The organism is Luteimonas sp. Soil_C_5 (genome assembly GCF_057656615.1).
In genome coordinates, this window is the sequence record NZ_JBDGKA010000001.1 from 563,225 (window position 1) to 677,338 (window position 114,114).

Annotated in this window: 99 protein-coding genes, 1 tRNA gene, 1 other RNA gene, 3 pseudogenes and 1 riboswitch (2 of these 105 only partly in view); of the genes and pseudogenes, 68 read left to right on the forward strand and 36 right to left on the reverse strand. The window is 68.2% G+C overall.

Going from position 1 to position 114,114, the window contains the following annotated elements:
* The 50 genes and pseudogenes from fliD to AC3A5K_RS03045 form a co-directional block, all read left to right on the forward strand.
* Positions 1-1,147, forward strand: the 3' portion of a protein-coding gene (gene fliD / locus AC3A5K_RS02800) for a flagellar filament capping protein FliD (RefSeq protein ID WP_487615982.1). It extends 257 nt beyond the left edge of the window; 1,147 of the gene's 1,404 nt are visible here — the last part of the coding sequence; the start codon falls outside the window, past its left edge; it ends in the stop codon at positions 1,145-1,147.
* Between the two features lie 17 nt (positions 1,148-1,164).
* Positions 1,165-1,584: a flagellar export chaperone FliS gene (gene fliS / locus AC3A5K_RS02805; RefSeq protein ID WP_487615983.1), complete on the forward strand. Its 420-nt coding sequence runs from the start codon at positions 1,165-1,167 to the stop codon at positions 1,582-1,584.
* Positions 1,581-1,883: a hypothetical protein gene (locus AC3A5K_RS02810; protein WP_487615984.1), complete on the forward strand. Its 303-nt coding sequence runs from the start codon at positions 1,581-1,583 to the stop codon at positions 1,881-1,883. Before fliS ends, AC3A5K_RS02810 begins: the two co-directional genes overlap by 4 nt.
* Entirely contained in the window at positions 1,880-2,449 is a 570-nt protein-coding gene (locus AC3A5K_RS02815) for a PilZ domain-containing protein (protein WP_487615985.1), read from the forward strand. The genes AC3A5K_RS02810 and AC3A5K_RS02815 overlap by 4 nt, the downstream gene beginning before the upstream one ends.
* 65 nt (positions 2,450-2,514) lie before the next feature.
* Positions 2,515-3,147: a response regulator gene (locus AC3A5K_RS02820; RefSeq protein WP_487615986.1), complete on the forward strand. Its 633-nt coding sequence runs from the start codon at positions 2,515-2,517 to the stop codon at positions 3,145-3,147.
* A gap of 193 nt (positions 3,148-3,340) precedes the next feature.
* Positions 3,341-4,747, forward strand: coding sequence for an RNA polymerase factor sigma-54 (gene rpoN / locus AC3A5K_RS02825; protein ID WP_487615987.1), 1,407 nt, complete (start codon positions 3,341-3,343; stop codon positions 4,745-4,747).
* Positions 4,748-4,757: 10 nt separating this feature from the next.
* Positions 4,758-5,153, forward strand: a complete 396-nt coding sequence (locus AC3A5K_RS02830) for a response regulator (protein WP_487615988.1) — start codon at positions 4,758-4,760, stop codon at positions 5,151-5,153.
* Complete coding sequence (locus AC3A5K_RS02835) at positions 5,150-6,613, forward strand: sigma-54 dependent transcriptional regulator (RefSeq protein ID WP_487615989.1); 1,464 nt, start codon at positions 5,150-5,152, stop codon at positions 6,611-6,613. The genes AC3A5K_RS02830 and AC3A5K_RS02835 overlap by 4 nt, the downstream gene beginning before the upstream one ends.
* Before the next feature lie 293 nt (positions 6,614-6,906).
* Positions 6,907-7,296, forward strand: coding sequence for a flagellar hook-basal body complex protein FliE (gene fliE / locus AC3A5K_RS02840; RefSeq protein ID WP_232118590.1), 390 nt, complete (start codon positions 6,907-6,909; stop codon positions 7,294-7,296).
* 29 nt (positions 7,297-7,325) lie between these two features.
* Entirely contained in the window at positions 7,326-9,017 is a 1,692-nt protein-coding gene (gene fliF / locus AC3A5K_RS02845) for a flagellar basal-body MS-ring/collar protein FliF (RefSeq protein ID WP_487615990.1), read from the forward strand.
* Complete coding sequence (gene fliG, locus AC3A5K_RS02850; RefSeq protein ID WP_487615991.1) at positions 9,001-10,017, forward strand: flagellar motor switch protein FliG; 1,017 nt, start codon at positions 9,001-9,003, stop codon at positions 10,015-10,017. The genes fliF and fliG overlap by 17 nt, the downstream gene beginning before the upstream one ends.
* Positions 10,014-10,628: a FliH/SctL family protein gene (locus AC3A5K_RS02855; protein WP_487615992.1), complete on the forward strand. Its 615-nt coding sequence runs from the start codon at positions 10,014-10,016 to the stop codon at positions 10,626-10,628. Before fliG ends, AC3A5K_RS02855 begins: the two co-directional genes overlap by 4 nt.
* Positions 10,625-12,016 carry a FliI/YscN family ATPase gene (locus AC3A5K_RS02860; protein ID WP_487615993.1) on the forward strand — a complete coding sequence of 464 codons (1,392 nt, stop codon included), beginning with the start codon at positions 10,625-10,627 and terminating at the stop codon, positions 12,014-12,016. Before AC3A5K_RS02855 ends, AC3A5K_RS02860 begins: the two co-directional genes overlap by 4 nt.
* Positions 12,013-12,465: a flagellar export protein FliJ gene (gene fliJ, locus AC3A5K_RS02865; RefSeq protein ID WP_487615994.1), complete on the forward strand. Its 453-nt coding sequence runs from the start codon at positions 12,013-12,015 to the stop codon at positions 12,463-12,465. Before AC3A5K_RS02860 ends, fliJ begins: the two co-directional genes overlap by 4 nt.
* A complete protein-coding gene (locus AC3A5K_RS02870; protein WP_487615995.1) occupies positions 12,462-13,523 on the forward strand; it encodes a flagellar hook-length control protein FliK in 1,062 nt (353 codons plus the stop codon). The genes fliJ and AC3A5K_RS02870 overlap by 4 nt, the downstream gene beginning before the upstream one ends.
* A gap of 530 nt (positions 13,524-14,053) precedes the next feature.
* Positions 14,054-14,524, forward strand: a complete 471-nt coding sequence (locus AC3A5K_RS02875; protein WP_487615996.1) for a flagellar basal body-associated FliL family protein — start codon at positions 14,054-14,056, stop codon at positions 14,522-14,524.
* A gap of 10 nt (positions 14,525-14,534) precedes the next feature.
* The gene (gene fliM, locus AC3A5K_RS02880) at positions 14,535-15,545 is read left to right on the forward strand and encodes a flagellar motor switch protein FliM (protein WP_487615997.1); all 1,011 of its coding nucleotides are present in this window, start codon (positions 14,535-14,537) and stop codon (positions 15,543-15,545) included.
* On the forward strand, positions 15,542-15,889 hold the full coding sequence (gene fliN, locus AC3A5K_RS02885) for a flagellar motor switch protein FliN (RefSeq protein WP_487615998.1): 348 nt from the start codon (positions 15,542-15,544) through the stop codon (positions 15,887-15,889). The genes fliM and fliN overlap by 4 nt, the downstream gene beginning before the upstream one ends.
* A gap of 263 nt (positions 15,890-16,152) precedes the next feature.
* Positions 16,153-16,536 carry a flagellar biosynthetic protein FliO gene (gene fliO, locus AC3A5K_RS02890; RefSeq protein WP_487616304.1) on the forward strand — a complete coding sequence of 128 codons (384 nt, stop codon included), beginning with the start codon at positions 16,153-16,155 and terminating at the stop codon, positions 16,534-16,536.
* Positions 16,537-16,598: 62 nt separating this feature from the next.
* A complete protein-coding gene (gene fliP / locus AC3A5K_RS02895; protein ID WP_487616305.1) occupies positions 16,599-17,315 on the forward strand; it encodes a flagellar type III secretion system pore protein FliP in 717 nt (238 codons plus the stop codon).
* 200 nt (positions 17,316-17,515) lie between these two features.
* A complete protein-coding gene (locus AC3A5K_RS02900; RefSeq protein ID WP_465074365.1) occupies positions 17,516-17,785 on the forward strand; it encodes a flagellar biosynthetic protein FliQ in 270 nt (89 codons plus the stop codon).
* A gap of 28 nt (positions 17,786-17,813) precedes the next feature.
* Positions 17,814-18,611, forward strand: a complete 798-nt coding sequence (gene fliR / locus AC3A5K_RS02905; RefSeq protein ID WP_232118613.1) for a flagellar biosynthetic protein FliR — start codon at positions 17,814-17,816, stop codon at positions 18,609-18,611.
* 339 nt (positions 18,612-18,950) lie between these two features.
* The gene (gene flhB, locus AC3A5K_RS02910; RefSeq protein ID WP_487615999.1) at positions 18,951-20,087 is read left to right on the forward strand and encodes a flagellar biosynthesis protein FlhB; all 1,137 of its coding nucleotides are present in this window, start codon (positions 18,951-18,953) and stop codon (positions 20,085-20,087) included.
* 8 nt (positions 20,088-20,095) lie between these two features.
* Positions 20,096-22,168 (forward strand): flagellar biosynthesis protein FlhA, encoded by a 2,073-nt coding sequence (gene flhA / locus AC3A5K_RS02915; RefSeq protein WP_487616306.1) that lies wholly within the window; start codon positions 20,096-20,098, stop codon positions 22,166-22,168.
* A gap of 166 nt (positions 22,169-22,334) precedes the next feature.
* Complete coding sequence (flhF, locus tag AC3A5K_RS02920; RefSeq protein ID WP_487616000.1) at positions 22,335-23,843, forward strand: flagellar biosynthesis GTPase FlhF; 1,509 nt, start codon at positions 22,335-22,337, stop codon at positions 23,841-23,843.
* Entirely contained in the window at positions 23,830-24,687 is an 858-nt protein-coding gene (locus AC3A5K_RS02925) for a P-loop NTPase (RefSeq protein ID WP_487616001.1), read from the forward strand. Before flhF ends, AC3A5K_RS02925 begins: the two co-directional genes overlap by 14 nt.
* The gene (locus AC3A5K_RS02930) at positions 24,684-25,439 is read left to right on the forward strand and encodes an RNA polymerase sigma factor FliA (protein ID WP_487616002.1); all 756 of its coding nucleotides are present in this window, start codon (positions 24,684-24,686) and stop codon (positions 25,437-25,439) included. Before AC3A5K_RS02925 ends, AC3A5K_RS02930 begins: the two co-directional genes overlap by 4 nt.
* A 57-nt stretch (positions 25,440-25,496) precedes the next feature.
* Positions 25,497-25,889 carry a chemotaxis response regulator CheY gene (locus AC3A5K_RS02935; RefSeq protein WP_487616003.1) on the forward strand — a complete coding sequence of 131 codons (393 nt, stop codon included), beginning with the start codon at positions 25,497-25,499 and terminating at the stop codon, positions 25,887-25,889.
* Entirely contained in the window at positions 25,886-26,488 is a 603-nt protein-coding gene (locus AC3A5K_RS02940) for a protein phosphatase CheZ (RefSeq protein WP_487616004.1), read from the forward strand. The genes AC3A5K_RS02935 and AC3A5K_RS02940 overlap by 4 nt, the downstream gene beginning before the upstream one ends.
* A 189-nt stretch (positions 26,489-26,677) precedes the next feature.
* The gene (locus AC3A5K_RS02945) at positions 26,678-28,621 is read left to right on the forward strand and encodes a chemotaxis protein CheA (RefSeq protein ID WP_487616005.1); all 1,944 of its coding nucleotides are present in this window, start codon (positions 26,678-26,680) and stop codon (positions 28,619-28,621) included.
* 419 nt (positions 28,622-29,040) lie between these two features.
* Positions 29,041-29,781: a flagellar motor protein gene (locus tag AC3A5K_RS02950; RefSeq protein WP_487616006.1), complete on the forward strand. Its 741-nt coding sequence runs from the start codon at positions 29,041-29,043 to the stop codon at positions 29,779-29,781.
* 6 nt (positions 29,782-29,787) lie between these two features.
* Positions 29,788-30,762, forward strand: a complete 975-nt coding sequence (gene motD, locus AC3A5K_RS02955) for a flagellar motor protein MotD (protein ID WP_487616007.1) — start codon at positions 29,788-29,790, stop codon at positions 30,760-30,762.
* A complete protein-coding gene (locus tag AC3A5K_RS02960; protein WP_487616008.1) occupies positions 30,762-31,541 on the forward strand; it encodes a ParA family protein in 780 nt (259 codons plus the stop codon). The genes motD and AC3A5K_RS02960 overlap by 1 nt, the downstream gene beginning before the upstream one ends.
* Positions 31,538-32,350 (forward strand): chemotaxis protein CheW, encoded by an 813-nt coding sequence (locus AC3A5K_RS02965; protein ID WP_487616009.1) that lies wholly within the window; start codon positions 31,538-31,540, stop codon positions 32,348-32,350. The genes AC3A5K_RS02960 and AC3A5K_RS02965 overlap by 4 nt, the downstream gene beginning before the upstream one ends.
* A gap of 80 nt (positions 32,351-32,430) precedes the next feature.
* Positions 32,431-32,757, forward strand: a complete 327-nt coding sequence (locus tag AC3A5K_RS02970) for an STAS domain-containing protein (protein ID WP_487616010.1) — start codon at positions 32,431-32,433, stop codon at positions 32,755-32,757.
* A complete protein-coding gene (locus AC3A5K_RS02975) occupies positions 32,754-33,119 on the forward strand; it encodes a response regulator (RefSeq protein ID WP_465074348.1) in 366 nt (121 codons plus the stop codon). Before AC3A5K_RS02970 ends, AC3A5K_RS02975 begins: the two co-directional genes overlap by 4 nt.
* 43 nt (positions 33,120-33,162) lie before the next feature.
* Positions 33,163-33,865: pseudogene (locus AC3A5K_RS02980) on the forward strand (Hpt domain-containing protein); the annotation flags it as partial.
* Positions 33,866-33,930: 65 nt separating this feature from the next.
* Positions 33,931-35,139, forward strand: a pseudogene (locus AC3A5K_RS02985) (chemotaxis protein CheA); the annotation flags it as partial.
* Positions 35,140-35,316: 177 nt separating this feature from the next.
* Positions 35,317-37,470: a methyl-accepting chemotaxis protein gene (locus tag AC3A5K_RS02990; protein ID WP_487616011.1), complete on the forward strand. Its 2,154-nt coding sequence runs from the start codon at positions 35,317-35,319 to the stop codon at positions 37,468-37,470.
* A gap of 81 nt (positions 37,471-37,551) precedes the next feature.
* On the forward strand, positions 37,552-38,319 hold the full coding sequence (locus tag AC3A5K_RS02995) for a flagellar brake protein (protein WP_487616012.1): 768 nt from the start codon (positions 37,552-37,554) through the stop codon (positions 38,317-38,319).
* A gap of 94 nt (positions 38,320-38,413) precedes the next feature.
* Positions 38,414-38,893: a chemotaxis protein CheW gene (locus AC3A5K_RS03000; RefSeq protein WP_487616013.1), complete on the forward strand. Its 480-nt coding sequence runs from the start codon at positions 38,414-38,416 to the stop codon at positions 38,891-38,893.
* A gap of 104 nt (positions 38,894-38,997) precedes the next feature.
* Positions 38,998-39,381 (forward strand): hypothetical protein, encoded by a 384-nt coding sequence (locus AC3A5K_RS03005; RefSeq protein ID WP_487616014.1) that lies wholly within the window; start codon positions 38,998-39,000, stop codon positions 39,379-39,381.
* A 66-nt stretch (positions 39,382-39,447) separates the two neighbouring features.
* Positions 39,448-41,802: a methyl-accepting chemotaxis protein gene (locus AC3A5K_RS03010; RefSeq protein ID WP_487616015.1), complete on the forward strand. Its 2,355-nt coding sequence runs from the start codon at positions 39,448-39,450 to the stop codon at positions 41,800-41,802.
* 224 nt (positions 41,803-42,026) lie between these two features.
* Positions 42,027-42,554: a hypothetical protein gene (locus tag AC3A5K_RS03015; protein WP_487616016.1), complete on the forward strand. Its 528-nt coding sequence runs from the start codon at positions 42,027-42,029 to the stop codon at positions 42,552-42,554.
* A 20-nt stretch (positions 42,555-42,574) separates the two neighbouring features.
* Positions 42,575-44,794: a methyl-accepting chemotaxis protein gene (locus tag AC3A5K_RS03020; protein WP_487616017.1), complete on the forward strand. Its 2,220-nt coding sequence runs from the start codon at positions 42,575-42,577 to the stop codon at positions 44,792-44,794.
* 116 nt (positions 44,795-44,910) lie between these two features.
* Entirely contained in the window at positions 44,911-47,691 is a 2,781-nt protein-coding gene (locus tag AC3A5K_RS03025; protein ID WP_487616018.1) for a methyl-accepting chemotaxis protein, read from the forward strand.
* Between the two features lie 99 nt (positions 47,692-47,790).
* Positions 47,791-48,663 (forward strand): CheR family methyltransferase, encoded by an 873-nt coding sequence (locus AC3A5K_RS03030; RefSeq protein ID WP_487616019.1) that lies wholly within the window; start codon positions 47,791-47,793, stop codon positions 48,661-48,663.
* Positions 48,660-49,259, forward strand: a complete 600-nt coding sequence (gene cheD / locus AC3A5K_RS03035) for a chemoreceptor glutamine deamidase CheD (protein WP_487616020.1) — start codon at positions 48,660-48,662, stop codon at positions 49,257-49,259. Before AC3A5K_RS03030 ends, cheD begins: the two co-directional genes overlap by 4 nt.
* Positions 49,256-50,314 (forward strand): protein-glutamate methylesterase/protein-glutamine glutaminase, encoded by a 1,059-nt coding sequence (locus tag AC3A5K_RS03040; protein WP_487616021.1) that lies wholly within the window; start codon positions 49,256-49,258, stop codon positions 50,312-50,314. The genes cheD and AC3A5K_RS03040 overlap by 4 nt, the downstream gene beginning before the upstream one ends.
* Before the next feature lie 147 nt (positions 50,315-50,461).
* Positions 50,462-51,646 (forward strand): hypothetical protein, encoded by a 1,185-nt coding sequence (locus AC3A5K_RS03045; RefSeq protein ID WP_487616022.1) that lies wholly within the window; start codon positions 50,462-50,464, stop codon positions 51,644-51,646.
* Between the two features lie 248 nt (positions 51,647-51,894).
* Here the strand turns inward: AC3A5K_RS03045 and acnB are convergent, their stop codons facing one another.
* From acnB to AC3A5K_RS03060, 3 genes are read right to left on the reverse strand one after another with little or no spacing between them, the layout of a single operon-like run.
* On the reverse strand, positions 51,895-54,486 hold the full coding sequence (acnB, locus tag AC3A5K_RS03050) for a bifunctional aconitate hydratase 2/2-methylisocitrate dehydratase (protein ID WP_487616023.1): 2,592 nt from the start codon (positions 54,484-54,486) through the stop codon (positions 51,895-51,897).
* 47 nt (positions 54,487-54,533) lie between these two features.
* Positions 54,534-54,935, reverse strand: coding sequence for a type II toxin-antitoxin system VapC family toxin (locus AC3A5K_RS03055; protein WP_332077238.1), 402 nt, complete (start codon positions 54,933-54,935; stop codon positions 54,534-54,536).
* Complete coding sequence (locus AC3A5K_RS03060; protein WP_487616024.1) at positions 54,932-55,204, reverse strand: AbrB/MazE/SpoVT family DNA-binding domain-containing protein; 273 nt, start codon at positions 55,202-55,204, stop codon at positions 54,932-54,934. Before AC3A5K_RS03060 ends, AC3A5K_RS03055 begins: the two co-directional genes overlap by 4 nt.
* Positions 55,205-55,515: 311 nt before the next feature.
* On the opposite strand from AC3A5K_RS03060, the gene acnA reads away from it, so the two are divergent.
* Positions 55,516-58,275: an aconitate hydratase AcnA gene (gene acnA / locus AC3A5K_RS03065; protein WP_487616025.1), complete on the forward strand. Its 2,760-nt coding sequence runs from the start codon at positions 55,516-55,518 to the stop codon at positions 58,273-58,275.
* A gap of 58 nt (positions 58,276-58,333) precedes the next feature.
* On the opposite strand, the gene AC3A5K_RS03070 is transcribed toward acnA, so the two are convergent.
* Together AC3A5K_RS03070 and AC3A5K_RS03075 are read right to left on the reverse strand one after the other, a co-directional pair.
* Positions 58,334-58,555 (reverse strand): hypothetical protein, encoded by a 222-nt coding sequence (locus AC3A5K_RS03070; RefSeq protein WP_487616026.1) that lies wholly within the window; start codon positions 58,553-58,555, stop codon positions 58,334-58,336.
* Positions 58,556-58,709: 154 nt separating this feature from the next.
* Complete coding sequence (locus tag AC3A5K_RS03075) at positions 58,710-59,333, reverse strand: nuclear transport factor 2 family protein (protein ID WP_487616027.1); 624 nt, start codon at positions 59,331-59,333, stop codon at positions 58,710-58,712.
* Positions 59,334-59,368: 35 nt separating this feature from the next.
* Here AC3A5K_RS03075 and AC3A5K_RS03080 point away from each other — a divergent pair, with 35 nt between their 5' ends.
* Together AC3A5K_RS03080 and AC3A5K_RS03085 are read left to right on the forward strand one after the other, a co-directional pair.
* The gene (locus AC3A5K_RS03080; protein WP_487616028.1) at positions 59,369-61,048 is read left to right on the forward strand and encodes a long-chain fatty acid--CoA ligase; all 1,680 of its coding nucleotides are present in this window, start codon (positions 59,369-59,371) and stop codon (positions 61,046-61,048) included.
* A 169-nt stretch (positions 61,049-61,217) separates the two neighbouring features.
* On the forward strand, positions 61,218-62,102 hold the full coding sequence (locus AC3A5K_RS03085; RefSeq protein ID WP_487616029.1) for a crotonase/enoyl-CoA hydratase family protein: 885 nt from the start codon (positions 61,218-61,220) through the stop codon (positions 62,100-62,102).
* Positions 62,103-62,114: 12 nt separating this feature from the next.
* Here the strand turns inward: AC3A5K_RS03085 and AC3A5K_RS03090 are convergent, their stop codons facing one another.
* From AC3A5K_RS03090 to prfB, 4 genes are all read right to left on the reverse strand, one after another.
* On the reverse strand, positions 62,115-64,289 hold the full coding sequence (locus AC3A5K_RS03090) for an ATP-binding protein (protein WP_487616030.1): 2,175 nt from the start codon (positions 64,287-64,289) through the stop codon (positions 62,115-62,117).
* Between the two features lie 10 nt (positions 64,290-64,299).
* Positions 64,300-65,355: an HD domain-containing phosphohydrolase gene (locus AC3A5K_RS03095; protein WP_487616031.1), complete on the reverse strand. Its 1,056-nt coding sequence runs from the start codon at positions 65,353-65,355 to the stop codon at positions 64,300-64,302.
* Positions 65,356-65,539: 184 nt separating this feature from the next.
* On the reverse strand, positions 65,540-67,060 hold the full coding sequence (gene lysS, locus AC3A5K_RS03100) for a lysine--tRNA ligase (protein ID WP_487616032.1): 1,521 nt from the start codon (positions 67,058-67,060) through the stop codon (positions 65,540-65,542).
* A 92-nt stretch (positions 67,061-67,152) separates the two neighbouring features.
* Positions 67,153-68,281 (reverse strand): peptide chain release factor 2 gene (gene prfB / locus AC3A5K_RS03105; RefSeq protein WP_487616033.1). Its coding sequence is split into 2 segments (ribosomal slippage): positions 67,153-68,205 and positions 68,207-68,281, totalling 1,128 coding nucleotides; the frame shifts between segments, so codons are not numbered across the junction.
* Between the two features lie 120 nt (positions 68,282-68,401).
* Between prfB and AC3A5K_RS03110 the strand changes: the two genes are divergently transcribed.
* Positions 68,402-70,315, forward strand: coding sequence for a diguanylate cyclase (locus AC3A5K_RS03110; protein WP_487616034.1), 1,914 nt, complete (start codon positions 68,402-68,404; stop codon positions 70,313-70,315).
* Positions 70,316-70,369: 54 nt separating this feature from the next.
* Here AC3A5K_RS03110 and AC3A5K_RS03115 read toward each other — a convergent pair whose 3' ends face one another.
* The 11 genes from AC3A5K_RS03115 to hrcA all read right to left on the reverse strand — a co-directional run bounded on the left by AC3A5K_RS03115 (position 70,370) and on the right by hrcA (position 86,144).
* Entirely contained in the window at positions 70,370-71,704 is a 1,335-nt protein-coding gene (locus AC3A5K_RS03115) for a hypothetical protein (RefSeq protein ID WP_487616035.1), read from the reverse strand.
* Between the two features lie 103 nt (positions 71,705-71,807).
* Positions 71,808-73,535 carry a single-stranded-DNA-specific exonuclease RecJ gene (recJ, locus tag AC3A5K_RS03120; RefSeq protein ID WP_487616036.1) on the reverse strand — a complete coding sequence of 576 codons (1,728 nt, stop codon included), beginning with the start codon at positions 73,533-73,535 and terminating at the stop codon, positions 71,808-71,810.
* Entirely contained in the window at positions 73,532-74,497 is a 966-nt protein-coding gene (locus AC3A5K_RS03125; protein ID WP_487616037.1) for a phosphoglycerate mutase, read from the reverse strand. Before AC3A5K_RS03125 ends, recJ begins: the two co-directional genes overlap by 4 nt.
* Positions 74,498-74,501: 4 nt before the next feature.
* Positions 74,502-74,966: a transcription elongation factor GreA gene (greA, locus tag AC3A5K_RS03130; protein ID WP_487616307.1), complete on the reverse strand. Its 465-nt coding sequence runs from the start codon at positions 74,964-74,966 to the stop codon at positions 74,502-74,504.
* A 25-nt stretch (positions 74,967-74,991) separates the two neighbouring features.
* The gene (gene carB / locus AC3A5K_RS03135) at positions 74,992-78,261 is read right to left on the reverse strand and encodes a carbamoyl-phosphate synthase large subunit (RefSeq protein WP_487616038.1); all 3,270 of its coding nucleotides are present in this window, start codon (positions 78,259-78,261) and stop codon (positions 74,992-74,994) included.
* A gap of 1 nt (position 78,262) precedes the next feature.
* Complete coding sequence (gene carA, locus AC3A5K_RS03140; protein ID WP_487616039.1) at positions 78,263-79,399, reverse strand: glutamine-hydrolyzing carbamoyl-phosphate synthase small subunit; 1,137 nt, start codon at positions 79,397-79,399, stop codon at positions 78,263-78,265.
* A gap of 129 nt (positions 79,400-79,528) precedes the next feature.
* On the reverse strand, positions 79,529-80,263 hold the full coding sequence (dapB, locus tag AC3A5K_RS03145; RefSeq protein WP_487616040.1) for a 4-hydroxy-tetrahydrodipicolinate reductase: 735 nt from the start codon (positions 80,261-80,263) through the stop codon (positions 79,529-79,531).
* Positions 80,264-81,213: 950 nt separating this feature from the next.
* Positions 81,214-82,350, reverse strand: a complete 1,137-nt coding sequence (dnaJ, locus tag AC3A5K_RS03150) for a molecular chaperone DnaJ (protein ID WP_487616041.1) — start codon at positions 82,348-82,350, stop codon at positions 81,214-81,216.
* A gap of 121 nt (positions 82,351-82,471) precedes the next feature.
* On the reverse strand, positions 82,472-84,397 hold the full coding sequence (gene dnaK / locus AC3A5K_RS03155) for a molecular chaperone DnaK (RefSeq protein ID WP_487616042.1): 1,926 nt from the start codon (positions 84,395-84,397) through the stop codon (positions 82,472-82,474).
* A gap of 110 nt (positions 84,398-84,507) precedes the next feature.
* Positions 84,508-85,050 carry a nucleotide exchange factor GrpE gene (gene grpE, locus AC3A5K_RS03160; RefSeq protein ID WP_487616043.1) on the reverse strand — a complete coding sequence of 181 codons (543 nt, stop codon included), beginning with the start codon at positions 85,048-85,050 and terminating at the stop codon, positions 84,508-84,510.
* Positions 85,051-85,091: 41 nt separating this feature from the next.
* Positions 85,092-86,144, reverse strand: a complete 1,053-nt coding sequence (gene hrcA / locus AC3A5K_RS03165) for a heat-inducible transcriptional repressor HrcA (protein WP_487616044.1) — start codon at positions 86,142-86,144, stop codon at positions 85,092-85,094.
* A gap of 146 nt (positions 86,145-86,290) precedes the next feature.
* Here hrcA and recN point away from each other — a divergent pair, with 146 nt between their 5' ends.
* Both recN and AC3A5K_RS03175 read left to right on the forward strand, forming a co-directional pair.
* Complete coding sequence (recN, locus tag AC3A5K_RS03170) at positions 86,291-87,958, forward strand: DNA repair protein RecN (protein ID WP_487616045.1); 1,668 nt, start codon at positions 86,291-86,293, stop codon at positions 87,956-87,958.
* Between the two features lie 4 nt (positions 87,959-87,962).
* A complete protein-coding gene (locus AC3A5K_RS03175; protein ID WP_487616046.1) occupies positions 87,963-88,358 on the forward strand; it encodes a GFA family protein in 396 nt (131 codons plus the stop codon).
* A gap of 36 nt (positions 88,359-88,394) precedes the next feature.
* On the opposite strand, the gene fur is transcribed toward AC3A5K_RS03175, so the two are convergent.
* Positions 88,395-88,799, reverse strand: a complete 405-nt coding sequence (gene fur / locus AC3A5K_RS03180) for a ferric iron uptake transcriptional regulator (protein WP_487616047.1) — start codon at positions 88,797-88,799, stop codon at positions 88,395-88,397.
* Between the two features lie 128 nt (positions 88,800-88,927).
* Between fur and AC3A5K_RS03185 the strand changes: the two genes are divergently transcribed.
* Positions 88,928-89,317 carry an outer membrane protein assembly factor BamE gene (locus AC3A5K_RS03185; protein WP_487616048.1) on the forward strand — a complete coding sequence of 130 codons (390 nt, stop codon included), beginning with the start codon at positions 88,928-88,930 and terminating at the stop codon, positions 89,315-89,317.
* Between the two features lies 1 nt (position 89,318).
* Here the strand turns inward: AC3A5K_RS03185 and AC3A5K_RS03190 are convergent, their stop codons facing one another.
* Positions 89,319-89,579, reverse strand: a complete 261-nt coding sequence (locus AC3A5K_RS03190) for an RnfH family protein (protein WP_487616049.1) — start codon at positions 89,577-89,579, stop codon at positions 89,319-89,321.
* A 9-nt stretch (positions 89,580-89,588) separates the two neighbouring features.
* Positions 89,589-90,029, reverse strand: a complete 441-nt coding sequence (locus AC3A5K_RS03195) for a type II toxin-antitoxin system RatA family toxin (protein ID WP_487616050.1) — start codon at positions 90,027-90,029, stop codon at positions 89,589-89,591.
* A gap of 38 nt (positions 90,030-90,067) precedes the next feature.
* On the opposite strand from AC3A5K_RS03195, the gene smpB reads away from it, so the two are divergent.
* Positions 90,068-90,568: an SsrA-binding protein SmpB gene (gene smpB / locus AC3A5K_RS03200; RefSeq protein WP_487616051.1), complete on the forward strand. Its 501-nt coding sequence runs from the start codon at positions 90,068-90,070 to the stop codon at positions 90,566-90,568.
* Positions 90,569-90,787: 219 nt separating this feature from the next.
* Here smpB and AC3A5K_RS03205 read toward each other — a convergent pair whose 3' ends face one another.
* Positions 90,788-92,956: a CHASE domain-containing protein gene (locus AC3A5K_RS03205; RefSeq protein ID WP_487616052.1), complete on the reverse strand. Its 2,169-nt coding sequence runs from the start codon at positions 92,954-92,956 to the stop codon at positions 90,788-90,790.
* A gap of 101 nt (positions 92,957-93,057) precedes the next feature.
* Positions 93,058-93,411: a transfer-messenger RNA gene (gene ssrA / locus AC3A5K_RS03210) on the reverse strand.
* Between the two features lie 206 nt (positions 93,412-93,617).
* A riboswitch (yybP-ykoY riboswitch) is annotated at positions 93,618-93,748 on the forward strand.
* 48 nt (positions 93,749-93,796) lie between these two features.
* Here ssrA and mntP point away from each other — a divergent pair.
* Together mntP and AC3A5K_RS03220 are read left to right on the forward strand one after the other, a co-directional pair.
* Positions 93,797-94,387, forward strand: coding sequence for a manganese efflux pump MntP (gene mntP / locus AC3A5K_RS03215; protein ID WP_487616053.1), 591 nt, complete (start codon positions 93,797-93,799; stop codon positions 94,385-94,387).
* A gap of 105 nt (positions 94,388-94,492) precedes the next feature.
* On the forward strand, positions 94,493-94,990 hold the full coding sequence (locus AC3A5K_RS03220) for a hypothetical protein (RefSeq protein ID WP_487616054.1): 498 nt from the start codon (positions 94,493-94,495) through the stop codon (positions 94,988-94,990).
* A gap of 1,423 nt (positions 94,991-96,413) precedes the next feature.
* On the opposite strand, the gene AC3A5K_RS03225 is transcribed toward AC3A5K_RS03220, so the two are convergent.
* From AC3A5K_RS03225 to serS, 6 genes and pseudogenes are all read right to left on the reverse strand, one after another.
* Positions 96,414-97,949, reverse strand: a complete 1,536-nt coding sequence (locus AC3A5K_RS03225) for a S1 family peptidase (RefSeq protein ID WP_487616055.1) — start codon at positions 97,947-97,949, stop codon at positions 96,414-96,416.
* Between the two features lie 28 nt (positions 97,950-97,977).
* Entirely contained in the window at positions 97,978-98,487 is a 510-nt protein-coding gene (locus tag AC3A5K_RS03230) for a hypothetical protein (protein WP_487616056.1), read from the reverse strand.
* A 298-nt stretch (positions 98,488-98,785) separates the two neighbouring features.
* A pseudogene (locus AC3A5K_RS03235) lies at positions 98,786-100,310 on the reverse strand (DUF6538 domain-containing protein).
* Positions 100,311-100,393: 83 nt separating this feature from the next.
* Positions 100,394-100,483, reverse strand: a tRNA-Ser gene (locus AC3A5K_RS03240).
* Positions 100,484-100,711: 228 nt separating this feature from the next.
* Positions 100,712-101,716 (reverse strand): LysR family transcriptional regulator, encoded by a 1,005-nt coding sequence (locus AC3A5K_RS03245; RefSeq protein WP_487616057.1) that lies wholly within the window; start codon positions 101,714-101,716, stop codon positions 100,712-100,714.
* A gap of 119 nt (positions 101,717-101,835) precedes the next feature.
* Positions 101,836-103,113, reverse strand: a complete 1,278-nt coding sequence (serS, locus tag AC3A5K_RS03250) for a serine--tRNA ligase (protein WP_487616058.1) — start codon at positions 103,111-103,113, stop codon at positions 101,836-101,838.
* Positions 103,114-103,216: 103 nt separating this feature from the next.
* Between serS and AC3A5K_RS03255 the strand changes: the two genes are divergently transcribed.
* Both AC3A5K_RS03255 and AC3A5K_RS03260 read left to right on the forward strand, forming a co-directional pair.
* A complete protein-coding gene (locus AC3A5K_RS03255) occupies positions 103,217-103,849 on the forward strand; it encodes an energy transducer TonB (RefSeq protein WP_487616059.1) in 633 nt (210 codons plus the stop codon).
* 75 nt (positions 103,850-103,924) lie between these two features.
* Positions 103,925-104,485, forward strand: coding sequence for an energy transducer TonB (locus AC3A5K_RS03260; protein ID WP_487616060.1), 561 nt, complete (start codon positions 103,925-103,927; stop codon positions 104,483-104,485).
* Positions 104,486-104,548: 63 nt separating this feature from the next.
* Here AC3A5K_RS03260 and aroA read toward each other — a convergent pair whose 3' ends face one another.
* From aroA to serC, 3 genes are read right to left on the reverse strand one after another with little or no spacing between them, the layout of a single operon-like run.
* Complete coding sequence (gene aroA, locus AC3A5K_RS03265) at positions 104,549-105,868, reverse strand: 3-phosphoshikimate 1-carboxyvinyltransferase (RefSeq protein ID WP_487616061.1); 1,320 nt, start codon at positions 105,866-105,868, stop codon at positions 104,549-104,551.
* Positions 105,865-107,043 carry a prephenate dehydratase gene (gene pheA, locus AC3A5K_RS03270; protein WP_487616062.1) on the reverse strand — a complete coding sequence of 393 codons (1,179 nt, stop codon included), beginning with the start codon at positions 107,041-107,043 and terminating at the stop codon, positions 105,865-105,867. The genes aroA and pheA overlap by 4 nt, the downstream gene beginning before the upstream one ends.
* Positions 107,036-108,136 carry a phosphoserine transaminase gene (gene serC, locus AC3A5K_RS03275; RefSeq protein ID WP_487616063.1) on the reverse strand — a complete coding sequence of 367 codons (1,101 nt, stop codon included), beginning with the start codon at positions 108,134-108,136 and terminating at the stop codon, positions 107,036-107,038. The genes pheA and serC overlap by 8 nt, the downstream gene beginning before the upstream one ends.
* Before the next feature lie 135 nt (positions 108,137-108,271).
* Between serC and msrP the strand changes: the two genes are divergently transcribed.
* Together msrP and AC3A5K_RS03285 are read left to right on the forward strand one after the other, a co-directional pair.
* Complete coding sequence (gene msrP, locus AC3A5K_RS03280; RefSeq protein ID WP_487616064.1) at positions 108,272-109,240, forward strand: protein-methionine-sulfoxide reductase catalytic subunit MsrP; 969 nt, start codon at positions 108,272-108,274, stop codon at positions 109,238-109,240.
* Between the two features lie 32 nt (positions 109,241-109,272).
* Complete coding sequence (locus tag AC3A5K_RS03285; RefSeq protein WP_487616065.1) at positions 109,273-109,929, forward strand: protein-methionine-sulfoxide reductase heme-binding subunit MsrQ; 657 nt, start codon at positions 109,273-109,275, stop codon at positions 109,927-109,929.
* Positions 109,930-109,965: 36 nt separating this feature from the next.
* Here the strand turns inward: AC3A5K_RS03285 and AC3A5K_RS03290 are convergent, their stop codons facing one another.
* Positions 109,966-110,775 carry an FHA domain-containing protein gene (locus AC3A5K_RS03290; RefSeq protein ID WP_487616066.1) on the reverse strand — a complete coding sequence of 270 codons (810 nt, stop codon included), beginning with the start codon at positions 110,773-110,775 and terminating at the stop codon, positions 109,966-109,968.
* Between the two features lie 101 nt (positions 110,776-110,876).
* On the opposite strand from AC3A5K_RS03290, the gene AC3A5K_RS03295 reads away from it, so the two are divergent.
* Complete coding sequence (locus AC3A5K_RS03295) at positions 110,877-111,152, forward strand: polyhydroxyalkanoic acid system family protein (RefSeq protein WP_487616067.1); 276 nt, start codon at positions 110,877-110,879, stop codon at positions 111,150-111,152.
* Between the two features lie 19 nt (positions 111,153-111,171).
* On the opposite strand, the gene AC3A5K_RS03300 is transcribed toward AC3A5K_RS03295, so the two are convergent.
* Positions 111,172-111,888, reverse strand: coding sequence for a DUF8198 family protein (locus tag AC3A5K_RS03300; protein ID WP_487616068.1), 717 nt, complete (start codon positions 111,886-111,888; stop codon positions 111,172-111,174).
* 160 nt (positions 111,889-112,048) lie between these two features.
* Between AC3A5K_RS03300 and AC3A5K_RS03305 the strand changes: the two genes are divergently transcribed.
* The 3 genes from AC3A5K_RS03305 to AC3A5K_RS03315 all read left to right on the forward strand — a co-directional run.
* The gene (locus AC3A5K_RS03305) at positions 112,049-112,666 is read left to right on the forward strand and encodes a phasin family protein (protein ID WP_487616069.1); all 618 of its coding nucleotides are present in this window, start codon (positions 112,049-112,051) and stop codon (positions 112,664-112,666) included.
* A gap of 120 nt (positions 112,667-112,786) precedes the next feature.
* A complete protein-coding gene (locus AC3A5K_RS03310) occupies positions 112,787-113,701 on the forward strand; it encodes a restriction endonuclease (protein ID WP_487616070.1) in 915 nt (304 codons plus the stop codon).
* 284 nt (positions 113,702-113,985) lie between these two features.
* Positions 113,986-114,114: the start of a TetR/AcrR family transcriptional regulator gene (locus AC3A5K_RS03315; RefSeq protein ID WP_487616071.1), read on the forward strand. It continues 498 nt past the right edge of the window; the window shows 129 of its 627 coding nt (coding positions 1-129); the start codon lies at positions 113,986-113,988; its stop codon lies beyond the right edge, outside the window.

The following is a 114,114-nucleotide window of genomic DNA, read 5'->3' on the forward strand; positions in this document are numbered from 1 at the left end:
ATCCGGTGCCGCGCCGCCGAACGCGTCGAGCGATCCCGTCCTGACCCCGACCGCCGGACGCAACACGCCGGTCGGCAGCTACCAGGTCGAGGTGTTGTCGCTGGCCACCGCACACAAGATGCTCGGCGACGGTGTCGAGGTCGGCACGAAGTTCGGCGCGGGCACGTTGCGCGTTGCGATTGGCGAACACACGGTCGACGTCGCGGTGAAGGCGGATTCGACGCTGGCCGATATCCGCGGCGCCATCAACGACGCCGCGGGCAAGCACGGCGTGCAGGCGGCCCTGCTGACGTCCGACGGCGGGCACCATCTGTCGGTCGGCAGCGCGAAGACCGGCACCGCGAACGCCGTCTCCATCCAGGTCCTCGACGGTGGCAGTGATCTGCAGGGACTGGTGGGTGGCCTGCGCGACCAGTCACCGGCCGCCGATGCCCGCGTCTCGATCGACGGTCTGGTCACCACGTCGCCGACCAATACCGTCAAGGATGCCGTCCCCGGCATGAGTCTGGTGCTCAAGCAGGCGGGTACGAGCCGGGTCGATGTCAGTGCCGATCCCTCCGGCAGCCGCGCTGCGGTCGACAATTTCGTCAAGGCCTACAACGCCGCGCTCAAGGCGATCGGCACCGCCACCACATACAACGCCGAGACCAAAACGCCGTCCTCCCTGACGGGCGATGCGCAGATGCGCGGCGCCGCGGCGCAACTGCGCAACGTCATGAACGATCTGCTGGGCGGCCTGGCCGAACAGGGTCTCGATGCGAAGACACTCGGCCTGCAGACCCAAGGCTTTCCAAATCCGGACGGCACCCTGGTGCTCGACGCCACCAAATTCAATGACGCGATGGCGGCCAATTCGGCCCAGGTCATCGCCGCGTTCACCGGCGAGAACGGCCTCGCGGCCAAGCTCAACAGTGTGGTCAAGGGCTATGTCGGCACGGACGGCGCGATCACGCTGCGCACCAAGGGCCTCAACGACCAGCTGAAGGACGTGACCCGTCAGCGCGAAGCCCTGGACGTTCGCATGGACGCGGCGGCCAAGCGCTACCGCACCCAGTTCGTGGCCCTCGATTCCCTGATGGCCCAGATGACCACCACCAGCTCCGCGTTGGCACAGCAGCTTGCCAACCTGTCGACACAAACGAGATAAGCGGGAAGGACACACCCATGATGCAGCGCCATTACGCCCAGCAGTACCGCCAGAGCCAGCTCGAAGGCGCTGTCATGGACGCCGATCCGCACAAGCTGGTGGCCCTGTTGCTGTCGGGTGCCTGCGAGCGCATCCGTCTGGCGGAAGCCTGCATGGAACGCGGCGATCCCGCGCGCAAGGGCAAGGCGATCGGCGAGGCCTGCGCGATCGTCGGCCATCTCAGTGGCTCGCTGGACCACGAGGCCGGTGGCGAGATCGCCGCCAACCTGTCGTCGCTGTATGACTACGTGCTGCGCCGCCTGACCGAGGCCAACCTCCACAACGATCCGGACGCGTTGCGCGAAAGCCTGTCGCTGCTGGGCGAGATCGACGCGGCCTGGACCGCGATCCGTCCCGGCGCAGTCGCAGCCGCCGACACCGCCGGAGCGCTGGCGTGAACCCGATGGTCCGCCAGGACCTTTACGACCGGCTCGAAGCGCTGGGCGCCGCGGTCGATGCGGGCGAGCTGGACACGGCCGCGCAGCGCATGACCGATTACGACGCGGCGCTGCGCAGCTACATCGAGGCCACCACCCCGGACACACCGCTCGACGTGCTGCGCGACCTGCTCGCGATCCAGAACGCCCTGGTGTTGCGCATGCGCGAGCGCCAGACGGTGATCGGCGACGCGCTGCGCCAGGCGCACCGGCAGGACAGCGCCTCCCGTGCCTACGCCAACGTCGAGGTCGCGCTGTGAACGAACTCGAGGCCCCGCTCGATACGCCCGCCGACCAGGCCCTGTTCGGCGACCAGCTCGATTGCTCGCTGGTGTTGCCGGTCGCGGTGACCGCAGGCGCCGGTCCCGGCCGCCAGTCGCAGGCGATCACGCTGCTGCACGGACTCGCCCAGATCGAGGATCTGCGCAAGGAAGACGGCGGCGAGGAACACGGCGACCTGCCGCTGCTCGCGCAGCGCATGGACGCCAAGCTCGACCTGATCCTGGCGCTCGTCGGTCGCCTGGCGATGCACGCCGACGGCCTGCCCGAGCGTCCGCTGCGCTGGTCGCGTTCTGGCCTGCGCATGGACCTGGACACCGCGGACGGACTCGCCCCGGAGTCACGCGTGCTCGTGCGCCTGCAGCCGGTCGAATGGCTGCCCGATCATCTGGAACTGCCTGCAACCGTCATCGCCCGCGAGGCGCTCGATCACGGCACGCGCGTGTGGCTGGCCTTCGCCGAGCTGACGCCGGGCCTGGTCGAAGCACTCGACCGGCATCTGTTCCGTCTGCATCGCCGCCAGGTCGCGGAACAGCGCCGCCGGTGAGGCTGCGCGGTCTCGCGTATCCTGCGGTCACCGGGGCGGCCCGGCGGTAAGGGAGAAACCGGCTGGTGCGAGTACTGATCGTCGACGACCACACCCTCGTACGCGCGGGCCTGGCCCGTCTGCTGCAGGGGTTCGGCGGCGTCGATGTCTGCGCCGAAGCCAGCCGCGCCGACGAGGCGCTCGACCTCGCGCTGATCCACCGCCCGGACGTGGTCCTGATGGACCTGTCCCTGCCCGGGCGCAGCGGCATCGAGGCGATGGGCGCGATCCATGCCGAGCTGCCCGCCACCCGCGTGTTGATCATGTCGATGCACGACGATGCCCAGCACGTGCGCAGCGCGCTCGAACGCGGCGCCGCGGGATTCGTGGTCAAGGACGCCGCGCCGCTGGAACTGGAACTGGCGCTGCGCACCGCGCAGGCCGGTGAAGTCTTTCTCAGCCCGCGGCTGTCGTCGCGGATGATGGCGCCCCTGCTCGGCCGGCCCAAGGCCGCGGGCGTCGATTCGCTGTCCAACCGGCAGCGGCAGATTCTCGACATGATCGGCAATGGCCTGAGCAGCAAGGAAATCGCGGTCGAGTTGGGCATCAGCGTCAAGACCGTCGAAACCCACCGCGCCCGCATGATGGAAGCGCTGGGCTGTCGCCGCGCGAACGAACTGGTGCTGCTGGCTGCCCGCCGCAGCCGCGATCCCGACTGATCGCCCGACCGTCGCAGGCCTGAGCCCCGACGGAGATCCGACACGGCCGTGACTGCCCAACTGTCAGGGAAACCCCGACACAGGTGGGGCGAACCCCGTGCGCTGTCGGAAACGCCCCGATACCGGAACCGTCGCGACGGCTTCACGATGCTTTCACGGGCGCGGGGAGCGCCGCGACGGGAATCCGGCGACGATGAAAACGAGTGCCACCACCTCGATGCAGCTGGGCCAGGGGCTGCATATGACGCCCCAGCTGTTGCAGTCGATTCGGCTGCTGCAGCTCGACGGCCTGCAGCTCGATCTCGAAATCCGCCGCGTGCTCGAGCAGAACCCGCTGCTCGAACTCGACGAAGAGCCTGTTGCAAGTCCGGTGCCGGAACGCGCCGAAGCGGCGACCGATGTCGCGGCATTCGACGAACTGCCCGAATCCTCGATGTGGGACGTGCGCGGCGCCGCCTGGAGCGGCGACGACGAAGACGGCCTGCAGCGCATCGCCGCCGGTGAATCGAGCGATCCGCACCTGCGCATCCTGCAGCGTCTGGCATCGGAACTCGATGCCGGCGATCTGGAGATCGCCGCGTTCTGGCTCACACATTGCGACGACGCCGGCTATCTCGCGGCGCCGCACGGCGATCTACTGCGCGACGCCGCCGAGCGGTTCGGCCGCGCGCCCGCCGAGATCGAAGCCGTGCGCCAGCAGCTGCTGGCCGGCGACCCGGCCGGCGTGGCCGCGCGCGACCTGCGCGAATGCCTGCTGGCCCAGCTGGCCGCACTGCCCGGCCGCGTCGCCGGACGCACCCTCGCCCGTCGCCTGATCGACACCGCGCTGGATCTGCTGGCCGGGCACGACATCGCCGCACTGGCCAAGCATCTGCAGCGCGACGAAGCGGACGTGCACGAGGCCGTGCGTGTGGTGCTGTCGCTGGACCCGCGTCCGGCGCAGGCCGGCGCGCCGGTCGAGGCCACCGCAGTGGTGCCCGACGTCGTTGTCTGGCACGCCGACGCCGGCTGGCGCGTCGCGCTGAATCCGGCCGCTGCGCCGCGCGTGTCGATCAACGCCGGCTACGAACGCGCCCTGTCCAATGGCGAAGGCAGTGCACCGATGCGCGACATGCTGCAGGAAGCGCGCTGGTTCACCCGCGGTCTGTCGATGCGCTACGACACCCTGCTGCGCACCGCCCGCGTGATCGTCGAGCGCCAGGCCGCATTCCTGGAACGCGGCGAGGAATCCATGGCGCCGCTGACGCTCAAGGACGTGGCGGACGCGATCGGCATGCACGAATCCACCGTCTCGCGCATCACCACCGGAAAGTTCCTGCAGACGCCGCGCGGCACGATCGAAATGAAGCGTTTCTTCGCCGTGCGACTCGACGGTGCCAACGTTTCCGGCGCCGCGGTCAAGGCGATGGTGCGTCGCCTGATCGACGCCGAACCGGCGCAGCGCCCGCTGGCTGACGAAGCCATCGCCGCGCTGCTGGCGCGCCAGGGCGTGCACATCGCGCGCCGCACCGTCGCCAAGTACCGCGAACAGCTCGACATCGCCCCGGCGCGGACGCGCCGTCGTGGTGCCCGCCCCACCCTGCTCGCCCGTGCGGGCTGAGGACATCGGAATGCAGACCATCCACGTGCTCCTGGTCGACGACCACGAGGGCTTCATCAACGCCGCCCAGCGCCACTTCCGCAAGATCGACTGGCTGGACGTGGTCGGCACCGCTGCCAACGGCCTCGAGGCGATCGCCCAGTCCGAGGCGCTGCGCCCGGACGTGGTGCTGATGGATCTGGCGATGCCGGAGATGGGCGGCCTGCAGGCCACGCGCCTGATCAAGGCCCAGGACGCGCCGCCGTATGTGGTGATCGCCAGCCATTTCGACGATGCCGAACACCGCGAGCACGCCACGCGCGCCGGCGCCGACAACTTCGTCAGCAAGCTGTCCTACATCCAGGACGTCATGCAGATCCTCGAATCCCTGCATGCGGCCGCGCCGCGTGATGGAGCCGTGTCATGAGTGAGCCCCGCATCCTGGTCCTCGACAGCAACGGCGAACGCGCCGAACGCCTGTGCACGCTGCTCGAGTTCATGGACCTGCGTCCGCGCTGGGTGTCCGAGCCGGGCGAAGTCTCGGCCGCGCGCAACCGTCCCAGCGACTGGGTGGCGGTGCTGGTCGGCAGCCTCGACGACGCGGCCGCCGCGCGCAGCTTCTTCACCTGGCTGGGCCAGGCCGGCATCGCACCGCCGGTGCTGCTGCTGGACGACGAACCGGCCGCCTTCGCCGCCGCGCACGCCCTCCACGAAGCCGGCGTCTGGGCACTGGAATCCCCGCTGCGCCATGCACAGCTGGAAAACCTGCTGCGCATGGCCAGCCTCAAGCGCATCGACGCCGACACCCAGGCCACGGCCGATCAGGGCGGCGGCCCCACCGGCACCAGCGAACCAGTGCAGACGCTGCGCCGGATGATCGACCAGGTCGCCCCGTTCGACACCACCGTGCTCGTGCTGGGCGAATCGGGGACCGGCAAGGAAGTCGCCGCGCGCGCGATCCACCAGCGCTCGGACCGTCGCGACGGCCCGTTCGTGGCGATTAACTGCGGCGCGATCCCGGCCGAACTGCTGGAAAGCGAACTCTTCGGCCACGAGAAGGGCGCGTTCACCGGCGCCCTGTCGGCGCGCAAGGGCCGCTTCGAAATGGCCGAGGGCGGCACCCTGCTGCTCGACGAAATCGGTGACATGAGCCTGCCGATGCAGGTCAAGCTGCTGCGTGTGCTGCAGGAACGCTGCTTCGAGCGCGTCGGCGGCAACCAGAGCATCAAGTGCGACGTGCGCGTCATCGCCGCGACCCACCGCGACCTGGAAGCGCGCATCGGCGACGGCCAGTTCCGCGAAGACCTGTTCTATCGCCTCAACGTGTTCCCGATCGACATGCCGTCGCTGCGCGAGCGTCGTGACGACCTGCCGGAACTGGTGCGCACCATCGCCGGCCAGCTGGCCCGCAACGGCCGCGGCGAGATCCGCTTCGCCGCCGACACCCTCGATGCGCTGGCCGGCTATGCCTGGCCGGGCAACGTGCGCGAGCTGAGCAACCTGGTCGAGCGTCTGGCCGTCCTCAATCCGGGCGGTCTGGTCCGGGTGCAGGACCTGCCGCACCGCTATCGCGAGCATCTGCTCATCGACGCGCCGGTGGCGATCGCTGAACCGGCGGCCGCGACACCGGTCGTCACAGCGCCTGCGGCTGCAGTAGTCGCCAGCGTCGCGCCGGCCGCAGTCGCCGAAGACGAAACCGCGCACCTGCCCGAAGACGGCATGGACCTTCGCGACCATATGGCCCGCATCGAACTGGGCCTGATCCGCGAAGCGCTGGAGCGCAGCGACGGCGTCGTCGCCCACGCCGCGCAGCTGCTGGGTCTTCGCCGCACGACGCTGGCCGAGAAGCTGCGCAAGTACGGCATCGAGCGCGACCTGGCGGCCTGACGGTTTCTGGCGGCGGGTTGAGGGACGTTTGGGGGACTGACCAGCCCCGATGGGACCGGGCGATGTGTGTGGGAGCGCGCTTGCGCGCGACGAGGCTTTACCGGGACCGCGCCATCGCGCGCAAGCGCGCTCCCACGGCGGTCCGCCGGTGCAGGCGCGCGGGAATGATGGTTGCGAAGACTGTGGAAGGCGTCGCTCCGCCACAGGGCGCCGCCGGATTTCCGGCACCCCTGCCCCGCGGTTCCGGCACACGTTTTGCATGAGGGAGAACGGCTTCCTCCTCGATCGTTCCCATGACGCACTCGGTCAACTCGATCCTCTCGCAGATCCGCAGCTACCAGGGCCAGGTCGGCCAGGCGCGGCAGATGACCGCGGCCGACGTACCGCGCAGCGACGCGATCGCGGTCCAGGGTGGGATCGGTGGACTGCAGGGTGTCGGCGGCACGACCGGGGTGGCGGCGCCGAGTTTCGGGGCGACGCTGCGCAACGCGATCGAGGGCGTCAACGGCGCCCAGCAGCGGTCGGGAGAACTGGTCCGCGCGTTCGAGCTCGGTGAGCCCGGCGCGGATCTCGCCAAGGTGATGGTTGCGGCCCAGCAGTCGCAGGTCGCGTTCCGGGCCACCGTGGAAGTGCGCAATCGACTGGTACAGGCGTACCAGGACGTCATGAACATGCCGCTGTGATGCGGCCCGGCCAGGAATAACCCAGCACCATGGCGATCTCGCTGTCCAAGGACGCACTCAATACCGACGCGGCCAGCCGCAAGGCGGTCGATGTGCTCGACCGTCTGGAAAAGATGCAGCTGGCCGGCCGGCTGGCCAAGATGGCCCTGCTCGCGGTCGCCATCGCGGTCGGCCTGATGGTCTTTTTCTGGGCGCAGAAGCCCGGCTACGTGCCGCTGTACGCCGGGCTCGACGCCAAGGCCACGGCCGAGGCCAGCGACCTGCTGCGCGCGGCGCAGATCCCCTTCAAGATCGACCAGGCCTCCGGCGCGATCTCGGTCCCCGAAGCCAACATCCACGATGCGCGGCTGAAGCTCGCCGGCTCGGGCCTGGGCGAATCGGGCCGCATCGGTTTCGAACTGATGGAGCGTGACCCGGGCTTCGGCGTCAGCCAGTTCGTCGAGAACGCGCGCTATCAGCACGCACTGGAAACCGAGCTGGTGCGCACCATCGCCGCGCTGCGCCCGGTGCGCGATGCGCGTGTGCATCTGGCGATTCCCAAGCCGTCGGCATTCACCCGCCAGCGCGAGGCCGCCAGTGCCTCCGTCGTGCTCGAACTGCGCGGCGGTGCGACGCTGGAACGCGGCCAGGTCGATGCGATCGTGCATCTGGTCGCGTCCAGCATTCCCGATCTCGCCCCCGACCGCGTGACCGTGGTCGACCAGAACGGCCGCCTGCTCAGCAACGACGCCCAGGACCCGGCCGCTGCGCTGAGCGCGATCCAGTTCGAGCAGGTCCGCCGCCAGGAAACCTCGTTCAACCAGCGCATCCGCGAGCTGCTCGAGCCGATGGCCGGCGCCGGGCGGGTCAATGCCGAAGTCACCGTCGACATGGATTTCTCCGTCAGCGAAGAGGCGCGCGAGCTGTACAACGCCGAGCCGCCGAAGCTGCGCAGCGAGCAGACCAGCGAATCCGCATCGCGCGACAGCGGCCCACAGGGCATTCCCGGCGCGACCAGCAACCTGCCCGACACCGCGGTCAATCCGGCGCCGGTCGATGCCCAGGTCGCGGCCGCCGCGACCGGCGCCGCGGGCGATTCCTCGCGCAGCGCCACGCGCAACTACGAGCTCGACCGCACGCTCAGCCACACCCGCCAGCCGCCGGGCCGCATCCGCCGGGTCAGCGCCGCGGTGCTGGTCGACCATGTGCCGCGCGCCGGCACCGATGGCGCGACCTCGGCGCAGCCGCTGACCGCCGCCGAACTGCAGCGCGTCGAGGCGCTGGTGCGCCAGGCCGTGGGCTTCGACGAAAGCCGTGGCGACACGGTGTCGGTGATGAACACCCCGTTCGTGCGCGAACAGTCGGAAGGCTTCGAGGCACCGCCCTGGTGGCAGCAGCCGATGATGCGCGACATCGCGCGCCTGGTCCTGGGTGCCCTGGTGGTGCTGGCGCTGCTGTTCGGCGTCGTGCGCCCCGCCGTCCGCCAGATCGCCGGGCCGTCGAAAGCACCTGCGCCCAAGACACCGGCCGTGGCCGAGGTGACCCTGCTCGACGATCCGATGCCCGAACTGGCCGACGACACGGCGCGCATCGCGGCACTGGCCGATGCACGTGCACCGATCGCATTGCCGTCGGATGCTTACGAGGACCGCCTGCGCACGGCGCGCGAGGCGGTGAAGACGGATTCCAAGCGCGTGGCGCAGGTGGTCAAGGGATGGTTGGACGATGAAGCGGCCGCCTGATCTCAACGCACTCAACGGCGTCCAGCGCGCCGCCGTGCTGCTGCTCTCGCTCGGCGAGGTGGACGCGGCCGAGGTGCTCAAGCACATGGACGCCAAGGAAGTGCAGAAGCTCGGCCTGGCGATGGCGACGATGGGCGCGGTCAGCCGCGAACAGGTCGCCACCGTCATGGACGACTTCACCGGCGCGCTCGACCGCCAGACCTCGCTCGGCGTCGGCGCCGACGATTACATCCGCGCGGTGCTGGTGCAGGCGCTGGGCGCGGACAAGGCCGGCAGCCTGATCGACCGCATCCTGCTGGGCCGCAACACCACCGGCCTCGACACGCTGAAGTGGATGGACCCGCGCGCGATCTCCGATCTCGTACGCCACGAACATCCGCAGATCATCGCCATCGTGCTGTCGCATCTCGACGCCGACCAGGCCGCCGAAACGCTGAAGCTGCTGCCCGAGCGCACCCGCGCCGACGTGCTGCTGCGTATCGCCACCCTCGACGGCATTCCGCCGAACGCGCTCAACGAACTCAACGAGATCATGGAGCGCCAGTTCGCCGGCAACCAGAACCTCAAGTCGTCGGCCGTGGGCGGCATCAAGGTGGCAGCCAACATCCTCAACTTCATGGACACCGGCCAGGACCAGAGCCTGCTGGGCGCGATCCGCAAGGTCGACGAGCAGCTGGGCCAGCGTATCCAGGACCTGATGTTCGTGTTCGACGACCTGATCGAACTCGACGACCGCGAGCTGCAGGCGGTGCTGCGCGAAGTGTCCGGCGACCGCCTCGGCGTGGCGCTGCGCGGCGCCGATCCCAAGGTGCGCGACAAGATCACCCGCAACATGTCGCAGCGTGCGGCCGAGATCCTGCTCGAGGACATGGAGGCCCGCGGTCCGGTGCGCCTGTCCGACGTGGAAACCGCGCAGAAGGAAATCCTCACCCTGGTGCGGCGTCTCGCCGATGAGGGCACGATCACGCTGGGCGGCGGCAATGCCGAGGAACTGGTATGAGCGAGGCCGTGCGCTGGTACGCCCCGTCGCTGGAAGACACGCAACGTGCCGTCGTCCAGGACGAGCCCGTCGAGATGCCGCGTCCGCCGTCGCTGGAGGAGATCCAGCAGATCCGCGACGACGCCCAGCGCGAAGGCTATGAAGAAGGACTGGCCCAGGGCCGCGCCGAAGGCATGGCGGCCGGCCAGAGCGAAATGCGCCGGCTGACCGCGCAGATCGAGGGCATTCTCGACAACTTCTCCCGTCCCCTCGCCCGCCTCGAGAACGAGGTCGTGGCCTCGCTCGGCGAACTGGCCGTGCGCATCGCCGGTGGCCTGGTGGGCCGCGCCTACCAGGCCGAACCGGATCTGCTGGCCGAACTGGTCGACGAAGCCGTGGTCGCGGTCGGCGGCGCGGCGCGTGAAGTCGAGGTGCGCCTGCATCCCGACGACATCGCCGCCCTGACGCCGCTGCTGTCGCTGGGCGACGCCACGCGGCTGGTCGCTGACCCGGCGCTCGCCCGTGGCGACCTGCGCGTGCATGCCGAAAGTGTGCGCATCGACGGCAGTCTCGACGCGCGTCTGCGCGGCGCGCTGGATGTCGTCCTGCGCCGCGCCGGGGCGCGCGCATGAGCGCCGTGCACCTGCCCAGCGCCGATCCGGCCGACTGGCTGACCGCGCGCAACCTGCGCCTGGCGACGCGCCTCGATGCGACCGGGCCCGACCCGGCTGCCGGCCGCGGCCTGATCCGCGAAGGCATCCTGCGTCGCGCCATCGGGCTGACCGTCGAAGCTGTCGGCTGCGAGGCGCCGATGGGCGCCACCTGCAAGGTCGAGGTCGACGGCGGCTGGGTCGAGGCCGAAGTCGTCGGCTTCGCCGGCGACCGCACCTCGCTGATGCCCAGCGCCGAACTGCACGGCCTGCTGCCGAACGCGCGCGTTGTGCCGTTGCACCGCCGCGGCGGCGTCGAGATCGGCGAGGGCCTGCTGGGCCGGGTCATCGATTCCGACGGCGTGCCGCTGGACGGCAAGGGCCCGATCCGCGCCGAAGGCAGCGTCGGCATGGCCGGCGTGTCGATCAATCCGCTGGCGCGCGAACCCATCATCCAGCCGCTGGACGTCGGCGTGCGCGCGATCAATGCGCTGCTGCCGATCGGCCGCGGCCAGCGCGTGGGCCTGTTCGCGGGTTCGGGCGTCGGCAAGTCGACGCTGCTCGGCATGATGACCCGCTTCACCGAGGCCGACGTCATCGTCGTCGGCCTGATCGGCGAACGTGGCCGCGAAGTGCGCGATTTCGTCGAGAGCACGCTGGGCGAGGAAGGCCTGCGCCGCGCGGTCGTCGTGGCCGCCCCTGCCGACCGCCCGCCGCTGGCGCGGTTGCATGGCGCCTACCGCGCGACCGCGATCGCCGAGTGGTTCCGCGACCAGGGCCTCAACGTCCTGCTGCTGATGGATTCGCTGACCCGCTTCGCCCAGGCGCAGCGCGAGATCGGCCTGTCGGTCGGCGAGCCGCCGACCACCCGCGGCTATCCGCCGTCGGTGTTCGCCAAGCTGCCGGCACTGGTCGAACGCGCCGGCAACGGCGCCGCCGGGCGCGGCTCGATCACCGCCTTCTACACCGTGCTGACCGAAGGCGACGATCCGCAGGATCCCATCGCCGATGCCGCACGCGCGATTCTCGACGGCCACATCCTGCTGTCCCGGCGTATCGCTGACGCCGGCCTGTATCCGGCGATCGACGTCGAATCGTCGGTCAGCCGCGTGGTCACCGAAATCGCCGACGACACCTGGCGCGAGCGCATCCGCTCGTTGAAGCGGCTGATCTCGGCCTACAACGCCAACCGCGACCTGATCGCCATCGGCGCCTACCAGCGCGGCGCCGATCCGGCGGTCGACGAGGCCCTGGCGCGCTGGCCGGAAATCGTCGCGTTCCTCGGGCAGGACATCGCCCGCGCCGCCGACCTGCACCACAGCCGCGAGGCGCTCGAACGCCTGCTGCATCCCGAGGAAGCCACCGCATGAAGCAGTCCCGCCGCATCGATCCCCTGCTCAACCGTGCCCAGGAAACCGAGGACGCAGCGGCGCGCGTGCTGGCCGACCGGCAGAGCACGCTGGCGCAGCACGAAGCGCAACTGGTCGAGCTGCGCCGCTACGCGGACGAATACGGCAACAGCCAGCTGGCGGCGACCAGCCCTGCGCAGCTGGCCAACCGCCGCGCCTTTCTCGACCGCCTGCAGTCGGCGGTGGAGCAACAGTCGCGCGCGGTCGACAACAGCCGGCAGACGGTCGAGGTCGAACGCGGCCGCCTGCTGCTGGCCAGCCGCGACAAGCAGGTGCTCGAACAGCTGGCCGCCAGCTATCGCGCGCAGGAACGTCAGGTCGACGAGCGCCGCTCGCAGCGCGAACTCGACGATCTGGGCGCACGCCGCGTGCGGCTCAACGCCATGGCCGCCGATGGAGCCGATGCATGACGCCGCTGTCCGCTGCGTCCTCGGCACCGCCCGCGCCGGCACCGGGCGCCCGCAGCGACAAGGCCGCGCCCGGCACCGGTGAAGGCAACGCCTTCGCGCAGGCGCTGGAACGCCGGCAGGGCCCTCGCGCCGGTGCCGATGCGCCGCGCGCGCAGACGACCGGCGATGCGGCAGCCGAAGCCAGCACGGCCGATGCAGCCCTGGAATCCACGACCTTGCCGGGTGCGGGTGACCGTCCCGACCAGGACACCATCGAATCGCCGGCGACGGCGATCGTCGACGTGCAGCAGCCGGCGCCCGTATGGCCACCGATCGGCCTCGCCGGCCTGCTCGGCTTCGCCGCCGACGCCGCGCCGGCCGCAGCACCCGCGCCCGAGGATCCCGAAGCCGAGCTGCGTCCGCTGACGCCGGGTGGCGTCCTGACACCCGCGGCCACCTCGATGCCGGGCGCCGCGACGCAGGCGGCGATCGCATTGCCCGAGGCCGCGCGTCCCGACGCTGACGCCGCGTTGCCGATGCCCGCGCTCGCGGTCGACACCGCGGCGCCGGACGAAGGCGGCGAGCCCATGCCGGTGACGTTCGCACTGCCGGCGACCGCGGCCCTGCGCGAACCCGCGCCGATGCTCGCCGCGCCGCTGCCGACTCCCGAGGTCGGCGCCGAGGACTTCGAAGCGCGCTTCGGCGCCCAGCTCGAATGGATGGCCGAGCAGAAGATCGGCCACGCACGCATCCGCGTGACCCCGCACGACCTGGGCCCGGTCGAAGTGCGCCTGCACATGGACGGCGACCGGATCCGCGCCGAATTCGTCGCGCCGCAGGCCGATACCCGGCAGGCGCTCGAGCAGGGCCTGCCGCGCCTGCGCGATCTGCTCGGCGAACACGGCTTCCAGCTGGCGCATGCCGGCGTCGGCAGCGGCCACGCCGATGGACGCGACGGAGATCCGTCGCCGACGCCGTCAACCGGCACGGCGTCGTCCGATGGGCAGGACAGCGGCAGCCAGACCCTCGATCTCGCGCCGCGCCCCATGAGCCTCGGCCTGCTCGACGCCTACGCCTGATCCGGTCGCCCGGCATCGCGCCGGGCGATTGGCGCCTGATGGGTGACGAACGGCCAGGCGCTTCGCGCTGGCGGATCGCGCTCCATCGGCACGTCGTCCTTCGTCGTTGAGGCCGGGCGGCGTGGCCTGCCCCGCTGCGGCATCTCGCATCACTCGCAGGCCTTGCACAGCACGCCTGGCTCGGATGACCGCTGCGCGCAGCAATGGAGATGGCAGGGGCTGCGCCTGTCGCACATCGCGCGACAACGCAGTCCCGGATCGCATTGCTGCCCGCGTGCCGCCGACAATCGCGAACGGGCCGAACTCGACACCGCAGGGCGCTCTCGTTTGCGTCAGAGCCGCCGGTCACATCGTCCGGTTCTGCCAGCGAACACACGGCTGACCGCCCGCCCGTTCCGCGCCTTCGATGCGCCTGACATCCGGCGTCGACACAGCGTGCGATCCCGACCGCAGCCGCCCCGACGGAATTCCGACGCGCGAACGGCACGGCGTTTGCATCTCCCTGCGTGGATTCACTCAGGTACCGTCACGTGGCCGCTGTCGCCCAATCGCCCCGTCCTCCCTCGTCCAAGCGCCGCCTGCTGGTGGTGTTCGGCGCGCTCGTCGTCCTGCTGGGCGCCGGCGGTGCCGGCTGGTTCCTCTACAACCACAGCCCCGAGCCGGCATCGAAACTGCCCGCGCCGGCCCAGTACCTGCCGATGGTGCCGGCCTTCGTCGTCAACCTCGACGAAACCCCGATGGGGCCGCGCTACCTGCAGGTGGAAGTGCAGCTCGTCACGCGCGATCCGCTGGCGGTCGCCCAGCTGCAGCAGCACGAACCGGCCCTGCGCGCGCGCCTGCTGATGCTGTTCGCGCAGCAGACCTACGATGGCGTCGCCACCCGCGAGGGCAAGGAAGCGCTGCAGGCCAAGGCACTGGAAGAGGTGCGCGCCCTGATGGTCGAAGAGACCGGCAAGCCGATCGCCGAAGCGCTGCTGTTCACCAGCTTCGTGACCCAGTGAGCAGGCGTCGATGAGCAACGACCTGCTCTCCCAGGACGAGATCGACGCGCTGCTGCACGGCGTCGATTCCGGCGCCGTGGATACCGAGCCGGCGCCCGATCCGGGTGTCGCCCGGACCTACGACTTCGCCAGCCAGGACCGCATCATCCGCGGCCGCATGCCGACGCTGGAGATGGTCAACGAGCGTTTCGTGCGCCTGTGGCGGATCGGCCTGTTCAACCTGATCCGGCGCTCGGCCGACCTGTCGGTGCGCGGCATCGACCTGATCAAGTTCGGCGACTACCTGCACCAGCTCTACGTGCCGACCAACCTCAACCTGATCAAGTTCAAGCCGCTGCGCGGCACCGGCCTGATCGTGTTCGAACCGAAGCTGGTGTTCGCCGTCGTCGACAACTTCTTCGGCGGTGACGGCCGCTACCCCACCCGTATCGAAGGCCGCGAGTTCACGGCCACCGAGATGCGCGTGATCCAGCTGATGCTCAAGCAGACCTTCGCCGATCTGGCCGAAGCCTGGGCGCCGGTGCTGGATGTGGAGTGCGAATACATCAACTCCGAGATCAACCCGCACTTCGCCAACATCGTCACCCCGCGCGAGTACGTGGTGGTCAGCCGCTTCCACGTCGAACTCGAAGGCGGCGGCGGCGAGATCCACGTGACCCTGCCGTACTCGATGCTCGAGCCGATCCGCGAGCTCCTCGATGCCGGCATCCAGAGCGACCGCGTGGACCGCGACGAGAGCTGGAACATCTCGATGCGCGAGCAGCTGATGACTTCGGAAGTCTCGGTATCGAGCGTGCTGGCCAAGCGCAGCATCGATCTGCGCCAGCTCACCCGGTTGAAGGTCGGCGACATCCTGCCGATCGACCTGCCCGCCGAAGTGCCGGTCTGCGTCGAGGGCGTTCCGGTCTTCACCGGACGCTTCGGCACCGCCGGTGGCTACAACGTCGTGAAGATCACCGAGACACACCCGCCGGGCACCACGCCCGCGCGCCGCACAGAACCCCAGGATCTGCCCGTATGAATCCCCAGGACAATCCCTTCCAGGACGCCGTCTCGCCGGCCAAGTTCGACGACCTGCGCGCCGACGGCCCGCTGGATGCGAGCGACCTCAACCTCGACGTCATCCTCGACGTGCCGGTGGCGCTGTCGCTGGAAGTCGGACGCACGCGCATGCCGATCCGCAACCTGCTGCAGCTCAACCGCGGCTCGGTGATCGAACTCGAACGCGGCGCCGGCGAACCGCTGGACGTCTACGTCAACGGCACCCTGATCGCGCATGGCGAAGTCGTGGTCATCAACGACCGCTTCGGCGTGCGCCTGACCGACGTCGTCAGCCCGAGCGAACGGATCCGGAGACTCCGGTGATCGTGACGAGTGCCCTGCCGGTGGCTACGGCCGCCGCGCCGACGGCTGCGCGCGATGTCGACGGCCGGGCCGTCGATACGCGCGACGCTGGTGACACCACGGTCCAGACGCCGGCACCGTCGGCCGACGGGAAGGCTCCGGTGGACGCATCCGACGCGGCGCCCGGCGCCATGGACACCGTGATGGCCGCTGCGGCTGCCGACACCACCGATTTTTCCGCGGTCATCGCCACGACCAGCGCGCCTGTGCGCGCGATTCCACTGATGGTCCAGCCGACGACACCGATGCAGATCGGCGCGCATGCGCCGCAGGGTCCGGGCCTCGGCGGCGCGTTCCTCGCGCTGGTGCTGGTGCTGGGCCTGATCCTCGGCCTGGCCTGGCTGCTCAAGCGCCTGCCGGGCAGCGGCTTCCGCCAGGCCGACGGCCTGCGCGTGGTCGCCAGCATTTCGCTGGGCGCCAAGGAACGGGCGGCGGTGGTGCAGGTCGGCGGCGAACAGCTGCTGCTGGGTATCGGCGCCGGCGGGGTACGGACGTTGCATGTGCTGCCGCAGCCCCTGCCCGAAGCCGCGCCCGCGCAGATGCCCACGCTCAAGAACCTGCCCGATTTCAAACAGCTGCTCGCGCAACGCCTGCGCAAGGACACCTGATCATGCACCGCCGTCTCCGCCCGCAGCGCTGGCTCGCCCTCGCCGCGTTCGCGCTCGGCCTGATGCTGCCGACGCTGGCCCTGGCCGCCGCCGGCGCGCCGCAGCTGCCGGCGCTGCCCGACGTCACCGTGGGCCAGATCGGCAATGCGCCGGTCAGCCTGCCGCTGCAGACGTTGCTGCTGATGACGGCGATCACGCTGATCCCGTCGATGCTGCTGGTGCTGACCGCGTTCACCCGGATCATCGTCGTGCTGGCCCTGCTGCGGCAGGCGCTGGGCACAGGACAGACCCCGTCGAACCAGGTACTGGTCGGCCTCGCGCTGTTCCTGACCGCGCTGGTGATGACGCCCGTGTGGGAAGCCGCGTGGAACAACGGCTTCGGCCCCTACCTCGACGGCCGCATCGACTTCCGCACCGCCTGGGATCTCGGGACCGCCCCGCTGCGCGGCTTCATGCTGGCCCAGGTGCGCGAGACGGACCTGATGACCTTCGCCGGTCTCGCCGGGCACTCGACCTATGCCGGTCCGGACGACGTGCCGTTCCAGGTGCTGGTGGCCTCGTTCGTCACCAGCGAACTGAAGACCGCCTTCGAGATCGGATTCCTGATCTTCATTCCTTTCATCATCATCGACCTGGTCGTGGCCAGCGTGCTGATGTCGATGGGCATGATGATGCTCTCGCCGATGCTGGTCTCCGCGCCGTTCAAGATCCTGCTGTTCGTCCTGGTCGACGGCTGGGTGCTGACGGTGGGCACGTTGGCGGCCAGTTTCAACGTTTGAAGCCGGGATTGGGGATGACCGGACATTCGTCCGTTGAAAGCCGGGATTGGGGATTCGAAAGAGCACCAGCACCAGCAACTGCACCGTCATTCCCGCCTTCGCGGGAATGACGGCCTGAAAAAAATCGGCTACCTCGATCTTTCGCAAAGCCCGCTCTTCCGAATCACCAATCACGAATCCCCAATCCCGGCCCTCCCCCCATGTCCCCAGAAACCGCCCTCACCGAACTGCGCCGTGGCCTTGAAGTCGCGTTGTGGGTCGGTGGCCCGCTGCTGGTGACCGTGCTCGTGGTCGGTGTCGTCGTCGGCATCGTGCAGGCCGCGACCCAGATCAACGAGCCGACGATCGCCTTCGTCGCCAAGGCCGCCGCGCTGACCGCCGCGCTGTTCGCGCTGGGCGCGATGCTGCTGTCGTATCTGGTCGACTACACGACCACGCTGTTCCGCAGCATCCCGCACCTGATCGGCTGAGCATGCGCGCGCGTGGAGGCTACCGCTGATGGATGCCGCCACGCAGATGGCGCTCGACGGCCAGCAGGCCTTCGGCATGATCGGCACGCTGTTGTGGACCGCGCTGCGCGTCGGCGCGCTGCTGATGGCGATGCCGTTGATCGGCACGCGCGCCCTGCCTGCACGCATCCGGGTGATCGCCGCGCTCGCGCTGAGCCTGGCGCTGGCGCCGCTGCTGCCTGCGCCGCCGGCATGGACCGGTTTCGACGCCGCGACCGTGCTGTCGATCGCACGCGAACTCGCGGTCGGCGTGGCCATGGGCTTCATGCTGCGCCTGGTGTTCGAAGCCGGCGCGCTGGCGGGTGAACTGATCTCGCAGGGCTCCGGCCTGTCGTTCGCGCAGATGAGCGATCCGCTGCGCGGTGTGCAGTCCGGCGTCGTCGGCCAGTGGTTCTATCTCGCCTTCGGTCTGCTGTTCTTCGCCGCCAACGGGCACCTGGCGATGGTCGCGCTGCTGGTGCACAGCTACGAGGCGCTGCCGATCGGGACCGCGCTGCCCGATGTCGAAGCGACGCTCCGCATCGCGCCGGAATTCTTCTCCGTGGTGCTGCGCGGCGGCGTGACCCTGGCGCTGCCGGTGATGGTCGCGCTGCTGGCGGTGAACCTGGCGTTCGGCGTGCTGTCGCGCGCGGCGCCGGCGCTCAATCCCATCCAGCTCGGCCTGCCGATCTCGGTGCTGGTCGGCCTGTTCCTGATTGCGATGCTGGCCGGCGAACTCGGTCCGCCGGTGCAGCGTCTCTACGACGCCGCGTTCGACGCCGCCGGGCGCGTCCCGCTGGGGCGTTGAGCCCGCTGTTCGGCAGGTTCGGTGCCGGTGGGTGGGCGCTGCGCGACAAGCGTTCCGTCTGCACCGTTGCGTTTCGGCCTGAAATCCGTCGGAGCCAGGGCTGAGGCCCTGCGCCGCTTCTGCACGCGTGCGATCGCGCGCATAGACATTCTTGGCGCTCCCCTTTTCTTGCGCGTGAATCCGTGTGACTGCGCGAGAAGCGCAAGCGACTGACCGCCATCGCGCGCAAGCGCGCTCCACACCTGCTTCCACACCTGCCGCCATCGCGCGCCATCCCGCCGCATTCGCGCGGGCACGCAGCTTGCAGCAGCCCGGGCATCTCCCACCGGGCCCGCGGCAATGGCCGAGAACGAAGACGGTCAGGAAAAGACCGAAGAACCCAGTCAGAAACGGTTGCAGGACGCACGCGAGAAGGGCAACGTCCCCCGCTCGCGCGAACTGGCAACCGTGGCTGTGTTCGGCGCCGGTGTCGCATCGCTGCTGGCGATGGGCGGCGGCATCACCGCGCGCGCCAAGGACTGGATGCGCGGGGCGTTGACGCCCGATGTCGCACTGCTGGAATCGCCGCAGAAGATGTTCGGCCACACCGGTGAGCTGATGCTCGGCTTCCTGTGGATCCTGGCGCCGCTGATGGTGGCCACGTTGCTGGCCTGCTTTTTGGCGCCGGCGGTCATGGGCGGTTTCAACTTCTCCAGCAAGGGCCTGGTGCCCGACCTCAAGAAGCTCGATCCGCTGGCCGGCATGAAGCGCATCTACGGCCCCGAGGGTCTGGCCGAACTGCTGAAATCGCTGCTGCGCGTGCTGCTGGTCGGCGGCGCGGCCGCGCTGTTCCTGTGGCCGGCGATGCCGCGGCTGCGCGCGATGATCAACCAGCCGCTGGAGCAGGCCGCCGCCGGTGGCCTGAAGTTCGCGCTGTGGATGCTGATGGCGACGGCCGGCGCCCTGCTGCTGCTGGCCCTGCTGGACGCGCCCTACCAGAAGTGGAACTGGCGCCGGAAGCTGAAGATGACGCGCCAGGAAATGCGCGAGGAAATGAAGGAGAGCGAAGGCCGGCCCGAGGTCAAGGGCCGCATCCGCCAGCTGCAGCAGGAGATGTCGCAGCGCCGGATGATGGAGGACGTGCCGACCGCCGACGTGATCGTGGTCAATCCGACCCACTACGCGGTCGCGCTGAAGTACGACGGTGGCGCGATGCGCGCCCCGCGCGTGGTCGCCAAGGGCGTCGACGAACTGGCCCTGCGCATCCGCGAACTCGCCGCCCAGCACCGCATCACCCTGGTCGAAGCGCCGCCTTTGGCACGCGTCTTGTATCGGGAGGCGGACATCGGCCAGGAAATCCCCGTGAAGCTCTACGCTGCCGTCGCCCAGGTGCTGTCCTACGTCTACCAGCTGCGCAGCTGGCGGGCGGGCACGCCGCAGCCGCAGCTCGCCGATCTCGACATCGATGAAGGCGACACCACCGGAGGCCGCCGGTGAGTGCGGTGATGGCGGCGGGCCCGAAGCGGGTCTTCGACGCGCTGCGCAACGGCCTGGGAGCACCCCTGCTGGTGCTGGCCCTGCTGGCGATGGTGGTGGTGCCGCTGCCGCCGACGATCCTCGACATTCTTTTCAGCTTCAACATCGCGATCTCGCTGGTCGTGCTGCTCGCGGTGATCTACGTCCAGCGCCCGCTGGACTTCAGCATTTTCCCGATCGTGCTGCTGGTCACCACGATGCTGCGCCTGGCGCTCAACGTGGCATCCACGCGCGTGATCCTGCTGCACGGCCAGGACGGCCCGGGCGCAGCCGGCAAGGTCATCGAATCTTTCGGCGAGTTCGTCGTCGGCGGCAACTTCGCGGTCGGCATCGTCGCCTTCGCCATCCTGACCATCATCAACTTCGTGGTGATCACCAAGGGTGCGGGCCGCGTGTCGGAAGTGACCGCGCGCTTCATCCTCGATGCCATGCCCGGCAAGCAGATGGCGATCGACGCCGATCTCAACGCCGGCATGCTCACCCGCGACGAGGCCAAGGTCCGTCGCGAGGAAGTCCGCCAGGAAGCCGACTTCTATGGCGCGATGGACGGCGCCAGCAAGTTCATCCGCGGCGACGCGATCGCCGGCATCCTGATCCTGTTCGTCACCATCTTCGGCGGCTTGGCGATCGGCGTGCTGCAGCACGGCATGCCGATGGGCGAAGCGGCCGCGACCTACACCCTGCTGTCGATCGGCGACGGCCTGGTCTCCCAGCTGCCGGCGCTGCTGGTTTCATCGGCGGTCGCGCTGCTGGTCACCCGCGCCTCGCGCAACCAGGACATGGGCGGCGCCGTCACCGGCCAGGTGTTCGGCCAGCACAAGGCGCTGACCATCGCCGCCAGCATCCTGCTGGTCGTCGGTCTGGTGCCGGGCATGCCGAACTTCGCGTTTCTCAGCCTGGCGGCGATCGTCGGTTACGCCGCCTGGGTGATGCGCAAGCGCAGCCTCGAAGCCGAACGCGTCGCAGCCGATCCCGAGGCCGGCGCGCTGCCCGCGCCGGAACAGGCCGCGAATGCCGAACTCGGCTGGGACGATCTCCGCCCGGTCGATCCGCTGGGGCTGGAAGTCGGCTACCGGCTGATCCCGCTGGTCGACAAGGCCCAGGGCGGCGAACTGATGGCGCGCATCAAGGCCGTGCGCCGCAAGCTCACCCAGGACGTCGGCTTCCTCATTCCGCCGGTGCACATCCGCGACAACCTCGAGCTGTCGCCCACCGCCTACCGCCTGCTGGTGCACGGCGTGCCGGTGGCGACCGCCGAAGTCCATCCCGACCGCCTGCTGGCGCTCGATCCAGGTGGCGCCTTGCATCCGATCGAGGGCATCCCCGGCAAGGACCCGGCGTTCGGACTCGACGCGCTGTGGATCCTGCCGCTGCACCGCGCCCAGGCCGAGGCCGCCGGCTACACCGTGGTCGATCCAGCCACCGTCGTCGCCACGCATCTCTCGCACCTGGTGCGCGAACAGGCGCCCGAACTGCTGGGCCACGAGGAAGTGCAGCAGCTGCTGGCCACCCTCGCCCGCAGCGCACCCAAGCTGTCCGAAGACCTCACCCCGAAGGCGCTGCCGCTGGCGGTCGTGGTGCGCGTGCTGCAGAACCTGCTGGTCGAGCGCATTCCGGTGCGTCAGCTGCGCCGCATCGCCGAGGCGCTGGTCGAGCACGCCGCGCACACCCAGGACCCGGCCCAGCTGACCGCCGCCGTGCGCACCGCGCTCGGCCGTTTCATCGTCCAGGAAATCGCCGGCCCCTCGGCCGAATTGCCGGTCTACACGCTGGCGCCGAATCTGGAACGCGTCTTGCAGGATTCCGCGCAGGGCGCCGGTGCGGCACTGGAACCGGGCCTGGCCGAACGCCTGCAGCAGAGTCTCGCCGACTGTGCCAGCCAGCAGGAAGCCAGGAACGAACCGGCGGTGGTGCTGGTGCCCGGACAGGTCCGCGCCGCGCTGGCGCGTCTGGTCCGGCACAGCGTGCCGGGGCTGTCGGTCCTGTCCTACACCGAAGTGCCGGAAGACAAGCGCCTGAAGTTGCTGGGCACGATCAATTGAAAGCCGGGATGCGGGATTGGGGAGTGGGGATTCGTGAGAGCGGATCCCGCCAACGCGGAGAGAGTGCGATGCAAGCGATGAGACCCAGACAGACCACACGCGCAACACCCCCGACACCGATGCCTGCTGTTTCCAATCCCCATTCCCCAATTCCGAATCCCTGCTCATGAAAATCCGCCGCTTCGTCGCCGCCGACATGCGCAGTGCCCTGCAGCTGGTGCGCCAGGCGCATGGTCCCGATGCCGTGATCCTGTCCAACCGTCGCATCGACGAGGGCGTGGAGATCGTCGCTGCCAGCAATTACGACGAGGGCTACGTGCAGCGCGCCATCGAGGACGCGCAGCGCGAGACGCCTGTGGCCTCGGCCGCGATGCCGGCGGCCGCCGGTCCGATGGAAACTGGTCTGGCGCCGTCCGAGCGCTGGCTGCGTGAGCTCGCGCCGCAGGCCGATGCCGCCGCCCAGACCGAACCCGCACCTGCGCGTGCTGCAGCGCCTGCGCGGACTGCAGCCCCCGATGCCGCGGTCGCCGCGCTGGCCGCCCGTGCCCGTGCGTCGTCCGAGCCGGCGACCTTCGACATCGATGGCCCGACCTTCGCCCAGTTGCTGGCCGCCGGCCATCGCGACGACACGCCGCAGGTCGAAAAAGTCGCGGTCGCCCCGCCGGTGCGCGACGAGATTCCGTCGCCGCCGGTGCCTGCGCCGGTCGCGCCCGTCGTTCTGGCCGCCGTGCCGACCCCGCAGGCGCCTGCCAGCGACGGAGAACTGGCGCAGATGCGCGACGAGCTGTCGCAGATGCGATCGATGATCGAGCGCGAGATGGCGCGCCTCACCGACGAGCGCCTGCGCGGTTCGCCGGCGCGCGCCCAGGCGATGGAACTGATGGAGGACTACGGCTTCGATGCAGGCATCACCCGCGACACCGTGCTGCAGATCCCCGCCGACACCCCGGATGCCCGCGTCCGCGGCCTGATGCTGGCGCTGCTGTCCAAGCGCCTGCCGATCTGCCCGATCGACCCGCTGGCCGAAGCCGGCGTGATCGCCCTCGTCGGTCCCACCGGCGCCGGCAAGACCACCACCATCGCCAAGCTGGCCGCGCTGTACGCCGCCCAGCACCAGCCGCGCGACGTTGCCCTGATCACCACCGACACCTCGCGCGTCGGCGGCCGCGAACAGCTGCACAGCTACGGCCGCCAGCTCGGCATCGCCGTGCACGAGGCCGACAGCGAGACCGGCCTGATCCAGCTGCTGCAGAAGCTGCAGGACTACCGCCTGGTGCTGGTCGACACCGCCGGCCTAAGCCAGCGCGACCGCGCCCTCGCCGGCCAGCTCAACTGGCTGCGTGCCGCGCGCCAGGTGCGCACCTTGCTGGTGCTGCCGGCCAACACCCATTTCGCGGACCTGGACGAAGTGGTGCGCCGGTTCGAGAACGCCCGCCCGCAGGGCGTGGTGCTGACCAAGCTGGACGAAACCGGCCGCCTGGGCAGCGCCCTGTCGGTGGCGGTCGACCACCAGCTGCCGCTGACCTGGGTGACCGACGGCCAGCGCATTCCCGAAGACCTGCACCGGGCCAATGCCGCCCATCTGGTGCTCCGCCTTGAAGATCTCCGCCGCGATGCCGATAAGCCGATTGTCCCGGAGCACGCATTCCGGAATCACGACCATGCCGTCGCCTGAGCGCCTGCCGATGTCCGCCACCCCATTCCAGCCTGTCCGCACCCTCGCCGTCACCGGTGGCAAGGGCGGCGTGGGCAAGACCAACGTCTCGGCCAACCTGTCGGTCGCGCTGTCGGGCATGGGCCAGCGCACGCTGCTGCTGGACGCCGACCTGGGCCTGGCCAATGTGGACGTGCTGCTGGGCCTGTCGCCGCAGCGCACGCTGGCCGACCTGGTCGCCGGCCGCTGCTCGCTCGACGAAGTGATCATCGAAGGACCCGGCGGCGTGCTGGTGGTCCCGGCGGCGTCCGGCCGCCGGCACATGGCCGAACTGCGTCCGGCCGAACATGCCGGTCTGGTCAACGTCTTCAACGACCTGCAGCGTGAGCTCGACCTGCTGGTCGTCGATACCGCCGCCGGCATCACCGATTCGGTGCTGACCTTCTGCCAGGCCGCACAGGACGCGATCGTCGTGGTCTGCGACGAACCCGCCTCGATCACCGACGCCTACGCACTGATCAAGGTGCTGGCGCGCGAGCGCGGCGTGGACCGCGTGCAGGTGGTGGCCAACATGGTCCGCAGCCCGCAGGAAGGCCGCAATCTGCACGAGAAGCTTTCGCGCGTGTGCGAGCGCTTCATCGGCGACGTGTCGCTGAACTACCTCGGCGCGGTGCCGCAGTGCGACTGGCTGCGCATGGCCGTGCAGCGCCAGCAGGCCGTGGTGCTGGCCTATCCCGGCAGTCCGTCCGCGCGTGCGCTGATCGAGATCGCCCGTCGCATCTCGCGCTGGCAGGCGCCGACCGCGCCGCGCGGCCACGTCGAGTTCTTCGTCGAGCGCATGCTGCGCCAGGGAGCGACCGCATGAACCTCGCCGCTCGCCAGTACCAGGCGGTGCAACGCACGGCCACGGTCGATCCGCTGGTCCAGCACGCCGAACTGGTCCGCCGCATCGCCCATCACCTGGCCGCGCGACTGCCGGCCAGCGTCGAGATCGACGATCTGGTGCAGGCCGGCATGATCGGCCTGTTCGAGGCCTCGCGCAGCTACGACGCCGAACAGGGCGCGTCGTTCGAGACCTATGCCTCGATCCGCATCCGCGGCTCGATGATCGACGAGATCCGCCGTGGCGACTGGGTGCCGCGCTCCGTGCACCGGCGCGCCCGCGAAGCCGCTGCCGCGATCCGCGAGATCGAACAGAGCACCGGCCGCGCCGCCAGCGCGCACGAGGTCGCAGCGAAACTCGACCTGCCGCTGGGCGAATACCAGCGCCTGCTGGAAGACGCCGCGCGCGGCCAGGTGCTGAGTCTGGATTCGCACATCGAAGACCACGGCGAGGTCGAGCCGGTCAACCGTCGCGGCGGCCCGACGCCGCAGGAAGCGCTGGTGCGCGGCGAGTTCGGTCGCGAGCTGATGGGCGCGATCGGCCACCTGCCCGAGCGCGAGCAGCTGGTGCTGTCGCTGTACTACGAGCAGGAACTGAATCTGAAGGAGATCGGCGCGGTGCTCGGCGTCAGCGAATCGCGCGTCTGCCAGATCCATGGCCAGGCCGTGGTCCGCCTGCGCGGCCGCCTCACCGCTTTCGAACTTGCGGACACCGGCTTCGGTGCCGACGACTGACCTCCGGGGCCCGTGCCCCACCCCGTATCGCAGCACGCTTTTTTCGAGGAACACGTTTTGAACAAGAACATCCGCATCCTGATCGTCGACGATTTCTCGACGATGCGCCGGATCGTCAAGAACCTGCTGTCCGATCTGGGCTTCAACAACACGGTCGAGGCGGAAGACGGCCACAGTGCGCTGGCCGTGCTGCGCCAGGATGCGGTGGAGCTGGTGGTGACCGACTGGAACATGCCCGGCATGACCGGCATCGAGCTGCTGCGCGAGATCCGCGCCGATCCCAGGTTCCGCGCGTTGCCGGTGCTGATGGTGACCGCCGAAGCCAAGCGCGAGCAGATCATCGAGGCCGCGCAGAACGGCGTGAACGGCTACATCATCAAGCCGTTCACCGCGCAGACCCTGGAAGAGAAGCTCGGCAAGATCTTCGAGCGCCTGGGGACCGCGGCATGACGACGCCCGACATCGAACGCACCCGTCTGGCCAACCTGCTGCACGACGCGCTGGAAGCGCTGGAGCGCGGCGACGAGGACGGCTGGCGCCGGCAGGTCGACGCGCTGGCCAATGCGCGCGCGCGCACCCTGGTCACCGGCCTCGGCCGGCTCGCCCGCGAACTGTCGCAGGCGCTGGACACCCTGCCGCCCACGCCCGCCGAAGGCAGCGGTCTGGATGATGCCTGCGCGCGTCTGGACCACGTGGTCGAGATGACCGAACAGGCCACACACCGCACGCTGGACCTGATCGACGAAAGCCGCGCGCTCGTCGCCCGGCTCAAGGAAGGTCCGCTCGACGAGACCCAGATCGCCACCGTCGAATCGCTGCGCGAGAACCTGCGCGAGATGGCGCTGGCGCAGAGCCACCAGGACCTCGGCGGCCAGATCATCCGCCGCGTCGCCGGCATCGTCCGCGGCGTGCACGAGGGCTTCGGTGCCCTCGGTCTGCCGCCGAAGGAAGACAACCAGCGCGGCAACGGACCGTCGGTTTCCGGCCTCGACCGCAACACGGTCGGCCAGAGCGACGCGGACGATCTGCTGTCGCATCTGGGGCTCTGAAGATCTCACCACGCGGTTGGAACAGACCGCGCCGCGTCCCCTCGCGCGCGCGGCAGGAACGGGAATGCTGATGTCGAAACACGAACGCCTGATCACGCCGCTGCGCGCGCACGCCTGTGCTGCCGGACGGGCGGACGTGTGCACCGGCGGCGCTGCGATCGCCCGGTCCACCGGCGCGGGTCGACGCTGATGCAGTCGCCCGACATCGTTGCCGACTTCGTCCTCGAAGCCCGCGAACTGCTCGACGACCTCGGCGGCCAGCTGGTCGGTCTGGAACAGACGCCCGACGACCGCGAGCGTCTCAACGCGGTCTTCCGCGCATTCCACACGCTCAAGGGCGGCGCCGGCTTCCTCGGCGCGACGCCGCTGGTCGAGCTGTGCCACGCGGCCGAGGAAACCCTGGGCATGGTGCGTGCCGGCCAGACCGCGCTGCTGCCGCGCCATTTCGACGCCGCGCAGCAGTCGCTGGACTGGCTGCAGGCGATGGTCGACGCGATCGAGACCGACGACACCGTGCCGAGCGCGCCGGCCGAACTGATCGCGGGCTTCGCGCCTGCCGATGCGCCTGCAGCGGCGCCGGTGCGTGCAGCCGCGCCCGTGGTCGCTGCTGCCGGCGACGACATGATTTCCGACGACGAATTCGAAGCCCTGCTCGACCAGTTGCATGGTGACGGGGTGCCGGGCACGCAGGCGACTGCCGCGCCGGCGATGATCGACGACGACGAGTTCGAGGCCCTGCTCGACCAGCTGCATGGTGGCGCCGCGCCCGGCGTGGCCGCGCCTGCAGGGAACGCGGCCAAGCCCGTCGCCGACATGATCGACGACGACGAATTCGAAGCCCTGCTCGACCAGTTGCACGGCGGCGCCGCGCCGGGCACGCAGACACCTGCGCCGGCTGCAGCGGCACCCGCGCCGGCGGCCATTCCGCGACCGGCGCCGCGCACCGCACCGCCCGCCGCAGCGCCGAAGACATCCGCCGCGCCGTCCGAACGCGAACAGACCGTGCGCGTCGACACCAAGCGGCTCGACGTCATCGTCGACCTGGTCGGCGAACTCGTGCTGGCGCGCAACCGGCTGAAGACCCTGCGCGCACGGCTGCGCGACGAGGATCTCGACCGCGCGGTCACCACGCTCGACAACGCCACCGCGCGTCTGCAGGGCGCCGTCATGCGCACGCGCATGCAGCCGGTCGGCAAGGTGTTCTCGCGCTTTCCCAAGCTCGCCCGCGACGTCGCCCGCGCGCTCGACAAGGAAGTGGATCTCGACCTCGTCGGCGCGGAGACCGAACTCGACCGCAACCTCGTCGAGGCACTGGCCGATCCGCTGATTCATCTGGTGCGCAATGCGATCGACCACGGCATCGAGATGCCCGCCTTACGAGAGGCGACCGGCAAGCCACGTGCCGGCCGCGTGCGCCTGATCGCGCAGCAGCAGGGCGATTACGTCGGCATCGAGATCCACGACGACGGCGCCGGCATCGATCCCGAACGGCTGCGCGCCAAGGCCCGCGACAAGGGCCTGATCGACGCCGAATCCGCCGCGCGCCTCAACGCCGAGGAATGTCTCAACCTGATCTTCCTCGCCGGCTTCTCCACCCGCGACGAGGTCAGCGACATCTCCGGCCGTGGCGTGGGCATGGACGTCGTGCAGTCGCGCATCCGCGAACTCGGTGGCCAGATCCAGGTGCAGTCGGAACTGGGACGCGGCAGCCGCTTCTCGCTGCGCGTGCCGCTGACGCTCGCCATCCTGCCGACGCTGCTGGTCCACGCCGCCGACGACTGCTACGCGCTGCCACTGGCGCGCGTGCAGGAAGTGCTGCACGCACCTGCGCGCACGGTGAACTGGTTCGACGGCCGCGCCGCACTCGACCGCCGGTCGCACACGCTGTCGTTGCTCGACCTGCGCCACTGGCTGGGCCAGCCGGCGCAGGACACGACCCTGCTGACCATCGTCGTCCTGCAGCGCGGCGACAGCCGCTTCGGCCTGGTCGTCGACGAAGTCCGCGGCCGCGAGGAAGTCGTCATCAAACCGCTGCCGCGTGCGCTGCGCGGCCTGCCCGGTTATGCGGGCGCGACGCTGATCGGCGACGGCAGGCTGGCGCTGATTCTCGATGTGGATGCGTTGAAGCGGTGATGGGGGGGGTGATTCGTCATTCGTCATTCGTGATTGGTGATGACCGGACATGCGTCCGTTGAAAGCGGTGATTCGGAACAGCCGCTGCTTCCTCATTGCCCCGGCTTCAGGGAAGCGGACGGCTGGTCTGGCAGACCTCGCCAGATCCCGGATCCGTCATCCACCGTCATCCCCGCGCAGGCGGGGATCCAGGGACGTTGGCGCCAAGAGGATTGACGTCCATGGATGACCAGCCGTTCGGCTGTTAAAAGCCCCGCCTGCGCGGGAATGACGGGTCCATCCCACGATTCTGAAAGCTCGCAACGCCCGGGAACGGCACGGCTGCTGCTCTTTCGAATCACCAATCACGAATCCCGAATCACCAATCCCCAATCCCCGCCCTTCCTCAAGTCCCCTCCCCCCCCGCCGATACCAACGTCATGGATATTTTCAGCGTCGCCGGAATCGTGCTTGCCGTGGTCGCCCTGTTGGGCGGCAGCGTGCTCAAGGGCGCCGGTCTCGGTGCCCTGTGGTCGCCGGCCGCCTTCCTGATCGTCATGGTCGGCACGGTCGCCTCGATCCTGCTGCACACGCCGGCGCCGGTGTTCAAGCATGCGATGCACATCGCCGGCTGGGTGATCAAGCCGCCGGTCTCCGACCGCGCCGCGCTGATCGCGCAGCTGCTGGAGTGGAGCAACGTATCGCGCAAGCAGGGGCTGCTGGGACTGGAAAGCCACGTCGAGGCGCAGACCGATCCGTTCCTGAAGAAGGGCCTGCAGATGCTGGTCGACGGCGTCGAGCCCGAGGCGATCCGGCACATGCTGGAAATCGACCTGCAGGGCGAGGAACACAATGATCTGGCCGCCGCCAAGGTGTTCGAGGGCATGGGCATCTATGCGCCGACGCTCGGCATCGTCGGCGCGGTACTGGGTCTGATCGCGGTGATGAAGAACCTCGCCGATCCGAGCAAGCTCGGCGTCGGCATCGCCGCCGCGTTCACCGCGACGATCTACGGCATCGCCTCGGCCAACCTGTTCTTCCTGCCGATGGCGGCCAAGCTCAAGAGCGTGATCGGCCGCCGCAGCGGCGAGCGCGAGCTGGCGATCGAAGGGCTGATCGCGATCGCCCAGGGCGAGAATCCGCGCAACATCGAGGCGCGGCTCGCCGGCTTCCTGCACTGACCTGTCATGGCCCGCAAAAAGCCCCACGAGGATCACGTCAACCACGAAGCCTGGGCCATTCCCTACGGCGACCTGGTGACGCTGCTGCTCGCCTTTTTCGTGGTGATGTACGCGGTGTCCTCGCTCAACGAGGGCAAGTACCGCGCGGTCGCGGCGTCGCTGGCCAGCGCGTTCAACGCGCCGCCGCGCGCGATCGAGCCGATCCAGATGGGCGACAACCAGCGCAGCGAGGCCATGGTGGGGCGGCCGATGCCGACGCCGCGCGGCTCGCACAGCGGCCCCAGCCAGGCGCCGCTGCTCGATTCGCCGCTGGCGCCGATGCTGGAATCGAAGATGCGCGCCGACCGGATGGGCGACGGCGGTGCCGACGCCGCCTCGCTTGCGGCCTCGCGTGAGCAGCTGGCGCGGATCGCGCTGCAGCTCGAGGACACGCTGTCGGAAATGGTCCGCGCGCGGCTGATCACGGTGCGCCGTTCGGATCTGTGGCTCGAGGTCGAGATCAACAGCGACATCCTCTTCCAGAGCGGCTCGGCCGGTCTGGATTTCGGCGCGCAGGAACTGCTGGGCCGCCTGGCCGGCGTGCTGCGCGACCTGCCCAATCCGATCCGGATCGAGGGGTACACCGACGACCGCCCGATCGCGACCGCGCAGTTCCCGTCGAACTGGGAACTGTCGGCCGCACGTGCGGCGAGCGTGGTGCATCTGTTCGTGCGTGAGCGCTTTGCGCCCGAGCGTTTGGTGATGGTCGGCTACGGCGAATATCGCCCCAAGGCCGAGAACGACACCGACGCCGGGCGCAACGCCAACCGGCGCGTGGTGCTGATGGTGCTGGCCACGCCCGATACCGGCGCGCCCGGTCCGCAGCAGCCGTCGCCCGAACCGCCGATGCCGTCGTATCCGGCCGCGCCCGTGCCCGCGGTGGCCGGTGTCGCCGCACCCCGCCCCCCTGCTTCCCCCCCACCCCCGCAAGGAGACAGCTGATGCGCGTCTGGGCGATCGCCAACCAGAAGGGAGGCGTGGGCAAGACCACGACCTCGCTCGCCCTCGGACGCGCGATGGTCGCGCGCGGCTTGCGTGTGCTGCTGGTCGATCTCGACCCGCATGCATCGCTGACGCGCGCGTTCGGCGTGCCGAGCGACCCGCAACCGCCGGGCGTCGTCGACCTGTTCGGCACGCCGCCGCCGACACTGGCGTCGCTGATGAAACCCTCGCCGACCGAGGGTCTGGATTTCGTCTGTGCGCAAACGGCGCTGGCCACGCTGGAACGTCGCAGCGCGACCCAGCCCGGCCTCGGCCTTGCGCTGTCGCAGGCGATCACCCGGCACGCCGGCGGTCACGACGCCGTGCTGCTGGACTGCCCGCCCACGCTGGGCCTGCTGATGGTCAACGCGCTGGCCGCGGCCGACCGCCTGATCGTGCCCACCCAGTGCGAACCGCTGGCGCTGTACGGGCTGGCCGGCATGGTGCGCACCGGCGAGATGGTCGAGCGCTCGCGCCAGCGGCCGCTGCCGGTGTCGATCATCCCGACGATGTACGACCGCCGCACGCGCATCGGCCGCGACACGCTGGCCCAGCTGCAGAGCGAGTACGCCGGCCGCATCTGGAGCGAAGCCGTGCCGGTCGACACCCAGCTCAGCAATGCCGATGCGCTGGCCTGCCAGGTGTTCAGTGGCGATCCGCCCGGCCGGGCCCTGGCCGCGTATACGCGTGCGCTGGACTGGGTGCTGGCCGAAGACCAGGCCATGGAGCAGGCGGCATGACGCCGGCCGGGGTCGTCGACGACTACCTCGGCATGCTGTTGTCGACGGCGACCGATGCGGCGCCGGCGCAGCCCCCGGCTGCGCGTGCAGCACCGCCGGCCTTGGTCGAAGCACCTGCCATCGCGACACCTGCGCCCGTGCGCGCCGTCGTCGCGCCCGTGGCCGCTGCGCCGGTCGCAGTCGCGCCAGCACCGGCGGCTGCAGTGGCCGCACCGGTGCCGGCACCTGCGCCGCCGCCGGCCCCTGCCAGCCGGCCGCCAAGTCCCGTGCCTGCGTCCGCCAAGGTCGCCTTCGCCGCGCCGCCGCGCACGGCCGCCACTGCATCCGCGTTGTCCACCGTGCCTCCGCAGCAGCGCCGCGCCGCCGATCGCATGGCGCGCTGGCTGCGTCTGCGCTGCGGCGCGCAGACCTATGCGATCGAGCTGCTGAAGATCCGCGAGGTCGTGCTGCCGGCGCCCTTGCTGGCGCTGCGTGGCGCGGCGCCGTGCCTGGCCGGGGTGATGAACCTGCGCGGCCAGGTGGTGCCGGTGGTCGACCTCGGCCTGCAGCTGGGCGACGAGGCGGTGGCGGAAACGGCATCGACGCGGATCATCGTGCTCGAGGATGCCGGCGATGTGCTCGGACTGCGGGTGACTGCGGTCGAGGACGTGATACTGATCGGCGATGCGCAGATCGAGGGCACGCATACCTCGCGTCTGGCCCCGGTCGGCGACCACCGCATCCGCGGCGTCGCGCGCCTGGCCGGCGCGATGATGCTGCTGCTCGACGCCAACCGGCTGATGGCGATCCCGCTGTTTCCGCCGCGCTGACCGCGAGCGCGCGCCCGCGCTAAAGAACCGCCGGGCGCTGCCGCTATTCCTGTCCGAACCCCCTTTTTGTGGAAGACGCGATGGACACCGTGCCTCTAGGCGATGACCTCGGCATCGAGACCAGTACCGGTCTGAAGGAACGGCTCGCGCCGTACCTGACGCAGGCCGATGCGGTGGTGCTCGACGGCACCGAGGTGCGGCGGGTGCATACCGCCGGCCTGCAGGTGTTGTGCGCGTTCTTCGCCAGCCGCGACGGCACCGGTCACAAGACCGAGCTGCGCGGCTGCAGCGACGCACTACGCGATGCCACCCGCCTGCTCGGCCTCGATGCCGCGCTGGGGCTCGACGGCGATACTTCCGATCCTTCAAACGCAACAGACGCAAGCACAGTGGAGAACGCCGCATGAGCGCACGCATTCTTGTAGTAGACGATTCGGCCTCGATGCGCCAGATGGTGTCCTTCGCCCTGACTTCGGCCGGCTTCGACGTCGACGAGGCCGAAGACGGCCAGGTCGCGCTGGGCCGTGCCCAGGGCCAGCGCTTCAACGCCGTGGTGACCGACGTCAACATGCCGAACATGGACGGCATCTCGCTGATCCGTGCGCTGCGCGGCCTGCCGGACTACAAGTTCACTCCGATGCTGATGCTGACCACCGAGTCGGCGGCCGACAAGAAGGCTGAAGGCAAGGCCGCCGGTGCGACCGGCTGGCTGGTCAAGCCGTTCAACCCGGATCAGCTGGTCGCCACCGTCCAGAAGGTCCTGGGCTGACGCCCGTCCGCCCTTCCGCATCCAGATCGCAGGCCGAGTTCCCATGAGCATGGACATGCAGCGTTTTCACGCCACTTTCTTCGAAGAAAGCCGGGAGGGGCTGGAAGCGATGGAAGCGGGCCTGCTGCAGCTCGAACAGGGCGACCGCGATCCGGAGCTGATCAATTCGATCTTCCGCGCGGCGCACTCGATCAAGGGCGGCGCGGCCACGTTCGGTTTCGACGCGGTCGCCGCGCTGACCCACGTGCTGGAAACCCTGCTCGACGAACTGCGCGCCGGCAAGCGCGCGGTCACCGGCGCATCGATCGACGCGATGCTCGCCTCGGTCGACGTGCTGCGCGCCCTGCTCGCCGAAGCCGAGACCGGCCATCCGGCCGATCCGCAGGCCTCGCAGGCGGTGCAGGCGCGGCTCAACGCCGTGCTGGCCGGCAGCGAGGCGCCGGCACCGGTCGCCGCGAAGCCGGTCACGGCAGAAGCCGAGCCCGCGGGCTGGCGCATCGGCTTCACCCCGGCGCCGTCGCTGTTCATGAGCGGCAACGATCCGCTGCGCATCATCCGCGAGCTCGACCGTCTCGGTCCGCTCGAAGTCGCCGTGCGCACCGAGCGCCTGCCCGGCTTCGACCAGCTCGATCCGCTGGAAGCCTATCTGGCCTGGGACTTGGGCCTGCTCGGCAGCGTGCCGCGCGCCGCCGTCGACGAGGCCTTCTCCTGGGTCGAGGACGACTGCGAGCTCGACGTGCAGCCGATCCTGCCCGAGCCCGTCGAAGTCATCGACGCGATCATCGACAACGTCGTCGAAGGCGGTTTCACCGCCGCGGCGCCGGCCGCGTCCGGCGGCACGACGGATGCCGCCGAAAGTTCGATCCGCGTCAGCACCGACAAGATCGACGGCCTGATCAATCTGGTCGGCGAACTGGTCATCACCCAGGCGATGCTCAAGCAGGTCAGCGGCAATCTGGATCCGGCCGTGGCCGAGCGCCTGTTCGAAGGTCTCGACCTCTTGGAGCGCAATACCCGCGATCTGCAGGAAGCCGTGATCGGCGTGCGCATGCTGCCGGTCGAAGCGGTGTTCCGTCGCTTCCCGCGTCTGGTGCGCGACCTGTCCGCGCGCCTCGGCAAGCAGGTCCGCCTGCGCACGCTGGGCGAAGGCACCGAGCTCGACAAAGGCCTGATCGAGAAGATCGCCGATCCGCTGGTGCACCTGGTGCGCAACTCGATCGACCACGGTCTGGAACTGCCCGATGCGCGCGTCGCCGCGGGCAAGGACGGCACCGGCACGATCACCCTCGCCGCCTCGCACCAGGGCGGCCACATCGTCATCGAAGTCGCCGACGACGGCCGCGGCCTCGACCGCGAACGCATCCTCGCTAAGGCCCTGGAACGCGGCCTTCCGGTGCCGGAAAAACCCACCGATTCGCAGGTGTGGGACCTGATCTTCCAGCCCGGCTTCTCCACCGCCGATGCGGTGACCGATCTGTCGGGCCGTGGCGTCGGCATGGACGTGGTCCGCCGCAACATCCAGGCGCTGGGCGGCGAAGTGCAGCTGGAAAGCGCGCTCGGCAAGGGCACCCGCGTCGTCATCCGCTTGCCGCTGACGCTGGCGATCCTCGACGGCATGACCGTCTCGGTCGGCGACGAAACCCTGATCCTGCCGCTGTCGCACGTGATCGAGGCCCTGCAGCCGCTGGCCGAGGATGTGCGCAGCGTGGCCGGCGACGGCCGCGTGCTGCGCGTGCGCGGCGAGTACCTGCCGCTGGTCTCGCTCAACAGCTATTACCGCTATGGCCACGCCCGCCGCGACGACGCGCTGGTGGTGGTGGTCGAAGGCGAAGGCCAGAAGCTGGCGCTGGAAGTCGACGAGCTGCTGGGCCAGCAGCAGGTCGTGGTCAAGAATCTCGAGAACAACTACCGCCGCGTGGACGGCGTGTCGGGGGCCACGATCCTCGGCGATGGCCGGGTGGCCCTGATCGTCGATGTCGGCGGTCTGGTGCGCTCGCTGCGCGTGCCGCAGGCGGCCTGAATCGGCCCACGCCGGGAATTCACGCCGCATCCACCTAGCTTTCTGCGATGTGAATCACAGTCTGGAATTGGCCGCCATCGCGTTCAGAGCGCGATGGCGGTGCCGTTAGAGGGGTTCGACCACACTGCCCGATATCGCCGGATCTGCTGCGCGAGGGGCTGACAGGAAGGACCCCACATGCACTTCGGCAATCTCCGTATCGGACAGCGGCTCGCTGTCGGCTTTTCGCTCGTCATGCTGCTCATGCTGGTACTCACTGCGGTGGGGATCCAGCGCGTCGACCGCATCGGCGACACGCTGCACACGATCAACGACCTCAACAGCGTCAAGCAGCGCCACGCGATCGACTTCCGCGGCAGCGTGCACGACCGCGCCATCGCGCTGCGCGACGTGGTGCTGGCAGACGACAGTGAAGCGGTGACGGCCGCCGAAACGCGGATCGACACCTTGGCCGCGATGTACGCCGCCTCGGCGACGCCGCTGCGCGAGCTGGTCGAGGCGTCGACCGATGCCCGCGAAGCCGCCATGCTGGCCGACATCGAAGCCGTCGAAGCGCGGACCCTGCCGCTGGTCGGCCAGGTCCGCGCCCTGCGCGATGCGGGCGACACCGAGGCCGCGCGGCAGCTGCTGATGGTCGAGGCCGCGCCTGCCTTCGTGGACTGGCTGGCACGCGTCAACGCCTTCATCGATCTGCAGGCCGACAAGAATCGCGACGCTGCCGTCGCGTCGATGGCCAGCGCCGACGGCTTCGCGCTGTGGATGCTGACGCTGGCCGGCGTCGCGCTGATCGCGGCCGGCGTGATCGCCTGGCTGCTGACGCGCGGCATCACCCGTCCGCTGCGCACCGCGCTGGCGGCGGCAGACCGCGTCAGCCGCGGCGAGCTGGACGCCGACATCGATGCCGGACGGCGCGACGAGGTCGGCGACGTGCTCGCGGCGATGCAGCGCATGCAGACGCAGCTGCGTGCGGTGATCAGCGCCCAGCGCGAGATGGCCCGACAGCACGAGGCCGGCACGATCAGCCACCGCATGGACGCCGCGGCGTTCCCGGGCGACTACGGCGTGATGGTCGCCGGCACCAACGATCTCGTCGCCGCGCACATCGCGGTGAAGATGCGGCTGGTCGACGTCGTGAAGCGTTACGCCGTCGGCGACCTGTCGCAGGACATGGACCGCCTGCCCGGCGAGAAGGCGGTGATCACCGACACCATGGATACCGCCAAGGCCAACCTGACCGCGATCAACGGCGAGATCCGGCGCCTGGTCGCAGCCGCAGCCGAAGGCGACTTCGCCGTGCGCGGCGATGCCGACCGCTTCGAATACGACTTCCACCAGATGGTCGACGGCCTCAACCGGCTGATGCGCACGGCCGACAGCAACCTCGCCGACCTGTCGTCGCTGCTGCGTTCGATCGCCCGCGGCGACCTCACCGCACGCATGGACGGCGAGTTCCAGGGCGTGTTCGCCACGATGCGCGACGATGCCAACGCCACCGTGTCCCAGCTCACCGGCATCGTCACCCGGATCCAGACCGCGTCCGGCTCGATCGGCGACGCTTCGTCGGAGATCGCCGCCGGCAACCACGATCTGTCGCGCCGCACCGAGCAGCAGGCCGCGAACCTCGAGGAAACCGCCGCGGCGATGGAGGAACTGACCTCCACCGTGCGCCAGAACGCCGAACACGCGCACCAGGCCAACCAGCTGGCGATCGGCGCCGCCGCCGTCGCGGCCGAGGGTGGCGACGTGGTCGGCCGCGTGGTGACCACGATGGGCGAGATCGAACGGTCGTCGCGCCGCATCGGCGACATCATCTCGGTCATCGACGGCATCGCCTTCCAGACCAACATCCTGGCGCTCAATGCCGCGGTCGAAGCCGCGCGCGCCGGCGAACAGGGCCGCGGCTTCGCGGTCGTCGCCACCGAGGTGCGCACCCTCGCCCAGCGCAGCGCCACCGCCGCCCGCGAGATCAAGCAGCTGATCGACGATTCCACCGGCAAGGTCGCCGACGGTGCGGCGCTGGCCGCCCAGGCCGGCGACACCATGGGCGAGATCGTCGCTTCGGTGCAGCGGGTGACCGACATCATGGCGGAGATCTCGACCGCCTCGCAGGAGCAGGCGTCCGGCATCGAGCAGGTGCACCAGACGATCACGCAGATGGACGAGACCACCCAGCAGAACGCGGCGCTGGTGGAGGAAGCCTCGGCCGCGGCGCGCGCGATGGAAGACCAGGCAACCGGTCTGGCGCATACCGTCGCCGTGTTCCGGGTCGATGCCACGACCGCACTGCTGCAGTCCATGGCCGCGTCGCAGCCCGAACCCGCGGCGGTCTGATCGCGGACGGACGCCCGCGCGGCTCAATTTCGCGCGGGCGCGGCCGATATCCCAGCGACTGGACCTTTCCCGCGCTGGACGATGCCTGCCGCCGACGACCTTCTGCACCCGCTGGACGACGCGCATTCGCAATACGCGCTGCACGAGCCGCGCGAGATCGCCCAGGTGCTGCGCGCCCTGGTCGACGCCCGGGCGATGATCACCGCGAATCTCGTCCCCGGTGGCCACAGCTGTCCCACGGCGTTGCTGGCCGTGCGCGACGACGGCAGCCTGGTGCTGGACGGCAACCGGCAGGAAGCGACCAACCGGCGCATGGCGGCCGCCAGCCGTCTGGTCTGCAGTACGCAGCTGGACCTGGTGCCGATCAGCTTTCGCCTGCCCACACCCGAGCGCATCACCTGGGAAGGCTATCCCGCGTTCTCCGTGCCCTGGCCGGAGTCGCTGTTGCGCCTGCAGCGGCGCGAGATGTTCCGCCTGCAGGTTTCGCCGGCGGCGCCGGTAACGGTGCATGTCGGCAGCGCCGACGCCGCGCCGGACGCCACGCTGGACGGCCTGCGCGCGCTCGACATCAGCGGCGGCGGCATGGCGATCTCGGTGCCCGACGGCCAGGAAAGCCGGTTCACGGTGCACACCCGCCTGCCGCCCAGCCTGCTGCGCCTGGCCGATGCCGATCCGGTACCGGTGACGCTGGAAGTCGCGCATCTGGCGCGTTACGACGTGCGCGGCGTACCGCACTGGCGTGCGGGCTGCCGCTTCGTCGGCATGCCGCGCGCGTTCGAGCAGCGGATCCTGCAATACATCTTCCAGATCGAACGCCAGCGCAACGCACGCCAGCGTCGCGGCGGTTGAACGGCGCGGCCCTAAAGTTGCGCCGCCACCGGCCGATCTCCTGCACGTCACCCTTCGCCGCGCCATCCGCGGCTTTGCAGCAGGAGCGCACCGCATGACCAGTTCCACCCCGAGCGCCGCCGGCGAGTATCTGACCTTCACGCTTGGCGACGAGCACTACGGCGTCGACATCCTCAAGGTCCAGGAGATCCGCGGCTACGACGCGGTGACCCGTCTGCCGGATGCGCCCGACTACATCAAGGGCGTCATCAACCTGCGCGGCACCATCGTGCCGGTGATCGACCTGCGCCTGAAGCTGCGTCTGGCCGAAGCGCGCTACGACGACTTCACCGTGATGATCGTGCTCAACGTCGAAGACCGCGTGGTCGGCATCGTCGTCGACGGCGTGTCCGACGTGGTGCCGCTGGCCGAAGACCAGGTCCGCTCGACACCCGAGTTCGGCGCCGCGGTCGATACCCGCTTCATCGCCGGCATCGGCACGGTCGACGACAACATGCTGATCCTGCTCGACATCGAGACGCTGCTCGACAGCGCCGACCTCGTCGACGCGCCGACCCTCGAAGTCGCCGCCTGAGATTGTTCGTGCGCGCGGCCTAAAGTTCGGCCACGCGATGCCGCTAGTGGGGCGACGGGCGCATGAAACGGTGCCCCATGACCCCTGAACTGGAGTAGATCGCAATGCCCCCGAAGACCACGACCCGCCTCCTGGCCGCGCTGCTGCTGAGCGGCTGCGCCACCGCCGCACTCGCACAGGACGCCATCCGTCCCGACCAGGCCACCCGCTTCGTCGGCCAGAACGGCATGGTCTGCGGCAAGGTCGAAAAGACCCGATATGCAGAGAATTCCGAAGGCCAGCCGACCTTCCTGCACATGGGCGGCGCGTTCCCGCGTCACACGTTCTCGGCGCGCATCCCGCAGGACCAGCGCGACAAGTTCCGTCCGACGCCGGAAGAACTCGAAGGCCGTGACGTCTGCGTGGTCGGCACCATCTCCCGCGACGCCAGCCGCGCCGAGATCGCGATCCGCTCGCCCAACGACGTCAAGCTCGCCACGATCAAGTGATGTACCGGCCCGGCCGCACGCAGCGTGACCGGGCCGTTCTCCATCCTGTCCAAGGGAAGTAGCCCCATGCAGTGGTACTCGAATCTCAAGCTCGCGCCCAAACTGATGCTGGCCTTCGGCGTCGTCCTGCTCATCATGCTCATCCAGGGCGTCGGTGCCTACACGGGTCTGCGTTCCATGGAACGGGTCACCAGTGACCTCGCGACCGACGTGCTGCCCAGCGTAACCCTGGTCGGCGAGACGCGCGCCCTGCTGGGTGAGTTCCGCACGTCCTCCTACCGGGGTCTGGTGCGCGCCAGCGAGGCATCCAAGCAGGCGGCCCGCGAACGTGCGACGGCCATCGACGCGCAGCTCGCGAAGAATTTCGAGAACTACGCCCAGTTCGCCCAGTCGCCGGAAGAGAAGCGACTGCTCGACGAACTGGTCGTTGCCTGGGACAAGGCGCGTTCGTCGTACGCCGCCGTCAACGAGATGCTGGATCTCGACCTCCCCGACGACGCCACCGACACCTTCATCGGCGAGACCAGCGATCTGCACAACGCGACCAGCGCCGCGCTGGCCGCCTTGGCCGACGAAGCCAGGCGCGTCGCGGACGAGTCCCGCGTTGAGGCCGAAAGTGCCTACTCCGCATCGACGCTGATGCTGGCGATCCTGCTGCTGGCCGGCATCGGCGGCGGACTGGTCGTCGCCTGGCTGATGGCGCGCAACCTGACCGGCTCCGTCCGCGAGGCCGCGACCGTCGCCCAGGACGTCGCCAACGGCAAGCTCGACAGCCACATCGACACCCGCCGGGCCGACGAGATCGGCGACCTGCTGAAGTCGATGCAGCGCATGCAGCGCGACCTGCGCGAGCGCATCGAACGCGACCAGGCGATCGCCGGCGAGAACCTGCGCATCCGCACCGCGCTCGACAGCTCGGGCACCAGCGTCATGATCGCCGACCCGTCGCGCACCATCATCTACGCCAACGGCGCGGTCACCCAGCTGCTGCAGCAGTACGACGCACAGATCCACGAAACCCTGCCGGACTTCGACATCGAAGGTCTGGTCGGCAGCCGCATCGATGCCTACCAGCCGGACCCGGACCGCATGGCCGGCGTGCTCGACCAGCTGCAGGGCGCGCACCACGACGAACTGACGATGGGCGGCGCGCATTTCGGCCAGACCGTCGCACGCGTCGACGATGCCGAGGGCACCCTGCTCGGCTACGTCATCGAATGGCGCGACCGCACGCAGCAGGTCCACGTCGAAGTGGAACTGGCGCGCGTCATCCAGGCCGCCGCCGCAGGCGACCTGTCGCACCGCATCGGTCTGGAAGGCAAGCAGGGCTTCTATCTGCAGCTGGCCAGCCAGCTCAACGGCCTGCTCGATGCCAACGCCAGCAGCCTGGACCAGGTGTCCACGGTGCTGACCGCCCTGGCCGACGGCGACCTGACCGTGCGCATGGACGGCGAATACCAGGGCGTCTTCGCGACCATGCGCGACAACGCCAACGCCACCGTCGCCCAGCTGACCGGCATCGTCGCGCGCATCCAGGACGCCTCCGGCGCCATCGGCACCGCATCGTCGGAAATCGCCGCCGGCAACAACGACCTGTCGCGTCGTACCGAGCAGCAGGCCGCGAACCTCGAAGAAACCGCGGCGTCGATGGAGGAACTGACCTCCACTGTGCGCCAGAACGCCGACCATGCGCGCCAGGCCAACCAGCTGGCGATCGGCGCGGCTTCGGTCGCCTCGCAGGGCGGCGAAGTGGTCGGCCAGGTCGTCACCACGATGGCCGACATCGAACGTGCCTCGCGCAAGATCGGCGACATCATCTCGGTCATCGACGGCATCGCGTTCCAGACCAACATCCTGGCGTTGAACGCTGCGGTCGAAGCGGCCCGCGCCGGCGAGCAGGGTCGCGGCTTCGCGGTTGTCGCCTCGGAAGTCCGCACGCTGGCCCAGCGCAGTGCCAATGCCGCGAAGGAGATCAAGCAGCTGATCGACGATTCGACCGGCAAGGTCTCCGACGGCGCGGCACTGGCCGGCCAGGCCGGCAAGACCATGGGCGAGATCGTCGCCTCGGTGCAGCGCGTAACCGACATCATGGCCGAGATCTCGGCGGCCTCGCAGGAGCAGGCCTCGGGCATCGACCAGGTCAACCAGACCATCACCCAGATGGACGAGACCACCCAGCAGAACGCCGCGCTGGTGGAAGAAGCCTCGGCCGCCGCACGCGCGATGGAAGAACAGGCCGCCGGCCTGGCGCAGACGGTCTCGGTCTTCCGGATCGAAGCCGCGCAGGCCTCGGTGCAGGCCGTGCTGGCCGCGCACCAGGCACCTGCCCGTTCGGCACCGCCGGCGCGCCGGGCGGCCACCCCGGCACGCCCGCCGGCCAAGCCGGCTGCCGTCGCCGAGGCCGACTGGGCCGAGTTCTGATCCAGCGCGCCACCGTGTGATGCGATACGACGCCCCGGTCATCGACCGGGGCGTTTTGCATTGGAGGCGCTGACGGCCTCGGCGCGCCCTGCATCCGGATCGAAGATTGATGCGCATCACGGATCGACACGCGCGAAGGTCGCGTGATGCGCATCTGCCTTCAGAACCGCAGATCGCACGTCGATAGGGAAATACCGGGGCGCACGACAGCCAGGGAGATGGCGATGCCGGCAGGGAAGACACACGCAGCGGTACGCTTCTGGTGCGGCATCGCCGCGCTGGGGCTCTGGCTCGGCTGGACGGCCTCGACCTTCGCGGCGCTGTCCGTCGAGCCCCACCACGACGCCGCCGCGACCGACGACATCGCCGCCTCGATCGCGGCGCGACTCGCGCGCGCGGGCGTGCACGCAGAGACGGTGCGCGGCGCGACGGCTTACGTACTGACCGACCCGGAGTGCGCCTGCAGCGCAGTCAGCGCGACGGATCGCGAAGCGGCGGTCGACACCACCGCGCTCGCCGATGCGCTGCATGCGCTGGATGTGCCACTGGTCGATCTGCGCACCGGCGCCGACGCACGCACCGGGTCCTACACCGTCGCCCTGTTCGATGCGCACGGCGCCCTGCGCTACGCCGGACCGCCCGGCTTTTCCCTGGGCTGCATGCGCGGCGCCATCGCTTCGTCCGCCACGATCGCGCGACTGCTGCAGGGCAGCCAGGCCGTGCTGGTTCCCGCCGTTCCATGTGCCTGCTGACCGTCATCCGGAGCCCTGTCATGTCGATCACCCGCCTTGTTCGCCCCCGGTCGCTGTCCGCGGATGCCACCGCGCCGGGCGCGCTGTCCTATCTGCAGTCGCTGTCTGCGGTCACCGACCGCATGCTGGTCGGCGTCGCCTGCGTGCTCGGCCTGGTGTCGGCCGGCATCGCGATGCACCAGGGCCGCTGGACGCCCGTGTTCGCGCTCGCCCTGCCCGCGGTCGTGCTGTGTCTGGTGCAGCTGCGTCTAGCCTCGGGCACGCGCCTCGCGTCGTGCAGCATCGCGCTCGGGCTGATGGCGTTGAGCGCGGTCCTGATCCACCAGCTCAACGGACTGACCGAAGCGCACTTCGCCGTGATCCTGCTGCTCGCGCTGCTGCTGCCGTACCGCGACTGGCTGCCGATCGTGGTGGCGGCCGTGGCGATCGCGCTGCATCACGTCGTGCTGTTCTGGCTGCAGACGCACGACATTCCGATCATGGTGTTCCTGCCCGGCAGCGGCATCGGCACGCTGGTGATCCATGCGTCCTACGTGGTCGCCGAGACCGTGATCCTGGTGCTGCTGGCGATGCAGATGCGCCGCCAGTTGCTGGCCGTCGGCCATGACCCCGGACACCTCGCGGTGCTGGCCCATGCACTGGCGCGCGACGAGCCGCTGCCGGCGTCGATCGATCGCGCCGAATTCGCGCCCGACTCCCTGGCCGCGGCGATGGTCGCGATGAGCCGAGAAATCGCGACGCGCCGGGTGGCGCTCGAACGCGACGCCTGCGAGAACCGGCGCATCCGCACCGCGCTCGACAGCGTGACCGCGAACGTGATGATCGCCGACACCGCGCGCGACATCCTCTACGTCAACCGCCCCCTGCAGGAGATGCTGGCCGAGGCCCAGGAGGATCTGCGCCGCGACCTGCCGAGCTTCGATGCCGCCGTGCTGGTCGGCCGCAACATCGACGCCTTCCACAAGGCGCCCGCACACCAGGCCGCGATGCTGGCGAAGCTGCGCGATACGCATCGCGCGCAGATCCGGGTCGGCGGTCGCACGATGCTGCTGATCATCAACCCGGTGCTCGGCGACGACGGACGGACCGAAGGCTTCGTCGTCGAATGGGCCGATCGCACCGCCGAAGTCGCCGTCGAAGCCGAGATGTCGGGCATCGTCGCCGCCGCGGCGGCGGGTGATCTGTCCGGCCGCATCCGCACCGACGACAAGCGCGGTTTCCTGCGCCAGCTGGCCCAGCAGCTCAACGGCCTGCTCGATGCCAACGCGACCAGCCTGGACCAGGTGTCGACCCTGCTCACCGCGCTGGCCGACGGCGACCTGACCGTGCGCATGGATGGCGATTACCAGGGCGTGTTCGCGACCATGCGCGACAATGCCAATGCCACCGTTGCCCAGCTCACCGGCATCGTCGCGCGCATCCAGGACGCCTCCGGCGCGATCGGCGCGGCGTCTTCGCAGATCGCCGCCGGCAACGACGATCTCTCGCAGCGGACCGAGCAGCAGGCGGCCAATCTCGAAGAAACCGCGGCCTCGATGGAGGAGCTGACCTCCACCGTGCGCCAGAACGCGGACCACGCCCGTCAGGCCAACCAGCTGGCGATCGGCGCGGCGACCGTGGCCTCGCAGGGCGGCGAGGTGGTCGGTCAGGTCGTCACCACGATGGCCGACATCGAGCGCGCCTCGCGCCGCATCGGCGACATCATCTCGGTCATCGACGGCATCGCGTTCCAGACCAACATCCTGGCCTTGAACGCCGCAGTTGAAGCCGCCCGTGCCGGCGAGCAGGGTCGCGGCTTCGCCGTCGTCGCCACCGAAGTCCGCACGCTGGCCCAGCGCAGCGCGACCGCGGCGAAGGAGATCAAGCAGCTCATCGACGATTCCGGCAGCAAGGTGTCGGATGGCGCCGCGCTGGCCGCACAGGCCGGCAAGACGATGGGCGAAATCGTCGCCTCGGTGCAGCGCGTGACCGACATCATGGCCGAGATCGCGTCCGCCTCGCAGGAACAGGCCTCGGGCATCGACCAGGTCAACCGCACCATCGTGCGCATGGACGAGACCACCCAGCAGAACGCCGCGCTGGTGGAGGAAGCCTCGGCCGCCGCCCAGGCGATGGAAGCGCAGGCCGCAGGACTGGCGCAGACGGTCTCGGTGTTCCGGATCGAGGCGGCGCAGGCCTCCGTGCATGCGCTGCTGGCAACCCATCAGCGGCCGACGGGGCGGGCGGGCGCCCTGCCCTGAGCCCCGCACCAGGCCGCCTGGAAAACTGAGGACGCCGTCACGCTCAAGCCCGGATTTCACCCGCCGATAACGGGGTACATCCGAAATGCGATCCCCACGGGATCGGAGCGAACGTCATGACCCGTTTCCTGCACCGCGCCTCGATCGGCACCAAGCTGTCGATCGCTGCGGCCGTCGCCGCCGGCCTCTGCCTGCTGCTGCTCGCAATCGTCGTCTACCGCGATTCCGCCAGCGCCTACGAACGGGAAGCCGGTCTGGCCCTGGCCGATGCCGCGGACGCGATGCGCGAAAGCGTCGCCCTGTACGAGCGCACGCTCGCCGACAACACCGAGCGTCTCGGCAGCGCTTTCGCCGCCGTGCTGCCGGCCGACGCGCCCGAGCTCGATCCGGAGCGCACCGTGCAGGTCGCCGAGCGCGACACGCCGCGCCTGACCTTCGGCGACCACGTGCTCAATCTCGACTTCGACGTCGTCGACCGTTTCACCGACCACACCGGCGCGGTGGCGACGGTGTTCGCGCGCGACGCGGACGACTTCGTCCGGGTGACCACGTCGCTGAAGAACGACAGCGGCGACCGCGTGATCGGCACCGTGCTCGACCCGGGCCACAACGCCTATGCGCGCCTGATCGCCGGCGAGTCCTACACCGGCCGTGCGCGCCTGTTCGGCCGCGATTACATGACCCATTACCGCCCGTTGCGCGACGCGACGGGTGAGGTGATCGGCAGCCTCTTCATCGGCCTGGACTACACCGAAGGCCTGGCGGCGCTGACCACGCGCCTGCGCGAGACCCGCATCGGCGGTGACGGCTATTTCGTCGTCGTCGATCGCAGCGGTGACGCCGAGACCCTGGTGTCGCATCCCGCCGGCATGCAGGGCGACGCGCTGGAACTGGCCGCGCCCGAGGCACGTGACGCCCTGACGGCGCTGCTGGCCGGTACCGATGGAGATGCGCGCCTCGCGATCTCGGCCGATGGCACGAGCGCGCCGGGCGCCGCCGACGTGCACGCGGCGGCCTTCGCGCCGTGGAACTGGATGCTGCTGGCGGTCAAGCCGCGTCAGCACGCGGAGGCCGCACTGGCCGCGATGCGCTGGACGATTGCCGGCGTGTCCCTGCTGGCGCTGGTCGCGCTGGTGATCGCGATCGTCGTGGTCAGCCGCCATCTCGTCTCGCGTCCGCTGTCGCGTGCGATCGCGATCGCCGACCGCGTCGCTGCCGGCGATCTCGATACCAGCATCACCTCCACCGGCCAGGACGAAACCGCGCAGCTGCTGCAGGCACTGGCGCGCATGCAGGACGGCCTGCGCCAGCGCGCCGAACGCGACCAGGCCAGCGCCCGGGAAAGCCTGCGCATCCGTACGGCGCTCGACAACGTCACCACGCACGTGATGATCGCCGACACCGCGCGCGACATCCTCTACGTCAACCGGCCGCTGCAGGAGATGCTGGCCGAGGCCCAGGCCGACCTGCGCCGCGACCTGCCGAACTTCGACGCGTCCGCGCTGGTCGGCAGCAACATCGACGTCTTCCACAAGGCGCCCGAACACCAGGCCGCGATGCTGGCCAGACTGCAGTCCACCCATCGTGCACAGATCAAAGTCGGCGGCCGCACGATGCAGCTGATCATCAACCCGGTGGTCGATGCGGACGGCCGTCAGGAAGGCTTCGTCGTCGAATGGGCCGATCGCACATCCGAGGTCGAGGTCGAGGCCGAAGTGTCGCGCATCGTCGCGGCCGCAGCCGCCGGTGATCTGTCCGGCCGCATCCGCACCGAAGACAAGCGGGGCTTCATCCTGCAGCTGGCGACCCAGCTCAACAGTCTGCTCGACGCGAATGCGACGAGTCTCGACCAGGTGTCCACGGTGCTGACCGCACTGGCCGACGGCGACCTGACCGTGCGCATGGACGGCGAGTACCAGGGCGTGTTCGCGACCATGCGCGACAACGCCAATGCCACCGTCGCCCAGCTCACCGGCATCGTCGCGCGCATCCAGGACGCCTCCGGCGCCATCGGTACCGCGTCGTCGGAAATCGCCGCCGGCAACAACGACCTGTCGCGTCGCACCGAGCAGCAGGCCGCGAATCTGGAAGAAACCGCGGCCTCGATGGAGGAACTGACCTCCACCGTGCGCCAGAACGCGAACCATGCCCGTCAGGCCAACCAGCTGGCGATCGGTGCGGCTTCGGTCGCCTCGCAGGGCGGCGAAGTGGTCGGCCAGGTCGTCACCACGATGGCCGACATCGAGCGCGCCTCGCGCAAGATCGGCGACATCATCTCGGTCATCGACGGCATCGCGTTCCAGACCAACATCCTGGCGCTCAACGCCGCGGTCGAAGCGGCCCGCGCCGGCGAGCAGGGTCGCGGCTTCGCGGTCGTCGCCTCGGAAGTCCGCACGCTGGCCCAGCGCAGCGCGAACGCCGCGAAGGAGATCAAGCAGCTGATCGACGACTCGACCGGCAAGGTCTCCGACGGCGCGGCGCTGGCCGGTCAGGCCGGCAAGACCATGGGCGAGATCGTCGCCTCGGTGCAGCGCGTGACCGACATCATGGCCGAGATCTCGGCGGCCTCGCAGGAACAGGCCTCGGGCATCGACCAGGTCAACCAGACCATCACCCAGATGGACGAGACCACGCAGCAGAACGCCGCGCTGGTGGAAGAAGCCTCGGCCGCCGCACGCGCGATGGAAGAACAGGCCGCGGGCCTGGCGCAGACGGTCTCGGTGTTCCGCGTCGATACCGTGCAGCTGGAGACGCCTGCACCGACCGCAGCGCCCGTGCGCCGTGCAGCACCGGTATCGAAGGCCACCGTCGACCGTGCGCCCGCCAAGCATGTGACCCGTCCGGCCTCGCCACGGCCCGCGCCGGCGCTCGCCGAAGCCGACTGGGCCGAGTTCTGATCGTCGCGCTGCACGCGCGCCATCGACGTCCCCGGCGGTCAACTTTCCGCCGCCGGGGTCGATAAGTCTGCTGACACTCCGTTCGAGCGCAATCGGCCCATGGCTGCGACCCACCTGCCCCACCCGCCGATCGGCAAACGCGACTTCGATTTCTCGGAGCGCGACTTCCGTCGCGTCTGCCAACTGATCCACGACCGGGCCGGCATCGCCCTCGTCGACAGCAAGCGCGACATGGTCTACGGCCGGCTGTCGCGGCGCCTGCGCGCGCTCGGCATGAGCGGATTCGGCGCCTATCTCGACCGTCTGGAGCAGGACAGCGACGGCGAGGAATGGCAGGCCTTCACCAATGCCCTGACCACGAACCTCACGGCGTTCTTCCGCGAGCCGCATCACTTCGAGCATCTGCACGCACAGCTGGCCGCCTCCGGCGCGACGGCGCGTGCGCCGCTGACGCTGTGGTCGTGCGCCGCATCGACCGGCGAGGAGCCGTATTCGATCGCGATCACCGCCTGCGAGGCCTTCGGCACGATGACGCCGCCGGTGCGCATCGTCGCCACCGACATCGACACCCAGGTGCTGGCGACCGCGCAGCGCGGCGTCTATCCGGTCGAGCGCGTCGCCGGCATGGACGATGCGCGTCGACGCGCGTTCTTCAAACGCGGCACCGGGCCCAACGAGGGCCAGTGCCGCGTGCATCCGCAGCTGCAGGCGCTGATCGACTTCCGTCCGCTGAATCTGCTCAGCCCCCGCTACGACATCGGCGGTCCGTTCGCGGCGCTGTTCTGCCGCAACGTGATGATCTATTTCGACAAGCCCACCCAGCGCGGCATCCTCTCGCGCCTGGTCACGCACATGGACGCGGACAGCCTGCTCTACACCGGCCACTCGGAAAACTACCTGCACGCCGCCGACCTGATCCAGCCCTGCGGTCGCACGCTGTACCGACGCAATTTCGGGACGGACGCGCGATGAGCCGCGCCGCCGTGCGCGAGGACGACGTCCTGCGCTATCGCGACCCGCACTTCAAGGTGCCGGCCGCCAAGCTGATGCCCACCCAGTATCTGGTGGTCGACGACGGCACGGCCCTGGTCACGGTGCTGGGCTCCTGCGTCGCGGCCTGCGTGCGCGATCCGCTGCTGCAGCTCGGCGGCATGAACCATTTCATGCTGCCCGAGGGCAACGCCGGCGACGGCGCGCCCGCGCGCTACGGCAGCTACGCGATGGAGCTTCTGATCAACGAACTGCTCAAGCGCGGCGCGAACCGCCGGCGTCTGGAGGCCAAGGTGTTCGGCGGCGCCAACGTGCTCAAGGGCTTCACCACCAATCCGGTGGGCACGCGCAATGCGGACTTCGTGCTCGCCTATCTCGATGCGGAGCAGATTCCCGTCGTCGCCGAGGACATGCGCGGCATCCATCCGCGCAAGGTCTGGTTCTTCCCGCAGACCGGACGTGTGATGGTCAACCGGCTTCCGCACGCACACGACGCCGAAGTACTGGCCGCCGAAACCGCGGTGCGTGTGCGCCTGTCGCGCACGCCGGTCAGTGGTGGCGTGGAGCTGTTCGAGTGAGCCGTTGCAAGGTGCTGGTGGTGGACGACTCGGCTGTCGTTCGCCAGCTGCTGAGCGAACTGCTGGCGCGCGATCCGGAGATCGAGGTCGTCGGAACCGCCGCCGATCCGCTGCTGGCACGCGAGAAGATCAAGCGGCTCAATCCCGACGTGCTGACGCTCGACGTCGAAATGCCGCGCATGGATGGCCTCGCCTTCCTCGAGAACCTGATGCGCCTGCGTCCGATGCCGGTGGTGATGGTGTCGTCGCTGACCGAACGCGGCGCCGACATCACGCTGCAGGCGCTGGCGCTGGGCGCAGTGGACTTCGTGACCAAGCCGAAGGTGGGCCTCGCCCAGGGCCTAGGCGACTACGCCGACGAGATCACCGACAAGGTCAAGGCCGCCGCGCGCGCACGCGTGCGTCCGCTGGCCGCCGCGGCAGCGCCGGTCGTCCGCCTCGCGAACGCGCAGGCCGCGCCCGCGGTCGCCAACCGCTTCCGCACCACCGACCGGCTGATCGCGATCGGAGCCTCCGCCGGCGGTACCGAAGCCATCCGCTGCGTGCTGGAACGCATGCCGCCGGACGCACCGGCGATCGTGTTGACCCAGCACATCCCCGCAAGCTTCAGCCGTCCCTTCATCGATCGCCTGGACAAGCACTCGGCGATGCTGGTGCGCGAGGCACGCGACGGCGAGATGATCCTGCCCGGTCACGCCTATCTGCCGCCCGGCGACCATCATCTGCGCGTGGTGCGCGACGGTGCGCGCTGGCGTTGCCGCCTGGATGCCGGCCCGCCGGTCAACCGACACCGCCCTGCGGTCGACGTGCTGTTCCGCTCGGTGGCCCAGGCCGCCGGCAGCAACGCGGTCGGCGCGATTCTGACCGGCATGGGTGAGGACGGCGCGCGCGGCCTGCTCGAACTGCGCCAGGCCGGTGCCCCGACGCTGTTGCAGGACGAGGCCACCAGCGTGGTCTGGGGCATGCCGGGCGCGGCTTTCAAGCTCGGCGCCGCCGAAGAAATGGTGTCGCTGGAGCGGATCGCCGAACGGCTGATGGCGCTGTCGCGCAGTTGAGTCCTGGTCGCGAAGCCCGCGGGCCGTAGCCTTCCTATCCTCCGCGGGACGCCGGCACGGGAACGGCCGCGCGTCCATCCATCCTCAAGGAGTTGCACCATGGCATTACGCCTCCCGTTTCCGCCGGCGCGCCTGCTGGTCGCGCTGATGTTCGTCCCCGCAGCAGCCGGCGCAGCGCGCGTACCCGCCGAGCCCGGGGTGGACGCGGGTGACGCCCCGACCACACCGACCAGCTGGATGGAGCGGGTACAGATCCGCAGCGGCTCCGGCACCGGGCCGGCCCGTGATCGCCCGGCCGACCTTGCCCTGCGCATCGTCTCCCCGGAGGACAGCGAGCGCGACGACACATCGCAGCCCCCCCTGCACGATCACCGGCCCGGCCGCATCGTCGACGGCCATCCGAGCCCGGCCCTCACCGTGATGCCGGCAATGGCCGAGGCGCTGGTGGCCGACTATTTCCGGAATTTCCCCGATGCCCTGCCTGCCGAGGGCAGCAGCCTGCATCTGATGGCGCACGAATGGGCCCTCGTCCATCAGGGCGACCGCCACGGCACCCCGGAGTACCGGCTCGACCACCTCAGCTTCGTCGAACAGCGCCGCGCCGATGGCACGTTCGTCGACGCGGTCAGCTGCAGCGACGGTGACCGCAGCGCGCCGCTGGACCAGTGGCAGGCGGACGACTACGCCCTGCTCAGGCAAGCCTCGGCGTCGATCGCAGAGGCGTGCGTGGGTCGCCTTTCGGCGAGGATGCCGGCGTTCTATCCGTCCGCACTTGCGCAAGCGGCGCCGGATGCCGATGCCGACGGCGTGGTGCCGCCGGCGCGGGTGCGCATCTTCGGTGCCACCGGGCTCGGGATCACCATGTACACCGATGCCACGTGCAGCGAGGAGTATCGCGACGTGATCGAGGTCAGCCGCTCCAACTTCCGGGCCCTCGGCGGCCTGTTTGGCGGCGCGCCGCAGAACGTCACGATCGGCATCCCCGAAACCGACACCGTTCGCAACATGAAGAGCGTGCTGTGGTCCAAGCCCAACTACGAGGAGTACGAGGTGCCCGGCGGCAAGCCGTTGCACTTCGAAGCCCGGATCGAGAACACCGCCGACTACCGGTGTGCGAGAACGCTGTCGGCATGGTTCGTGGCCACGCCGGGCCTGGATTACGAGGTAGAGATGGATATCGCCAATCGGATGTGCCGCCTGCAGGTCCGTCGGGTGCTCACCGATGGCAGCCTGGCGCCGCAGCCGCTGCGTCCAGGCCCCGTGCGCTGCGATCAGTCAGGCCGCGCGCCCGGGCCGGAATCGCCCGAGGCGGGGCCGCCTTCCCTGCCCTGATCGGACTCCGGCAATGCGTGCCGGCCGCCGCTTCCCCTGACTGCATTCCGCCGGCCGGATGACCAGGCCGCGTCTCCGGCACGCGGGCCCGCCGCGCACCGTTGGAAACGCTCGCGCATTGGAAGTCGTTCCCGGCGGAGCTGGGGCGGACACCGCCCCGAAACGCAGAAACCCCGCTTCCGGCGGGGTTCCTGTTTCGAGCGCACCGGGCAACCGGTGATGGCGGCCGGCGCAAGGCCGGCCGTGTCTCAGGCGGCGGTCTTCTCGCCCGCGTCCACGTACTCCGCAATCTGGTCGAAGTTCATGTAGCGGTAGATCTCGGTCGCCGAGGCGTCGAGCACGCCGACGTCGGCCATGTACTCGGCCTTGGTCGGAATGCGGCCGAGACGCGAGCAGATCGCCGCGAGTTCGGCCGACCCCAGATACACGTTCGAGTTGCGGCCCAGACGGTTGGGGAAGTTGCGCGTCGACGTGGAGAACACCGTCGCGCCTTCCTTCACCTGCGCCTGGTTGCCCATGCACAGCGAGCAGCCCGGCATTTCCATGCGCGCACCGGCGGCGCCGAAGGTGCCGTAATGGCCTTCCTTGGTCAGCTCGGCAGCGTCCATCTTCGTCGGCGGCGCGACCCACAGCTTGGTCGGGATGTCGCGCTTGCCTTCCAGCAGCTTGGACGCGGCGCGGAAGTGGCCGATGTTGGTCATGCACGAACCGATGAACACTTCGTCGATCACCGCACCCGACACGTCCGACAGCGTCTTGACGTCGTCCGGATCGTTCGGGCACGCGACGATCGGCTCGTGCACGTCGGCCAGGTCGATTTCGATGACCGCGGCGTACTCGGCATCGGCGTCGCCCTTGAGCAACTGCGGATCAGCGAGCCAGGCTTCCATCTTCTCGATGCGGCGCTGGATCGAACGCGCGTCGGCGTATCCCTCGCTGATCATCCACTTCAGCATGACGATGTTCGAGGTCATGTATTCGATGATCGGCGCCTTGTCGAGGTGCACGGTGCAACCCGCCGCTGACCGCTCGGCCGAGGCATCGGACAGTTCGAACGCCTGCTCCACCTTCAGATCCGGCAGGCCTTCGATCTCGAGGATGCGGCCGGAGAAGATGTTCTGCTTGCCGGCCTTGGCGACGGTCAGCAGACCGGCCTTGATCGCGTACAGCGGAATCGCGTTGACCAGATCGCGCAGGGTCACGCCGGGCTGCAGCTTGCCCTTGAAGCGGACCAGCACCGATTCCGGCATGTCGAGCGGCATGACGCCGGTCGCCGCTGCGAACGCGACCAGACCCGAGCCCGCCGGGAACGAGATGCCGATCGGGAAGCGCGTGTGCGAGTCGCCGCCGGTGCCGACGGTGTCGGGCAGCAGCATGCGGTTGAGCCAGCTGTGAATGATGCCGTCGCCCGGACGCAGCGAGATGCCACCGCGCGTGGAGATGAACTCCGGCAGCGTGTGATGCGTCTTGACGTCGACCGGCTTCGGGTAGGCCGCGGTGTGGCAGAACGACTGCATCACCAGATCGGCAGAGAAGCCGAGGCACGCGAGATCCTTGAGCTCGTCGCGGGTCATCGGACCGGTGGTGTCCTGCGAGCCCACGGACGTCATTTTCGGCTCGCAATAGGTGCCCGGACGCACGCCCTGGCCTTCCGGCAGACCGATCGCACGGCCGACCATCTTCTGCGCCAGCGAGAAGCCCTTGCCGGTGTTGGCCGGCTGCTGCGGCAGGCGGAACAGGTCCAGCGTCGGCAGGCCCAGCGACTCGCGCGCCTTGGCGGTCAGGCCGCGACCGACGATCAGCGGAATGCGGCCGCCGGCGCGCACTTCGTCGAACAGCACTTCGGACTTGACCTGGAATTCGGCGATGACGCTGCCGTTCTTGAGCGCCTTGCCGTCATACGGACGCAGTTCGATGACGTCGCCCTGCTCCATCTGCGACACGTCGAGTTCGATCGGCAGCGCGCCGGCGTCTTCCATCGTGTTGTAGAAGATCGGCGCGATCTTCGAACCCAGACACACGCCGCCGAAGCGCTTGTTCGGAATGAACGGAATGTCCTCGCCGGTCCACCACAGCACGCTGTTGGTGGCCGACTTGCGGCTCGAACCGGTGCCGACCACGTCACCGACGTAGGCGACCAGATGGCCCTTCTCCTTGAGATCGCGGATGGCCTGGATCGGGCCGCGCTTGCCGTCTTCTTCCGGCACGAACGGCGCGTCGTCGCGCCTGTTCTTCAGCATCGCCAGCGCGTGCATCGGGATGTCCGGACGCGTGGTCGCGTCGGGCGCCGGCGACAGGTCGTCGGTGTTGGTCTCGCCCGGCACCTTGAACACCGTCAGCGTCATCGAAGCAGGCACTTCCGGCTTGCTGGTGAACCACTCGGCGTCGGCCCAGCTCTGGATCACGGCCTTGGCATTGGCGTTGCCCGCCTTGGACTTCTCTTCGACGTCATGGAACGCGTCGAACACCAGCAGCGTGTGCTTGAGGCCTTCGGCGGCGATCGCGCCGACTTCGGCGTCGTCGAGCAGGTCGACCAGCGGCTGCACGTTGTAGCCGCCGAGCATCGTGCCCAGCAGTTCGGTGGCGCGCGCGCGGGTGATCAGCGCGCTGCGCTCGGTGCCGAACGCGATCGCGGCGAGATACGAGGCCTTGACCTTGGCGGCGTCGTCGACGCCGGCCGGTACGCGGTGGGTCAGCAGGTCGAGCAGGAATGCGTCCTCACCGGCCGGCGGATTCTTCAGCAGTTCGATGACGGCAGCGGTCTGCTGCGCATCGAGCGGCAGCGGCGGGATTCCCAGCGCTTCGCGCTCGGCAACGTGGTGGCGGTAGGCTTCCAACATGCGGGCAACTCCAGAGTCTTGTTCGTGTAGTACCGGGAAAACCGGTCTCAGGCCGACGGTACGATCAGCTTGAGACCCTTGAAATAGGTGCGGAAAAACGCGTCGTCGCGGGTAATCAGGCCATTGCACTGCAACAGCGCATGCGCCCCGACGAGGAAATCGCGCGACGGGCGACCGGCGATGTCGCCGCGCTGCCAGGAGCGTCGCTGCATCTCGCCGGCGCGCAACGCGGACTTCGCCTCGATCGCCGAGAACCGCACGCCCATGTCCTCGAGCACGGACATGGTGTCGGCGCCGTCATGCAGCGCACCGCAGATCTCGGCCAGTGCGACATCACAGACGACGACCGGGCCCGCGCTCAGGTACTGGCGCAGGCAGGCCTCGGCGGCGTCGGCCTGCGGGCCGTCGGCCAGCAGATCCACCAGCACGGGCGCGTCGACGGCGATCACCGGTCGGCGTCTCCGTCGGGACTGGCGCCGGCTTCAGCGTCAGCGACCGGCTGGCCACGCACGGCGCGCATTGCGGCGTCGGTGTCATCGAAACCTTCGAGCTTGAACCGGCCACGGGCGCGGGAGACGGCGTCGTCCACGCTCTTGCGCAGCACGATCCGGCTGCCTTCCAGCTCGACCTTGAGAATCGTGCCCTTGCTCAGGCCCAGCGCGTCGCGGACCGCCTTGGGCAGCGTGATCTGGCCGCGTTCGGCGACAGTGGCTTCCATGGCGGGCTCCGATTCGGTATGCGCCGATTATACATACCTGACTGCGCATACCCAAGTCGGCATGGCGGCGCGGGACGCCGTCCTGGCGGCTTTCCGGCGGTCAGCGAACGCCCCTGGCGCCAGATCCCTGCAGTGTTCCGGAAACGCAGACGCGCCATCCTTGACCACAATTCCGCCACGTGGATCCGCCTACACTGCTGCGATCGATGCACCGGCGATCCGATGCCGGCGTTGCACCGCATCGACCCCGTCCCCGCACGCCATGACCGCCCCCGGCGTCATCGCCAGCACACCGCGACAGGAGCACCCGCATGACCGATTCCTTCTCCACCCACGCCGAACTCGAGGTCGGCGGCCGCCGCCTGAAGTACGCCAGCCTGCCCGCGCTCGGCAACCGCTTCGACATCGCGCGCCTGCCCTACTCGCTGAAGATCCTGCTGGAGAACCTGCTCCGGCATGAGGACGGCGAAAGTGTCACGGCCCGGCATATCGAAGCGGTCGCGACCTGGAATCCCAAGAACGAGCCCGACACCGAAATCGCCTTCATGCCGGCGCGCGTGGTGCTGCAGGATTTCACCGGTGTGCCCTGCGTTGTCGACCTCGCCGCGATGCGTGACGCCGTGGTCCGCCTCGGCGGTCGCCCGGAGCAGATCAATCCGCTGATTCCGTCGGAACTGGTGATCGACCATTCGGTGCAGGTCGACGTGTTCGGCCGCCCGGATGCGCTGGATCTCAACGGCAAGATCGAATTCCAGCGCAACAAGGAACGCTACGGCTTCCTGCGCTGGGGCCAGAAGGCGTTCGACAACTTCAAGGTCGTCCCGCCCAACACCGGCATCGTCCACCAGGTGAACCTGGAGCATCTCGCCCGCGTGGTGATGACCGCCGAGCGCGAGGACGGCTCGACCTGGGCCTATCCGGACACGGTGTTCGGCACCGATTCGCACACCACGATGATCAACGGCATCGGCGTGCTCGGCTGGGGCGTCGGCGGTATCGAAGCCGAGGCTGCGATGCTCGGCCAGCCGTCGTCGATGCTGATTCCGCAGGTCGTCGGCTTCAAGCTGACGGGCCGACTGCCGGAAGGCGCGACCGCGACCGACCTCGTGCTGACCGTCACCGAGACGCTGCGCAAGCATGGCGTCGTCGGCAAGTTCGTCGAGTTCTTCGGCGAAGGCCTGCAGCATCTGCCGCTGGCCGACCGCGCGACGATCGGCAACATGGCGCCCGAGTACGGCGCGACCTGCGGCATCTTCCCGATCGACCAGGAATCGCTGAATTATCTGCGCCTGTCGGGCCGCAGCGAAGACCAGATCGCACTGGTCGAGGCGTATGCGAAGGCGCAGCAGCTGTGGCACGAACCCGGCGCGCCGGAAGCCGAATACAGCAGCGTGCTGGAACTCGACATGGCCGACGTGCGCCCGTCGCTGGCCGGTCCGAAGCGTCCGCAGGACCGCGTGCTGCTGGAAAAGGTGCAGCAGAATTTCCGCGACAATGTGGGCCCGCTGATCGCCAAGCGCAGCAAGGCCGGCAGCGACGATCCGCAGGTCGACCGCTTCGAGAAGGAAGGCGGCGGACAGCCGCAGGCGGAGCGCCTCGCCGCGCGTCCGGTGTCGAAGATCACGCTCGACGATGGCGAGCACGAACTGACCGACGGCTCGGTGGTCATCGCCGCGATCACGTCGTGCACCAACACCTCGAACCCGGCGGTGATGCTCGGCGCCGGCCTGCTCGCACGTAATGCGGCGGCCAAGGGCCTGAAGGCCGCGCCGTGGGTCAAGACCTCGCTCGGGCCGGGCTCGCTGGTGGTCACCGATTACCTCGAAAAAGCCGGCGTGCTCGACGATCTCGAGAAGCTCGGCTTCTACGTCGTCGGCTACGGCTGCACGACCTGCATCGGCAACTCCGGCCCGCTGCCGGACGCGGTGTCGAAGGGCATCGCCGAGAACGATCTGGCGGTGGCTGCCGTGCTGTCGGGCAACCGCAACTTCGAAGGCCGTATCCACGGCGAAGTGAAGATGAACTATCTCGCTTCGCCGCCGCTGGTCGTCGCCTACGCGATCGCCGGCACGGTCGACATCGACCTGACCCACGATGCGCTGGGCAAGGATGCGGACGGCAATCCCGTGTACCTGCGCGACATCTGGCCGACCAATCAGGAGATCGGCGATTTCATCGCCAAGACGATCGGGCCGGAGATGTTCGCCAAGAACTACGCCGACGTGTTCAAGGGCGACACCCGCTGGAACACGATCGAATCGCCCGATGGCGATCTCTACGAATGGGACGAAGCCTCGACCTACATCAAGAACCCGCCCTACTTCGACGGCATGACAATGGACGTCGGCAGCATCGACGACATCCACGGTGCACGCGTGATGGGCCTGTTCGGCGATTCGATCACCACCGACCACATTTCCCCCGCCGGCAACATCAAGGGCGATTCGCCGGCGGGCCGCTTCCTGCAGGACCGCGGCGTGAAGCCGGTGGACTTCAACAGCTACGGCTCGCGCCGCGGCAACGACGACGTCATGGTGCGCGGCACCTTCGCCAACATCCGCATCAAGAACCTGTTCTTCGGCGGCGAGGAAGGCGGCAATACGCTGTACTTCGGCAAGGGCGAGCCCGAGAAGCTGGCGATCTACGACGCGGCGCAAAAGTACAAGGCCGACGGCGTGCCGCTGGTGGTCTTCGCCGGCAAGGAATACGGCACCGGCTCCTCGCGCGACTGGGCGGCCAAGGGCACCAACCTGCTCGGCATCAAGGCCGTCATCGCCGAAAGCTTCGAGCGCATCCACCGCTCGAACCTTGTCGGCATGGGCGTGCTGCCGTGCCGCTTCCTCAACGACGACAACGCACAGAGCCTGGGCCTCGATGGATCGGAAACCATCGACATCAGCGGACTCGAGGACGGCAAGGCCCGCAACGCCAAGGTCACCGCCACGAAGACCGACGGCAGCACGAAGACCTTCGAGGTCGAAGTGCTGCTGCTGACGCCGAAGGAAGTGGAGTACTTCCGCCACGGCGGCCTGCTGCATTACGTGCTGCGTCAGTTGGCAGCGAAGCAGTAACGAACCGCGTCTTAGAAGAGCGGAACCCCGGCCCGGCGCAGCGCGCCGGGCGTTCGGGTCATCGCGCGGCAATGCCGCGCACGCGATGCCCCTCACCTACCACGGCGGCCTGCTGCATTACGTGCTGCGTCAGTTGGCAGCGAAGCAGTAACGAACCGCGCCTTAGAAGAGCGGAAGCCCGGCCCTGCGCGGCGCGCCGGGCGTTCGGGCCATCGCGCGGCAATGCCGCGCACGAGATGCCTTCACCAATTGCAGCGATTTTGTGCATGACCTGCTGCATCAGCCGACGCCGAAGGTGTCTCCAGAACGCGTCTTCGTAACGCTGGAGCCGAGTTCAGCGCGGCACGCCGATATCGGGCGTCATGGTCACGACGTGACCTGCGCCGGGAAGTGGACTGTCTGGCACGCGAACGCGGATCGCGCCGGCCGGCGCCTCAACCGCCGACCGGCGTCCACTGCAGCGACAGCAAAGTCCAGTCGTCGCCTCGTCGGCGCCATGCGCTTTCGATCCGGTAGGCACGTGCACTGTCGGGCAGCACGGCGCCCGAACTGCCGGTCAATGCCGCGGTCGCACGCACCGTGGCACGGTCGTCCCCCTGCATCTGCACGTCCAGCGGACCGAGGGTCAGGCCGATGCGGCGATGACGCATCAGCATCACCGTGGCCATCTGGCGCGCACCGCGCCGGTCCAGCCCGTCGGGACCGGCGAAGTCGTCGTCGAGCAGGTCCTGCAGACCGGACGCGTCCCGCGCTTCGATGTGCTGCTGCATCAGGGCAACCGTTTCGCGCAGCGCCTCTTCAGGCGGTGTGCGTGTGCAAGCGGCCAACAGTGCGATCACCAGAACGCAGGCCGCGCCGCGCACCACGGCGATTGCGTTCGCGCTGATGCCCGCCGCGATGCGGCGCCGTCCGGATGCGTTGTCGGTCTGTCCTGTCATCGATGCGCTTCCCCGTTTGCGATGCGCGATTATCCGCACTTCGCGCCGGCCCCGCCGCCTTGCCACACCCTGGAGCCTATGCTCCAATCGATTGGAATTGCACAGGTACGGCCACCGCATCGAGTGACGACCTTCAATCTCAGGGAGAGGACTGCATGACCGAACACCGCCCGTGGCTGGCGAACTACCCGGCTGGCGTACCTGCCGAGATCGATCCCGAGGAATACCGCTCGGTCCCCGCAGTCCTCGAAGAAGCGATCGCACAGTTCCGGGACCGCCCCGCGTTCTCCAACATGGGCCGGACGATCACCTACGCCGAGCTCGATGCGCGCAGCCGTGAATTCGCGGCCTATCTGCTCGGCGAACTGAAGCTCAAGAAGGGCGATCGCGTCGCGATCATGATGCCCAACTGTCTGCAGTATCCGATCGCGATCTTCGGCATCCTGCGCGCCGGACTGACGGTGGTGAACACCAATCCGATGTACACCGCGCGCGAGCTGCGGCACCAGCTGGTCGACTCCGGCACGGTGGCGATCCTCGTGCTCGACAATTTCGGCAAGACCGTCCAGGACGTGCTGGCCGACACCCAGATCAAGCAGGTCATCACCACCGGCCTCGGCGACCTGCTCGGTTTTCCGAAGGGCCCGATCGTCAATTTCGTAGTCAAGCACGTCAAGAAGATGGTGCCCGAGTACGCGATCCAGGGCGCGGTCCGCTTCCGCGACACCCTGTCGATCGGTGCGAAGCACGCGCTGCCTGACGTGTCGACGACGCTCGACGACATCGCGTTCCTGCAGTACACCGGCGGCACGACCGGTGTCGCCAAGGGCGCGATGCTGACCCACCGCAACATGGTGGCGAACATGCAGCAGGCCTCGGCCTGGGTGGGTACGAATGCGAAGCCGGGCGAAGAGCTGATCGTCACGGCGTTGCCGCTGTACCACATCTTCGCGTTGACGGCGAACGGCCTGGTCTTCATGAAGTTCGGCAGCCACAACCATCTGATCACCAACCCGCGCGACATGCCCGGCTTCGTCAAGGAGCTCAAGGGCATTCAGATGACGGCGATCACCGGCGTCAACACGCTGTTCAACGGTCTGCTCAATACGCCTGGCTTCGACCAGGTCGACTTCTCGAAGCTGCACCTCACGCTGGGCGGTGGCATGGCGGTGCAGCGCGCCGTTGCCGACCGCTGGAAGCAGGTCACCGGCACCACCCTGATCGAAGCCTACGGCCTGACCGAAACCTCGCCCGCGGCCTGCATCAATCCGATGACACTGGCCGAGTACAACGGCGCGATCGGTCTGCCGGTCCCGTCGACCGAAGCCTGCATCAAGGGCGAAGACGGCGCCGAGGTCCCCAAGGGCGAAGTCGGCGAACTCTGCATCCGCGGCCCGCAGGTGATGAAGGGCTACTGGCAGCGTCCCGAGGACACCGCCCAGGCGATCGATGCCGACGGCTGGTTCCATACCGGCGACATGGCGAAGATGGATGCCGACGGCTTCTTCTACATCGTCGATCGCAAGAAGGACATGATCCTGGTCTCGGGCTTCAACGTGTATCCCAACGAGATCGAGGACGTCATCGCGATGATGCCGGGCGTGCTCGAAGTCGCGGCGATCGGCGTGCCCGACGAACGCTCGGGCGAGGCCGTCAAGGTCGTCATCGTGCGCAAGGATCCGTCGCTGACCGCCGACCAGGTCAAGGCGCATGCGCGCGAACATCTCACCGGCTACAAGCACCCGCGCGTGGTCGAGTTCCGCACCGAGTTGCCGAAAACCAACGTCGGCAAGATCCTGCGCCGCGAACTCCGGGATGAAGCGCCTAAAGCGTGACGCAGGTCCCAGATTGACGTGACGGGCTTGGCATTCAGGTCCAAGCCCGTGGAAGTCCTTGCCCCGATCGCCCGATGAGCGCATAGAAGCGCTCATCGGGCGTATCTGCATTCATCGGGACCCCGTCGGGTGCCCGGCCGACGGGGTCCCTTGCTACAGGGGATTTCCAATGAACAACGTCGAACCGCTGCTCCGTGCCCGTCCGTATCCGACCATGCGTGTCGAATCGGATCCCGCCAATCTGGTCCACCGCATGTACATGCACCGCCATCTGGCGCAGGGCGAACGTCCCTGTTTCCGGCCGGCGCTGATGGACGACATGTGGAGCTTCCTCAACGCGATCACGCTCCGGGAACAGCAGCGCGAGCCGGGACGGCTCCGGCATGTGGTCATTGCCTCGGACGCCGATGCGTTCAACCTTGGCGGCGACCTCGCCCTGTTCGCCCAGCTCATCCGCAGCGGCGATCGCGCCCACCTGCTGGCCTATGCGCGCAAGTGCATCGACGGCGTGCATCACATCCACACCGGCCTCGGCGGCGACGTGCGCATGATCGCGCTGCTGCAGGGCGACGCGCTGGGTGGCGGCTTCGAACTCGCCCTCGCCTGCCAGACCATCGTCGCCGAGGAAGGCGTGCAGATGGGCCTGCCCGAGGTGCTGTTCGGCCTGTTCCCGGGCATGGGTGCGTACTCGTTCCTGAGCAAGCGGCTGCCGGCGCAGCTGGCCGAGCGCATCATTCTCGAAGGCAACCTCTTCAGCAGCGAAGAGATGCACGCCATGGGCGTCGTCGACATCCTCGTGCCCAAGGGCCAGGGCGAGGCGGCAGTCGAGGATCTGATCCGCCGGCAGCAGCGCGCACCGCACGCGCACATCGCGTTGAACGCGGTCCGCGGCATCGCCCAGCCGGTCGGCTACGACGAGCTGATGGGCATCACCGAAGTGTGGGTCGATACCGCACTGGGACTGGGCGATCGTTCGCTGCGGACGATGGACCGCATCGTGAAAGCGCAATCGCGTCGCAGCTACGGCCCCGGCCAGGGCGCCGCGGCGCTCTGACGCCAGGGCGTTTCAGGGCTCCTGGCCCACATCACGCGCGGACACGGGCTGTCCGCGCGTGCGCAATGCGGCGCGGCCGGCTTCGAACTGCAACTGCAGCGTTTCCAGCCGCTGACGCCAGTCGCGGCGCAGTTGCCACTCCGCCACCCGCATGACATCACCACTCGTCGCCGCCAGCTGGATCATGCCCATGTTGCTGGCGACGCCCTTGAGCGCATGCGCGTGGTCGCGCATCTGGCTCCAGTTTTCCTCTGCCCCCGCCTGCCCGATTCCGCGCAGGCAGCTGCGCGCATCGTCCTGGCACTGCACGACGAAACTCGCGACGAAGGTCTCGCCCAGTCCCAGCGACGCCAGTTCGTCCAGCACTTCGGGATCCAGCACGTCGTCACCGATCGGCTCCATCACCGGCGAGGGCGCGAGTTCGGCGACCGGACGCACCCCGGGCAAGGCGATGTCGGCCAGCAGGTCCAGCAGCTTGACCGCCACGACGGGTTTGGCCAGAAACGCATGTGCGCCCGCCTCGCGGCAGCTCGCGATGGATTCCGGGGTCACGTCGGCGCTGAGCACGATCACCGGCGTGCGCGCTCCGCCCGCCTGCATCGCACGGATCTGACGCAGCATGTCCAGCCCGCTCATGCCTGGCATGTGCAGGTCGACGACGATCGCGTCGTGATCTTCAGCCGCGATGATGTCCAGCACCTCTTCGCCGCCGTTGACGCTGGTCACGCTGTGACCGGCCTTCTGCAACAAGCGCTCGAGCACCATCCGGTTGGCCGCATGGTCGTCGGCGATCAGCACCCGCATGCTGCGCACGCGGACGCGGTGGCGCAGGAAGGGATCGCTGAAGGCGATGACGTTGGCCTGGGTGACATTGGCGCGCGCGGACACCGCGCCGATGTCGGCATCGGCCAGCGCGACGGGCGTGGCGGCATCCGCCAGCGCGAACGGCAGTTCGACCCAGAACCGGCTGCCCGCGTTCTCGGTACTTTCGAAGCCGATCGTGCCGCCCATCGCCTCGGTCAGTCGCTTGGCGATGCTCGTGCCGAGGCCGGTGCCGCCGAAACCGCGTGACAGGGTCGTGTCCACCTGTTCGAAGGCCTCGAACAGCCGTGCCCGTGCCGATTCCGGAATGCCGATGCCGGTATCACTGACGGTGAAGGTCAGACGCAGCCCGGTCGACGTCTCCACGGCGCGGCGCACATCGAACCGCACCGAGCCCTGGTGGGTGAACTTGACCGCGTTGCCGACCAGGTTGGTCAGCACCTGGCGCAGGTGCGCCGGATCGCCCAGCAGCAGATCCGGCACGTCGTCGGCAACCTGCGACACGTACTCGAGCCGCTTGGCGCGGGCGCCCGGCTGCAGGACGAGATCGATTCCGGTGACGACCTCGCGCAGCGAGAACGGATGTTCGGCGACCTTGAGCTTGCCCGCCTCGATCGCCGAGATGTCGAGCACGTCCTCGACCAGCGCCAGCAGGCTGCCGGTCGAAGCGCGGATCGTGGCGAGATATTCGCGCTGCTCGGGATCGAGCCGGGTCGTCGCCATCAGCTCGGTCATGCCCGCCAGGCCGTTGAGCGGCGTGCGGAACTCGTGGCTCATGTTCGCCAGAAAGCGGCTCTTGGCCTCACTGGCGCGCATTGCCTCGGTCGTCGCGCGGGTCAGGTCGCGCAGCAGGCCGGACAGGTACAGCGGAATGGCGACCAGCCCGATCAGCAGGCCGATGCCGAGACTCAGGTTCGCCTGCCAGTACGGCGTCGAGGCCAGCACGCCGCCGAAGCTCAGCGCGGCCATGGTCATCGCCGCATACAGATAGCGCGTGCCGAAACGCAGACCGTTGCCCACGGTGACCCAGAGGATCAGCACATAGACCCAGCCGATCGGGCCGCCCATGACGGTCATGGCCGCGCCCATCAGACCGTAGTCGGCCAGCATGCCGATGACCCGGCGCGGATGCGACGTGCCCGGCTGCGCGAGGATCCAGGCGAACAGCGCGGCGCCGATCGAGAAACCGGCGATGACCATCGCCATGACCGCTTCGTAGGCCGGCGGGCGTGCGCCGCTGCGGTCCGTCCACAGCAGGAACAGCAGCACCACGAAGAGAAGCGCGAGGCGGATGAGCGCCTGCCCGTGTTCGCTGTCCGTCCGTCCCGACAGCCGCCCTTTCATCCATGACAGCGCAGCGTTCATCCCATCGTGCTCACTGCAGGACGCCCGGGGGACGCCCGCCGAACCGGGCGCAGATCTCGTGCAGGCGGTCCACGTTCGACAGCATCGCCTCGACGCAGCGCGGGTCGAAGTGCAGCCCGCTGTTCTCGCCGATATAGGCCAGCGCTTCCTCGATCGACCAGGCCCGCTTGTACGGACGCTGCGACATCAGCGCGTCGAATACGTCGGCGATCGCGACGATGCGCGCCTCCAACGGTATCTGGTCGCCCACCAGCCCGTCGGGATACCCGCTGCCGTCGTAACGCTCCTGGTGGCGCAGCGCGATCAGCGCGCTGAGCTGGATGAAGCGGTTCTGGCTGTTGCTCAGCAGGTCGTAGCCGATCTGCGGATGCTGGCGCATCACCGCGGTTTCCTCGGCCGTCAGCGGACCGGGCTTCATCAGGATGGCGTCCGGAATCGCGATCTTGCCGATGTCGTGCAGCGGCGCGGCGAGTTCGATCATCCGCACCTCGTCCTCGAACAGCCCCATCGCGTCGGCCACCATGCCGGCGACCGCGGCCACGCGTTCGAGATTCGCGCTGGTGCTGGCATCGCGATAGGCGATCGCGCGCGCCAGCCGGGTCAGCGTCTCGCGTTCGCGTTCCTCGACCTCGTGCATGCTGCGGAGCAGGCGCTGCTCCAGCGACAGCGCACGCTGCTTGACCGATTCGGACTGCTGACGCAGCTGCAGCAGGTTGCGGCACCGCGCCCGCAGCTCGCGCGGACGCACCGGCTTGACCAGGAAATCGATGACGCCGACATCCAGCGCCGCCTGGCGGATCGGCTCGTCGCCGACCACGGTGACCAGCACGATCGGCACGTCGCGATGCAGCAGCGGACGGCGGAAACGACGCGCGAACTCCAGGCCGTCGACGACCGGCATGCGGTAGTCCAGCAGCAGCAGATCCGGGCGGTTGTCGTCGCACCAGCGCAGCGCGACTTCGGGATCATCGAAATCGAACACTTCCAGCTCGGGACTGATGTCCTCGAGAATGTGCCGCAGCATGGTCCGCGCGGACGTCTGGTCGTCAACGATGACGATATTCATCCCCTGGCTCCTCTCCACCCCTGTCAGACCGCATCATCGCGGCCCATCCCGACTGGAAGCAAGTGCTGCGCCAGACGGGTGTGGCGGTGGTCACGTTCCAGTACGAACGCGGCGCGCGCAGCGGAACGGCCACGCGCGGCGGAGGCGATCGGCGCGTCCGGACAGGCCCGGCCGATCGCCGCCCTCAGGCCTCGTGCTGCGGGCGCATGTACGGGAACAGCAGCACATCGCGGATCGACGAGGAGCCGGTCAGCAGCATGACAAGACGGTCGATGCCGATGCCCAGGCCACCAGTCGGCGGCAGGCCGACTTCGAGCGCGCGGATGTAGTCGGCGTCGTAGTGCATCGCCTCGTCGTCGCCGCCCTCGCGGGCATCGACCTGGGCGCGGAAACGCGCCGCCTGGTCTTCGGGATCGTTGAGCTCGGAGAAGCCGTTGGCGATTTCCTTGCCGCCGATGAAGAGTTCGAAGCGGTCGGTGATGCCGGCTTCGCTGTCGGACTCGCGCGCCAGCGGCGAGACCTCGACCGGGTAATGGGTGATGAAGGTCGGCTGGATCAGCCCGGTCTCGACGGTCTTCTCGAAGATCTCCAGCAGCAGCTTGCCCCAGCCGTAGCCGGCCTTCACGTGCACGCCCAGACGCGCGCAATGCGCGGCCAGCGCTTCGCGGTCACGGCAGTCGGCGACAGAAATCTCGGGGTTGAGTTCGCGCACAGCTTCTTCCAGCTTCCAGCGACGGAAGGCCGGACCGACATCGATCGCGTTGCCGTCCCATTCCAGCGCCGTGGTGCCGACCGCCTGCACCGCGACATCGCGGATCAGAGTCTCGGTCAGGTCCATGACTTCTTCGTAGGCCACGTAGGCCTCGTAGAGTTCGAGCATCGTGAACTCGGGGTTGTGCCGGGTGGACACGCCCTCGTTGCGGAAATTGCGGTTGATCTCGTAGACGCGCTCGAAGCCGCCGACGACCAGACGCTTGAGGTAGAGCTCGGGCGCGACGCGCAGGAACAGGTCGAGATCCAGCGCGTTGTGGTGCGTGGTGAACGGCTTGGCCGCGGCGCCGCCGGCGATGTAATGCATCATCGGCGTCTCGACTTCGAGGAAGTCGCGGGTATCGAGCCACTGCCGGATCGCGCCGACGATGCGCGAACGCTTGACGAACACCGCGCGCGCGTCGGGCGAGACGATCAGATCGACGTAGCGCTGGCGATACCGCTGCTCCACGTCGCTCAGGCCATGCCACTTGTCCGGCAGCGGCCGCAGCGACTTGGTCAGCAGGCGCAGCGACGATGCCTTGACCGACAGCTCGCCGGTCTTGGTGCGCATCAGCGTGCCCTCGGCCGCGACGATGTCGCCGACGTCCCAGCCCTTGAACGCGTCGTAGCGCTCGCCGAGCGTCGCCGACTGCAGGAACAGCTGGATACGGCCGCTGACGTCCTGGACCGTCGCGAACGCCGCCTTGCCCATGATCCGCTTGGCCATCAGACGGCCGGCGACGGCGACCTGCACGCCCTCGGCCTCCAGCGCTTCGCCGCTCCAGCGCTCGGCGTCGCCGTGCGAGCTCTGCAGCGCGCCGGCCTCGTCGCGGCGACGGAAGTCGTTCGGGAACGCCACGCCCTGCCCGCGCAATGCGGCCAGTTTGGCGCGACGCTCGGCGATCAGGGCGTTCTCGTCGGCGGGCGTCTGCGGTGCGGGGGCGTCGGTCATGGCTGCGGTTCGTTCGTATGCGAAGGGGAATCACGCGCGACCGGAGCGGCCGGTCGCGCTGGGCCGACACAATGCGCCGGCGGATGGATCGATCAGACGGCGTCGGTGCGTTTGGAACCGGCCGCCAGACCCGACTTCAGGCTGGCTTCGACGAATTCGTCGAGGTCGCCGTCGAGCACCTTCTGCGTGTCGCTGCGCTCCACGCCCGTGCGCAGATCCTTGATGCGGCTCTGGTCGAGCACGTAGTTGCGGATCTGGCTGCCCCAGCCGATGTCGGATTTGGTGGCTTCCAGCGCGTCCTTCTCGACGTTGCGCTTCTGCACTTCCAGTTCGTAGAGCTTGGCGGCCAGCATCTTCATCGCGGTGTCGCGGTTCTGGTGCTGGCTGCGGCCGGTCTGGCAGGCGACGACGGTATTGGTCGGGATGTGCGTGATGCGCACCGCCGATTCGGTCTTGTTGACGTGCTGGCCACCGGCGCCGGATGCGCGGTACACGTCGGTGCGCAGGTCGGCCGGATTGATGTCGATCTCGATGTTGTCGTCGACTTCCGGGGACACGAACACCGAGGTGAAGCTGGTGTGGCGACGGTTGTCGGAATCGAACGGCGACTTGCGCACCAGCCGGTGCACGCCGATCTCGGTCTTCAGCCAGCCGTAGGCGAACTCGCCCTCGACGCGCACGGTTGCCGACTTGATGCCCGCGACTTCGCCGCCGGAGACTTCCATCAGCTCGGTCTTCCAGCCGCGGGTCTCGGCCCAGCGCAGATACATGCGCAGCATCATCTCGGCCCAGTCCTGGGCCTCGGTGCCGCCGGCGCCGGCCTGGATGTCGACGAAGCAGTTCGCGGAATCGAGCTCGCCGGAGAACATGCGCTGGAATTCCAGCTTGTCGACCTCGACGGCGAAACCTTCGACATCGTCGACGACCGCCTGCGCGGTGTCCTCGTCCTGTTCGGATTCGGCCAGTTCCAGCAGCTCGTTCGCGCCTTCCAGACCTTCGGTCAGATTGCGGATGCCGTTGACGGTCTTGTCGAGCGTCGAGCGCTCGCGTCCCAGCGCCTGTGCGCGCTCGGGATCGTTCCAGATGGTCGGGTCTTCGAGCTCGCGCTCGACTTCCTCTAGACGCTCGCGACGGGCGTCGTAGTCAAAGAAACCCCCTAAGCGCATCCAGCCGACCGCGGAGGTCGACGATGCGCTGGCGAACGGGATTGAGTTCAAGCATGGACATCGGATCCGGCGGAAAACCGGGGATTCTACCAGCCCACCCGGCCCCGGTCGCTGGCATCGGGCATCGCGGATAGACTGCGCCGTCGCCGTTGGGGGCGCTGGCGGGGAATCGGGAATGAGGCGATATTGCGGCGACCTGCGCAGCCTGTGCATCGCGCTGGTGGTCTGGGGCCTGGCGTTGCACGCCGCCGCGGCCACGCCGCTTGCGGGCGCGTCGGCCGTCAACGTGACGGCGCGGATCGATCGCTGTTTCGAACTGCGCGACAACGCGCCCGCCGAGGCGATCGCGCTCGCGCACGGCACGCTGTCCGCATCGACGCTGGCCGCCGACGACGAAATCAAGCTGCTGAGCTGCCTGGCGCGCGCCGCCGCATTGTCGGGCAGGGTCGACGAGGTGATCGTCGCCGCCGACCGGATCGACGCGCTGCTGCTCGCCGCGCCGCAGCCGCCCGAGTTCGCGTTGCGCGCCTTGTCGAACGCGGGCGCGGCCCTGCACCTGATCGGCCACGTGCCGCGCGCGCTCGACCTGTACCGGCGCGCGTTCGAAGCCGCGCAGGCAGGCGAATCCAACCTGGCCCAGGTGAAGATGCTGATCAACGTCGCCAGCATCCACAGCGAACATCTCGACGCCTACGACCTGGCGGAGCGCACCTTCGCCCAGGCCCAGGGCATCGCAGATGCGAACGACGTGATCGACCCCCTGCTGCAGTACAACCGCGGCCTGAACCATCTGCGCGCCGGGCAACGCGACCTCGCCGTTGCGCAGTTCGAGCACGCCCTGCGCCTGGTGCAGGGACAGGGCCTGTCGGTGCTGGAACGGCGCCTGCAGGCCGAACTGGCCGCGCTGGCAGGCGGCGGGGATGCCCTGCGTCGCCTCGACGCACTGGCGCAGGCGCAGCAGGACGAAGACGCGCCGGGCGCCGCGCTGACCCGGCTGCGCATGTCACGGCTCGCACTGGCGGATGGACATCCCGATGTCGCTCTCGCGCATGCCGACGCGGCGCTCGCACTGGGCATTGCCGGCGCATTCGGCAGCGAACGCCGCGAGGCGCTGCGGGCACGCGTCGACGCGCTGCGTGCGGCGGGCAGGATGGCACCCGCGCTCGATGCGCTGGAGCAGATGCGACGGGAGGAACTCGATGCACTGCGTCGGCAGAATCTCGGCGCACTGGCCGATCTGCAAGCGAGGCTGGAAGACGGCCGCAACGCGGTGGAACTGGAGCGTCTGCGCGAAACCCAGCGTATCGACGCCCTGAACGACCGGCATGCCCGGACCCTGCGCGATGTCGGCGCTGCCGCGCTGTTGCTGCTGGTGCTGCTGGCCTCGGCGTTCGCCTGGTACCAGCGCCGTATCAGCCGCCGGCTCTATCGCCTGAGTGCGATCGACAGCCTGACCGGACTGCTCAACCGCCGTGCGGCGGAACGCGCGATGCATCTGTTGCCGCCCTCGCCTGCGCCGGCTCTGCGCCACGTGGTGTTTCTGGTGGACGTAGACCACTTCAAGCACATCAACGACCTGCACGGTCACGGCACCGGCGACGCGATGCTGGTCGAGATCGCCCGTCGCTTCGAGACGGCATGCCGCGTCGACGACCTGGTGGCGCGCTGGGGCGGCGAGGAATTCCTGCTGGTCGGCACCGCGCTCGACCTAGCACAGGCCTGCGAGATCGCCGAGCGCCTGCGCCGGTCGATCACCGAGACGCCGGTGACGACGTCCGGGATCGAGGTCGTCCTGTCGGTGTCGATCGGCTTCGCCTGTCGCAGCGGCGATGCCACGCGCGATGCGTGGCGCGACACGATCGCGCTTGCCGATCGTGCGCTCTATGCGTCCAAGCGCAGCGGTCGCGACGCGTGGACGGGGCTCTGGTTCGACGATGCGCCGACTGCAGCGGCGCGGCAGGACATCCTGCGCGATCCGGCCGGCGCGATCAGCGCCGGCCAGGTGCAATCCGTGAGCAGCCGGACGCCGATCCAGTGGTCCAGCGCGACTGTCACCGGAACGCCGGAACGCGCGGCTGATCCGGGATGACACCACTGCGGGCGGGCGCAGTGCACCCGCCCGCAGCGTTCAAGCCCTGAGGCCTCAGCGGCGCTCCATCGACAGACGGTAGCGACCGGTCTCGCTGCGGCCCACGGCCGTGGACTCGATCGTGTAGGTGCCGGCCTCGAAGCGGCGCGAGATGCGCGCATCGAGGTTGTCGCCGCCATCGTCGTCGCTGGCGATCATCTCCGAGCCGCGCATCACCTTCACGTAGCTGTCGATGTCGCTCGAACGCATGTCGATCACGTAGTCGCCCGCAGCGCGGACGGTCACGGTCCAGCGGTCGGTCATCCCCTGCAGCAGCGTGGCGTCCACCGCGCGGCCGACGGTCAGCGTGCCGCCACCGGCATTGGCCGGCGGGTCTTCGGCGGCCAGCGCGAGCGTGTAGAAGCCCGCGCCCTGGGTCGCGGTATCGGCGCGCAGGGTGTACTCGCCGGCGTCGAGCAGGGTCACGATGCGCGCATTGAGGCCGTCGCCACCGTCGTCGTCGCTCGTGTCCACGCCATTGCCCGACAGGCGCAGCAGCGAATCGATCTCGTCGCTGCGCATGTCGATGCGCACCAGCTGGCGCGCCGGCAACGAGAACGTGTAGCTGTGCGCCGTGCCCTCGTTGAGGCCGGTCACGGTGCTGCCCGGCGTCAGCGCGCCGCCTTCGCGCAGCGGCGTTTCCGGCGTGGAGCGCGCGGCGATCGCGAGGCGGTACATGCCCGACACCCGCTCGCTGCCGTAGCCCGATGCGGTGATGGTGTACTCGCCCGGAGCCAGGCGTGCGCTGATCCGTGCATTGGTGCCGTCGCCGCCATCATCGTTGCTGAGCGCTACGCCGGGGCCGTCGATCTTCAGGAACGCGTCGAAATCGTCCGACAGCATGTCGACGGTGTAGATGCCCGACTCCGCGATGCGCAGCGTCAGGCGACGCGGTGCATCGACCCAGTCGCTGATCGAGTCGCCGACCGACAGCACGCTGCCGTCGTAGGCGTCGACGCCGGTGACGCGCAGGCTGTAGGGGCCGTAGGCGCTGGCATCGATGCCGCTGACGGCGATCGTGTAGCGACCGGCGCGCTTCGCGCGCACCACCAGCGATGCCGCCTGCGCGGTGTCGCCCGAGGTGGCGATCAGCTCATCACCGAGGAACGCCGTCAGCCGGCCGCGCAACGCGCCTTCGATCGTGATCTGCACCACCTGCCCGTCACGCAGCTCCACCGTGTGCAACTGGCTGCGCGAGCCGTCGCGGTAGTTCACCGCGGAGCGGCTGGTGATCTCGCCGCGGCTGGGGGTGTCGATGGTGATCGGCGTGGGGCGCTCGTTGGCCACGGCGTACGCAGTGGGCGCGATCGCCAGCGCGATCGCCAGCACCAGGGGGGACACGGTCTTCAAGGTGAACTCCTAACTGAGATGAGGGCAGCAGGCTGGGCGACGACGCAGGGCCGTCCCTGGCAGGGCGCCATTCTGGCACCCCCATTCACATTTTACCCGCCAGTCAGCCAGCCGGGCATGCTTCCCGGTGTTCGACCAGCAGCTGCACCGCGTCCCCGCCGCGGTAGTCGTCCGGGGCCAGCCGGTAGACCACGTGCTCCCGCGCCGCGGGTGCGACCTCGCGCCAGCCGCCGAAATGGATCGCAGACAGGGTCTGCCGATGTCCATCCAGCCGCAGCGTGAGCTTGAGATGGCGGGCCCCGACGATGCGCCAGTCGACGACCGCGAATTCGCCATCGAACAGCGGCTCCGGAAACGCCTGGCCCCAGGGCCCGGCGTCGCGCAGATGCGCCGCGTGCACGATGTCGAACTCGTGCGGCCCGAGTGGGCCATCGGTGACCAGCTCCGCGCGCAGCAGCGCCGGATCGAGGACCGCCGCGACCTGCACCCGGAACGCTTCGGTGAAGGCGGCGAGCTGATCGGCGTGCAGCGACATGCCGGCGGCCATGGCATGTCCACCGAAGCGCTCGATCAGTCCCGGATGGGCGCTGTCCACGGCCGCGAGTACGTCGCGAATATGCAGGCCGGGAATCGACCGGGCGGAGCCGCGCAACTGGTCGCTACCGGGCTCGGCCGGCGCGAACGCGACGACCGGGCGATGCAGCGCATCCTTCATTTTCGAGGCGACCAGACCGACCACGCCCGGATGCCAGTCGGCGTCATGCAGACAGACACCGGCGCTGTCGGGCGCCGGCGCCGGCAGGCGGGCAACGGCAGCTTCGGCATCGTCGAGCATCGACTGCTGCACCGCGCGCCGCTCTGCGTTGATGTCGTGCAGCGTGCGCGCGAGTTCGCGGGCCTGCGCGGGATCGTCGCTGAGCAGGCATTCGATGCCGATCGCCATGTCCTCGAGCCGTCCGGCGGCATTGAGCCGCGGACCGATCGCGAAGCCGAGGTCGCTGGCGGTCAGACGGTCGATCTGCCGGCCGGACACCTCGGCAAGCGCCAGCAGCCCCGGACAGGCCTGTCCCGCACGCAGACGGCGCAGGCCGGCCGCGACCAGGGCCCGGTTGTTGGTGTCCAGCGGCACCAGGTCGGCGACCGTGCCCACCGCCACCAGGTCGAGCAGCACCGAAAGATCGGGCACAGGACCCTCGAACGCGCCCTGCGCGCGCAACCGCGCCCGCAGCGCCAGCAGGACGTAGAAGATCACGCCGACGCCGGCCAGCATCTTGCTCGGAAACGCATCGCCGGGCAGGTTCGGATTGACGATCGCATCGGCCGTCGGCAAGGCGGTGCCCGGCAGGTGGTGGTCGGTGACCAGCACCTGCCAGCCCTTCGCCTTGGCCGCGGCGATGCCGGCATGGCAGGCGATGCCGTGGTCGACGGTCACCAGCAGGTCCGGCTGCAGCGGGGCCAGCGATTCCACCAGCGACGGCGACAGTCCATAGCCGTGCACGATGCGATGCGGCACTGCGTGGACCACGTCGCGCGCGCCCAGCAGGCGCAGTCCGCGCACGGCGACGGCGCAGGCGGTCGCACCGTCGCAGTCGAAATCGCCAACGACCAGGATGCGCGCGCCGCGCGCGATGGCATCGGCGAGCAGGCCGGTCGCGGCGTCCAGATTCGACAGCCCTTCGGGCGGCAGCAGGCCGGCCAGCCGGGGCTGGGCGGCGTCGAGATCGTGTGCACCGCGCGCGGCGTAGATGCGGCGCAGCAAGGGCGGCACGTGCGTCGGCCAGGCGTCGCCGACGGTGGCCTCGCGGCGACGGATGCGCGGCGACTGGATCATGCGGGGGCGCCCGTCCCGCCGCGTCGCCAGATGCGCAGGCGGTGCCAGCGGCGCAGACGCCACAGATGCCCGTCCTCGTCGTCGATCGCCAGCGCATCGAGTCCGCCTGCGGCGACGGCTGCGATGGCCGGCGCAAGCCAGTCCTGCTGCAGGGCCCGCAGGTCACGCAGCGCGGTCAGATCGAACAGCGCGTCTTCGCCCGCCACGCCGGGCCATGCCGGCGGCAGGGCGTCGGCGCGCACCGCGACCGCGGCCAGCGCACTGCAGGTGGGATCGTCGCTGTACACGCGTGCGGGCCAGCGACTGGACATCGCACCCGCGGCCGGCAAGGCGCCGCCGCCCCAGAACCACAGCGCATTGACCGGCGGGCGGCCCTGTTCCTGGCGCCGTGCGTTCAGAGGATGGTGATGCAGGGTGATCTGCGCCTCGTTGGCGAGCACGCGCCAGCGCCGGACTTCGGCGCCGGCCTCGGCATCGTCGTCCAGATCGGCGAGATCGGTTCCCAGTGCATCAGCGGGATCGTGGAAGCTCGGCAGGCGCGTGCCGGCCGGCACCTGCAGATACCAGCGCGACGGGTGCGGCGCGTCGAGCAGGAAACCGGCATCGCCAAACAGCGGACGCAGCGCCGGCAACAACGCGTCCGCATCCTCGCGTGTCAGGCCCAGACCGTCGCCGTGCGCCATCAGGCGCACACCGTTGATGTCGGGACGCAGCCATGCCGGATCGGCGCGCAGCCAGGCCACACCCGGTGCGTCGGCGTCACCGGCATCGAGCCGGCGCGACAGCGCCGCAAGCGGCCAGCGCCCTGCCGGCAATGCGGCATGGCGCAACAGCTGGGCGCGTCGCCCACCCTCGCCCGCCGGCGGACGATCCGCCCGGGCCAGGGCGCGGACGACATCCACCGTCCAGCGTTGCGCGCCGAAACGCGCCGGCGCCGGCAGCAGGAAGGTCGCCCGCGTCATCGCCTCAGCCGAGATACTCGACGCTGATGATGTCGTATTCGCGCGTGCCGCCGGGCGCATCGATGCTGATGCTGTCGCCCTCGTGCTTGCCGATCATCGCGCGGGCCACAGGCGAGGAAATCGCGATCAGGCCCTGTTTGATGTCGGCCTCGAGGTCGCCGACGATCTGGTAGCGCTTCTCTTCGTCGGTCTCGGTGTCGGCGATCACCACCGTCGCGCCGAACACCACCTTGTCGCCGGCTTTGAGCTTGGCGACATCGATGAGATCGGCATGCGACAGCTCACCTTCGAGCTGCTTGATGCGACCTTCGATGAAGCTCTGCTGCTCGCGCGCGGCGTGGTACTCGGCGTTCTCCTTGAGATCGCCGTGGGCACGCGCTTCGGAGATCGCCTCGATCACCGCCGGACGCTTGACCGACTTCAGTTCTTCCAGCTCTTCGCGCAGGCGCTGGGCGCCGCGCAGGGTCATGGGTGCGCGCATGGGCGTGCCTCCGTCAGTTCGTTGAAGTGGCTGCCGCGCTGCCCTCGAGGCGCGCGTGCAGTTCCTGCAGTGCCCAGACCGGGCCGCTGCCGCGGAATTCCAGAGAATGCAGCAGGGCCTTGGCGCCGGCAACGGTGGTCGAATACGTCACCCGGTGCTGCAGGGCCTCGCGACGGATCGAGAACGAGTCGGAGATCGCCTGCTTGCCCTCGGTCGTGTTGACGATGTACGCAATCTCGCCGTTCTTGATCAGATCGACGATGTGCGGACGGCCTTCGACGACCTTGTTGATCTGCTCGCATTCGATGTCGTGCTCGCGCAGCCACTTGGCGGTGCCGGCGGTGGAGACGATCGTGTAGCCGCGCGCGATGATGTCGCGGGCGACCGGCAGCACGCGCTTCTTGTCGGGATCGCGCACGGACACGAACACCTTGCCGCTGGTCGGCGGGGTCTTGATGCTCGCCGCTTCCTGCGCGCGTGCGAACGCCGCGCCGAAGCTCTCGCCCACGCCCATGACCTCACCGGTGGAGCGCATCTCCGGGCCGAGGATCGGATCGACGCCCTGGAACTTGGCGAACGGGAAGATCGCTTCCTTGACCGAGAAGTACTCCGGCACGATTTCGGTCGTCGCGCCCTGCTCGGCCAGCGTCTTGCCGGCCATGCAGCGGGCCGCGATCTTGGCGAGCGGCATGCCGATCGCCTTGGACACGAACGGCACCGTGCGCGAGGCACGCGGATTCACTTCCAGCAGGAAGATCGTATCAACGCCGTCGTCGTCGGTCTGCACCGCGAACTGGGTGTTCATCAGGCCGATGACCTTGAGCTTGCGCGCCAGGGCGACGACCTGCTCGCGCAGGCGCGCCTGCACGTCCGCCGACAACGAATACGGCGGCAGCGAGCACGAGGAATCACCCGAATGCACGCCGGCTTCCTCGATGTGTTCCATGACGCCGCCGATCAGCACGTTGCCTTCACGATCGGCGATGACGTCGATGTCGACCTCGACCGCGTTGTCGAGGAAGCGGTCGAGCAGCACCGGCGAATCGTTGGACACCTTGACCGCGTCGCGCATGTAGCGCGCGAGATCGCTGTCGGCGTGCACCACTTCCATCGCACGGCCACCGAGCACGTAGCTCGGACGCACGACCAGCGGATAGCCGATCTCGCGCGCCAGCACCAGCGCTTCCTCGGGATTGCGCGCGGTGCGGTTCGGCGGCTGCTTGAGGCCCAGTTCGTCGACCAGCTTCTGGAAGCGCTCGCGGTCTTCGGCCAGATCGATCGAGTCAGGCGACGTGCCGATGATCGGCACACCATTGGCTTCGAGCGCACGCGCGAGCTTGAGCGGGGTCTGGCCGCCGTACTGCACGATCACGCCCTTGGGCTTCTCGACCTCGACGATCTCCAGCACGTCTTCGAGCGTCAGCGGCTCGAAGTACAGGCGGTCGGAAGTGTCGTAATCGGTGGACACGGTTTCCGGGTTGCAGTTGACCATGATGGTCTCGTACCCGTCGTCGCGCAGCGCCAGCGCGGCATGCACGCAGCAGTAGTCGAACTCGATGCCCTGGCCGATGCGGTTGGGACCGCCGCCGAGGATCATGATCTTGTCGCGGCTGGTCGGCTGCGCCTCGCACTCGTCCTCGTAGGTCGAATACAGGTACGCGGTATCGGTGGCGAACTCGGCCGCGCTGGAATCGACACGCTTGTAGACCGGGCGCACGCCGAACGCGCGGCGCAGCGCACGGATCGCCTGCTCATCGGTGCCCAGCAGCTGCGACAGACGCGCATCGGAGAAGCCCATGCGCTTGAGCGCACGCACGCGCGCCTTGTCGAGCGCATCGATACCGGCAGCGGCGACTTCGGCCTCGGTCGTGATCAGCTCTTCGATCTGGTCGAGGAACCAGTGATCGACGTAGGACAGCGCGTAGACGTCCTCGACCGACAGACCGGCGCGGAACGCATCGGCCAGATAGAACAGACGCTCGGGGCCCGGCTCACGCACTTCGCGGCGCAGCGTCGCCATGTCGTCTTCGTCGGTCAGGTCCAGACCGGTGGGATCGAATCCGACCTTGCCCGTTTCCAGGCCGCGCAGCGCCTTCTGCATCGATTCCTGGAAGGTGCGGCCCATCGCCATGACTTCGCCGACCGACTTCATCTGCGTGGTCAGGCGCGCATCGGCCTGCGGGAATTTCTCGAACGCGAAGCGCGGAATCTTGGTGACCACGTAATCGATCGACGGCTCGAACGACGCCGGGGTCTTGCCGCCGGTGATCTCGTTCTTGAGTTCGTCGAGCGTGTAGCCGACGGCCAGCTTGGCCGCGACCTTGGCGATCGGGAAGCCGGTCGCCTTCGACGCCAGCGCCGACGAACGCGACACGCGCGGATTCATCTCGATGACGACCACGCGGCCGTCCTTCGGGTTGATGCCGAACTGCACGTTCGAGCCACCGGTGTCGACGCCGATCTTGCGCAGCACCGCGACAGACGCATTGCGCAGGCGCTGGTATTCCTTGTCGGTCAACGTCTGCGCCGGCGCGACGGTGATCGAGTCGCCGGTGTGCACGCCCATCGGATCGAGGTTCTCGATCGAGCAGACGATGATGCAGTTGTCCGCGGTGTCGCGGACCACTTCCATCTCGAATTCCTTCCAGCCCAGCACCGACTCCTCGACCAGCACTTCGGTCGTCGGCGACAACTCGAGACCGCGGGTCACGATGTCGACGAGTTCCTCGCGGTTGTAGGCGATGCCGCCGCCCGAACCGCCGAGCGTGAAGCTCGGACGGATGATCGTCGGATAGCCGACGCGCGTCTGGATGTCGATCGCTTCCTCGAGCGTGTGCGCCACTTCGGCGCGCGGGCATTCGAGATCGATCTCGCCCATCGCCACGCGGAACAGCTCGCGGTCCTCGGCCATGCGGATCGCTTCGCGCTTGGCGCCGATCAGCTCGACGCCGTACTTCTCGAGCACGCCGTTGTCTGCGAGATCGAGCGCGCAGTTGAGCGCGGTCTGGCCGCCCATCGTCGGCAGCAGCGCGTCGGGCTTTTCCTTGGCGATGATCTTCTCGACCGTCTGCCAGTTGATCGGCTCGATGTAGACCGCGTCGGCCATTTCCGGGTCGGTCATGATCGTCGCGGGATTGCTGTTGACCAGCACCACGCGATAGCCCTCGTCGCGCAGCGCCTTGCACGCCTGCGCGCCGGAGTAATCGAACTCGCAGGCCTGGCCGATGACGATCGGGCCGGCGCCGATGATGAGGATGGTCTGGATATCAGTGCGCTTTGGCATGTCAGCGGCTCTCGGCGTTCTTGTTGTGCATCGACGCGACGAACCGATCGAACAACGGCGCGACATCGTGGGGACCGGGCGAGGCTTCCGGGTGACCCTGGAAGCTGAAAGCAGGCGCATCGGTGAGTTCGATGCCCTGGTTGGTGCCGTCGAACAGCGAACGATGCGTCACGCGCACATTGGCCGGCAGCGAGGCCTCATCGACCGCGAAGCCGTGGTTCTGCGAGGTGATCATCACCTTGCCCGAATCCAGATCCTGCACCGGATGATTCGCGCCGTGATGGCCGTGCGGCATCTTCAACGTCTTCGCACCGGCGGCGAGCGCCAGCAGCTGGTGGCCGAGGCAGATGCCGAACGTCGGCACTTTGGCGTCGATGAAACTGCGGATCGCGTCGATCGCGTAGTCGCAGGGCTCCGGATCGCCGGGGCCGTTCGACAGGAACACGCCATCGGGCTTGAGCGCGAGCACATCGGCGGCGGGCGTCTGCGCCGGCACCACGGTCAGTTCGCAACCGCGCTCGGCCAGCATGCGCAGGATGTTGGTCTTCACGCCGTAGTCGTAGGCCACGACCTTGAACTTCGCAGGCGCGGTGACGAAGGCATTGCTGTCGAGATCAAGCTGGCCATCGGTCCAGCCGTAGCGCTCGGTGGTGCTGACGACCTTCGCCAGATCCATGCCCTTGAGGCCCGGGAACTTGCGCGCGGCTTCAAGCGCCTGTTCGACATTGACGTCACCGGCCATCACCGCACCGTTCATCGATCCGCGGTCGCGCAGCAGGCGCGTCAGCTTGCGGGTGTCGATTTCGGAGATGGCGACGATGCCGCGTGCGCGCAGCCACTCGGGCAGCGACACCTCGCTGCGCCAGCTGCTCGGACGGCGCGGCACGTTGCGCACGATGAGGCCCGACGCCCAGACCTTGGACGCTTCGTCGTCCTGGTCGGTGCAGCCGGTGTTGCCGATATGCGGATAGGTCAGCGTCACCAGCTGGCGCGCGTACGAGGGATCGCTCAGCACTTCCTGGTAGCCGGTCATCGCGGTGTTGAACACCACTTCGCCGACAGAAAGGCCAACGGCGCCCACGGAAACGCCCTCGAATACGGTGCCGTCTTCAAGGACGAGAATTGCGGTATCTGTCACGAGGTCTTCGCCTACGTCAGGTTGCAGGAAACCGCCAGAGCGGTGGAGACCGGTCCGGAGGTTAGGGTTCAGGCGAGCGAGAATTGTACGGGCGCGACCGCCTTCACGCCAGCAGAAATGTGCGCGGGTTCAGGCCGGCGCGTCTGGCGACGGCGCCAGCAGGTCGGTGACCGCATAACGACGCGGCGTGCGTCCGGCCAGGCGCTGGGCCACGTGCAGCGCACCCGCGGCGAAAATGTCGCGGTTGCCGGCGCGGTGGATCAGCTCGATGCGCTCGCCCTGCGTGGTGAACTGCACCAGATGCTCGCCCACGATGTCGCCCGCGCGCAGCGACGCGTAACGGGGCGTGGCGCCCTGCGCCGATGCCGCTTCGCCCAGCGTCAGCGCGGTTCCCGACGGCGCGTCGAGCTTGCGCGTGTGATGCGATTCGACGATGTCGCAGTCCCATCCGGGCAGCAGCGCCGCGGCGCGTTGCACCAGGTCCTGCAGCACCGCGACGCCGAGACTGAAGTTCGAGGCCCAGACCACCGGAATGCGCGCAGCCGCCGCGTCGAGCGTGTCGCACTGCGCTGTCGACAGGCCGGTCGTGCCCGACACGAACGCCGCGCCGCGCCGCTCGCACAACGCGAGAATCGCGTCGAAGCCGCCCGGCAGGCTGAAGTCGATCGCGACGTCGAACGCCGGTACGCCGCCGAGCTCCGCGGCGCCGAAATACGGCACCCCATCGATGACCCGCTGTTTCGGCGCGCTGCCCGAGACCGCGCCGACCAGCTGCAGGTCATCGCGCCCCTGCGCCAGACGCAACAGCGCCTGGCCCATGCGGCCGGAGGCGCCGTGTACCAGGACGCGGACTGGAGCGCTCATCGCAGGGAATTCCGGGGGACGTCAGGCATCGGGCAATCGCAGGCAGGACTCGTCATGGCTGCATTCTAGCGTCGCGCCGTGCGCAGTCGCGCGCGAACGGTCCGGCGGGCGCAGGCCACCACGGCGGCCACGTTGCGCACGGCATGACCGTGACAGATGCGGGAATCAGCGTTCCATCGCCGCGCCCTGTTGCAGGGCGCGCCCGGTATCCCGCCGGTCGGATTGCGCGCGTCAAGTGGCAATACGAAGACGCATGCCGGCACGTGGATAAAGATTGACCAGTCTGTGCGCGCCGCGCTGCGAGCGGTCCAGGCCCGCTTATCCACACGTTTGTCCGCAATCGGTCCACACCCCCTGTGGATGACCGCCGCCCAACGGCCCCGCGCGGACTCGTCAAGCAGGCCTGATTCCGGTGCCGGAATCGGCAGGTTCCCGTCCCGCGCCGATACATGTCGCGCTGCGCGGATCAAGGGCCCATTCGACCCACCTCGCGCGGCGGTGGCGAATTGATGACCACCGGTTTCCGGCCCATTGTGGATGCGGCCTCGCGAGGCTTATCCACACCTTTGTCACCAGTCCATCCACATGTCTTGTGGACAGCTGGACCGTCTAGCGTCGCGCTCCCACCAGGTCAACGGGTTTTTGCAGGGCACATGACGCTGCGCCGCGCCGCAGCGCGGTTCGTCGCCTGCAGTGCCACCGTCCGGCTGAGTCGCGAGTGCCCTGCCGCACTGGAGTTCCACGCGAGCTGCGAGCGCCGTCGCTGCCTGCACACTCGCAGCGCTTATCCACAAGCCTGTCGACAGCCGATACCGGACGCACAACGGACCTGCAGGCCGGCCCCGGCAAGGTCGATGCCGACGCCAGATTCCGGGCGGATTCCGGACTGCAGATACGCGAATGCCCGGTAGATGCCGGGCATTCGGTGGGACGCGCCTATGTGATGCAGATCAGGACGTCATGCGTTCCCAGAAGCCCTTGACCCCATCGATGAACGTGCTCGACCGCGGCGAATGCCGGCGGGCGTTCTCGGCGGTGAACGTGCCTTCGAAACGCTCGAGCAGATCGCGCTGCTCGGCCGTGAGGTTCACCGGTGTTTCCACGACGACCTTGCAATACAGGTCGCCGGCGGCCCGGCTGCGCACGGACTTGACGCCCTTGTCGCGCAGACGGAAGACTTTGCCGGTCTGGGTCTCGGCCGGCACGCGGATCTCCGCTTCGCCGCCCAGCGTGGGCACGCGCACCGTGGAGCCGAGCGCCGCCTGCGAAATGCGCACCGGCACTTCGCAGTGCAGATCGTCGCCATCGCGCTGGAAGATGTCGTGCGGACGCACCCGCACCTCGACGAACAGATCGCCCGGGGGCGCACCCGACGGTCCGGCTTCGCCCTCACCGGTGAGCCGGATGCGGTCGCCCGAATCGACGCCCGCCGGCACCTTCACCGACAGCACCTTCTCGTCTTCCACACGGCCGGCGCCGCGGCAGGTCGTGCACGGATGGGCGATCGTCTGCCCCTGCCCCGCGCAATGCGGACAGGTCTGCTGCATCGTGAAGATGCCGCGCTGCATCCGCACCTGGCCGTGACCCGCACAGGTCGTGCAGGTCTCGCGCTTGCCGTCCTCGGAGCCACTGCCGTCGCAGTCGTCGCACATCGCCAGCGTGGGCAGCTCGATGCGCTTCTCGACACCGGCGACGGCGTCCTCCAGGTCGAGCTCCATCACATATCCGATGTCGGCGCCGCGGCGCGGTCCACCGCCCCGTCCGCCACCGCCGAAGATGTTGCCGAAGATGTCGCCGAAGATGTCGCCCATGTCGGCGCCGCCGCCGAAGCCCGGCCCGGCGTTGCCGCCGCCCATGCCGTGCTCGAACGCCGCGTGGCCGTGCTGGTCGTACATGCGGCGCTTGCCGCCGTCCGACAGCACCTCGTAGGCCTCCTTGCACTCCTTGAAGGCGGCTTCCGCCTCGGCATCGCCCGGATTGCGGTCCGGGTGATGCTTCATCGCGCAGCGCCGGTAGGCCTTCTTCAGCTCCTCTTCGGTGGCGGTGCGTTGCACGCCGAGGACTTCGTAGTAATCGCGTTTGCTCATACGGCAGTCATTCGTAATTCGTGATTGGTGATTCGGAACAGCACGTCGAGTCCGGGACTACGGATGGAAGAAGCGGAGCCAGGGCGCCGCTTCTTCCGATCACGCATCACGAATCCACCAATTACGGCTTCCTCTCGTCGTCCTTGACCTCGGTGAACTCGGCGTCCACCACGTCATCGGACTTCGGCGCTTCGCCCTGGCCGCCGGCATCGCCTGCGCCCGGACCACCGGCCGCGGAGGCCGCCGCGAACAGCTGCTGCGCCGCTTCCTCGAGCTTCTTCGACTTGGCTTCGATCTGCGCCTTGTCGTCGCCCTTCATTGCGGTCTCGACATCGGCGATCGCGGATTCGGCATTGCCGATCACGTCGCCCGGCAGCTTGTCGCCGTTGTCCTTGATCGCGCTGCGGGTGCTGTGCACCAGCGCATCGGCCTGGTTGCGGGCCGCGACGAGTTCCTGGAACTTCTTGTCCTCTTCGCGGTGCGCCTCGGCGTCGGCCACCATCTGCTGGATCTCTTCGTCCGACAGGCCCGAACCGGCCTTGATCTCGACCTTCTGTTCCTTGTTGGTCTTCTTGTCCTTGGCCGACACATGCAGGATGCCGTTGGCGTCGATGTCGAACGACACCTCGACCTGCGGCATGCCACGCGGCGCCGAATCGATCCCGGTCAGGTCGAAGCGGGCCAGCGACTTGTTGAAGCGGGCCTGCTCGCGCTCACCCTGCAGCACGTGCACGGTCACGGCGGACTGGTTGTCCTCGGCGGTCGAGAAGGTCTGAGAGGCCTTGGTCGGGATCGTCGTGTTCTTTTCGATAATCTTGGTGAACACGCCGCCCAGGGTCTCGATGCCGAGGCTCAGCGGGGTCACGTCGAGCAGCAGCACGTCCTTGACGTCACCAGCCAGCACGCCGCCCTGCACGCCCGCGCCGATCGCGACGGCCTCGTCGGGGTTCACGTCCTTGCGCGGTTCCTTGCCGAAGAACTCGGCAACCGCCGCCTGCACCTTGGGCATGCGGGTCTGGCCACCGACGAGGATCACCTCGTTGATGTCCGACGCGCGCAGGCCGGCGTCGTTGAGCGCGGTGCGGCACGGCTCGATCGTCTTGCGCACGAGTTCCTCGACCAGCGACTCGAGCTTGGCGCGGGTCAGCTTGATGTTGAGGTGCTTAGGGCCCGACGCATCGGCGGTGACGTACGGCAGGTTCACTTCGGTCTGCTGCGAGGACGACAGCTCGATCTTCGCGCGCTCGGCCGCGTCCTTCAGACGCTGCAGCGCCAGCGGATCCTTGCGCAGGTCGATGCCCTGGTCCTTGTTGAACTCTTCGACGAGGTAATCGATGACGCGGGCGTCGAAGTCTTCGCCGCCGAGGAAGGTGTCGCCGTTGGTGGCCAGCACTTCGAACTGCTTCTCGCCATCGACTTCCGCGATCTCGATGATCGACACGTCGAAGGTGCCGCCGCCGAGGTCGTACACGGCGATCTTGCGGTCGCCGCCGGACTTGTCGAGGCCGTAGGCCAGCGCGGCCGCGGTCGGCTCGTTGATGATGCGCTTGACGTCGAGACCGGCGATGCGGCCGGCGTCCTTGGTCGCCTGGCGCTGGCTGTCGTTGAAGTACGCCGGCACCGTGATCACGGCTTCGGTGACCTTCTCGCCCAGGTAGTCCTCGGCGGTCTTCTTCATCTTCTCGAGAATGCGCGCGGAGACTTCCTGCGCGGACAGGCGCTTGCCGTCACTGGTCGACACCCAGGCGTCGCCGTTGTCGTGCTCGAGGATCGAATACGGGACCAGACCGATGTCCTTCTGGACCTCGGCATCCTTGAACTTGCGGCCGATCAGGCGCTTCACCGCGAAGAACGTGTTGTGCGGGTTGGTGACGGCCTGACGCTTGGCCGATGCGCCGACCAGCACTTCGCCGTCCTTGGTGTACGCGACGACCGACGGCGTGGTGCGGTCGCCTTCGCTGTTCTCGATGACCTTGGCCTTGCCGCCGTCCATGATCGCCACACACGAGTTCGTCGTGCCGAGATCGATGCCGATGATCTTTGCCATTGCAGTGCTTCCTCTAGGAGATGTTGTGCCGGGACGGCGAGGCCGTCGATGCGGGGTATCTGGGGGCCGCAGCGGGCGCGTTCAAGCGCCGCCGGGCCGGAACACGCGGGTCAGTCGGCCTTGGCCACCACCACCATCGCGGGGCGCAGCAGGCGGTCGTTGAGCAGGTAGCCCTTCTGGAAGACCTGGGCCACGGCGCCCGCGGGCACGCCCGGCGCGTCGATGATGCTCATCGCCTGGTGCTGCTCGGGATTGAAAGCATCGCCCGGCGCGGGCGCCAGGGTGGACAGGCCGCTGGCCTCGGTGGCGCGGGTGAGTTCGCGCAGCGTCAGTTCCACACCGGCGCGCAGCGGGTCCGCTTCGGAGGCGTTGGCCAGGCCGGCCTCGAGCGCATCGAACACCGGCACCAGCGCCGACAGCAGGCGCTCGTTGGCGAAGCGGCGGGCGCTGTCGATCTCGCGGGCGAGACGCTTGCGCTGGTTCTCGAGATCGGCGCGCTCGAGCAGGCTCTGCGCGCGGACCTGCTCGACTTCCGCCTTCAGCAGTTCAACCTGCTCGGCGAGCTGCGCGTCCACACCGTCGATCGACGCCTCGTGGCCGTCGTGCGCGTGGCTGGACTCGGGGTGCTGGGGATCGTGCTGTTCGTGGGTCATATCGGGTTCCGGGGCGGGCGTCTGGCCGCCGACCCGATCCCCTATGGGGTCGCCGGATCCGGATTCAAGGCAGCGCCGAGCAGTCCGGCCGTCGCCTGGACCACCGGAATGATCCGTTCGTAGGCCATCCGGGTGGGCCCGATGACGCCGATCACGCCGAGCGTGCGGCCGCCCGCGGCGTACGGCGCGGTGACCAGGGACATGCCCTCGAGCGGCGCCAGGCCGGTTTCCTCGCCGATGAAGATGCGTACACCCGGCGCGTGAATCGTGCGTTCGAGCAGCTGCAGGATCTCGCGCTTGCGGGCGAAGGCCTCGAACAGCTCGCGCAGGCGGTCGAGGTCCGACAGGTCCTGCACGCCGATCAGCCGGCTCTGGCCCGCCAGCACCATGTCCTCGTCGCCGGGGACCAGGGCCTGTTCGGCCAGCTCGACGGTCTGCGACAGCAGGGCTTCCATCTCGTCGCGCGCGTTGCGCAGGTCGTCGAGCAGCGCAGCGCGGATGTCGGCCAGCGGCCGGCCGGCGCAGTGCTGATTGAGGTAATTGGCGACCCGCTCCAGCTCCTTGGCTTCGAAGCTGCGCCGGGTGTGGAAGATGCGGTTCTGCACCTCGTGATCGGCGAACACGATGATTGCCATCACCCGCTGGCCGTCCAACGGCACGAAATCGATATGCCGGAACGCCAGCTGCTCGCGCCGCGGCACCGAGACCACGCCGACGAAGTGGGTCATCGCCGAGACCAGCTCGGAGGCACTGCCGAGCAGCGACTGCTGCCCGCCGCCCGCACTGAGTTCGCCGCGCAGATGGATCAGCTCCTGCTCCTTCAACGGCTTGATCTGCAGCAGCGAGTCGACGAAGACCCGGTACCCCTGGGTGGTCGGCACCCGCCCGGCGGAGGTATGCGGTGATGCCAGCAGGCCCGCCTCTTCCAGATCGGACAGGATGTTGCGGATCGTCGCCGGGCTCACGTCCAGCCCCGAATGCCGCGCCAGCGTCTGCGAACCGACCGGTCCGCCATCGCGGATATGGCGCGCGATCAGCGTGCGCAGCAGCTGGCGGGCACGCGGATCGAGCGGATGGTCGGCTGGGGACGGCATGGGGGCGGTATACGGTGCACCTACCTGCGATGCAAGCGCCGCATTCTCCTGCCGTGAGACGAAGACGCGATATCTAGCGCAGCCTCGAACGCATATCCGCACACCGATCTACTCGCCCACGCCGCGCCAAGGCACAATCCGCACCCATGCTGACCCACCTCGCCATCCGCAATTTCGCCGTCGCCAGCCAGTCGGACCTCGAGTTCGGCGCAGGCCTGACCGTCATCTCCGGCGAGACCGGCGCCGGCAAGTCCTTGCTGGTCGACGCGCTCGGCTTCCTGTCGGGGCAACGCGCCGACAGTGGCATCGTGCGCCATGGCGCCGAACGCGCCGAACTGCATGCCGAGTTCGCGCTCGACGATGCCGCGCCCGCGCTGCGCTGGCTGCGCGAACACGAACTCGATGACGGCGACACCTGCCAGCTGCGCCGCACCTTGCGCGCCGATGGCGGCTCGCGTGCCTGGATCAATGGCCGGCCGGCGACGATCACCCAGCTCGGCGAACTGGCCGGGCACCTGGTCGAGATCCACGGCCAGCACGAACACCAGGCCCTCCTCGCCCGCGGCAGCCAGCTCGCGCTGCTCGATGCGCAGGCCGGCAACGGCGCCCTGCTTGCCGAGGTGCGTACGACCGCACAGGCCTGGCGCGCGCTGCACGATGAGCGCGATGCGCTGGTCGGCATCGGCGATGTCGCCGAGCGTCGCGACTGGCTGCGTCATCAGCTCGACGAACTCGAAGGCGAATCGCTGGCCGCCGACGCGGTGGCCGATCTGTTCGCCAGCCACCGCCGGCAGGCGAACGCCGCCGGCCTGATCCAGACCTGCGATACGGCGCTCGAGCGCATGCGCGGCGACGACGATCTCGGCCTGCCGCAGGCCCTGCAGACGCTGCGCCACGATCTGGCGCGGATGCGCGCGCACGAGCCGCGATTGGGCGACGTCGACGCGATGCTCGATGCCGCGGCGATCCAGCTCGACGAGGCGACGCTGCTGCTGGGCCAGGTGCGCGACGATCTCGACATCGATCCCGCACAGCTGGAGACGCTGGAACAGCGCCTCGGCCAGCTGCACGAACTTGCGCGCAAGCACCGCGTGACGCCTGAAGAACTCATCGACGTGCAGACGCGCCTCGCGGGCGAACTCGAACAGCTCGATGGCGCTGGCGAACGCCTGAAGCAGCTTGATGGCGAAATCGAAGCTGCGATGGGGCGCTGGCGCACCGCCGCGGATCGTCTTGGTGCGGCGCGCCGCAAGGCTGCCAAGGCGCTGTCGAGCGCGACCACCGCGCTGATCCATGAACTGGGGATGGGCGGCGGGGTGTTCGAAGTCGCGATTGAACCCGTCGAGACCACTCGACCCGATCCGCAGGGCGCCGAGCGCGTGGAATTCATGGTGTCGGCCAATGCCGGCCAGCCGCCGCGTGCGCTGCGAAAGGTCGCGTCGGGCGGCGAACTGTCGCGCATCTCGCTGGCGATCGAAGTCGCCGCGCTCGGCCACGACGCGGTGCCGACGATGGTCTTCGACGAAGTCGATTCCGGCATCGGCGGCGCGGTTGCCGACATCGTCGGCCGCAAGCTGCGCGCGCTCGGCGAGAGCCGTCAGGTGCTGTGCGTGACCCATCTGCCGCAGGTGGCGTCGAAGGGCCACACGCATTACCGCGTGCACAAGTCCAGCGCCGAGGGTGCGACCGAAAGCCGGGTCAGTCTGCTCGACACCGGCGAGCGCACCGAGGAACTCGCACGCATGCTCGGCGGCGTGGACGTCAGCAAAGAAGCGCGCGCCGCGGCCCGCAAGCTGCTGCAGGGCATGGTCTGACGGAATGGACCGCCGCACGGCCAGCTGCGCCTGCGGTCAATTGCGCATCGACGTGTCCGGCGTGCCGGTGCGCGTGTCCGTCTGCCATTGCCTGGACTGCCAGCGCCGCAGCGGCAGTGCGTTCGGCGTGCAGGCGCGGTTTCCGGCTTCGGCCACGCACGTGCACGGCACGCACAGCGAATACGTGCGCATCGGCGACAGCGGAGGTCGCATGTGCGCGTCGTTCTGTCCGCAGTGCGGATCGACGGTCTTCTATGTCGTGGACGCGATGCCCGACCTGATCGCGATTCCGGTCGGCGCATTCGCCGACCCCGGATTTCCCGCGCCGGCAGTCTCGTATTACGAAGAACGCATGCACGCCTGGCTGACGCTCGACGGCGACATGCGGCACGAACACTGACCGCCGCGCGCAGCGCGGCAGCCGGTCCGGAAAACGTCAGCGCTTCTTGCGGACGTACAGCACCAGCGAATGCTCTTCGAGAATGTAGCCGTACTGCTCGGCGATCTGCCGCTGCAGGGCCTCGATCTCTTCGCTCTCGAACTCGATGATCTTGCCGGTATCGACATCGACCATGTGGTCGTGATGACCACCGCGGTCGAGCTCGTACACCGCGTGACCGCCTTCGAAATTGTGCTTGAGCACGAGGCCCGCAGCTTCGAACTGGGTGAGCACGCGATACACCGTCGCCAGACCGATCTCGTCGCCCTGGTCCAGCAGCTGCCGGTAGATGTCTTCGGCGGTGAGGTGCTGGCGCGGGGTGCGCTGCTCCAGCAACGCGAGAATCCGCATCCGCGGATGGGTGACTTTCAGGCCGGCTTTGCGCAGGTCGAGTGTTTCCATCGGGTGTCTCCAGGTCCGGGCCGGCATTCACTGGCGGTTTAGCGCCAGCGTGTCCGGGCGCGGTCGCGGCAGGCGTCAGAGTGTATCATCGGCCCGGTCCCACAGCCCCTCGCCGAGCGCACGTCTCCATGCAGAAATTCCTTCTCGTTCCGGTCATCGCCCTGGCCACCAGTGGATGCGGCCTGCTGTACAAGCAGCCGATCTATCAGGGCAATCTGATCGAGCAGTCCGCCGCGGAACAGCTGCAGGTGGGCATGGGCAAGCCGCAGGTCGAAGCGCTGCTGGGCACGCCGGCCATCGCCGATCCGTTCCACCACCAGCGCTGGGATTACACCGCCAGCGAGCGCGTGGGTCGCAGCGGCCGGACCGACATCAAGAACTTCACCGTGTTCTTCGAGAACGACCAGGTGGTGCGCTGGGAAGGCGACTATTTCCCGAACCGCGACCAGTCGCTGGCCGAGGAAATGCGCAAGTTCGGCAACCTGCCGAGGGAACGCGGCAACAACCGCCGTCGCTGAGTCAGCGCGTCGCGCGTTCTGCGGCACGCCTGCGTCGCGCGTCCTTCGGATCGATCTGCAGGGCGCGCAGCAGTTCCAGCCGGTCCCCGTCGCGCAGCACCGTCTCCGTTTCCACGCGCACGCCGAAGACCGCGTAACCGGCGACGTCGTCCATGAGATCGGCGATTGCAGCCAGCGCATCGGTGACCGTGCTGCCGTCCGCGAGATCCAGGGTCCGCTGCGCATGCACGCGCGGCCAGGCCTTCAGCACTTCGATCTGCATCGACGCCCCTCAGGACTCTTCGGGCTCGCGCTCGGCGACCCGGACGAAATCGTCGACCATGCGGTCGGCCAGTCCACGGAATCCGAGCGTCAGCGCCGGTAGCATGAGCCGGCTCTTGGGTTCGAACTCCAGCACCAGCGAGACCTTGCAGCCGCCGCCGTCGCCGAGCGTGGTGAAGGTCCAGCGACCGTGCAGCGACTTGAATGGCCCATCGCGCAACTGCATGTCAATGGCGTCCGGCGGGGACAGCGTGTTTTCAGTGGTGAACCAGGTCCGCAGGGCGCCGAGCCCCAGATCGAGGCGCGCGACCATGCGCGAGGGCGTGTCTTCCTCGATCACGGCCTCGTCGCACCAGGCGAACCGGCGGGGATAGGCGGCGACATCGTTGACCAGCGCAAACATGCGCTCGGCGGACTGCCCGACCAGGGCGCTACGTTCGATCTTGGGCATGACTCGCCTGGGGGACGTGCTTCGAGGACAATGTGCGGATGAGCAAGAACAGCGGCAAGGACAAGGATAAGGCAAACAGCACCGGCACCATCGCGCTGAACAAGCGCGCGCGCCACGAATACCACCTCGAAGACCGTTACGAGGCGGGTCTGGCGCTGCAGGGATGGGAGCTGAAGGCGATTCGCGCCGGTCGCGCCAACATCGGCGAGAGCTACGCGATGGTCCTGCGGGGCGAAATCTTCCTGATCGGCGCGCAGATCACTCCGCTGATCCAGGCCTCCACCCACGTCGTCGCCGATCCGCACCGCACGCGCAAGCTGCTGCTGCATCGCCGTGAGATCGACGTGCTGATGGGACGCATCCAGCGCGACGGCTACACCGTCGTGCCGACCGCGCTCTACTGGAAAGGCAACAAGATCAAGGCCGAGATCGCGCTCGCCAAGGGCAAGCAGCAGCACGACAAGCGCGATGCGGAGCGCGACCGCGACTGGGCCCGCGACAAGCAGCGGGTTATGCGGCGCCACAACAAGGACGCCTGAGTCCTGCCGCACTACACGTCGCGCGCCTTCGGCGCCGGCGTGCCCACTGGATCGGGATCATCCAGCATCGCGAGCGATCGTGGCGGCTCGCGCCGGACCTGACGCCTGCCCTGCCCGTGTCGCGATTCCGCGCACGCGGTTGAAGATGTCGATGTCCTGGATGCCGAGCCTCGCCACCACGACCCGCCCGCGGGGCGACGTAGGATCGCGGACGTCGACCTAGCCGGCGTCCGGCGCCAGCGTGAAGCGGATGGTGGCGCCCTGCCCCGGCACGCCTTCGGCGCTGATGCTGCCGCCGTGCCGTTCGACGATGCGCTTGACCGAGGCCAGACCGACACCGTGGCCTTTGTACTCGTCCTCGCGATGCAGGCGCTGGAAGGGCCGGAACAGTTTGCCCGCGTATTCCGCATTGAAGCCCGCACCGTTGTCGCGGACCTGGAAGACGCCGTGTGAGGCCGCGAACTCGATACGCGCGTCCGCCGCGTCCGCGGTGAACTTCCACGCGTTGCCGAGCAGGTTCTGCAGCAGATTGCGGACGAGTGCGGCGTCGCCGTCCGCCACCAGTCCGTCCGCGATCCGGATGTCGACCTTGCGCTCGGGATCCGCCTGGCGCAGTTCGGCGACCACCTCGTTCGCGATCCGGCTCAGGTCCAGCGGCGTGCGTCTGAACTCGCCGCGGGTGATGCGCGACATGCCCAGCAACGCATCGATGAGCGCATCCATGCGCGCGGCCGCGTTGCGCACCCGCCCCAGATAATCCTGTCCCTGCTCGTCCAGCACGGACTGATAGCGCTCGGAGAGAATCCGCCCGAAGCCGTCGATGCTGCGCAGCGGCGCGCGCAGGTCGTGCGACACGATGTAGGCGAAGGATTCGAGTTCGTGATTGGCCTGGGTCAGCTCGCGCGTGCGTTGCTCGACCCGCGATTCGAGCGTCCGGTTCAACGCATGCACCTGCGCTTCCGCACGCAGCCGCTCGGTGACATCGTCCACCTGCACCAGACGCACCACGTCGCTGCGCGTGTCACCGGGCACCAAGGTCGATGCCAGATGCACCTCGCGCAGATCGCCGTCCTGCCGGCGCAGCCGGCGCACGCTGCGCATGACGCCGTCGCGCACTGCCTGGATTTCCTGCGTGCGCGTGACCGGATCCCGGTGATCATCGAAATAGCCTTCGAACAGCGTGCCGATCAGGGCGGCCCGGCCGAGGCCGGCGATGTCCGCCATCGCAGGATTGGTTTCGACGATGGCGCCGTTGCGGTCGAGCAGCACCATGCCGATCGCCGAATACTGCATCGCATTGCGGAATCGCGCTTCGCTGCGCCGGTAGGAGTCGCTGAGCCGATGCGCCAGGATCTCCGCGCGCGACTGGGTGCGCGCCAGCGCCAGCACCACCGCGAACAGCAGCAGCGCCGCGAACACGCCGGCCGCGAGCGTGATCTTCAATTCGTCCATGCCCGGCGACGTCAGCGGGCCGAGCGGCTGGTAGTCGTAACGCCACACGCGCCCGTACAGCGACTGCGTGACGCTGTGCAGGATCGGCGGATCGGCGACATCGCCGAAGCCTTCCGACGCCAGCACTTCCTGCGGCGTGCCATCGGTGACATCGACGATCCGGAATGCGAGACGCGAACTCACCGGAATGCCGGCGCGCCCGATGAATTCTTCCGAGCGGAACGGGGCGAACACCCAGCCCACCAGCGCCTGCCGTCGCTCGGCCTGCGCATGCGGCAGTCGCGCCGTGCGATACACCGCGGCGAACATCAGCGAGCCGGGCTTGCCCTGATGCAGGGTCAGCGGCGCGCTCAAGCGCACATCGCCGCTGTCGCGCGCGGCGTCCATCGCCGCGCGGCGCACCGGCTCGCTGTACTGGTCGTAGCCGATCACCTGCCGCGTCGAGGCATCCTCGGGCTGGAAGTAGACGATCGCGCCGTAGCGCTCGCGCACGCCCCGCGGACTGAGGACGAACAGCCCCTCGCCCGCCTGCCGTCGCTGCAGCTGCAGTTCGGCAAGCGACCTCGGCTCGAGATACGCCACATAGCCCAGGCCCTGCAGGCCCGGCAGCTGGCGACTGATGTCGAGCCCGTCAACATAGCCGCGCCACTGCCGCGAGGTGGGCGTATCCGCTGCAGCGCTGTGCAGCGCCACGCCGCCGCGCAGGCTCAGTTCGTACTGCAGCAGCCGCTGGCGGATGACATCCGAGAGCTGCTCCGCATCGGCCACGAAACTCGCTTCGGCCAGCCGGTGCTCACGCTCCAGCGCGTTGCGCGCGTACAGGGCGACCATCAGCAGCGCCCCCACGAGCACCAGCACCGCGAGCGCATGACTGCGACGGAGTCTCGAGACGGAACGGGCAATGGTCGACGATGTGTCGGTCGCGGGATCGGCCATGCCGCTAGCATAGCCGGGACTTCAAAACTGGCGATACGGGCGCGCATCCGGCGCCGCACAAAGAAAAACCGGACCCGATTGCTCGGGCCCGGCTCGTCAATTGGTGGAGGTGGCGGGAATCGAACCCGCGTCCGAAGGAACTCCATCCCCGGTACTACATGCTTAGCTCACCGTTGGATCTCGTCCTGTGGCAGCACGGTGTGCAAAGCGCACCCCAGGACCAGCCTGCTTTGGTTAAGCCGTGACTGACAGGCAGCCATCACAGCCGGTTCCGTGATAATGACCCTACATCTACGAGCACGGGCACAAGTAGGTTCGGGGCTTACGCCTTAAGCGGCGAGAGCGTAGTTGTCGTCGTTGGCAACTAAAGTTTTGCTGCTGGATTTACGAGGAAAGCGGCCCCCTCGGCATGCACCAGGCAATTTCGCAACCCCCGTCGAAGCCATGGCACCCCCGGGAAATCAGAATCTGCGCTGATGCCGCCAGTATAGGCGCGGACCGGCGTCCCGCAAGGCTTCCGCCCTACTGCGATGGCACGGATTCAGTCGTCACTCGCGCAGCGCCACTGCCGGATGAAACGCGCAACACGATGATCTCGCCTATGCGATATGCCGCCGGCTATACGTGTGCATGTTGGAAATCGCGCTGATAGCATGCGCGTCCCCTTGGGGAGTAGCCGGCTTCCGCATCGCGGAAGCGCCTGCGTCAACACACTCGATCCGATGCGATCGTGGCGCAGGCAACCATCCAGGTTGGCGAGACCAGCGGCACCGTGGCGCCATGCAGGCATGGGCGCGCCACGCGCCGTCGTCCCGACGCCCGCCTGGAATCGACACTCGAATGTCCCTGCTGTCCATCCTTCTCATCGGCTTCGCGATGTCCACGGACGCGTTCGCCGCGGCCATCGGCAAGGGCGCCGCGATGCAGCGCCCGACCTTCAGGGAAGCGTTGCGTGCCGGCGCCATCTTCGGAGTCATCGAAGGCATCACGCCGGTCATCGGCTGGGCGCTCGGACTCGCCGCTGCGGCGTACGTGACGCGCTGGGACCACTGGATCGCCTTCGTGCTGCTGGCGATCCTCGGCGGCCGGATGATCCATGCGGGCCTCACCACCCGCGATGCCGACACGGCCCAGGTGCCGCAGCGCCATGGCTTCTGGAATCTGGCGACCACAGGATTCGCGACCAGCATCGACGCGATGGCGATCGGCGTCGGCCTGGCCTTCATCGACGTCAACATCGCGCTGGTGGCCGCGGTCATCGGCACCTGCACCCTGGTCATGGTGACGGCGGGCATCATGCTCGGCCAGGTGCTGGGCGCGATCGCCGGCCGGCGCGCGGAGATCGTCGGCGGCGTGATCCTCATCGGCGTAGGCGCGGCGATTCTCCACGAACACCTGTCAGGGGGAGGCGGCATCGGATTTCCGCAGTGATCCGGCACATATCGCCTGCCGGCGGCCGGATTGCGGCGCCTGATTCACGATTGCGCCACGCCACGCGCAAGAGTCTGGACGACCGACCCGCTGGAGCCGTCCACGATGAAAGTCCGCCGTGTCTACAGCCTGCCATCCCTTCCGGCCGCGCAGAGCGCCATCCGTGAAGCCCGCGACGCCGGTATCGAGGACGACGACATCTCGGTGATCGCGCGCTCGGACATCGAGCTCGACCAGGTTCCGGAGCATCAGAAAGAAGCGCCGACCGACTTCAAGCATGCCGCAGTGCGCGGTGCGGGCCTTGGCGGCGCCACCGGTCTGCTGGCCGGGCTGGCCGCTGTCGCGTTTCCGCCGCTGGGCCTGACGATCGCAGGCGTCGCATTGACCACGCTGGGCGGTACCGCTGTCGGCACCTGGGCGTCTGCGATGGTGGGTGCGTCCCTGCCCGACCCGATCCGGCGTCGCTTCGAAAGCGAGATCGAAGCGGGACGCATCCTGGTCGTGATCGACGGCGAAGGCGACGTGCTGGAACGCGCGGAGTCGGCCTTGACCACGGCAGGCGCCGTGCATCTGCCCTACGAGGATCCGTCGGCGCTCAGTTGAGCGCGCCCAGGCAGATGGTCAGGTTGCCGAGGTGGCGGAGAGAGTGGGATCGGATCGTCTCTCACCCAACCCATTGATCTCATTTCGGAACACAAACACAGAATGGGTCCTAGTTTTTGTCCGGAGATCACAACTACACACAGAGCATGCCGCCACCACCTCCGCAAGGACGGTCGGCATGCAGTTATTCGGGGCATGAGGCTTCGCTTGCCCAAGGTAATTGACTAATTCTCATAAATGTGAATAGAGGCCGCATGGACACCTTGCGCAAATCGCGTGCGTGTTTCGCTGAGCGGGTCTTCAATTTTCTGGATCCCATCAACTTCAAGTCGCCAACCGGCTTCTCAGCGGCCACATCAACGAGTCCGCGCGCCCTGGCCCGACTGAGCGTCTGAAGTGATCGACCTCGCCCTTGAACTCGCGGCCGATATGATTTGCCGCCGTAACGCAGGCCTGCCCAGGCTCGATCATTCGCCCCCGACTTCTTCGACTCCCCGCATCGGAACGAAGAGCCGACGCATGGAGCGGGAACTGCCTCCTCTTGGAAAACTACTTGAAAACCGCAGAAAGGCAGTCAAGGAGCATGGGCCACACGCGGCGCCTTTGGAGGGTAAGCATCCCACGCTGCATTGACGAAAGAAGCGCCAAACAGGCTGCCCAAACGCCCCCGTCCTCACAGGGCGTTTTTAGTGGACCCGAAGGGTTCGCGATGTTGTCCCTGGCCGATCTGGCCTGGCAAGGGGCTTCTGGATCCGACCGAAAGGCGGAACCCTAGCGTCCTCTGCGACCGGGTCGCGTTCCAACAGTTGCTGGCTCCCAGCTAGAGTCGCGCCGGTCGCCTGCTCCAACTTCGCGAAGCAGTCAGCCTGCGCCTCTGGGGAAAGCGCCCCCCATGCTTGCTACAGATGCTTTAAGCGCTGCTCCAATGTGGCGAATCGCCGCACACTTCGCTTGGCCCACTCCTCTGGTAGCCCCCCCCCCCCCGAACTGGATGCAGTTCCAAAAACTCCTCCACCGCTCGCTCGGCTCGACCCGACATCTTCAAAGCGCGCCCCTCTACCGCTTTCCGGCGCGTCCACTCCGTGACCCAGCGGCAGATGGTATTCAGGCGCCGGACGAGCTCACGCAGATCGGTGCGCAGGGCCTTGGCGGCGGCGTGCGTGGACAAGCGCGTGGCGCAATCCTCCAAGAATTGGCATGTCGCTTTGAAGCGGTCGACCACCGCCGCCAACGCTTGGTCGAGCCACACGCCGACCGCTTCCTGACATAGCGCTTCAGCGGATGGTCCTTCGCCGCGCGGTGGCAGCAGGCATTGGCCCACGCCGAAGGCTAAGGGCAAGCAGAGCAATCGCTTAGCCCAGTCACAGCTCCCTGATCTCATTTGGTAAGCGCAAGTTAGCTATGCAGCTTCTATCGATTGTGTTCATGGCTCAATGAACACAGCTGGCCTTTCGTTACTCTTGCGTCCGGATCCAGGAGAAACATCGTTTGGTGCCACGCATGTGCTGGAATGCTCGATTGAGTTACTCACTGTTCCATCCGCTCCGGTCAGAGTTGTTCTCCACCGAAAAGTCGTAGTGCCACTTTCATAACTTACTGCACATCGAAAGTTGAAGGTTAAGGGGTCACGCTGAGCAAAGAGGTGACTTACCTCGTAAGGGCTGCATTCCCACCCCTCTGGACAGTCGATGTTGACCGTGCGCTGCTTGACAGCAAATCTCGGATAACCGGCAAACTCGATCGACGCTGGAATCCGCACGCCTTGCAGACCGGAGGCGTCTGGAATTGAAGTGATATGAAATTTCTCAGTAATCACCTTCAGCTCGAGGGCCTCAATGTTTTCAATTGGCATGAAAACCATCGTGCCGTATCGCGGATCTCCAACCTCGTACCCGCCATGCACGATGCCCACAGCCTTCGAGCCTTGAAAGACCGGGCCGCCGCTATCACCACCTTTAGCAACGGGCCCCTGCCCCGAAAGAGGCTCAACCAACACATAATTTCCAACTTCGCCGCCGAACGTAAATTCAAAGTCCTTTTGAATGACTTTCCCGCATGTGTAGCCAGTTGTTCGACCCTGCTTGCAAACCTCAGAATCCAGACCCAACTGCGAAAGAGACGTCACGCCATCGATGTCTATCGTCCCCAGCGGCCCCGTTGTCTGAATTTGATTCGGGTGCGGTCGCGGAGGCGATAGGGACCAGGATTGCATATGCCATTGAGCATCTACGGAACCGCGTGTAATTCCGTCGTATCGCCACAACTGAATTGGCTCACCTTCAACCGTAGCAATGTTCGGAACAGAATGCCCGGCCGAAAGAATTCCCTGTGAAAGTGATTTGTGAACAACGTTGAAGCCAAATGTGGCAGAACGCGCGAGTCCGCCCGGACCTAGAGCCCCTTGATAGCGCATGCCGCCAAGTAAAGCGAATTGCTGGTGAAAACCGGGGGTTCTTACGACCTCGACGAAATTGTAAAGACGTATGAATCCTGCCAGAGCTTTCCTTGCCTCCGACACGTTCAGCACCCCCACTCGAACTTTGAGCGAACTCATATCGAGCACTGATTCAAACTTGATTCCGGATTCGGAAAGTTCAATTCCGACCTCACGCTGCACGGCCTTGAGAAGTTCAAGAGGATGCTCAGCACGCGCGGCCACAAATAAAGGGTCGCTTGTGTATTTGGAAAGATTTTCCGCAGGATCTTCTGTAAATCGGATTACAACCTGCGGCACGACCGCGTCACTAAAAATCATTCCCGCGTAAATATTGGGCAGCTCCCGCCGGAGCTTCTCATCGAGTAATGTTGAGGCCGGCCCAAGACCGCGGATCCCGGTCGAACCGACACTGAGCGCAGGCAAGTCGGCTATTGCTTCCTCGCGGCCATCTGCTAGACACAACTGGGGGTAACACAAAAATAGGATTAAAACCGACGATGAAGACAGGGCAATCGCTCGCATAGAGTTCCTTCTCCAGCTCAATCTAAAATCAAGGAATGTAAACCAGCATCCGCTTTCCCTCGCAACTATCAGCCACCATCTCGCCTTCGTAGCCCTCAATGCCACCTCCGATTAACTCGGAACGAACGCCAAATCTCAGCTTCTTTTCGCTTCTCGGATCCCAAACCCCGACCGCCCTCCCGTCTTCCTTCAGAAGCTCATAATGGCCTGGCCAGACAGCAAGCACCCCTCGATCTTCATTGTTCCCAACAACGAAGATGCAGCCATCTCGCGACTGAATCTTTCCATTTTCGATAAGAACTAACGGAAGAGGTTGGTTTGGCTCAAGCTTGGCCAATGAAATTACGAGGTCATCCTGCTCCCGATCGACGCTCACCGTCGCCGACGCGCAGGACGCGTTGACTATTGAAAAAGCGATCACCGTCCCCTTAACGAAAAATCTCATATCCTTGGCCCTTCGTGATCGACATCGGATATCGATGACTGTGGCAAAGTCTCGCCACAGCCTGACAATCATCTGGGCGAGGTTCTCAGCCATTTCTCACCCTTGCAGGACAGCTTGCGCCACCGAGTTGGCGTAAAGATGTCGGACATTGAGCAACCTAGAGGCAGGGATACTCCGAAACCGTCATTTTGAGTAACGCGCGCCCCCTCCTCTCCCTACTAATTATTTCTACGCCATAGCGCCTGTAGCATGGGGCTCTTTTCCGATTGCTCAAACATCGTCAAAGACCCTTAGATGGCACATTCCCACTGATTTGGAAGGGATCTCGGTTCCCGCAGGTCCGAGCGGCGCAGCCTGAGCCGCACCCGCGTTCGTCGCGATCGTTGCAATGCTACCTCGGGTAATTGCCTTTCAAACACTTGCCCATACTGAGCCTGCGCCTACTAGTGCCGTGTCCGCTCTGGGGCTCTTGCTGTGCTTCGAGCTGCCACTCAAATTTCAAGGTTCTGAGGCCCGGAGAATGCGGCCCTAGTCCCTCCAGCTTCTCCTTGGTAGAGAATTCTCAGCTTTAGGTCGCGCGATGCTCATCGTTTAACTCATGCCCGACAAGTTGCGCGCGAAGCGTCGACACGACGCCAGCGCCCTATAGCTATTGAATCAACATCTTTCGAAGAAAATGGAAACCGCGCTTTCCTGGCGCCCACCCCGCCCCCACTTCCGCCAGATGTCGGCTGAAAGCCTTTGAGACCCAATTGCCCTGCCTGTTCTCGGCGTCCGCCTTGGCCGCGGGAAACAGACGCTGATGGCCCGCCCTGCGTCGACTTTCGACCCACGCTAAGAAGCCTAGCTCAAGCAATTCGGGGTGCACAGGCACCGCGCGTAGGCTCACATCTGTCTTCACTTTCTGATGCTCTTCTTTATCGGATACGCGGATGCACGGGAGACCGTCCTCCTCACTGAGGTCGTTGGGGAGGAGCTGGCCGACTTCAGATGCTCGGGCGCCCGAGTAGAGCCCGATGAGCGACGCCCACCGGGCGGATTCAGACAGCTTGCCGAAGATGGCCGGCGCGAACAGCGCATGGATCTGCTCTCGATCAAACGCGTTGAACCCGAGCTTCCTAGGGCCCGCTTCTCACGAGCCGGAAACAGCTCACGTGGCCCTCAGCAGGGCAATCACCCTTGGGGTAGTGGCTAGACGCCATCGCCAAGTCGAAGAATCCGCCTTCCCGCCCACGTGACTCTGCTTGTTCGTGAGCGTAGGCGTCGAGGCCCCAGCGTTCCGCATGGACTGATACCAGCGCGCCAGATCCGGTCGAGTATGCTCGCGACCCGCGTTTTCTCGCTCAGGAACTGGACGAGGGCTTGGAGAGCGGCCTTTTTGATCGTGTAGGTCTTGGGTAGCGTGCTGCCCTTGAGCGTCGCGAGCCACGCGTCCCTAAGCTTTGCCTCGTTGGATGGGCTCCAAGCCGGTCCGCGATGCGGCCGGAGTCGACGCCGGCACGATGCCGTCAACTAGGCCCTGAAGCGGGTCGTCGCCCCTACGTCCCTGCTGGACCTCCCGAAAGAGCCGGACGTCTCTTTCGTCGTCAATCTGCCGACGCTCGCTGGAGTGCCATCAGGCCTCAAGGTCCGGTTCTACATAGGTCGCGGACACTGTCGGCGCCGCTCAATCGCCCGATGCGCGCGCCCACCTCGTCCTGAGTCAGCTTCGCCACGCGTTGATCCCGCAACGAGCCGAAGAGTTGAGCACAGCCCGCCGCAAGCATGACGCCGCGCACCCGACCTTCTAGCAAGTCAGCCGAGCGAAGCGAGCGTTTGAGGAGCCGGCATCCTAGGATGCCTTGAAGATCGGCCGTCATGCGCTGCCGAAAGGCCCAGCGGCCCGACGATGCGCGCACTAGATAAGGAATCCGCATAGGGTTGTGACCCAATCTATGTCCTGATTCGCCAACCGCGATGTCGCTATCAATCCAAAAAAAATAAATTGGATATGACGGCTTGGCGGAGAGAGTGGGATTCGAACCCACGGAAGGTTTGACCCTTCGGCGGTTTTCAAGACCGCTGCCTTAAACCACTCGGCCATCTCTCCGATGTGTTTCGCTTCGCGCGAGCGCCGCTAATGCGGCCTCGGTGTGAGCGCCATCGACCGCGGGGCGACGCGTCCTCCGGATTCTGATCAGGAACGTCGACTCGGATCCGACCCGCGATCCTACGCATGTTCAACGGGCGGAGGGTGTGGAGATCGACACGCCGCCGTCTCCCCCTTGAACCGCAACCCTGGAGCGACCGACACAGGACCGGAACGCTCCAGGATCCGTCAGGCGATTGTCGCACGCGCCGCGGCGGCGGCGATACGCGGCGGCGGGATCGGACCACCGGGCACCGGCTTTTTGTCGCAATTGCGGCAGTCCAGGCTGGACGCCTCGATCAGGGGCGGCAGCTTCTCGGCGAGGAAGTCGATGAAGACGCGCACCGCCGGCAGCAGGCCACGACGCGATGCGAACACGGCGTGGGCGATGCCTTGCGGCAAATGCCAGTCCGGCAGCACGACTTCCAGCTCGCCATTGCGGACGGCTTCAGCGCACAGGGTTTCGGGCAGCATCGTGATGCCGAGGCCCTGCTTGGCCAGCGCCATCAGCATCGGGAAATCGAAACCGGCGACGCGCGGCTTGAGTTCGACGCGACGCGTGGTGCCGTCGTTGGCCTGCAGGTCCCAGCGCTGCTTCACTTCGTCCTCGCCCATGCTCATCGTGGTGTGCTGGTCGAGTTCCGCCGGATCCTTCGGGCGACCCATGCGATCGAGATAGCCGGGGCTCGCGACCAGCAATTCCTGGATCTGGCCGAAGCTGCGCATCACCAGGCTGCCGTCATCGTCGAGCTTGGAGCGCACGCGCACGGCGACGTCGAAGCCTTCGTTGATGACGTCCACGCGCCGGTTGCTGACATGCAGCTGGATGCGCACCTGCGGATAACGCGCGAGGAACTCCGGCAGCAGCTGCGGAATCGACTGCTGCGCAATGCTGACGGGCACGCTGACGCGGACCAGACCGCGTGGCTCGGCGCTGAGTCGATCGACGACCTCACGCGCGGCCGTGGCCTCGGCCAGCATCGACTGGGCATGCCGGAACACGCTCTGGCCGACATCGGTGACCGCGAACCGGCGCGTCGAACGCTGCAGCAGACGCACGCCGAGGTCGTTCTCGAGCTGGCTGATGCGACGGCTCAGCCGCGACTTCGGAATGCCGAGTGCACGCTCCGCGGCCGCGAAGCCGCCGTGTTCGACGACCATCGCGAAGTAGTACAGATCATTGAGATCCTGCATCGGGGGAACCTCGCCATCAGAACAATGCGCGATATTTCATCACCTTTATTCCAATTCCGCAACAGACGGCATCTATCGATGCCATTCGTTCCAAATAGGACGCAGGCCGTCTCTGACGATCAGTCGATATACGACACGCCGCCCATATAGGGCCGCAGCACTTCAGGCACCTCGATCGAACCATCGGCCTGCTGGTAGTTCTCCATGACCGCGACCAGCGCCCTGCCGACCGCGACGCCGGAGCCGTTGAGCGTGTGCAGCAGCGTCGGCTTGCCGTCGGCCACGCGCCAACGGGCCTGCATACGACGCGCCTGGAAATCGCCGCAGTTCGAGCACGACGAGATCTCGCGGTAGGTGTCCTGCGACGGCAGCCAGACTTCGAGGTCGTAGGTGCGCTGCGCGGTGAAGCCCATGTCGCCCGAGCACAGCAGCATGCGGCGATACGGGAGTCCCAGCTGCTCGAGCACGACTTCCGCGCACCGGGTCATGCGCTGGTGTTCCGCGTCGCTGTCGTCGGGTGTAGTGACCGAGACCATTTCGACCTTCTCGAACTGGTGCTGGCGGATCATGCCGCGCGTGTCGCGGCCGTGGCTGCCGGCTTCCGCGCGGAAGCACAACGAGTGCGCGGCCATGCGCAGCGGCAGGCGTTCCGCATCCAGAATCGAATCGCGAACGATGTTGGTCAGTGAGACTTCCGACGTCGGAATCAGATAGCGCGGCGCATCGTTGACCTGCAGCGCGAAAAGATCCTCTTCGAACTTCGGCAACTGGCCGGTTCCGACCAGGCTCTCGGGATTCACGATCAGCGGCACGCTGGTTTCTTCGTAGCCGTGCGTATTGGTATGCAGATCGAGCATGAACTGCGCGAGCGCCCGGTGCAGGCGCGCGAGCTTGCCGCGCAGCACGGTGAAGCGTGCGCCGCTGAGCTTGGCGGCGGTTTCGGCATCGAGCCAGCCGTGACGCTCGCCGAGTGCGACATGGTCGCGGACTTCGAAATCGAAGGCACGCGGCGTGCCCCAGCGCGCCTGCTCGACGTTGTCCGCTTCGTCGCGGCCCACGGGCACCTCGGCATCGGGCAGATTGGGCACTGAGAGCACGATCGCTTCGATGTCGGCCTGGATCTCGACCAGACGCGCTTCGCTGGCCTTGAGCGCATCGCCGAAGCCGGCCACCTCGGCCAGCAGCGGCGCGACATCCTCACCCTTGGCTTTCGCCTGCCCGATCGCCTTGCTGCGCGTGTTGCGCAGGTTCTGCAGTTCCTGGGTGCGCACCTGGATCGCCTTGCGCTCGCTTTCCAGCGCCTCGAGACGATCGACCGGCAACTCGAGCCCGCGTGTCTCGCGCAGGCGCGCAGCGGTCTCGGCGAGGTGTTGACGCAGCAGGCTTGGATCGAGCATGACGGGGTCGCACGGCGTGGAAAGCGGCCATTATCGCCCGGATCACGCGTCGGGCGCCCGTCCACGCTGTGCAAGAATGCCGCCTCGTTGGAGGGAGGCCCCCATGTCCGGAATGCCATCGCGTCTGCGCCGCACCGTCGCCGAACTCCGTCCACGCGGCGGCGCCTGGCTGATCATCGGTGGCGCCTGTGTCGCCGGCGGCCTGCTGTTCCTCCTGTTGTGGTTCGCAAGAAGCGATGCGCCGGAGACATCGCTGGACGAAACCGGCGCCGTCATCGGATCGCCCGAGGGCGCACTCGCGCCATTGCCCGCCCCGCTGCCGGCCACGCCCGGCAGCGCAAGCGGTATCGAATATCCAGACCCGCCACCGCCGCCGCCCGCACCGGTGCCTGCGGCCGCACCGCTGCCGCCGCTCGCCGACGCGGCACCCGTCGCGACCCCTGCAACGGTCGATGCCGCGCAGACCGCGCCACGCCCCATCTCCACGCCGGGCCCCAACTATCCGCGCGCGTCCTTGCGACGTGGCGAATCGGGTGAGGTGCTGTTGCGGGTACATGTCGATACCCGTGGCCGCACCGCATCGGTCGACATCATCCGCAGCAGCCAGTTCAACCGCCTCGACCAGGCCGCGGTGAGCGCGGTGCGTCGCTGGCGCTTCGAGCCGGCAACCCGCGATGGACAGCCCGTCGCAGGCGAGGTGCAGGTGCCGGTGGACTTCGCGCCAGGGAGCCGCTGAGCCCGGCGTAGCCGTGACATGACATCGACAGCCTGCATGGGAGCCTCGGCGCACCCATTCAGCTGGAGTCCTGCCATGAACGATCCGCTGCAGCGTCCCCACGATGTCCCGCCTGCGGATGCGCCTGCGCGCAAAGGATCGAGTCCGCTGATCTGGATCCTGATTCTGGTCGCACTGGTCGCCCTGGGCTGGTACTTCCTGAGCCAGCGCACGCCCAGCACGCCGCCCACGGTGCCGGACGCGCCGGTCATCGGTGATGGCATCGCGCCGCCTGCCGAACGCGAGCCCGCCGCCGCGACCGAACCGCGCGCCACCGCGCCGCGTCCGGCCGTGCAGGCGGATCGCGATGCACGCGCCGTGAGCCAGCCCGAGCCGACGTACCCGCCGGCAGCTGCCCGCAGCCGCGAGGAAGGCACGGTGATGCTGCTGGTCCAGGTGGACGCCAGTGGCCGCCCCACCGATGTCAGCGTGGAAACGCGCAGCCGCTCCCGCGATCTGGATCGCGCCGCGATCGACGCCGTGCGCGGCTGGACCTTCGAGCCGGCCATCCGCAACGGCAAGCCGCAGGCCAGCGCCGTGCGCATCCCGGTCGAATTCACCCTCGACGATCGCGCAGGCGGCACTGCGCGCAACTGAGTCGCGCCCGCGGATGTTCAACGGAAGGGATCCGCATGCGGATCCCTTTGTTTGTGCGCGGCTTCAGCCTGCGCGCAGACCGAAGCCCGTCGTCTGCGCGATCCCGATGAAATCCGGAAACGACGTTGCCACGTTGGCGGTATCGGTGATCGCGAATGGGCCGGCGGCGCGCTGCGCGGCGATCGCGAAGGCCATCGCGATACGGTGGTCGCCGTGGCTGTCGATCCGGGCGCCAGCCCCGAACGGATGGTCCGGCCGGCCCTGGATCGTGGCGCCATCGGGCGCTTCGACGATGTCGACGCCAAGCGCGCGCAGACCGGTGGCCATGGTCGCAATCCGGTCGGATTCCTTCACCCGCAATTCGGCGGCGCCGGTGACACGGGTCGTGCCCTGTGCACAGGCCGCGGCGATGAACAGCGCCGGGAACTCGTCGATCATGTCCGGCACGTGCTGCTCGGGCACATCGATGCCGTGCAGCGGTGCGTAGCGCACACGGAGGTCGGCCACCGGCTCGCCACCCTCCTCGCCCGCATCGGATTCGACGATGTCCGCGCCCATCAGGCGCAGCACATGCAGCAGGCCGGTGCGACGCGGGTTCATGCCGACACGGCGCAGCACCATATCGGAACCGGGCACGATCGAGGCGGCAACGAGGAAGAACGCCGCCGACGAGAAGTCCGCCGGCACGCGCACGTCCGTCGCGCGCAGGCGATGCCCGCCGCTGAGACGCGCGATGCCCGGCGCGAATTCGATCGGCCAGCCGAACGCGGCGAGCATGCGCTCGGTGTAATCGCGCGTCGGCCGAGGTTCGTGCACGACGGTCTCGCCATCGGCGTACAGACCCGCGAGCAGCAGGCAGGATTTCACCTGTGCGCTGGCGAGCACGTTGTCGAATTCGATGCCGGTCAGCGGTGTACCACCGTGCACGTGCAGCGGCGGCACGCCGCCCTCGCCGGTGTCGATGCGCGCGCCCATCTGCGCCAGCGGCTCTGTGACGCGGCGCATCGGCCGCTTCGACAGCGATGCATCGCCGACCAGCGTGCTGTCGAACGCCTGACCCGCGAGCAGACCGGCGATCAGACGCATGCCGGTGCCGGCGTTGCCGCAATCGAGCGGACCTTCAGCCGCGCGCAGGCCGTCGATACCGACGCCGTGCACGACGCGCACACCCGGAGCCGGCGTGTCGATCGCGACGCCGAGGCGACGGAAGATCGCCTCGGTCGCTCGTGCGTCCTCGCCTTCGAGAAAGCCCTCGATGCGCGAGGTGCCGTCGGCAAGCGCGGCCAGCATGATCGCGCGGTGCGAGACCGACTTGTCGCCCGGCACCCGCACCTCACCGCGCAGCGGCGCACCCGGCGCCGCGATCCACGACGCCTCGCTCACGGCACGGCGACCGGGTAGGAACCGAGCACGCGGACCTCGCCGGCGAACGCGTCGATTTCGCCCAGCGCGTCCTTGAGCGGCGATTCGTCGACGTGGCCGTTGACCTCGATGAAGAACGCGTACTGCCACAGTGCACCGTGCGCCGGGCGCGATTCGATGCGGTTCATGCTGATGTCGCGGCGCGCCAGCGGTTCGAGAATGCGGTACAGCGCGCCCGGCTGATCGCGGATGAAGACCATCAGCGACGTGCGGTCGTTGCCCGAGGTCGGGAACGCGCCGCGGCCGATGACCAGGAAGCGCGTGGTGTTGTCGCTGCGGTCCTCGATCGGGCCGGCGAGCACCTGCATGCCGTAGACGTGCGCGGCGTTCTCGCCGGCGATCGCGGCCGCGTCGTCGGATTTCTTGGCCCGGCGCACCGCTTCGGCATTGCTGACCACCGCGTGCTTCTCGACGCCCGGCAGGTTCTCGCGCAGCCATTGCTTGCACTGCGCCAGCGACAGACCGTGCGAGTAGACGCGCTCGATATCCTCGATGCGGCCGGTGCGCGAGAGCAGGTACTGGTGCACGCGCAGCTCCACCTCGCCGCAGATCTTCAGCGGCGAGGTCAGGAACATGTCGAGCGTCGACTGGATCGTGCCCTGCCCCGAATTCTCGACCGGCACCACGCCGAAATCGGCATTGCCGGCGGCGACCTCGTCGAACACTTCTTCGATGCTCGCCAGCGGCAGGCCCTTGGCCGAATGGCCGAACTGCTTGTGCACGGCCTGCTGCGAGAACGTGCCTTCCGGGCCGAGGTAACCGATCTTCAGCGGTTCCTGCTGGGCGAGACACGCGGACATGATCTCGCGGAACAGGCGCACGAGTTCGGTATCCGACAGCGGGCCGTCGTTGCGGTCGACGACACGGCGCAGCACCTGCGCTTCGCGCTCGGGCCGGTAATAGTCGACTGCGGCGGCGAGCTTGCCCTTGGCCTTGCCGACCTGGCGCGCGAACTGCGCGCGCTCGGCGATCAGCGTCTGGATCTGGTGGTCGATGCCGTCGATCTGCGCGCGCACCGCGTCGAGATCGGGCTTGGCGACGCCTGCGGTGGCAGCGGCCTTCACCGCGTCGACCTTCGCAGCCGCCGGCTTCTTCGCCTGCGCAGCCACCGGGGTCTTCTTCTTCGAATCAGCCATGGGTCTTCTGGAAATCCTGCATGTAGGCAACGAGGCTGCGGACGCCGTCGACCGGCATCGCGTTGTAGATGGACGCGCGCATGCCGCCGAGCACGCGGTGACCCTTGAGGCCGATCAAACCGGCCTCACGCGCGCCGTCGAGGAACGTGGCATTGCGCGCTTCGTCGGCGAGGAAGAACGGCACGTTCATGCGCGAGCGCACGGCGGCATCGATGTCGTTGCGATAGAAGCCGCCCGATCCGTCGATCGCGCCGTAGAGCAGCGCCGCCTTCTCGTCGCTGCGGCGGTTGAATTCCACCGTGCCGCCCTCGTCGAGCATCCAGCGAAATACGAGACCGGCCACGTACCAGTTCCAGGTCGGCGGCGTGTTGAGCATCGAGTCGTTGGCGAGCTGCGAGCCGTAATTGAAGATGTCAGCGCGCGGCATCCCGGCGTGCTCGAGCAGGTCGCGGCGCACGATGACCACCGAGATGCCGACCGGCCCGAGATTCTTCTGCGCGCCGGCGTAGATCACGCCGTAGCGCGAGATGTCGATCGGCTCGGATGCGATGCTGGAACTGAAATCGGCGAACAACGGCACGTCGCCGGTGTCGGGCGCGGTTTCGCCCCAGGCCGGCCGGTACTCGACGCCGTGGATGGTCTCGTTCGCGGTGATGTGCACATAGGCCGCGCCGGGCGTCAGCCGCCAGGACTCGCGCGCGGGAATCGTGCGGTAGCCGTCGGCTTCGCCGCTGGCGGCGATGTTCACCGAAACCGATGGCGTGAGCTGCTTGAGCGCGGTCTTGCCCCAGTGGCCGGTGACGATGTAATCGACCGTGTCGCCCTGGTTCGCGAAGTTCAGCGGCAGCAGCGCTTGCGCCGTCGTCGCGCCGCCCGGCAGGAACAGCACCGCGTAGTCATCGGGCACACCGAGCAGCGTGCGAAGATCGGCTTCGGCGCGTGTGGCGACCTCCATGAACTCCGGTCCGCGGTGGCTCATCTCGACGATCGACGCGCCGGCATCGCCCCACTCCAGCATGTCCGCCTGCGCCTGTTTCAGCACGCTTTCAGGCAGGGCCGCCGGTCCCGGGGCAAAGTTGTACGCACGCGCCATTGAACACTCCACGGAACGGATTTCGGGGCCGGCAAGTATGCCGCAGCGCAACAGTTTGACGTGCATCCGATGGTTGCGCTGGCAACGTATGTCCACAGGTCGAATACAGGCGCACAGCGCCGAGGAGTTTCCGTGATGTCGTTGCGCGATGCCCTGCGGATCCGCGAATCCGAAGTCACCGATGAGACCGTCTATCGCGACCGCCGCCGGCTGCTGGCGCTGATGGCCGCCGCCCCTGCATTGGGCCTCGCCGGCTGCGCCGAGGCCGAGCCCCCGCCGCCGTCCACGGCCCGGCTCACGCCCGAGCAGGCGCGCAGCGGATTCCGCACGTCGGAAGAACTGACGCGCTACGAGGACATCACCACCTACAACAACTTCTACGAGTTCGGCACCGGCAAGGGCGATCCCTCGCGCGCGGCCAAGACGCTGCGCACGTCGCCGTGGACGGTCGAGGTCGGCGGCGAGTGCGCCAAGCCTGGCCGCGTGTCCCTGGAGGACCTGCTGCGCGGCGCCGCCAGCGAGGAACGGGTGTACCGGCTGCGCTGCGTGGAAGGTTGGTCGATGGTGATTCCATGGACCGGCGTGTCGCTGGCCGACGTGCTGCGCCGGTTCGAACCGACGTCCAAGGCGAAGTACGTCGCGTTCACCACGCTGGCCGACCGCGAACAGATGCCGGGCCTGCGTTTCCGCTCGATCAACTGGCCCTACCGCGAAGGCCTGCGCATCGACGAGGCCATGCATCCCCTCGCCTTCCTCGCCACCGGTCTGTACGGCAAGCCGACGCCGCAGCAGAACGGCGCACCGCTGCGTCTGGTCGTGCCGTGGAAATACGGCTTCAAGAGCATCAAGTCGATCGTCGGCATCCGCTTCGTCGAACGCATGCCGCCGACGGCGTGGAACCAGCTGCAGCCCTCGGAATACGGCTTCTTCAGCAACGTCAATCCGGCGGTCGACCATCCGCGCTGGAGCCAGAAGAGCGAACGCCGCATCGCCGGCACCGGCAACCGCCTGATCGCCAACCGCATCGACACGCGCCCCTTCAACGGCTACGGAGACCAGGTGGCCTCGCTGTACGCGGGCATGGATCTGCGCCAATGGTATTGAGCGGCCGCGCCGCGCCGCCTGCGGGACGCCGGATGCCAGCGCCCACGCCGCCCGGCGTCATCGCGGCGAAGGTGCTGGTGCATCTGCTCGCGCTGGCGCCGCTTGCCTGGCTGGCCTGGCGCACCTGGCAGGTCCTGGGCGGCGGCAATATCGATGCGCTCGGCGCCGACCCCATCGTGGCGATCGAACACGAGACCGGCACGGGCGCCCTGCGTCTGCTGCTGATCACGCTGGCGGTGACGCCGCTGCGCCAGCTCACCGGCTGGACCGTCCTGCTGCGCTTCCGTCGCATGCTCGGGCTGTACGTGTTCGCCTATGCCAGCATCCACTTCGCGGCCTGGCTGACCCTCGATCTGGTGGGCGACGTGTCGAAGATCGCGATCGAAATCGCGCGACGCCCCTTCATCACCGTCGGATTCCTGGCCTGGCTGCTGCTGGTGCCGCTGGCGGTCACGTCGACCAAAGGCTGGATGCGCCGGCTTGGCCGCAACTGGGGGCGTCTGCACCGGCTGATCTATGCGATCGCGGCGCTCGCCGTGCTGCACTTCTGGTGGATCGTCAAATCCGACTGGCGCGAGCCTGCGCTTTACGCCGGCATCCTGGCCGCGTTGCTGGGCTGGCGGATCTGGAAGGCGCTGGATCGCAGGCGCGGTGCACGCCCGGCTGCCAGGACCGCAGCCGGCCGATGAAACTGCGCGTCGGCAGGCGACGCGCGGACACGGGGTTCAGGCCGGCCCGAACAGCAGCAGTGCGCAGAGCAGACCGGCGATCAGCAGCGCCGCAAGCAGCAGCCACGGCAGCGGCAGTCCGCCACTGCGTCCGCGGGAGGCGTCTTCGGTCAGATAGGTCTCGTCGGGGTCCTCGTCCGCGCCGGGCAGCACCACGACGCGCGACGGCGCCTCGACGACGAAGCGGTGATGGGCGTCGAAGACGACCTGGTCGCCTGCGCGCAGCAGCGCGTCACGCACCGGTTCGCCGTTGACCACGCTGCCCTCGCCCGACCCCAGATCGACCAGGCGCACGCCGCTGCCGGCGCGCTCGAGACGCGCATGCCGGTCCGCGAAGCCCGGATCCTCGATGCGGATGTCGGCCTCGGCGTGACGTCCGACCAGGCGCGGCTGTTCCAGGGTGAAGCTGCGGCCGTGGTAACGGCCACCGACGCCGCGCAGCACGGTGCGTACATCGGCGTCGTCGCCTTCGAACGCATCGTCGGCCGACAGGTCCTCGCCGCGCGTCGACAGCGGCACGGCCGATACCAGCCGGAGTTCCTGACCGTCGACGTAGATCGCGTCCCCGGTGCGGAGCATCGCCATGCGCCGGATCGCGCGGCCGTTAACGTGCACGCCGCGCACGCCCTCGCTGACGGTCAGCCAGACGCCGCGGCGATCGACGCAGAACCGCACACTGGGATCAGCGCCATCGCGCACGGGTCCCAGACCGTTGCGACCGACGCGCGGCGCAATGCCGTGCACGCCGATGTCGAGCGGCAGCTCGGGTTCGTCGGGAGTGGGGAAACGCAGCTTGAGCGCGGTCATGCGGCGGCAATCTAGCACGAGGCGCGGCCCGCGCCGGCCGTCACTTGGTCGATGCGCCGCGGCGTCGCAGAATAGTCGCCTCTTTTTGCGGAACCGACTCCATGGCCGGCATCGATATCACCCACCCGCATTCGCTCGCACCGGACAAGGCGCGCTCCGCCGTCGAGGACGTCGCAGGCAAGCTTGCCGCGAAGTTCGACATGCAGACCGCCTGGAGCGGCGACAGCCTGAAATTCAGCCGCTCCGGCGTCGACGGCACGATCGACATGCTGCCGGGCAACCTGCGGGTGACCGCCAAGCTCGGCTTCCTGCTCGCGGCGATGCGCGGCCCGATCGAGGCCGAGATCCGCCGGGTGCTGGAAGAGAAGTTCCGCTGACGGTCACGTTCCGCGGCGGTCAGTCGCGGACGTACGGCGCGGGATGACCGGCGAACAGGCGATCCGAGATCGTCCGTTCGTCGCGTTCGATCTCCGCAACGAATGCATCCGCATCATCTAGCGCATCGAAGGCGGCATAGCCGCGCTCGAGGAAGCCCTGCAGCTCCTTCAGGCCGGCCAACCGCGCGGGTCCACGCGAAAACGCCAGCAACGCGGAGACGCCGCGCATCCGCAGCGCCCGCGCGAAGCCGCCGCCGACCCGCGCGACCAGCCGGATCTGGCGCTGCCGCAGCAGCGGTCGACCGACCTCGTTGTAAGCCCGCGCGTACAGCGTGTCGTCGAGCCGGCGTCGCCGCGGCGCGAGCGTGTGCAATGCATCGGCCATGTGCAGATCCAGGGCGTGGCTCAGCGCCCCGACCTCCAGCGTATCGGCGACGGTCACCAGCAGGCTGGCCGGCAGCAGCCGTCGCATGACCGGCAGCGTGCGTGCGATGTCGGCGTCGCGACGGGTGAAATCCCGATCGCCATAGACATCGTCGAGGAAGAATTCGGCAGCCGGGCGCCGCGCCGGATCATCGAGCACGTGGTCGAAACTCGACGCCAGTCGCGCCGCCTGCCAGCGCCGCAGTTCCGGCACCCAGTGCGAGCCGTTGCGCGGCTCGGCCACCGGGTCGTGCAGCCGCTGGTGCCAGTAGAGACGATTGCGGAGGCGGAGGTGGATATCGGATTCGCGCATCTCCGCATCTTCGATGCTGGCCGCGCTGCGGGCAATCCGCGGCACATGCGGTGACGAACGACACGGCGGCTGCGCGGATGAACGCCGCGCATCGCCTGGAGTGAATGCTCTAGCCCGGCGCGGGACGCTGCAGCTCCCATCCGATCTGCTGGAGCACTCCATGGCCACGACCCGCAAGACGACGAAGAAGACCGCCAACCGCCGCGCACCGGCCGACGGCGTGCACCGCACCTCGGACACGGCGCGGCCGTCGATCAGTGAATCCGCGCAGCAGATCTGGCTGGCCGGTGTCGGCGCATTCGGACGCGCGCAGGCCGAAGGCTCGCGCCTGTTCGACGGCCTGGTGAAGGATGGTCTCGGCCTCGAACAGACCGCGCGCAGCTTCGCCACGGCGCGGGCCCAGACCGTGCGCAGCGCGATGGAAACCGGCGTCGATCAGACCCGCGAACGTGCGGCCGAGACCTGGGACCGGTTCGAACGCGTGGTCGAGGAGCGCGTCCAGCGCACCCTGCACCAGCTCGGCGTGCCGGACCGCAACGAGGTGCAGGCGCTGCGCGACAAGGTCGACGCGCTGAGCCGTGAGCTGCGTGCGCGCGGCGGACGGACCGCGAAGGCCGACGCACCCGCTGCGACCGGCAAGGCCCCGCCCCGCAAGACCGCGGCGCGCAAAACGGCGCCCCGCAAGGCCGCGGCACCCGGCAAGACTGCGAAGAAGACCGCGGCGCGCACATCGCCAGCCGCAGCCCAGCGCCGCAGGACGCCCGCGTCCAAGGGCTGATCGACACGCCCACGCCGCGGCGGCCCGATGCGCTGCCGTGGCGTGGAGCATGCGCACTGCCACTGCGGGTACGCGCGCCTCGGGTATTCTTCGACACCGATACGCAGAAACGGCTGCCGCATGACTGCCCAATGGCTGGCCGCGACGGGGGTGGCACTCGCCATCGGGATCGTCGCGACACTGTTCTTCCACACCATCCAGCGCCGCCGCGACGAGACCGCCGCCGGCATCGTCGCCCTGTCGGCGATTTCCTGGCGTGGCTTCATCGGGATGGTGCTGCAGGCCCTGCAGCGGCGTGGCTATGTGCACACCATCGGCACCGGCGAGATTTCCGGCGACAGCGATTACGTGCTGCAGCACGAGAACGGCCGCTGGCTGCTGTCGTGCAAGCACGGCGCGACGTTCGTGCTCGGCCGCAATGCGGTGCAGACCCTGTCCAGCGAGATGCTGCTGAAAGGCGCGACCGGTGGCCTGCTGGTCACCCAGGGCCGGATCGACCGCGACGCCCGCGATCTCGCCGGCAAGCTGCGCATCGAGTTGCTCGATGGCGAAACCCTGTGGCCGGAAGTGCGCGAGCTGATGCCGGCCGACCAGCTCGCCGAGATCCGTCTGCAGACCGGCACCCGGGCGCGCCGGCGGATCCTGCTGTCCTGGCTGCTGGCCCTGCTGGCCGGCATTGCCACCTTCATCCTGATGCCGGCGCCTGCACCCGCCGCCGCCCCGGCCGCTGCCACGACGGCACCCGCCACGTCCGCCGAACCCGTCCACATCGCAGCGCCGCCGCGGGCCTCGATCGACGCGCAACGCAGCGATCTCGTTGCGTCGCTCGGCACGCTGCCGTCGGTGACACGCGCAGCCTGGGCCAGCGGGTCCACGCTGCAGGTCTTCATCGACCGGCCCGATGACCAGGCCACGGTCGACCGGGTCTGCGCGCTGGTGCTGCGACAGCCCGACCTGACCGCGTCGCGCATCCAGCTGACGCCGCCGCCGGGCAGCGGCCAGCAGACACGCTTCCTGCAGTGCCGCAGCTTCTGATCATGTGCGCCGCGCGCGACGCGGGCGATGTCCCGGCCTTGCAGCCGGCTGCGTTGCGGGCCTGCACACTGCGCGGTCATGCGGCACGCGCATACGGCGGCGGCGCGATGTTGATTCGCGGCGCCGGCACGGCGACGCGAGTTCGATCTGCACGATCAACGCCACGGGTTGCGATGCTGGCTCGCGCCGACACCGGCGCCGCACACAGCTCCGCGCGATGTATCCGGACGCCGCCTCCGGCGCAGCGCGCCTCGCACCCGCGCCGCGCGGACTGACCCGCGCCGATGGCCCGCGATACCCGCCAACGGATCCTCGATTGCGCACTGGCGATGTTCAACACGCGCGGCGAGCCGGGCGTCACCACCAACCATATCGCGGCCGAACTGGGCATCAGCCCGGGCAATCTGTACTAC

Excerpts from the sequence above, each read along its gene's own strand:
- fliS (WP_487615983.1), top strand. The coding sequence starts at position 1,165 with ATGATGCAGCGCCATTACGCCCAGCAGTACCGCCAGAGCCAGCTCGAA.
- rpoN (WP_487615987.1), top strand. The coding sequence starts at position 3,341 with ATGAAAACGAGTGCCACCACCTCGATGCAGCTGGGCCAGGGGCTGCAT.
- AC3A5K_RS02830 (WP_487615988.1), top strand. The coding sequence starts at position 4,758 with ATGCAGACCATCCACGTGCTCCTGGTCGACGACCACGAGGGCTTCATC.
- AC3A5K_RS02835 (WP_487615989.1), top strand. The coding sequence starts at position 5,150 with ATGAGTGAGCCCCGCATCCTGGTCCTCGACAGCAACGGCGAACGCGCC.
- fliE (WP_232118590.1), top strand. The coding sequence starts at position 6,907 with ATGACGCACTCGGTCAACTCGATCCTCTCGCAGATCCGCAGCTACCAG.
- fliF (WP_487615990.1), top strand. The coding sequence starts at position 7,326 with ATGGCGATCTCGCTGTCCAAGGACGCACTCAATACCGACGCGGCCAGC.
- fliG (WP_487615991.1), top strand. The coding sequence starts at position 9,001 with ATGAAGCGGCCGCCTGATCTCAACGCACTCAACGGCGTCCAGCGCGCC.
- AC3A5K_RS02855 (WP_487615992.1), top strand. The coding sequence starts at position 10,014 with ATGAGCGAGGCCGTGCGCTGGTACGCCCCGTCGCTGGAAGACACGCAA.
- AC3A5K_RS02860 (WP_487615993.1), top strand. The coding sequence starts at position 10,625 with ATGAGCGCCGTGCACCTGCCCAGCGCCGATCCGGCCGACTGGCTGACC.
- fliJ (WP_487615994.1), top strand. The coding sequence starts at position 12,013 with ATGAAGCAGTCCCGCCGCATCGATCCCCTGCTCAACCGTGCCCAGGAA.
- AC3A5K_RS02870 (WP_487615995.1), top strand. The coding sequence starts at position 12,462 with ATGACGCCGCTGTCCGCTGCGTCCTCGGCACCGCCCGCGCCGGCACCG.
- fliM (WP_487615997.1), top strand. The coding sequence starts at position 14,535 with ATGAGCAACGACCTGCTCTCCCAGGACGAGATCGACGCGCTGCTGCAC.
- fliN (WP_487615998.1), top strand. The coding sequence starts at position 15,542 with ATGAATCCCCAGGACAATCCCTTCCAGGACGCCGTCTCGCCGGCCAAG.
- fliO (WP_487616304.1), top strand. The coding sequence starts at position 16,153 with ATGGTCCAGCCGACGACACCGATGCAGATCGGCGCGCATGCGCCGCAG.
- fliP (WP_487616305.1), top strand. The coding sequence starts at position 16,599 with ATGCTGCCGACGCTGGCCCTGGCCGCCGCCGGCGCGCCGCAGCTGCCG.
- AC3A5K_RS02900 (WP_465074365.1), top strand. The coding sequence starts at position 17,516 with ATGTCCCCAGAAACCGCCCTCACCGAACTGCGCCGTGGCCTTGAAGTC.
- fliR (WP_232118613.1), top strand. The coding sequence starts at position 17,814 with ATGGATGCCGCCACGCAGATGGCGCTCGACGGCCAGCAGGCCTTCGGC.
- flhB (WP_487615999.1), top strand. The coding sequence starts at position 18,951 with ATGGCCGAGAACGAAGACGGTCAGGAAAAGACCGAAGAACCCAGTCAG.
- flhA (WP_487616306.1), top strand. The coding sequence starts at position 20,096 with ATGGCGGCGGGCCCGAAGCGGGTCTTCGACGCGCTGCGCAACGGCCTG.
- flhF (WP_487616000.1), top strand. The coding sequence starts at position 22,335 with ATGAAAATCCGCCGCTTCGTCGCCGCCGACATGCGCAGTGCCCTGCAG.
- AC3A5K_RS02925 (WP_487616001.1), top strand. The coding sequence starts at position 23,830 with ATGCCGTCGCCTGAGCGCCTGCCGATGTCCGCCACCCCATTCCAGCCT.
- AC3A5K_RS02930 (WP_487616002.1), top strand. The coding sequence starts at position 24,684 with ATGAACCTCGCCGCTCGCCAGTACCAGGCGGTGCAACGCACGGCCACG.
- AC3A5K_RS02940 (WP_487616004.1), top strand. The coding sequence starts at position 25,886 with ATGACGACGCCCGACATCGAACGCACCCGTCTGGCCAACCTGCTGCAC.
- AC3A5K_RS02945 (WP_487616005.1), top strand. The coding sequence starts at position 26,678 with ATGCAGTCGCCCGACATCGTTGCCGACTTCGTCCTCGAAGCCCGCGAA.
- AC3A5K_RS02950 (WP_487616006.1), top strand. The coding sequence starts at position 29,041 with ATGGATATTTTCAGCGTCGCCGGAATCGTGCTTGCCGTGGTCGCCCTG.
- motD (WP_487616007.1), top strand. The coding sequence starts at position 29,788 with ATGGCCCGCAAAAAGCCCCACGAGGATCACGTCAACCACGAAGCCTGG.
- AC3A5K_RS02960 (WP_487616008.1), top strand. The coding sequence starts at position 30,762 with ATGCGCGTCTGGGCGATCGCCAACCAGAAGGGAGGCGTGGGCAAGACC.
- AC3A5K_RS02965 (WP_487616009.1), top strand. The coding sequence starts at position 31,538 with ATGACGCCGGCCGGGGTCGTCGACGACTACCTCGGCATGCTGTTGTCG.
- AC3A5K_RS02970 (WP_487616010.1), top strand. The coding sequence starts at position 32,431 with ATGGACACCGTGCCTCTAGGCGATGACCTCGGCATCGAGACCAGTACC.
- AC3A5K_RS02975 (WP_465074348.1), top strand. The coding sequence starts at position 32,754 with ATGAGCGCACGCATTCTTGTAGTAGACGATTCGGCCTCGATGCGCCAG.
- AC3A5K_RS02990 (WP_487616011.1), top strand. The coding sequence starts at position 35,317 with ATGCACTTCGGCAATCTCCGTATCGGACAGCGGCTCGCTGTCGGCTTT.
- AC3A5K_RS02995 (WP_487616012.1), top strand. The coding sequence starts at position 37,552 with ATGCCTGCCGCCGACGACCTTCTGCACCCGCTGGACGACGCGCATTCG.
- AC3A5K_RS03000 (WP_487616013.1), top strand. The coding sequence starts at position 38,414 with ATGACCAGTTCCACCCCGAGCGCCGCCGGCGAGTATCTGACCTTCACG.
- AC3A5K_RS03005 (WP_487616014.1), top strand. The coding sequence starts at position 38,998 with ATGCCCCCGAAGACCACGACCCGCCTCCTGGCCGCGCTGCTGCTGAGC.
- AC3A5K_RS03010 (WP_487616015.1), top strand. The coding sequence starts at position 39,448 with ATGCAGTGGTACTCGAATCTCAAGCTCGCGCCCAAACTGATGCTGGCC.
- AC3A5K_RS03015 (WP_487616016.1), top strand. The coding sequence starts at position 42,027 with ATGCCGGCAGGGAAGACACACGCAGCGGTACGCTTCTGGTGCGGCATC.
- AC3A5K_RS03020 (WP_487616017.1), top strand. The coding sequence starts at position 42,575 with ATGTCGATCACCCGCCTTGTTCGCCCCCGGTCGCTGTCCGCGGATGCC.
- AC3A5K_RS03025 (WP_487616018.1), top strand. The coding sequence starts at position 44,911 with ATGACCCGTTTCCTGCACCGCGCCTCGATCGGCACCAAGCTGTCGATC.
- AC3A5K_RS03030 (WP_487616019.1), top strand. The coding sequence starts at position 47,791 with ATGGCTGCGACCCACCTGCCCCACCCGCCGATCGGCAAACGCGACTTC.
- cheD (WP_487616020.1), top strand. The coding sequence starts at position 48,660 with ATGAGCCGCGCCGCCGTGCGCGAGGACGACGTCCTGCGCTATCGCGAC.
- AC3A5K_RS03045 (WP_487616022.1), top strand. The coding sequence starts at position 50,462 with ATGTTCGTCCCCGCAGCAGCCGGCGCAGCGCGCGTACCCGCCGAGCCC.
- acnB (WP_487616023.1), bottom strand. The coding sequence starts at position 54,486 with ATGTTGGAAGCCTACCGCCACCACGTTGCCGAGCGCGAAGCGCTGGGA.
- AC3A5K_RS03060 (WP_487616024.1), bottom strand. The coding sequence starts at position 55,204 with ATGGAAGCCACTGTCGCCGAACGCGGCCAGATCACGCTGCCCAAGGCG.
- acnA (WP_487616025.1), top strand. The coding sequence starts at position 55,516 with ATGACCGATTCCTTCTCCACCCACGCCGAACTCGAGGTCGGCGGCCGC.
- AC3A5K_RS03070 (WP_487616026.1), bottom strand. The coding sequence starts at position 58,555 with ATGCAGCAGGTCATGCACAAAATCGCTGCAATTGGTGAAGGCATCTCG.
- AC3A5K_RS03075 (WP_487616027.1), bottom strand. The coding sequence starts at position 59,333 with ATGCGGTGGCCGTACCTGTGCAATTCCAATCGATTGGAGCATAGGCTC.
- AC3A5K_RS03080 (WP_487616028.1), top strand. The coding sequence starts at position 59,369 with ATGACCGAACACCGCCCGTGGCTGGCGAACTACCCGGCTGGCGTACCT.
- AC3A5K_RS03085 (WP_487616029.1), top strand. The coding sequence starts at position 61,218 with ATGAACAACGTCGAACCGCTGCTCCGTGCCCGTCCGTATCCGACCATG.
- AC3A5K_RS03090 (WP_487616030.1), bottom strand. The coding sequence starts at position 64,289 with ATGAACGCTGCGCTGTCATGGATGAAAGGGCGGCTGTCGGGACGGACG.
- AC3A5K_RS03095 (WP_487616031.1), bottom strand. The coding sequence starts at position 65,355 with ATGAATATCGTCATCGTTGACGACCAGACGTCCGCGCGGACCATGCTG.
- lysS (WP_487616032.1), bottom strand. The coding sequence starts at position 67,060 with ATGACCGACGCCCCCGCACCGCAGACGCCCGCCGACGAGAACGCCCTG.
- AC3A5K_RS03110 (WP_487616034.1), top strand. The coding sequence starts at position 68,402 with ATGAGGCGATATTGCGGCGACCTGCGCAGCCTGTGCATCGCGCTGGTG.
- recJ (WP_487616036.1), bottom strand. The coding sequence starts at position 73,535 with ATGATCCAGTCGCCGCGCATCCGTCGCCGCGAGGCCACCGTCGGCGAC.
- AC3A5K_RS03125 (WP_487616037.1), bottom strand. The coding sequence starts at position 74,497 with ATGACGCGGGCGACCTTCCTGCTGCCGGCGCCGGCGCGTTTCGGCGCG.
- greA (WP_487616307.1), bottom strand. The coding sequence starts at position 74,966 with ATGACCCTGCGCGGCGCCCAGCGCCTGCGCGAAGAGCTGGAAGAACTG.
- carB (WP_487616038.1), bottom strand. The coding sequence starts at position 78,261 with ATGCCAAAGCGCACTGATATCCAGACCATCCTCATCATCGGCGCCGGC.
- dapB (WP_487616040.1), bottom strand. The coding sequence starts at position 80,263 with ATGAGCGCTCCAGTCCGCGTCCTGGTACACGGCGCCTCCGGCCGCATG.
- dnaJ (WP_487616041.1), bottom strand. The coding sequence starts at position 82,350 with ATGAGCAAACGCGATTACTACGAAGTCCTCGGCGTGCAACGCACCGCC.
- dnaK (WP_487616042.1), bottom strand. The coding sequence starts at position 84,397 with ATGGCAAAGATCATCGGCATCGATCTCGGCACGACGAACTCGTGTGTG.
- grpE (WP_487616043.1), bottom strand. The coding sequence starts at position 85,050 with ATGACCCACGAACAGCACGATCCCCAGCACCCCGAGTCCAGCCACGCG.
- hrcA (WP_487616044.1), bottom strand. The coding sequence starts at position 86,144 with ATGCCGTCCCCAGCCGACCATCCGCTCGATCCGCGTGCCCGCCAGCTG.
- recN (WP_487616045.1), top strand. The coding sequence starts at position 86,291 with ATGCTGACCCACCTCGCCATCCGCAATTTCGCCGTCGCCAGCCAGTCG.
- AC3A5K_RS03175 (WP_487616046.1), top strand. The coding sequence starts at position 87,963 with ATGGACCGCCGCACGGCCAGCTGCGCCTGCGGTCAATTGCGCATCGAC.
- fur (WP_487616047.1), bottom strand. The coding sequence starts at position 88,799 with ATGGAAACACTCGACCTGCGCAAAGCCGGCCTGAAAGTCACCCATCCG.
- AC3A5K_RS03185 (WP_487616048.1), top strand. The coding sequence starts at position 88,928 with ATGCAGAAATTCCTTCTCGTTCCGGTCATCGCCCTGGCCACCAGTGGA.
- AC3A5K_RS03190 (WP_487616049.1), bottom strand. The coding sequence starts at position 89,579 with ATGCAGATCGAAGTGCTGAAGGCCTGGCCGCGCGTGCATGCGCAGCGG.
- AC3A5K_RS03195 (WP_487616050.1), bottom strand. The coding sequence starts at position 90,029 with ATGCCCAAGATCGAACGTAGCGCCCTGGTCGGGCAGTCCGCCGAGCGC.
- smpB (WP_487616051.1), top strand. The coding sequence starts at position 90,068 with ATGAGCAAGAACAGCGGCAAGGACAAGGATAAGGCAAACAGCACCGGC.
- AC3A5K_RS03205 (WP_487616052.1), bottom strand. The coding sequence starts at position 92,956 with ATGGCCGATCCCGCGACCGACACATCGTCGACCATTGCCCGTTCCGTC.
- mntP (WP_487616053.1), top strand. The coding sequence starts at position 93,797 with ATGTCCCTGCTGTCCATCCTTCTCATCGGCTTCGCGATGTCCACGGAC.
- AC3A5K_RS03220 (WP_487616054.1), top strand. The coding sequence starts at position 94,493 with ATGAAAGTCCGCCGTGTCTACAGCCTGCCATCCCTTCCGGCCGCGCAG.
- AC3A5K_RS03225 (WP_487616055.1), bottom strand. The coding sequence starts at position 97,949 with ATGCGAGCGATTGCCCTGTCTTCATCGTCGGTTTTAATCCTATTTTTG.
- AC3A5K_RS03230 (WP_487616056.1), bottom strand. The coding sequence starts at position 98,487 with ATGGCTGAGAACCTCGCCCAGATGATTGTCAGGCTGTGGCGAGACTTT.
- AC3A5K_RS03245 (WP_487616057.1), bottom strand. The coding sequence starts at position 101,716 with ATGCAGGATCTCAATGATCTGTACTACTTCGCGATGGTCGTCGAACAC.
- serS (WP_487616058.1), bottom strand. The coding sequence starts at position 103,113 with ATGCTCGATCCAAGCCTGCTGCGTCAACACCTCGCCGAGACCGCTGCG.
- AC3A5K_RS03255 (WP_487616059.1), top strand. The coding sequence starts at position 103,217 with ATGTCCGGAATGCCATCGCGTCTGCGCCGCACCGTCGCCGAACTCCGT.
- AC3A5K_RS03260 (WP_487616060.1), top strand. The coding sequence starts at position 103,925 with ATGAACGATCCGCTGCAGCGTCCCCACGATGTCCCGCCTGCGGATGCG.
- pheA (WP_487616062.1), bottom strand. The coding sequence starts at position 107,043 with ATGGCTGATTCGAAGAAGAAGACCCCGGTGGCTGCGCAGGCGAAGAAG.
- serC (WP_487616063.1), bottom strand. The coding sequence starts at position 108,136 with ATGGCGCGTGCGTACAACTTTGCCCCGGGACCGGCGGCCCTGCCTGAA.
- msrP (WP_487616064.1), top strand. The coding sequence starts at position 108,272 with ATGTCGTTGCGCGATGCCCTGCGGATCCGCGAATCCGAAGTCACCGAT.
- AC3A5K_RS03285 (WP_487616065.1), top strand. The coding sequence starts at position 109,273 with ATGCCAGCGCCCACGCCGCCCGGCGTCATCGCGGCGAAGGTGCTGGTG.
- AC3A5K_RS03290 (WP_487616066.1), bottom strand. The coding sequence starts at position 110,775 with ATGACCGCGCTCAAGCTGCGTTTCCCCACTCCCGACGAACCCGAGCTG.
- AC3A5K_RS03295 (WP_487616067.1), top strand. The coding sequence starts at position 110,877 with ATGGCCGGCATCGATATCACCCACCCGCATTCGCTCGCACCGGACAAG.
- AC3A5K_RS03300 (WP_487616068.1), bottom strand. The coding sequence starts at position 111,888 with ATGCGCGAATCCGATATCCACCTCCGCCTCCGCAATCGTCTCTACTGG.
- AC3A5K_RS03305 (WP_487616069.1), top strand. The coding sequence starts at position 112,049 with ATGGCCACGACCCGCAAGACGACGAAGAAGACCGCCAACCGCCGCGCA.
- AC3A5K_RS03310 (WP_487616070.1), top strand. The coding sequence starts at position 112,787 with ATGACTGCCCAATGGCTGGCCGCGACGGGGGTGGCACTCGCCATCGGG.